The organism is Serratia sp. 201, assembly GCF_037027545.1.
Taxonomy (GTDB): Bacteria; Pseudomonadota; Gammaproteobacteria; order Enterobacterales; family Enterobacteriaceae; genus Serratia; species Serratia bockelmannii.
In genome coordinates, this window is the sequence record NZ_JAXCHC010000002.1 from 1,023,186 (window position 1) to 1,132,362 (window position 109,177).

Below are 109,177 nucleotides of genomic sequence, written 5' to 3' on the forward strand. Positions count from 1 at the left end.
GCATCATCGTGGCGCCGGCGCAGGTGCTGCGCGCCCTGGCGCTGGCGGTGCTGGCCGGGCAGGTGACGCTGTCGGTCAAAAAAGTGATCTCGGTCGCCGAGGTGTTGGAAGAACAGGATCGCCGCCTGCTGCTGCAGGTGTTTCCGGCGGTTGGCGAAGTATATCAGGCCACCGAGGGGTTCCTGGCCGCTACCTGCGCGCACGGCACGCTGCATCTGAACGAAGAGTTTTTGCATATCGAACCGCAGTGGATCGACGAGCAGCGTTTTACGCCGCTGATCACTGATTTCACCCGCAGCACGCAGCCGATCGTGCGCTATCGGCTGGATGATGTATTGGTGCTGCGCCAGGAACCCTGCCCATGCGGGCAACCGACGCGGGCGATTGCGCGTATCGAAGGGCGGCGCGACGATCAGCTGATGTTACCCGATGCGCAGCGGCAACCGCAGGCGGTGTTCGCCGATGCCTGCAGCCGGACGATCGCCAATGCGTTGCCGCTGACCAGCGATTACCGCCTGATCCAGCGCGGCGAGCAGCGGCTGGAGCTGATTGCCGATTGCAGCCAAGCGGAATTGGCGTACTGCCAGGCGCAGCTGATCGCGCTGTTCGCTCGCCAGGGCATCGCCACCGATCGGCTCGAATGGCGGCTGACGACGCAGGCGGTATTGCCGCAGTTCGATCGCAAGCGGCGGCGCATCGTACGCCAGGCGGAGAAAACATGAAAAATACGCTGTTCAGGCTAGGGCACATGTTGCTCGGCTGGGGGACGGTCGGGGTGGTGTATAGCCTGACCGATCGCCTGCAGGGGGCGGGAACGTTGTTGCCGCCGTCGGCGCTTGACCGGGCGATCCCGTTCAACCCGGCGGCCATCTGGCTCTACCTGTCGTTCTTCCTCATCGTCCCGGCTGGCTATTTGCTGGCGCCGCTGCGGCGAATCAAATGGCTGACGCTGGCGATGCAGCTGACGGCGCTGGGCGCCGGAGCGGTTTACTTGCTGTGGCCGACCACCATGGCCTATCCGCAGAACGAGGGCGTTGGGATCAGCGCGCAGCTGCTGGCGGCGTTAACGCAGGTGGATTCGGCGCAGAACTGCCTGCCTTCGTTGCACATGGCGCTGACGGTGCTGGCGGTGTGGGCGCTGAGCGACGGCGAGCGCAAAATGCGGACGGCGCTGTGGATGCTGTGGGGCGTGGCGATCGCGTTCTCCATTCTGCAGCTGCGCCGTCACTTGTTTGTCGATTTGGCAGGTGGCGCCTTGCTGGCGCTATGCGCCGGTGGGCTGGCGCTGCGTATAAAGGCCCTGCGCAGGCGCGTGGTTAAAGGAGAAATGGGATGAGCGATCTGGCGTTGCCGATAGTGTTCATGCTGTTCATCGTGGTGGCCGAGGCGGTGGCGCTGCAGTGGGGGCGCCGTGAGCCGGTCAACTGGCACGATCTGGTGTTCAACCTGAACTCCGGCCATATCATGCTGTGGCTGTTCCGCGGGCTGGAGATCACCTGCTACGGCTACGTGGCCGCGCATTTCAGCCTGGGGCTGCTGGACGCCTGGCCGCCGCTGCTGATGTGGCTGTTCGCCCTGCTGGCGTGGGACTTCGGTTTCTACTGGCTGCATCGCCTGCACCACCGCTTCCGCGTGCTGTGGGCGGTACACGTGGTGCACCACCAGGGGGAGCACTTCAACCTGTCGCTGGGGGTGCGCAACTCCTGGTATTCGTCGCTGACGTCGATCCCGTTCTTTTTGCTGCTGGCGCTGGCGGGCGTGCCGCTGTCGGTGTTCGTCGCGGTGTCGATTTTTCACTACAGCATTCAGCTGTTTAACCACAATGCGCTGACGCCGAAGCTGGGCGTGCTGGAAAAAATCCTGGTCACGCCAGCGCACCACCGGGTGCACCACGTCAAGGACATGGCGTATTCCAATAAGAACTTCGGCGGCAGCTTTATCTTTTGGGACAAGCTGTTCGGCACCTTCTGCCCGGCGTTGCCGACCACGCCGTTCAGCTATGGCGTCAGCGGTGACAGGCCGTCTGCCAACCCGTTCTGGGCGAGTAATCTGCCGTTCCTGCGCTATTTGCGTCTGACATGGCGCCCGGCGCCGGGCCGACCACGCGACCGCCGTTCGGCACTCAGCGTATTCAGCGGCGCCATGCTGTTGTTCACGCTGGTGGTCGGCTACGTCTACCAATACGGCTATGGTTACGGCGACATCAGCTGGCCGCAAATGGCGCTGCTGGTGCTGCTGGCGTTGGGATCGGTAGCGCTGGGCGGCATGACGGAAGGGCGGCCGTGGGCGAGCGCCGTCTGGCTGCTGATCGCGCTGGGCATGCCGCTGCTGTTTATCGGCTATCTTGGCTGGCCGCAGCGCTATTGGCATATCGCCATGGCCGCCGTGGCGCTGCATGCCCTGTGCATCGCGCTGGGCTGGGGGCGAGTGGCCGCATCGGCCGCCGTGGAGGAACCGCATGGCTGAGTCATTGCCGCCGCTGCGTTTTCCCGCCGATGGCGAGCAGGCGTTTCATCGCGATCTCAAGCGCGCGGCGCACGCCTGCCTGGCGGGCGATCATCGCTATGCCGATGCCGCGCGGCTGGTCAAGGCCGCGCTGTTGTTGGTGTTGTGCGCCGGGTTTTACGCGCTCAGCCTGATGCAGCATCAGCCATGGGCGTTTTTCCTTTGCTATTTCCTGTTCGTGACCATGGGTATGCTGCTCAACGTCAACGTCAACCACGATGCTTCGCATAACGCCTTCCTGCGTGCGCCCTGGGCCAATCGCCTGGTGGGGCGGGTGGTGACGCTGCCGCTGGGCGTCGATCCGGACTATTGGCGTACGCGGCACGTGGATTACCACCACGTTTACGCCAACGTGGAGCATTACGATCTGGACACCGAAGAGAACGGCTTTTTCCGCCAGACGCCTTTCCAGCGCTGGCGGCCCCATATGCGCTATCAGCATCTGTACTGGCCGCTGATCGCCGCGCTCTCCTTGCCCTATATCGCCTGGATTTTCGATTGGTCCGATCGGCTCGATAAAACGCCGCTGCGGGAAAAACGCGTGCTGGCGGGGCGCGGCGGTTGGACGCTGTTCGTGCTGTGCAAGCTCGCGCATCTGGCGCTGGTGCTGGTGGTGCCGCTGATCGTGGGCCACTTGCACGGCATCGGCTGGGGCTGGGTGTTGCTGGCTTACGCGCTCAGCCAGATGTGCGCCTCGCTGCTGGTGGTGTTCTTGCTGCTGGGCACCCATTGGGCGCAGGCCGAGTTTTACCCGGCGCCGACGGGCGACAGCATGCCGCAAGGCTGGTATCGGCACAATTTCGCCACCGCCTGCGACTGGCAGCCCGAACCGCGCTGGCTGGAGCATCTGACCGGCGGGCTGAACTATCACCTGACCCATCACCTGTTTCCCGGTTGGAATCACCGCCACTATCCGGCGCTGGCCGCCGCGGTGGCGGAAGTGGCACAGCGGCACGGCATGGCGTACCGCTGCATCGGCTATCGCGAACTGCTGGCGCAGCAACAGCGCTTCTTGCGGCGGATGGGGCAGCCATGAAACCGCTGCGTCCGTTAGCCTATCGGCGCGACGACAACGGGTTGCACCGCGCGCTGATGCAGGCCGCCCAGCATTATCTGGCGGCCAACGGCGATCACCGTTTCGCCGACGGCGGCATGCTGGCGAAGGTCGCGCTGCTGCTGGCGCTGTGCGGCCTGTGTTACGGGTTGAGCCTGCAGCAGCAAAACGGCTGGGCGTTTTTCGCCTGCTATTTCGGCTTTATCTTTATCGGCATGTTCCTGACGGTGAACGTGGTGCACGACGCCTCGCACAACGCGTTTTTCCGCCGCCCTTGGGCCAACCGCTGGTTGAACGCACTGGTGAGCGTGCCGCTGGGGCTGGATCCCGACTGTTGGCGCGTGCGGCACGTGCTGTTCCACCATGCCCATAACAATATCGAACATTACGATCCCGACATCGACGCCAACGGCGTGCTGCGGCAAACGCCGTTCCAGCGCTGGCGCCCCTTTATGCGCGCGCAGCGTTACTATTGGCCGCTGGTGGCGGCGCTGACGTTCCCGTACTACATCTGGTTGTTCGATTGGCTGGACAGGGCGGGCCGCACCCGCGTGGCGGCGCGCATGGCGCAGCAGGGCGTGCGTGGCTGGTGCGGGTTTCTGGCGGGTAAGGCGGCACACCTGCTGCTGGCGCTGGCGATCCCATGCTGGCTGCTGCCGCCGGCTATCGGCATCGGGCAAATTCTGCTGGTCTATTTGCTGAGCCAGATGCTTTCTTCCTTGCTGTTCGTGATGTTGATCATCGGCACCCACTGGGCCAAGGCCAACTTTTATCAGGCGCCGGCGCAGGGCACGATGCCGCACGGCTGGTATCACCACGTGTTCGCCACCACCTTCGACTGGCTGACCCGGCCGCGTTGGCTGGGGTACTGGCTCGGCGGGGCGAACCTGCATTTGACGCATCATCTGTTCCCGCACTGGAGCCACCGCCATTACCCGGCGCTGAGTCGCATCATCGGCGAGGTGGCGCCGCGTTTCGGCATCGACTACCGCCTGCTGGAACTGGAGGAGCTGTTGCGTCTGCAGCAACGCTTCCTCAGCGCGATGGGCCGCAAGCCGCACTAGCGTTGCATGCGGATTGTGCGAGGCGTTACGCAGTTCACTAATTGAACGATATTTGCCCTTCCAGTAGACTTTCCCTCTGTGAATCAACGGCCACAGGAGGTGGACTATGCGCAGCTTGCCGATTCGGTTATCCAATGAAATTGACGACAGCTTGAACGACATTGCCCGGCGTCACGGGATGGCAAAAACCGACGTCATTCGCCTGGCATTTTCTTTAATGACGATTGCCGACCGTGAGTGGATGAAAAAAGACGGTTCCCGTCTTGGGATCGTGCGTGAAAGCGACGAGGGGCTGGAGGCGGTCGCCGTGGTGGTGGGGATTTTTCCATGAAGCCGCAAAATGAGCGCCCGCAGGTTGATGCTGAAACGTTGTATTTGGATCCTTCGCTGGTCTTCGACGAAATGGAGCGGCTGCGCCTGGCACGCCAGGTGCTGTGCGGGATATTCGCCGTCAGCGTGGGCGTATTCGCCGCCCACGCGTATTGGGAGAAAAACGAAGCGCTGAATCAGGTGTTTGAGCTGGTGAAGATCGGCGCCTTGCCGCTGGTCACGCTGGTGGTCTCTTTTTACTTTCCCAACAGCGCGTCCAAATAAGGCGCCGCGTCAATGCGACTTCATGCCCGCCGCGGTCATCAGCAGGCGGAACAGTGAGGCAACCACGAATAACCCCAGCACGCTGGCGCTCCAGATGATCACCAGCCAACCGATGCGTTTCCACCAGGGCGCCGGAGCGGCGGTTGCCGTTTTATCTTGCATAGCGTCCTCCCTTCTCAATGATAGCCGTGTTCATGGCTGATCTTGCCGCGGAACACGTAGTAGCTCCAGAAGGTGTAGACCAGAATGATTGGGATGATGAACAGCGCGCCCACCAGCATAAAGCCGAGGCTCTGCGGTGGTGCTGCGGCGTCCCACAGGCTGATGGCCGGCGGGATCAGGTGCGGCCAGATGCTGATGCCAAGCCCGCTCAGGCCGAGGAACACCAGCAGCAGCGTCAGCATAAACGGCGAGTAGTGCGCGCCGCGTTTCACTCCGCGTTGAATTCCCCAGGCGCTGAGCAGCACCAGCAGCGGTACCGGCAGCAGCCAGAACAGGTTAGGCAGCGTAAACCAGCGGGCGGCGATTTCCGGATGGGCGATCGGCGTCCAGACACTGACCGCAGCCAGCACCAGCAACAGGATGGCCAGCAGCGGCGTCGCCAGGTGATACATGCGTGCCTGCAGTTCACCGGCGGTTTTCATCACCAGCCAGGTACAGCCGAGCAGGGCATAGGTCACCACCAGCCCCAGCCCGCAGAACAGCGCGAACGGCGTTAGCCAGTCCAGCGCGCCGCCGGCGTAGGTGCGGCCTTCTACCGGGAAGCCGTTGATCACGGCGCCCACCACCACACCCTGGCTGAAGGTGGCGAACAGTGAGCCCCAAATAAACGCCTTGTCCCAGATATGGCGCTTCTCCGGCGTCGCCTTGAAGCGAAACTCGAAGGCCACGCCGCGGAAAATCAGCCCGATCAGCATCAGCGTCAGCGGGATCGCCAGCGCGTCGAGGATGACCGAATAGGCCAGCGGGAAGGCGCCGAACAGTGCGGCGCCGCCCAGCACCAGCCAGGTCTCATTGCCGTCCCACACCGGGGCGACGGTGTTCATCATCAGATCGCGGTCGCCGCTCTCTTTCACCCACGGAAACAGGATGCCTATGCCCAGGTCGAAACCGTCCATCACCACGTACATCATGGTGCTGAACACGATGATGACAAACCAAATCAGCGGAAGATCGATACCCATGTTCAGCTCCTGTCGTCCAGAGTGTCGTTGACCGCGGACAGCGGACGCGCCGGCCGGCCCTCGGTATTGTCTTCTTGGTGTTCATGCGGCTGCGGCCCTTTGCGGATCAGGCGCATCATGTAGGAATACCCCACGCCGAACACCGAACAGTAGACGATGATGAACGCCAGCAGGCTGATGCTCATGTGCAGGTCGCCGTGCGCGGAGACCGCATCCTTGGTGCGCAGCAGGCCGTACACCACCCACGGTTGGCGGCCGATCTCGGTGGTGAACCAGCCCGCCAGCAGCGCCAGCAGCCCGGAAGGGCCCATCCACAAAATGAAGTACAGGAACGGACGCGACTGATACAGCCCGCCGCGCCAGCGCAGCCACAGGCTCCACACCCCGGCCAGAATCATCAGCATGCCCAGCCCGACCATGATGCGGAACGACCAGAACACCACGGTGGAGTTGGGGCGATCTTCCGGCGGGAAGGATTTGAGCGCCGGTACCTGTTCGGTCAGGCTGTGCGTCAGGATCAGGCTGCCGAGGTAAGGCACCTCCAGCTTGAAGCGGGTTTCTTCGCGCTGCATGTCCGGCCAACCGACCAGGATCAGCGGCGTGGCTTCGCCCGGCGGATTTTCCCAGTGGCCTTCGATGGCGGCGATCTTCGCCGGCTGGTGTTTCAGCGTATTCAGGCCGTGCGCATCGCCGATCATCGCCTGCACCGGCGCGACGATCAGCGCCATCCACATCGCCATCGACAGCATTTTGCGCATCGCCGGGGTATCACGGCCGCGCAGCAGATGCCAGGCGGCGGAGGCGCCGACGAAGAACGCCGAGGAGAGGAAGGCGGCGGTGGACATGTGCAGCAGGCGGTACGGGAAGGACGGGTTGAAGATCACCTTCAGCCAGTCGACCGGGACCACCTGGCCGTTGATGATTTCATGCCCCTGCGGGGTCTGCATCCAGCTGTTGGAGGCCAGGATCCAGAAGGTGGAGATCAGTGTGCCGAGCGCGACCATGCAGGTGGCGAAGAAGTGCAGGCCGGGGCCGACGCGGTTCCAGCCGAACAGCATCACGCCGAGGAAACCGGCTTCGAGGAAGAAGGCGGTCAGCACTTCATAAGTCAGCAGCGGCCCGGTAATGCTGCCGGCGAACTCGGAGAAGAAGCTCCAGTTGGTGCCGAACTGATAGGCCATCACCAGCCCGGACACCACGCCCATGCCGAAGTTAACGGCGAAAATCTTTGACCAGAAATGGTAAAGCTCACGGTAGGCTTCATTGTGCGTTTTCAACCATAACCCTTCCAGCACCGCCAGATAACTGGCTAAACCGATGGTGATGGCGGGGAAGATGATATGGAAAGACACGGTGAAGGCGAACTGTATTCTGGCGAGTTCCAGTGCATCAAGACCCAGCATGGCGCCTCCTAGGGTTGAACATAAATTAACCTCTTGAGTATAGCTGTCATTTTTATGTGAAAAGCTTGGCGTTAAGTTAATCACGAAGTACAGTGACTATAATAGTGACAGTTATTTTACTTTTTCATATAACAGTTAATGGTTATGACCCGATACGAGCAGCTTGCGCAGCAGATTAGAGAACAGATCCAGAACCGGGTGTGGCGGGCGGGCGACAAGCTGCCTTCGCTGCGCGAGAGCGGCAAACGCGCCGGATTAAGCCTGATGACGGTGGTGCAGTCTTACCAACTGCTGGAGAGCCAGGGGTGGATCGTCGCCCGCCCGCAGTCGGGCTACTATGTGGCGGCGCGTCCGCAGCCGCTGCCTCAGCCTTCGCGCGGCGAGAAACTGTTGCTGAGCGAGCAGGTGGACATCAACGCCTTTATTTTTGACGTGCTGCAGGCCTGCAAGGATCCGGACATCGTGCCTTTCGGTTCGGCCTTTCCCGACGCCACGCTGTTCGCCCAGCCGAAGCTGGCGCGGGCGCTGAGCAGCGTAGCGCGCAAGTTCACGCCGCACAGTTCGCTGGCCAACCTGCCGCCGGGCAACGACGCGCTGCGGCGGCACATTGCCCAACGCTATGCGCTGAGCGGCATGCAGGTTGCCCCGGACGAAATCGTCATCACCGCCGGGGCGATGGAGTCGCTCAGCCTCAGCCTGCAGGCGGTGACCCAGCCGGGCGACTATGTGGCGATCGAATCGCCGGCGTTTTACGGCGCGCTGCAGGCGCTGGAACGGCTGCGGTTAAAGGCGGTGGCGATCGCCACGCATCCGCAGGACGGTATCGATCTGGACGCGTTGCAGCAGGCGGTGGAACAGTATCCGATCAAGGCCTGCTGGCTAATGACCCACTTCCAAAATCCGCAGGGCGCCACCCTGCCGGAGGCCAACAAGCAGCGCCTGGTGGAGCTGCTGCGCGAACGGCAGATTTCGCTGATCGAAGACGATGTCTACGGTGAGCTGTACTTCAGCGCCGAACGGCCGCTGCCGGCCAAGGCGCTCGACAGCGGCGGCCAGATCTTGCACTGCTCGTCGTTTTCCAAATGCCTGGCGCCGGGCTTTCGCGTCGGCTGGGTGGCGGCGGGGCGTTATGCGCAGCAGATCCAGCGTTTGCAGCTGATGAGCACCGTTTCCACCAGCGTGCCGACCCAGATGGCGCTGGCGGATTATCTGCTGCACGGCGGCTACGATACCCATCTGCGGCGGCTGCGGCGCCTGCTGGCTCAACGCCAAAGCGCGATGCGTCAGGCGATCGCCCACCATTTCCCGCCGACGGTGAAGGTCAGCCAGCCCGACGGCGGTTATTTCCTGTGGCTGGAGCTGGATCCGGCGCTGTCGTCGATGGAACTGTACCGGCGGGCCCTTTCCCGGGGCATCAGCATCGCGCCGGGGCGCATGTTCACGACCGGCGACCATTTCAACCACTGCTTCCGCCTCAACGCCTCTTTTGAATGGAATGACCGCTTTGAAGAGGCGATCAAAACCTTAGCCAAACTTATCCGGGGGCTGGCTGCGACCGGTTGAACCGCGATTTGCAGCGGGCTTTGCCCCAGAAAAATTCATAATGCTTTTTTCGGCAATGGAATGCCGGTTTCGTTGTTAGACAGCCCTCCAGCCGCCCATTACTCTGCGATAAATTTTGTCACATTTTTATCAACGGGAAGACGAGGGGCTGTGGGTGAGAAGAATAAAAAATAAGCTAAACAAACTGTTGCGATATCGCCTGACACCGCTGGCGTTGGTCTGCGCGCTGGGGCTGAGCGGCGTCGTTCAGGCGGAAACGCTGGCCGAAGGTATCACGCCGGCCAGCGACACCGCTCGGGTGCCGGCCGCCGCCAAACTGCGTAAAGACACCGTGGTGGCGGGCATCTCGGAACCGCAGGGGATTTTCAACCCGTATCTGTTCACCAACGGCTGGGACGAGAACGTAACCGACGTGATCTTCAGCCGCCTGATCGGCCTGGACAGCCAGGGCAAGCCAGAAGGGCGATTGGCGGAGTCCTGGCAGGTCAGCCCCGATAATCTGACCTACACCATTAAGCTGCGGCCGAATTTGGTCTACAGCGACGGCTCGCCGCTGAAAGCCGACGATATCGCCTTTACCCTGACGCTGCTGCACGATCCGGCCTATGACGGCGACACCGATATCACGCCGGCGCACATCCAGGGCGGCGCCGAGTATAAAAACGGTACCGCCGCCGGCATCAGCGGGCTGAAGGTGATCGACGATCGCACCATTCAGATCGTCACCACCCAGCCGGGCGCGACCACGTTGCAACTGATTGGCGGGCCGGTATTGTCGCGGGCTTACTACGGCAAAGACTATCAGCGCGGCAAGCTCGACAGCGTGCGCGCCTTGAACGGCAAGCCGCTCGGCAACGGCCCCTATATTTACGACAAGTACGTGCCGGGGCAGGAGATCCGCTTCCACGCCAACCCGAACTTCTACCTCGGCCCGCCGCCGATGGCGCGCTTTATCTACCGCGTCACCAACCCGGCCACCAACTTCCAGCTGTTCCAGACCGGTGAGACCGACTACGACGCCTTTACCGCCAAACCGGACGATATCGAACAGCTCAAGCTGCTCGGCTTCGCCAATATCAACCTTTACAGCTCAAGCGATTACAGCCGCGTTGATTTCAACCTCAGACGCCCGGCGCTGCAGGATAAACGGGTGCGCCAGGCGCTGATCTACGGCCTCGATCGGCAAAAGCTGATCGCCGTGGTGTACCAGGGGTACGGCAAGGTCGCCAACCAGCCGATTTCGCCGATCTCCTGGGCCTATGACGCGAACGGCATCAATCCCTACGCTTACGATCTCGATAAGGCCAAAAAGCTGTTGGACGAGGCCGGTTGGCAGATGGGCGCTGACGGTATCCGGCAGAAAGACGGTAAAAAGCTGGAGCTGACGCTGCTGGTAACCAAAAAGCTGATCAACGACGCGCTGGTGCCGATCGCCAAGGATAACTATCGCCGGCTCGGCGTGGTGCTGAAACCGCAGGTATTGGACTTCAACGCGCTGTTGGCGCAGCGCAAGGCGGGCAATTACGACCTGGCGTCCCTCAGCACCAGTACGCTGAACGATCCGCACGACGGCGTACGCGATTTCATCAGCAGCGAGAGCGAGACCGGTTATCACAACCCGCAGGTAGACGCGCTGATCGCCAGGGCCAATGCCACGCTGGATATCGCCCAGCGCAAGCCGCTGTATCACCAGCTGTATCAAGTGTTGGCGGACGATCCGCCGGTGATCCTGCTCGGCAACCGCGAGATTTTGAGCGCCAGCAGCGCGCGCGTCACCGGCTTTAAACCGGATATCTACAACGGATTGGTCGGCAGCCTGCCGAACGTCAAACCGGCGCCGTAACGCCCTGACGCCGCCGCGCCATTCCGGGCGGCGGCGATGGAACCCGCGATGAGAAACTTTATCCTGCGCCGTCTGTTGCAGACTATCCCGATGCTGTTGTTGGCTTCCTTGCTGATTTTTTGCATTTTCGCCCTGGCGCCCGGCGATTTTATCGACGGCAACATCAATTTGACCGCGCAACGCGCCGCCGAGCTGCGGGCGCTGTATGGGTTGGATCAGCCGTTGTTCAGCCGCTACCTGCACTGGCTCGGCCGCTTGCTGCAGGGCGATCTCGGTTTTTCGCTGCAGTATCAGATCCCGGTCAGCACGTTGCTGAATCAATACATCTGGAACTCGTTCCTGCTGGCGGCGGTGGCGATGGTGCTGTATTGGGGCATCGCGTTGGCGGTGGGGGTGATCTCGGCGATGAAACCCTATTCGCTGTTCGATCATCTGATCACCGTGGCGGTGTTCGCCGCCATGTCGTTTCCGACGTTCTTCCTGTGTCTGCTGCTGATCAAATGGTTCGCCGTCGACCTGCACTGGCTACCGGCGGGCGGCATGTTGCGCACCGGCAGCGAAGCGAGCGGACTGGCCTGGGCGCTGGAGGTGGCGGCGCACCTGCTGTTACCGGTGCTGGCGCTGGTGATGCTGCAGGCCGGCAGCCTGACGCGCTATTTTCGCGCCAGCATGCTGGAGGTGATCCGCATGGACTATATCCGCACCGCGCGCGCCAAGGGGCTCAGGGAGAAAACGGTGATCCTCAAACACGCGCTGCGCAATGCGCTGTTGCCGATCATCACCCTGCTGGGGTTCGAGCTGCCGGGATTGTTCTCCGGCGCGCTGATCACCGAAAAAATCTTCAACTGGCCGGGCGCCGGACATATCCATATCGATTCGTTGGCGGCGCGTGATTACCCGGTATTGATGGGGTTCACGCTGTTTCTGGCCGCCTTGACCATTCTCGGCAATCTGCTGGCGGATATTCTGTACGCCTACGCCGACCCGCGCATTCGCTTGAGGTAACACGATGTTGGTTACGCTGTTTTTCGGCCGCCGTCGCCGCTGGCGACAGGCACAGCTGCCTGCGCTGGCGCAACTGTCGCCACCGCCCGCCGCTCAGGCCTGGCGACGTTTGCGCCGCCACCGACCGGCGATGATTTCGCTGGCGTTGCTGGTGCTGTTGGCGCTGCTGTGCCTGATTGGGCCGTCGCTTTCGCCGTGGCGCGACGATGCCGGCGACGTGCTGAATATCAACCAGGCGCCGAGCGGCGCGCACTGGCTGGGCACCGACTTTCTCGGCCGCGATATCTGCACCCGGCTGCTGCTGGCGGGGCGGATATCGCTGACCATCGGCCTGGTGTCGATGCTGCTGTCGGTGACACTGGGCTACGTGCTGGGGGCGCTTTCCGGTTATCTGGGGGGCGTGGCGGACAGGCTGATCATGCGCTTCGCCGATCTGCTGATGACCATTCCCGGCCTGCCGCTGCTGATCATCATGGGGGCGATGCTGACCGAACTCGACGTGTCGCCGGACTACCGCATCTACATGGTGATGATCATGCTGAGCCTGCTGGGCTGGCCGTCGCTGGCGCGGCTGGTGCGCGGCCAGATCCTGTCGCTGCGCGAGCGGGATTTCATGTTGGCTACCGAGGTGCTGGGGCTCTCTACCCGGCGGCGTCTCTTCGGCCATCTGCTGCCCAATACCGTGCCGATTTTGGTGGTGGTCGCCACCATGGCGGTGGCCAACGCCATCCTCAGCGAGTCGGCGTTGAGCTACCTTGGGCTGGGCGTGGTGCCGCCGACGCCGTCGTGGGGCAACATGATGGACGCCGCCAATAGCCTGATCGACTTTCAGCGCCGCCCCTGGCTGTGGATGCCGCCCGGGCTGGCGATCTTCGTCACCGTGGTGGCGATCAATATTTTGGGCGACGGCCTGCGGGACGCGCTCGATCCGAAAATGAACGGGGTAACACGATGAGCCAACCGCTGGTGGCGTTCGAGCGACTGTCGGTGTCGTTTCAGGGGGAACAAGGGCCGGTGCGGGCGGTGCAGCAGGTCAGCCTTGAGCTGCAGGCCGGGCAAACGCTGGGGATCGTCGGTGAGTCGGGCTGCGGCAAAAGCGTGACCGCCATGGCGCTGATGGGGCTGTTGCCGCAGCCGCTGGCGCAGGTAGACGGCGGTAAAATTCGCTTTGAAGGGCAAAACCTGCTGTCGCTGCGGGCCTCCAAGATGGCCGATCTGCGCGGCAACCGACTGGCGATGATCTTTCAGGAACCGATGAGCACGCTCAATCCGGTGTTGACCCTCGGCGAACAGCTGGTGGAGCCGCTGATTCGCCACCTGACCCTGTCGCCGAAAGCGGCCTGGCGTCAGGCGATTCAACTCTTGACGGAAGTGGGGTTAGCGCGCGCCGAGGCACTGATGCGCTGCTATCCGCATCAGCTTTCCGGTGGCATGCTGCAGCGCGTGATGATCGCTATGGCGATCGGGTGCCGTCCGGCGCTGCTGATTGCCGACGAACCGACCACGGCGCTCGACGTTACGGTGCAAGCGCAGATCCTGGCGCTGCTGCGTGAGCAGAGCCGGCGACACAACATGGCGATGATCTTGATCACCCACGATCTTGGGGTGATCGCCCAGATGGCGGATCGGCTGGCGGTGATGTACGCCGGGCGCGTCGTCGAGCAGGGCACGACGCGGGAAGTGCTGGCCGAACCGCGGCACCCTTATACTCAGGGGCTGATCGCCTCGCGGCCGGTGCCGGGCCAGCGGCTCCGCCGTTTGTACTCCATTCCCGGCCAGGTGCCGGATCTGGCGCGCTTGCCTGATCACTGTGCGTTTGCCGAGCGCTGTGCGCAGGCCACCGCGCGCTGCCGCGATGGCATTCCGCCGCTGTACGGCACGCCGCAGCGCCAGTCCGCCTGTTTCCTCAACGCCGGAGGGCGCCCGCATGTCGACTGAACCTTTGGTGGAAGTGAAAGGATTAAAGAAATATTTTCCGCTGCGCGACGGACTGTTCGGGCGCACCACCGGTCAACTGAAGGCGGTGGACGACGTCAGCTTCAGCATTCGCAAGGGGCGCATTTTCGGGCTGGTGGGTGAGTCAGGCAGCGGAAAAACCACCGTCGGCCGCACGCTGCTCGGCCTGCACGACAAAACCGCCGGTGAGGTAATGTTCAAAGGGCTGGCACTGGATAGCCTGAGTAAAGATGCGCTGCGCGCCCTGCGGCCGAAAATGCAGTTAGTGTTTCAAGATCCGTACAGTTCGCTGAACCCGCGCCTGCGCGTGGGCGACGCCATTGGGGAAGCGCTGTTGCAACACGGCCTGGCGAGCAAGGCGGAACTGCGCGAACGGGTGCTCGATACCCTGGCGATCTGCGGGCTGTCGCCGCAGCATTATGGGCGGTTTCCGCATGAGTTTTCCGGTGGCCAGCGCCAGCGCATCGGCATCGCGCGCGCGCTGATCCTGCAGCCGGAGTTTATCGTCGCAGACGAACCGATATCGGCGCTCGACGTGTCGATTCAGGCGCAGATCATCAATCTGTTCTCCGATTTGCAGGAACGGCAAGGGGTGACGCTGCTGTTTATCTCGCACGATCTCGGCGTGGTGGAGCATTTGTGCCAGGATGTGGCAGTGATGTATCTGGGGCAGATCGTTGAGAGCGCCGATCGCGACGCGCTGTTTCGCCAACCGCTGCATCCCTACACGCAGGCCTTGTTGGCAGCGGTGCCGACGCTGGATGCGCAACGCGCGCCGGCGTGGGTGGCCGGCGGCGAGCCACCGAACCCCGCCAACCCGCCGCGCGGCTGCCGTTTCCATCCCCGCTGCCCGCTGGCCACGGCGCAGTGCCGCGAACAGGCGCCGCAGCTGCGCAGCGTGGCGCCCGGCCATCAGGTGGCTTGCCACCTGGTCGGCTAGCGTCAGGACAGGTAGTGCTTCAACGCGCGCCCGGCCTGGTGGATCGCCGAATGCACCGCCGGGACGTGGGCGAGCGGATTCAACAGGCCGTAGTCGTGGATCAGCCCGTTGTAGCGGGTGGCGGTGACCTCGACGCCGGCGGCATCGAGCAGACGCGCGTAAGCTTCGCCTTCATCGCGCAGCACATCCAGCTCGGCGGTCTGCACCAGCGCCGGTGGCAAGCCCCGCAGCTGTTCCGGCGTGGCGTTGAGCGGCGAAGCGTAGATATCTTTGCGCTGCGCCTTATCGGGCGCGTAGCTGTCCCAAAACCACTTCATCATGTTGCGGGTCAGGAAATGGCCTTCGGCGAACTGATGATAGGAGTCGGTATCAAACTGGGCACGGGTGACGGGCCACAGCAGGATCTGGCAACGCAGCGCCGGTATGCCTTTCTCTTTGGCCATCAGGCTGACCACCGCCGCCATATTGCCGCCGGCGCTGTTGCCGACCACCGCCAGCCGTGAACCGTCGACGTTGATCTTCTCGCCGTACTCGGCCACCCATTCGGTGGCGGCGTAAGCCAGGTTGATCGCCTCGGGGTAGCGCACCTCCGGTGAGCGGGGATAGTTGACGAACACCGCCGCCGCGCCGGAGCTGTAAACCAGATCGCGCACCAGGCGCTCGTGGGTGGGGAAATCGCCCAGCACCCAGCCGCCGCCGTGAAAGAACATGAATACCGGCGGCGCCTCGTTGACCCTGGCCGGACGCACCAGCTGCAGCAGAATATCCTGACCTTCTACGTGAATCGTTTTTTCGCTGATCTCGACCTCGCGCAGCGGCACCTCGACGCTGCGTTGCGCGTCCTCCAAGACCCTGCGTGCCTCTTTAGGCTTCATCTGTTCCATGGGTTTACCGCCGGCGGCATTCAGCGCGTCGAGAAATGCGCGGATGTCGTGCTGGGCGTGTGGCTGGCTGAGATCGACGGTTTTCTTGGGCATGGTGAACTCCTTGGGCGCAGAAGAGAAGGGGCGGTCAGGATCACAGTGTAGCCGCTGGCAAACAAAGCGGGAGCGGAGGCTGCTGGCGGTCAGCGCGGCTCGTGTTTTGGGGATGTTGCTGGTGGGATCTCCGCGTCACTGCCGTCTTGCACAATCCTGACGCACCGCTGCACCCAATTGGGGCAAAAAGTGTGAGGGCGAGCAAATTGGGTGAAATTATTTTTGCGAGCCCGATCAGAAATTCTAAAGTTTTTCGTAATTGAATAGGATTTCGCGCGCAATGATGATTTTAGGCCTTATTTTTTAATTTATGCATTACCAATGCATAGAAAATGAATAAATATTCAATATAAGCCGTTGTTTTAACGTAAAAAATAGCAAAATCCGGCAAAAATCCCGTTTTGGCACGATAGCTGCTCTACACTCTTTATCAAACGACATGTATTTTAACTGCTCGTTAACATTTACTCCCCGCTCAGGGACCGGATATACGCCATAAATAGTGAAAAATCGATTTTATGTAACAGATTTGTTTCTAAATCAGCGGTAAGGGACAGTATTTTCTCCGCCGCGAAAGTCGGTTTTGAACAACGGTTTTTTTGCATTGTGGCGGCCTAACCGGGCTTGAGCGACCCTTACAGTCAAAATTCAGCCTTTGCTGAGATTATGAGGTCACTATGGAACAGCCAATCGCAGTTACCCGCCAGTCTTTCGATGACTGGATGGTCCCGGTTTATGCCCCTGCCGATTTTATTCTGGTGCGGGGCGAAGGATCGCAGGTGTGGGATCAGCAGGGTAAGTCTTATATCGATTTCGCCGGCGGCATCGCGGTTAACGCGTTGGGGCATGCGCACCCGGCGGTCAAGGCGGCGCTGGTGGAGCAGGCAGGCAAGCTGTGGCATCTGGGCAATGGCTATACCAACGAACCGGTGCTGCGCCTGGCCAAAAAACTGATCGACGCCACCTTCGCCGACAAGGTGTTCTTCTGTAACTCGGGCGCCGAAGCTAACGAAGCGGCGCTGAAACTGGCACGCAAACATGCGCACGATCAGCACGGCGCCGGTAAAGATCAGATTGTGGCGTTCAACAACGCGTTCCACGGTCGCACGCTGTTTACCGTGTCCGCCGGCGGCCAGCCAAAATATTCGCAGGACTTTGCGCCGCTGCCGGGCGGCATCACTCATACGCCGTATAACGATCTGGCCGCAGCGGCCGAGCTTATCAACGATCGCACCTGCGCGGTGATCGTCGAGCCGATCCAGGGCGAAGGCGGCGTGCTGCCGGCGGAAGCCAGTTTCCTGCAGGGGCTGCGTGAACTGTGCGATCGTCATAACGCGCTGCTGATCTTCGACGAAGTACAGACCGGCGTCGGCCGCACCGGCCACCTGTATGCCTATATGCAGTACGGCGTGGTGCCGGACGTGTTGACCACCGCGAAAGCGCTGGGCGGCGGCTTCCCGATCGGCGCCATGCTGACCACCGATGCGCTGGCGAAAACGCTGGGTGTCGGCACCCACGGCACCACCTACGGCGGCAACCCGCTGGCGACGGCGGTGGCGGGGGAAGTGTTCTCCATCATCAACACGCCGGAAGTGCTGGAAGGCGTCAAGCAGCGTCACCAGTGGTTCATCGACGGATTGAACGACATCAATCGCCAGTACCCGATCTTCGCCGACATTCGCGGCGGCGGTTTGCTGATCGGCTGCCAATTGACGAAGGACTATGCCGGCAAAGCGAAGCAGATCACCCAACTGGCCAACGAAGAAGGCGTCATCGCGCTGATCGCCGGTCCGGACGTGGTGCGTTTCACGCCGTCGCTGATCATCCCTGAGCAGGATGTGAAAGAGGGGCTGGCGCGATTCGCGCGTGCCGTGGCGCGCATTTGCAGCTAATCAGCGGGCTGCGCCTTCACCGGCGCAGCCTGATTCAGAAGAGGTTCGCATTATGATGATTATTCGCCCTATAGAGCGTCGCGATCTGGCGGATTTGTTGACGCTTGCCGGTAAATCTGGCATCGGTCTCACTTCACTGCCGCAAAATGAAGATACCCTGTCGGCACGCATTGAGCGGGCGTTAAAAACCTGGCAAGGCGAACTTCCGCAAAGTGACCAGTGTTATCTGTTCGTGTTGGAGGATAGCGAGCGCCGGCAGGCGGTGGGGGTCTGCGCGATCGAAGTGGCTGTCGGCCTGGCAGAACCCTGGTACAGCTTCCGCGTCGGCACGCAGGTACATGCCTCCAAACAGCTGAACGTCTATAAATCGGTACCGACCCTGTTCCTCAGCAACGATCATACCGGCCATTCGGAGCTGTGCACGCTGTTCCTCGATCCGGACTATCGCCACGGTGAGAACGGCAAACTGCTGTCGAAGGTGCGTTTCCTGTTTATTGCCGCATTCCGCGAGCGTTTCTCCCGCCGTCTGATCGCCGAGATGCGCGGCTTCTCAGATGAAAACGGCCGTTCGCCGTTCTGGGAGAGCGTCGGCCACCGTTTCTTCTCCATCGAGTTCGCCAAGGCGGACTACCTGAGCGGCACCGGACAAAAGGCGTTTATCGCTGAACTGATGCCGAAACATCCGCTGTATGTCGATTTCCTGGCCGAAGACGCGCAGAAAGTGATCGGCGAAGTGCATCCGCAAACCCTGCCGGCACGCCGGTTGCTGGAGGCGGAAGGCCTGAGCTATCAGGGCTACGTCGATATCTTCGACGGCGGCCCGACGCTGGAAGCCGAGATCGACCATATCCGCGCGGTGAAGCAGAGCCGCCTGGTGAAAGTGGTGCTGGATGACACGCCGATGCGCGCTGATGCGCCGGTGCATCTGGTGGCCAACGACAACTATCAGAACTACCGCGCACTGTTGGTCAATGCCGAACTGTATGACGACCGCCTGCATATCAACGCCGCCACCGCTGCGGCGCTGGGCGTCGAGCAGGGCAGCCCGGTGCGGGTGCTCCCCCTTATTGCACAGGAGAAAGCATGATGTCCCATCCTGCTCTGTTGATTAACGGCGTCTGGCGGCAGGGCCGCGGCGCCGAGTTCGGCAAAGCCGATCCGGTCGGCAACCAGCCGCTGTGGCGCGCTAACGCCGCCGATACTGACGACGTCGCCGCCGCCTGCGAGGCCGCGCGTGCCGCGTTTCCCGCCTGGGCGCGTACGCCGTTTGAACAGCGCGAACAGCTGGTGAAACGCTTCGCCGCCTTGCTGGAAGAGCACAAACAGTCGCTGGCGGAAACCATCAGCCGTGAGACCGGTAAACCGCGTTGGGAAACGTTGACCGAAATTCAGGCGATGATCGGTAAAGTAGGCATTTCGCTGCAGGCCTACCAATCGCGCACCGGTTTTAGCCAGACGGCGATGGCCGACGGCGCTTCGGTGCTGCGTCATCGCCCGCACGGCGTGCTGGCGGTGTTCGGGCCTTACAACTTCCCCGGCCATCTGCCGAACGGCCATATCGTGCCGGCGCTGCTGGCCGGAAACTGCGTGGTGTTCAAACCGAGCGAGCTGACGCCGCTGACCGCCGAGGAAACCCTGAAGCTGTGGCAGCAGGCCGGCCTGCCGGACGGGGTGATCAATCTGGTGCAAGGCGGCCGGGAAACCGGCGAAGCGCTGGCGGCCAGTGCGAATATCGACGGCCTGCTGTTCACCGGCAGCGCCGGCACCGGCTATCACCTGCATCGCCAATTGGCGGGGCAGCCGGAGAAGATCCTGGCGCTGGAGATGGGCGGTAACAACGCGCTGATCGTCGATGGCTTCGAGGATCGCGACGCGGCGGTCAACCTGGCTATCCAATCGGCGTTTATCTCCGCCGGCCAACGCTGCACCTGTTCACGCCGCATTTTGGTGAAGCAGGGGGCGGAAGGCGACGCCTTTATCGCGCGTTTGGTTCAGGTCGCGGGCGAACTGCGCGTTGGCCGTTGGGATGCCGAACCGCAGCCGTTCATGGGGGGCGTCGTGTCGGCAGCCGCGGCGGAGAACATGCTGAAAGCGCAGCAAAACTTGCTGGCGCTGGGCGGCAAATCGCTGCTGACCATGCGCCTGCTGGAGCCGGGCAGTTCGCTGCTCAGCCCGGGCATCATCGAGCTGACCGGCGTGGCCGGCGTACCGGACGAAGAGTACTTCGGGCCGTTGACCACGATTGTGCGTTACCGCGATTTCGACGAGGCGCTGCAGCTGGCCAACCGGACGCGCTACGGCCTGTCGGTGGGGCTGGTATCGCCGCAGCGTGAGCTGTTCGAGCGGTTGCTATTGGAAGCGCGTGCCGGCATCGTCAACTGGAACAAGCCGCTGACCGGAGCGTCCAGCGCGGCGCCGTTCGGTGGCGTGGGAGCCTCCGGCAACCATCGCCCAAGCGCCTTCTATGCGGCGGACTATTGCGCCTGGCCGATGGCGTCGCTGGAAAGCGAAAGCCTGTCGCTGCCGGCGACGCTCTCGCCGGGCTTGTCGTTCCGTTAATCGTCTGCGGCGGCGCGATGGCGCTGCCGCAGGCCATCCCCAGGGGATAGCCATGTCAGGATATGAAGTCAATTTCGACGGTTTGGTGGGGCCGACGCACCACTATGCCGGGCTGTCGTTCGGTAACGAGGCCTCTACGCAGCATCAAAACAGCGTATCGAACCCGAAGCTGGCGGCGAAGCAAGGTCTGCTGAAAATGAAGGCGCTGGCCGATCTCGGTTTCCAGCAAGGGGTATTGCCGCCGCAGGAGCGGCCGCATCTGCCGATGCTGCGTCGCCTGGGCTTCAGCGGCAGCGATGAGACGGTGCTGGCGCAGGTGATGCGTCAATCACCGCGTTTGCTGTCGGCGCTCAGCTCGGCGTCTTGCATGTGGACCGCCAATGCGGCCACCGTGTCGCCCTCGGCGGACAGCGCCGACGGCAAGGTGCACTTCACTGCCGCCAACCTGAACAATAAATTCCACCGCGCCATCGAGGCGGAAACCACCACCGCCGTATTGCGGGCGATGTTCAGCGACGATCGGCATTTTGCCCACCACGAGGCGCTGCCGCAGGTGGCGTTATTCGGCGACGAAGGGGCGGCCAACCATAACCGTCTGGGCGGCGACTACGCCAAGCGCAGCGTGCAGATGTTCGTCTACGGTCGTCAGGAATTCGGTGGCGAAACGGCGCCGACGCGTTATCCGGCGCGCCAAACGCGCGAAGCCAGCGAGGCAATCGCTCGCCTGCACCAACTGGACGAGCAGCATACGGTCTTCGTACAGCAAAACCCGGCGGTGATCGATCAGGGCGTATTCCATAACGACGTGATAGCGGTCAGTAACCAGAACGTGCTGTTCCACCACCAGCAGGCGTTTTACCGCCAGCAACAGGCGTTGGATGACGTGCGCCGCAAGATGGCGACGCTGGACAGCGAGCTGGTGGCAATCGAGGTGCCGACAGAGCGCGTCTCGGTGGCGGACGCGGTAGCGACCTATCTGTTCAACAGCCAAATTCTCACCAAGCCGAACGGCAAGATGATGATCGTGGTGCCAGAAGAGTCGCGCCAACATGCCGGCGTGTGGCGTTATCTGAACGACATGGTCGGCAGCGGCGGCCCGATCGATGAAATTCGCGTGTTTGACCTGCGCGAAAGCATGCGCAACGGCGGCGGCCCGGCCTGCCTGCGGTTGCGGGTGGCGCTCAACGAGCAGGAGCTGCGGGCGGTGAATCCACGCGTGATGATGAACGAGCGGCTGTTCGCGACGCTGAACGAGTGGGTGGATCGCCATTACCGCGATCGCCTGACGCAGGATGACCTGGCCGATCCGCTGCTGCTGCGCGAAGGGCGTGAGGCGCTGGATTCGCTGACGTCGATCCTCGGTCTCGGCGCCATTTATCCGTTCCAACGCTAAGGGAGGCGGCATGATCGATCTACTGCCCCTGACGCTGGAAGGGAACGAACCCGTCGAATGGCAAGGTGAAACGCCGCAGCTGCGCTGGCGTTGGCAGGGGGAAGGCGTGCTGGAGCTTATGCCGCGGCAGCCTTACCGCCAGGCGATGGTCATGTCGGCGGGCGTGCACGGCAACGAAACCGCGCCGATTGAACTGCTCAATCAGCTGGTTGGCGATCTGCTGATCGGCCGGTTGCCGCTGACGGTGCGGCTGTTGGTGGTGCTGGGCAACCCGGCGGCGATGCGGGCCGGCAAGCGTTATCTGCACAGCGACATGAACCGCATGTTCGGCGGCCGCTACCGCAACTTCGCCGCCAGCGGCGAGACCGTGCGTGCGCAGCAGTTGGAGCGTGCGCTCGCCGCCTTTTTCGATGGGGAACTGGCGGCGCGTTTCCATTACGATCTGCACACCGCCATCCGTGAATCGCGGTTGCCACGTTTCGGCATTCTGCCTTTCCAGAAACGCCCGTACAGTGAGCCGATGTTGAAGCTGCTGGATGCCGCCGATTTGGATGCGCTGGTGGTGCACAGCGCACCAGGCGGGACGTTTAGCCACTATTCCAGCGAGCATCTCAATGCGGCGAGCTGTACGCTCGAGCTGGGCAAGGCGCGGCCGTTTGGCAGCAACGATCTACAGCAGTTTGCTGCCATCGATCGCGCTTTGCGGGCGGCGGTCAGCGAGGGGCCGTTGCCGGAGCGCGAGGGCGAGGCGATCCGGGTATTCCGTGTGATGCATTCGTTGATCAAACACAGCGAGGATTTCAAGCTGCACCTGGATGATGACACGGCCAACTTCACCGAGTTGAAACCGGGGATGTTGCTGTGCGAGCAGCCGCAGGAGGACTATCGCGTTGGCCAAGAGGGCGCGTGGATACTGTTCCCTAACCCCACTGTGGCGCTGGGCCTGCGCGCTGGCATGCTGTTGAGCGAAGTTTCCCGTTCTACGCTCTATTGATTTATCCTCGGCGGCGCCGTCAGCGCGCCGCCGTTATTCCGTTCATTATTTTGCTCTGCTATTTCCCGCTATTTTAATTGCCCTAAGGCGAATTTTATTCGTTCCTAATACCTCCTTTTATACGCGTGAATAAAAGGCTGTATCAGGTCGTTATCTGAAAGCCTTAATTGCCTGGTGAGATTGTTAAGATAAAAATGTGAAATAAGTAACGTTTTTAATAACCATGCTAATTTTGTTGTTACTTTTGAATCGCGCAGAAAGCACGCAAAACGAAACCAAAATGCACCAAAAGAGTGCGATGCACCATTTTGGTTATAAGTTATGTGATAAAAAATTCTTATATTCAATAGGTTATATGCTTTCTTCTTGGAAATATTTAGTTACAAATAAACATGCTTTCTCCTCGTTGTTTCATGAACTTTTTGATTTTAAGTTTTGATTCATGATGCTAATGTCACATCACCCCACATTAGGGGGGCTCATAAAATACCAAAAGATAAAATCACAGCCCAAACTATAAATTGGGCGTGACGGGCAGGGTTCTAATTATAATATCTAGGAAAATAAATGATGAAACGCAGTGTATTAGCCTTAGCTGTCGCCCTCGGGGCGATCACCTCCTTCGCCAACGCGGCTGAAATCTACAATAAGGATGGTAATAAACTCGACCTGTACGGCCGCGTTAACGCCAAGCATTATTTCAGCGACAGTAAGTCCAATGACGGCGATATGACCTATGTTCGCCTGGGCTTCAAAGGCGAAACGCAAATCAATGACCAGTTGACCGGTTACGGTCAGTGGGAATACAACGTCCAGGCCAATCACGACGAAGCGCAGGGCACCGCCGGCACCAAAACGCGTCTGGGCTTCGCGGGGCTGAAATTCGGCAACTACGGTTCTTTCGACTACGGCCGTAACTACGGTGTGGTGTATGACGCCGAGGCTTACACCGACATGCTGCCAGAATTCGGCGGCGACTCCTACAGCTATACCGATAACTTTATGACCGCCCGTTCCAACGGTTTGGCTACCTACCGTAACCGTGATTTCTTCGGTTTGGTGGAAGGCTTGAATCTGGCGGTGCAGTATCAGGGTAAAAACGACGGCGACGGTCGCAGCGTGACCAAGCAAAACGGCGACGGTTACGGCCTGTCCCTGGACTACCAGGACATCGGCGGTTCCGGCATCGGCGTAGCGGCGGCGTTCTCTGATTCTAACCGCACCAGCAAGCAAAAAGAGCTGCAGTATGGTAAGGGCGACAGCGCCACTGCATGGACCACCGCAGTGAAATACGACGCCAACCAGGTTTACCTGGCCGCGATGTATGCCGAAACCCGTAACATGACGCCGATCAGCGTCAATGGCACCTCCGGCTTCGCCAATAAAACGCAAAACTTCGAAGTGGTGGCCCAGTATCAGTTCGAAAACGGCCTGCGCCCTTCCTTGGGCTACGTGCAGTCCAAAGGCAAGGATATCGAAGGGATCGGTGATGCCGACCTGGTGAAATATGTGGAAGTGGGGGCGACTTACTACTTCAACAAAAATATGTACACCTACGTTGATTATCAAATCAACCAGCTGAGCGACAATAACAAACTGAAACTGGCCAACGATGATATCGTTGCCGTCAGCTTGACGTATCGCTTCTAAGCGGCAATTTCATTACCTTCATCCTGTGTCGGGAGTGGTAATCAGGCAGGGCGTAAGCCCTGCCTTAGCTTGCTGACAAAGGAGGAAAAAGCGTGGTTTTTCCTCCTTTGTGGTGAGCAGTCGAAAATCAATGAATTGATTTTCCTTATTTTAAAGGTTGTCTTCGGTAAACCTGGTAATGTCATCAGGTTTGTCATTAACCTCAGGCAGGGCGCAAGCCCTGCCTTTGTTTTATCGGGAACTCAGCCTTTGGGTGCCAACCCGACCAGCTCAATGGCGGAACGCAGCGCGACGAAACGTTGCTGATCCTGCTCCCGCTCTATTTCGGTCACCAGCTGTGAAAGAATATTGCCGCCGGATACTTTTTTATGGTTTTTGATTAACTGCAACACTGCGTCGCCTAACGCCAGGCTGACGTCGCGCAGCAGAGTTTCATATTGCTCGTTGGAATGAGCTGATGCTGGCATGACCTTTCTCTGTCTCTCTCTTCTTCGGGAGCCGCAATTTAGCAAAACAGCGTCCTTATGCCTCGGAGGAAGGCGAAGTTTCTGATGAAATCAGAAATTCCTCAGCATCGCGCGGGGAGGGAATTAAAAATCCGAATATTCGCTGGCTGGCAACCAGAAGCCGTCAATGAACTCTTCCATGGGATAACAACCGGCGTGTCGCAAGTTCTGTTCCTTCATCGCGACCAGGCATTGTGGCTCGTCGCGCAATATGTCGACCACCATTTCACTGCAGCCACCATCCAGATAACAGACAAACATCACCAATGCGTACATCGTTGCACGCCTCCTTCGTCGAGTTGCCTTGTCTGCAACAGTGTAGGTAAAAAAGCACGATTTTTCAGCATCATTGCGCAATTAATCACCGTTGAAACGCCGCTGACGACACTTTCGGAATACTCTACCCGTTTCTGGCGCCGTGAGCGGATGGCATATCCTTTTGACGATGCTAAGCTTAACAAGCCTTACTTAAACGCATTAATGCAACCATCAAAAGGAGTGAATATGGGCTTGTTTAACTTCGTCAAAGAAGCGGGAGAAAAACTGTGGGACACAGTCACCGGCAATGCCTCCGCCGAAGATCAAGGCGCCAAACTCAAGGAGCATCTCGATAAGAGCGGCTTGCCGGGCACCGACAAAGTCGATGTGCAGGTGGTCGATGGTAAAGCCGTAGTGACCGGCGATGCCGTCAGCCAGGAGTTAAAAGAGAAGATCCTGGTGGCTATCGGCAACGTGGCGGGTATCAGCGGGGTGGAAGACAAGGTGGCGGTGACGCAACCCGACGCCGAGAGCCGCTTCTATACCGTGAAGAAGGGCGATACGCTGAGCGCGATCTCTAAAGAGATGTACGGCAACGCCAATCTGTACAACAAGATTTTTGAAGCCAACAAGCCGATGCTGTCGAGCCCGGACAAGATTTATCCGGGGCAGGTATTGCGTATCCCGCAATAACGCGTAGGTCTGCCATAGCCCGGTTGCGTACCGGGCTTTTTTTTGTCCTCTGCAATAGGCGTCTCTTATTTCCCTGCGATCTCCATGCCAGTTACATCTCCCCTGTGTCCCTGCTCGCTCGCCGGCAGGGGCGGTGTTGACCCTGATGGGGAAAATTGATAGCGTCATCTCCCGGTTGAGGCCGGAACGACCAAGGCGCCAACGTGCGTGCCTTATTCTGAGGGGATATTTTGCCCCGTCAAACAGCAATGCAGCAGTTGAACGAGTGAAAACCGATTTAGTGAAACAACAGCGTAACGCCTCAACGGATAAAAATTATCGAGAAACCTTGGGTGATGCGCAATTTGCGATCGTCGTGTTGGCGGTGGCGTCCTGCTCACTGATTATCTTTACGCTGGCGGTCACGCTGTGGGTGACCTGACGCGATTAACTAGGGGAGATAAAATGGAGCCTAATCTCCATGATGAAACCAAACTGCTGGCGATCATCGGCCTGTTGGTGTCCGTGCTGCTGGTGGTATCAATTCTCTTTGGCGTGACCTATTTCTCCGATCTCAGGCACGCGCATGACGATATAGACATCAAGAGCTGCTATATCAAAGCGTCCTGAATCGCGCGAACGCGCTGAGCGTCGCCGCTCTGTGGGGGCTACCCTGTGTTAAGATTGGGGGTACCCTTGGCGAATCGGCGCCATTCAGGAGGTCTTTGCGATGAGTCAGTCACGTCCTACGCTCTCTTCATCTTCACGCGAATGCCCTGTCGTTGACGGCGTGCGCCAGATACAACGTATTGCCGTGCGTAATGCCGAAGTGGGAGGTATCCCGATCAATCGTGCGTTGCCAACTCGGGAGCGGCGCACCGTCGGCGCCTGGTGTTTTCTCGATCACGCTGGACCGACGGTATTCAACGGCACCTCGCCCGGCATGGATGTGGGGCCGCATCCGCACATCGGGCTGCAAACGTTCACCTGGATGATAGAGGGTGAAGTGCTGCACCGTGACAGCCTCGGCAGTGAGCAAGTGATTCGCCCAGGGCAGGTTAATCTGATGACCGCAGGGCGTGGCATTGCGCATACGGAACAGTCGGTGGGCGAGCAGCGGCGATTGCATGCCGCACAATTATGGATCGCGCTGCCGGCCGAACATGCCGACATGGCGCCACGTTTCGATCACTATCCGGACTTGCCACAATGGCAGAATAACGGCGTGAATCACCGTTTGTTGGTCGGGGAATTTGGCGCTTATCGTTCACCGGTGTTTACTTTCTCGCCACTAATTGCCATTGATATGGAGTGGCAGGAAGCGGCGAGGATAGAATTGCCGCTGCGCGATGATTATGAAATCGGCTTTTTGCCCCTTATTGGTGCATTTGAACTTAATGGTGAAACTTTTTCACCTGATGAGTTCGCCTATTTGGGCATGAAGAATAACTCTATTGGGTTAAATGCACGGAAGGGCAGCCGGGGATTATTAATCGGCGGAGTGCCACTAAACGAAGAGATCCTTATCTGGTGGAATTTCGTTGGCCATAGCAAGGCTGAAATTACTCAGGCTCAGCGTGATTGGGAGCAAGAGGCGCCGCGTTTCCCGGTGGTTGACGGTTATTCTGGTGAGCGCATGACCGCGCCACGCCTGCCCTGGAGCGATGTTTGATAGCGTTAGGATATAATCGCCGCGATTATTCGGCTTATTTCGCTCTAATAAGGCGTAATTAATGTGATCGCGGCTCCAGCTTTAGGACAATATAAGGTTTCTCGGCGGAAAAGTGATCTGGCGCATATAATGACAACGAGAAGAAGTTTAGGATAATCCTCAGGAAGTCAGGTTGTCTCCCGTTAGTCAGATGTCAGTGAGGTCATTATGAGCCAGGTACTCTATCGTGCAAGACTGTCCCATGTCGTGGTTGCCACGGCGCTGTTTTGGGTCTCTGTCGCGGCATTGTTGGTCGCCGTATTAAACTAACCTCAAAAAATGACTCCTGCATAAACCCGCTTCGGCGGGTTTTTTTATCTCTATCGATGGGGAGGTGAGAGGCGGCGTTTATAATTGACGACATCTTCAATAAACGACAGGGATCATCATGAAACTCTTTGCCGATATTTTGTTGCTGCTCATCGCAGCGCTCCATCTTTATATCCTGGTGTTGGAAATGTTCCTGTGGCGTACGCCACTCGGCAGACGCGCATTCGGCACGACGGCGGAGTTCGCTGCAGCCACGCGGGTGTTGGCCGCCAATCAGGGGTTGTACAACGGCTTTCTGGCGTTGGGGTTGGCATGGGGCTACTGGCGTGAGGATATGGCGCTGCAGCTGTTTTTTCTCGGGTGTGTGCTGGCGGCCGGCGTATTCGGCGGCCTGAGCGCCAGCCGCAAAATTCTCTGGGTGCAGGCGCTGCCGGCCGCGATCGCGATACTCGCGGTCTGGGGGACGCGTTAACCCGCCGGTTTACGGCGGGCTTCAGGCGGATTTTTGATGAATGACGTGCAGCGGCGGATCGATGTGCAGATCGACGCTCAAATCCTGGCGAAAATCATAGGGCGTGATATTAAAACGCTTTCTGAACATGTAGGTGAAGTGGGACTGTGAACCGAAGCCAAAGTCCAGGGCGATATCGAAGATCGATGCTTCACTGCTGCGCAGTTGATAGACCGCGCCGGCCAGACGGCGTTCGCGAATGTATTTGCCGAGCGAAATCCCTGTCGCTTCTTTGAACAGCTTCTGCATGTGCCACAGCGAGTAGCCGGAGTACTCGGCCAACTCTTCGAGATGGATCACTCGTCCGAGGTGAGTTTCGACCCATTTGCTGAGGGCGCAGACCAATGAGAGGTGGTGTTCTTGTATCATCAGTGCGTCAGTGTGAGACCTACATAGCGGTGAAGTATACACAACTTGCCGCCGTGGACAAAAACGCCACCGATGACCGGGGGGGATTATTCGGAAAAACCGTTGAACCGCCGCTTGTCAGCCGAAAGGAAAAACGGCTAATCTGAGACTGTCGCCGCCGCGGTGGGGGACGGAAAGAAGGCCACAGCAAGTAACCGCCAAAACAGAGTCAGCCGTAACAACTCAACGTTGATGGGGTGATCGCATGTTAATGACAGTGATTATTACTCTGGTTGTAATCGTGGGCGTCGGCGCTTTTATGGCGATGCCGGTGATGAGCATGAAAAATGCGGAAAGTGTGGGAGGTGAAGAGCCGTGAGAGCAAGAGACATTGCACGCCGCTGAGCGGGGCGTTCGCTAATCGGGAAAGCCTGGGTCAGAAACCCGGGCTTTTTGTTGCGCGGGCGCTCAAACGTTTTTCCGCTCGACGGTTTCCTCTCCCCAATAAAGCTGGTCGGCGGTGGTTTTGGCAAACGCCTTCTCCAGTGCTTCATCGCTGCCTTCTTCCCAGATTTTCTGCGCCAACACTTCGTCGTTCCCTGCCAGCTCAAAAATGGCTTCGGCAATTTCCACCGAAGTTTCACGCACTGTCGCCCAGGATTTCACATTGTGATTCGCCATAACTTTCTCCTGTTGGTTGTGGCTTATGGGTGGTTTTTGCCACCGTCATGCTGCAAGTATAGGCTAATCCGCCGCGGGCTTTTGCCCGGCGGTGCGCAGAAGGGGAAAAAAACGGGGAGAGCGGGCAATGGCGCGGACGCCGTGCTATTCTGTGCGGCGTTTGAATCAAGAGGGAAAGTTATTATGTCTGACATGCTGAGCAACGAGCAGGAACTGGCTTCCGATCTGGTCGCTTGCCAACTGGTCATCAAACAGATTTTGGACGTTATCGACGTGATTGCGCCGACCGAAGTGCGCGACAAGATGGCGGGTCAGCTAAAAAGCATTGATTTCTCCACGCACCCGGCAGGTGCCGATCCGGTGACACGCCGAGCGATTGACAAGGCGATTGCGCTGATCGAGATGAAATTCACCCGCAGCTGAGGCGGGGCCGCCGCAAAGCGACGGCGTCGGGCGGTGGCGGTTAATCCACCACCGTTTCGATTTTCTTGAACAACGGGCAGTCGGCTACGCCGATGAAACCGTTGTCGCCATTCACGTACTGGGCGATCGCCACGTTGCGCGCCGTCAGGTATTTGCACTGCAATCCCAACCCGCCAACGTTTTTGTTGCTGCCGATCAGCACGCCGTAACCCGAGATCAAAAAACCGCCGTAAATGACCGCTAGCACCAGTACCCACTTAATCAATTTGCTCATTGCGCTTCCTCATTATCCCTGAGGGTTCATCTAGCCATGACTGCCGCGCGACGACAAGGGTAACAGTCTGAAAACCGGGCAATAGCCAGAAATCTAAACGGAAAGTTAAACTTCGTTTAACTTCGCTGTGATAACATGCGCGATAGATTACCCAGATAACAATGAGGCTGCTAAATTTGTTGCGAAAAAAAATCCTCGTGATAATGACGGCCGTCGCTGCCTGCCTGTTTTTCTACCTGCTGGCGCTGGATAGCTATTGCGACGACGGTGGAAATTTTGCGTTGGGCATCTGTTCGGTGACCCGCTTCGTGCCCTGGTAAGCAATTTTCGGTAGGGATGTTCGCACGGCCGCCGCGAGTGCTAAGATGGCGGCCTGAATTTCGCAGTAGATAGGGTTGTCCATGTACGATTTAGGTTTTGGCCAGAACGGCCTGTTGTCGCTGGCGCTCGCCGTTGTGGCATTGTTGGCCGGGCTGTGGGTTTGGTTCCTGGTGAACCGCGCCAGTGTGCGCGCCAACGAGCAGATTCGCCTGCTGCAGGAAATTGCCGAGCAACAACGCCAGCAAACGGCGCTGTTGAAGCGTTTGGCGCACAGCGCAGGCGCTGACGGCGCCGCTGCGGCTGACGACGACGATCTCAGCCCCGCGCTGGATTTCAAAGGTTTTATCCCCGAACGTTGAACATGATGCTCCGGCCGGCGGCAGCGTCGCCGGGGCGTTTCAGTAAAACACCATGCCCTGATACGGTTTTTCCCGGCATGCCGCCAGGCGGCTGGCCAGATCGCCGGCATGGATCTCCAACTGATGCCCATCGGGATCGAGAAAGTAGAGCGATTCGCCTTCGCTGCGATTGCTTTTCCACTCTTCGACGCCGGCCTGGCGCAACCGCTCGCTGACCCGTTCAATGTGTTCCGGCGCGACGCTGAAGGCGTAATGGGTGTAATCACGCTCCCGTGGTTGCATGCGGGCCTCATCCAATGACAGACACAGCCACAACGCCCCCAACGACAGATAGGCGCCGCCTTGCCAGCGGGCGTGAGGGGTAAACCCCAACAGATGACGATAAAAATCGAAGCTGCGATCGAGATCGCTGACGGCGAGCGTCAGGTGGTTGAGGCCGGTCAACATGCGTGCGTTTCCTGGGCGCTAAACAGAGGAAAAGTGTACGCAGAAGGGGAGAAAAGTTAAAGGGAGCAAAACATTAGTTCAGATAATGTGAAAACCGGCGGCACTGTCATAAAACTGTCTTACAGACATCGTAATGTAGCGCGAACCTTACGAAAGATGGATGAAGCCGATGATTAAATGGTACGAAGAAAGCGATGCCGAAGTGAACCGCAGCATCGCGCTGCTGACCGGAGAGAACCCGGACAAGTGGTATCCCTACGGTGGCGTGAAAGGTAAAGATTACTGCAAGAATCCCTCCGATGCCTGGCCGATCATTTGCGCCAACAAAATCAGTCTGAACCCCGACAACCAAAGCGACAGCCCGCAGTGGCAGGCGCGCATGAGCACCCAGGGCGGTGAATGGCAGGCGGACAGCGCCAGCCCGCTGCGCGCGGCGATGATCTGCTTCCTGATGAGCCGGCAGGCTAACTGAGTCGAACAATACCGGTGATTGGTAAGAGTTTCTCCTTTTTCTAATAACAGAGCTGTCGTTGGCGGAGGCTGTTTATGAAGCGCATTATCAAAGGTGATAAAAACTTGTCTCATCTGGTGATTGCCCATGCGGCGATCGATCGTCATGCCGAAAGCTTTGGCCAGCGTCGTCAGGGTTGGCCCTCGACCTACCTGATAAAATATCAAAACGATCGCGTGGCGGTGGAAGTGGTCACGCGTCGCCAATCTTATGTCGCCACGCTGATGATAGGCGCGCGCAACCTGACCAAACTGTGCGGCATGCCAGGCTGAACGCCGCCATTTCACGCTTTCTCACGGTTAAAAAATCGCGCTCCGCTACGCCGTCTCGGGGCGCTTCTCCTTGATGCTCACGGGGTTAAGTGTTAAAAAGCCGCCCGCAGATACATTTATTGATTGGTGAAATCTTGGCCGATAACGGCAAGGGTGTACGCCATATGAGGATAAGATGGGCGGTCAGCATCAGGATACTCCGCTAAAACGCGGCTTAAAAAACAGACATATACAGCTTATTGCCCTCGGGGGCGCCATTGGCACCGGTTTATTTCTCGGCATTGCGCAAACCATCAAGATGGCCGGCCCCGCCGTGCTGTTGGGCTACGCCATCGGCGGTTTTATCGCGTTTTTGATCATGCGCCAGCTGGGCGAAATGGTGGTGGAGGAGCCGGTCGCCGGATCTTTCAGCCACTTTGCCTATAAGTATTGGGGCGACTTCGCCGGCTTTCTTTCCGGCTGGAATTATTGGGCGATGTTCATTCTGGTCGGCATGGCGGAATTGACCGCCGTCGGCATCTACATTCAGTACTGGTGGCCGGAGATCCCCACCTGGGCCTCCGCCGCGCTGTTTTTCGTGCTGATCAACCTGATTAACCTGGTAAATGTGCGCCTGTATGGCGAAACCGAGTTCTGGTTCGCCATCATCAAGGTGGTGGCGATTGTCGGCATGATCGTGTTCGGCGCCTGGCTGTTGGCGAGCGGCAACGGCGGGCCACAGGCCAGCATCACCAACCTGTGGCAGCAGGGTGGCTTTATGCCGCACGGCTTCTCGGGGCTGGTGATGGCGATGGCGGTGATCATGTTCTCGTTCGGCGGCCTGGAAATGGTCGGCATCACCGCGGCGGAGGCCGCCGATCCGCGTCGCAGCATTCCTAAAGCCACCAATCAGGTGGTGTACCGCATTCTGATCTTCTATATCGGCTCGCTGACTGTGCTGCTGTCGCTCTATCCGTGGGGGCAAGTGGTGGAGGGCGGTAGCCCGTTCGTGTTGATCTTCCATGCGCTGAACAGCGATCTGGTGGCAACCGTGCTCAACGTGGTGGTATTGACCGCCGCGCTGTCGGTTTACAACAGCGGTGTCTACGCCAACAGCCGCATGCTGTTCGGGCTGGCCAGCCAGGGCAATGCGCCGAAAGCGCTGACGCGCGTCAACAAGCGCGGCGTGCCGGTGCTGTCCATCGCGCTGTCGGCGCTGATTACCTCGATCGGCGTGTTGATCAACTATCTGATGCCCGGCAAGGCGTTTGAGCTGCTGATGGCGCTGGTGGTGTCCACCCTGGTGATCAACTGGGTGATGATCTGCCTGGCGCACCTGAAATTCCGTGCGGCGAAGAACCGTCAGGGCGTCATTCCGAGCTTTAAGGCGCTGTGGTATCCGTTCGGCAACTATCTGTGCCTGGCGTTCCTCGGCCTGATTTTGGTGATTATGTATTTCAGCGAAGGGATCCGCATTTCGGTGCTGTTGATGCCGGTGTGGGTTGCAGTGCTGTGGGGCGGGTTCATGCTGACGCGCCGCAAAGACGCCAAGCGTTAATCTGTGTGCTGCGGAGGCGTATGGCGCGCCTCCGCTTCTCTTCTCGTTAGCCGCGCGGCATAAAGGCGCGCCCCTCTCCGTGCCCCCGCCCCAGCAGTTTCCGGCACAGCAACAGCAGAGTACTGATCACGTCGATGGCCACCACGCTGAGCATCAGCAGGGTCAACATGAAGAATCCGAGCAGTGAACCGCCCAGCAGCACCAGCGGTGCAGGTACGCGCAGACGGCGCAACTTCATGGCGAAATACATTTTCCAGTATTGCTTCTGCGCCAGCAGCGCGCTGCGAATACGGCGCCCCAGGCTTGAGCCTGATTTGCGGGATGTAGAACGACTCATAACTTCTCCTTTTCTGTATGCCCTACAAGTCAATCACAAAGATCTTAAGAGAGTCTTAACGGGCTCTTGGCGGCCCTGGCTGTCTCACCGGAGTGAGACAACAGCATACGGCAAAAGGTCCCGAGATGCAGCGCACGGCTGACAAAGTGCGAGCTTCATCGGGTTTGTTACACTGAAAGTCATGCCCGTGCAGGGCGCAGTGGTCGGGAGAAAAGGCTGGATGAAAAGAATCAACCGTTATTACGACGCGGCCAAGGCGCATCATACGCCGGAGGGATTTCGCAACCTGGAACCTTCGCGGCGTCAGGAGGGGGACCTTCAACGTTGGCAAGATGAACGCAAGCGCCAGGGATTGCCCAAGCCGCCGCAGCAGGGTTACGCACAATTTACCGAACGCTGGTGGCAGCCTGCCGATCTCAGCGGCAACGACGACAGCGTCTGGTGGTTGGGGCATGCCTCGATGCTGCTGCGGTTGAGCGGGCGCTATATCCTGATCGATCCGGTGTTGTCCGAACGTGCATCGCCACTGAGCTTTTACGGCCCGAAGCGCAGAACGCCGCCGCCGCTGACGGTGGAGCAACTGCCGGCGGTGGATGCGGTACTGATCTCCCATAACCATTATGACCACCTTGACAGGCGCACGGTGCGGCAATTGGCGCGGCGTTTCCCTCAGGCCGAGTTCATCGTGCCGCTCGGCTTGAAGCGCTGGTTCCGCCGTTATCGGCTGAAGGTGCATGAGCTGGACTGGTGGCAAAGTCTGCCGTTGGGCGAGCTGACGGTCTACGCCACGCCGGCGCGGCACTGGAGCATGCGCACGCTGTGGGATCGCAATCGCTCACTGTGGTGTGGATGGGTGATCCACCATCCGGGGCTGCGGTTTTATTTTTCCGGCGACAGCGGTTATTCGGAACGGCTGGCGGAGATTGGTCAACGGCTGGGGCCGTTCGACGTGGCGGCGCTGCCCATCGGCGCCTACGCACCGCGCTGGTTTATGCAGGAGCAGCATATGGATCCGCAGCAGTCGGTGACGCTGTACCGTCAACTCAATCAGCCGCGCGCCATTCCCATCCATTGGGGGGTATTCGAATTGGCGGATGAGTCGCTGGACGAACCGCCGCAGCAGTTGAATCTGGCGCTGAGTGAGGCGGGGCTTGAACAGCATCAATTCCACCCGCTGAAGATTGGCGAGCGCATCGCGTTGCAGGATTCTCAGCAAGTGTGGTCTCTTCGCCCTGCGGTACAGAGGAAAGAATAAGAGCAACGGTTTGAAAGCGCGGCAGTAATTAGCAAAATTGATAAGTGCGGGTGGTGATTCAAATAACCACCCGATCTTCAGGATTTAATTCAACGCCACACTTTTGCTATTCATAAGATTATTCCGGTTATTCGGACTGATGGTTTTCGGATTATTTAGGATGAAGCCACTGGCCAGCGGGAGAGGCGTCTGGACGTTGCATGCTTATGCAACCGTTGTGCAGGACGGTAACATCATCGCCCGCCTGTGTGCTGCTCCTGCTCGCGCGGTGTGGCGGCAGGGCTGAAGGCTGATGATGATGCGTTTTCGACGGTAAAGGGTCGGAGCAGCGATGAATAAATTGGCCCCCGTTCATCGATATTCAAATGTTGCATATCAAATTCCATAAAGATTCAAATTTTTTAACGCTATAAGCGGCAAAAAAGCGGAAATGACGAGACGGACATGCGACAAAACGATGAAAGTTTTGTTAAAACTCCACCAGAATGCGGGGTCTGGTGCGGTGGTTTTAGCAAGCAGAAAATAGCCGATGCTTCAACATCTTTTGGCCTATTTAAGCAAATGTGGCTCTCGACCGTTTCAAATATGTGCGACATGTCGTTCAGTGATTAAAAATGGCTTGCCATCGCATACAGAGTATGTGATAACGCATCTGGGTAAAACGAGGTACAGTTCTGTATATGTGTGGCATTTTCAGTAAAGAAGTTCTGAGTAAAGACGTTAGCGTTGAATACCGCTTCTCTGCCGATCCTTATCTTAGTGCCTCAAGCAGTAACGACTCTAGTTTGTCTATGTAACGCCCACGGGCGGTTTAAACAATCCAAAGGAAATACTCAAGATGGCAAAGATCAAAGGTCAAGTTAAGTGGTTCAACGAGTCTAAAGGTTTCGGTTTCATCACCCCGGCTGACGGCAGCAAAGACGTGTTCGTACACTTCTCTGCAATCCAGGGTAACGGCTTCAAAACCCTGGCTGAAGGCCAGAACGTTGAGTTCGAAATCCAAGATGGCCAGAAAGGCCCATCTGCAGTAAACGTTACTGCTATCTAATCAGCGTCAGCTGTACAAAAAGCCCGCCTTCGCGCGGGCTTTTTCGTTTCCGTCATCCGGCGGCGATGACGATGCCTGCGTACTGGTTGCGGCCTTTGATTCCCGGATGCGTCGGATCCTGCGCGCGCCGATGGCTGTTGCGGCGATAGCTGGTGTATTTGAAGCGCTGCGGCCGCTGCGGGTCAACGTCCGGCGTGCAGATGGTGCAACTGCCGGCGCGGTCAACGGCGGCGAAACCGAGCTCCGTCAGCTTGTATTCGGCAATTGCGGCCAGATCCAGATGCCGGTAATGCGGGCTGATCAGCGTGGCGGGCAGCGGCAGGCGCTGTTTAAAATTCTCCACCAGCGCTTCATCGACTTCGTAGCAGCATGGGCCGGCGGCGGGGCCGATAGACACCACCCAATCGGCGGTGTCGCCATCTTGGCGAATGCGGGACGCCATCTGCTCCAGAATGCCGTCCAGTAACCCGCGCCAGCCGGCGTGTACCGCCGCGATAGCGCCACCGTCGCGGCGGCTGAACAGCACCGGCAGACAGTCCGCCGTCAGTACGCTGATCAGAATGCCGGGCTGGCGAGTGTAGAAACCATCGGCCTCGCCGCACGCCTGCGCCGGTTGCAGCACGTCGACGATGCGGGTGCCGTGTACCTGCTTTTTTTCCGGCAGCGTGGCGCTGTAGGGCAGTAGATGCCCTGGCAGCAGCGCGAGTTTGCTGCCGAAGCCGTGCTGAATGTGAGGCACCGCATCGAGCAGCGCGGAACGATCGCTCATAAGTTATGTTCACCTGCGTGAGAAAACAGACTCTCAGTGTAGCCAGCTTTTTCCCCGCTTGGCCAGGTGTTGTTGGCGGCGAAAGCGAGTGGGGATGCGCCTTGCATCAAACCGGCGCCTTCTTTAGACTAGCCGCGCCCTGTCTCTCTGGAAGCCCATTCATGTCTTATCAATGTCCCCTGTGTCATCAATCGCTGCATTTTTCATCACAACACTGGCGTTGTGACGGCAATCATCAGTTCGATCAGGCCAAAGAGGGCTACGTCAATCTGCTGCCGGTACAGCACAAGCGATCGAAGCAGCCGGGAGACAGCGCGGAAATGATGCAGGCGCGGCGAGCGTTTCTCGACGGTGGATATTATCAGCCGTTGCAAGAGCAGGTGGCCGAGTGGCTGGATTTGGCTCTGGCGGCCGATGCTGGCGCGTTGTTGGACATAGGCTGTGGGGAAGGGTATTACACTGCCGCGGTGGCCGCCAGGCTGGCCCAGGAGCGCAATATGGCGGTCAATGGGCTGGATGTCGCCAAGGTGGCGATCCGCTACGCCGCTAAACGTTATCCGGCGGTCTCGTTCTGCGTCGCTTCCAGTCACCGTTTGCCGTTCGCCGATGGTGCGTTGGATGCGGTCTTGCGCATTTATGCACCTTGCAAGGCGGAGGAGCTGGCACGGGTAGTGAAGCCGGGCGGCGTGGTGCTGACGGTGTCGCCGGGCCCGCGTCATCTGTACCAGCTGAAAGAGCAGGTGTACCAGCAGGTGCAGCTGCATGCCGAACAGGATGAACAGTTCGCCGGATTCGACTGCGAGCGCAAAGAGGCGCTGGCCTATACGATGACCCTACCGGGCACGCAGGCCGCCAATCTGCTGCAGATGACGCCGTTCGCCTGGCGCGCCACGCCGGAGGTGCAACAGCGGTTGGCCGAGAGCGGCGAGTTTGTGTGCGAGACGGACTTCGTGCTGGCGTTGTACCGACGTCGCGCTTAAGGGGCCTTGAACTCAAAAACAAAAAAACCTGCCGCGGCAGGTTTTTTTCAAAGCGAGCGCTTCAGGCCAGGTAGCCGAGGTGCTCCAGCAGAATGTTGACGCCGATACCGATCAGCACCACGCCGCCGAGGATTTCGGCGCGCTTGCCCAGCAGCGGGCCGATAAAGCGGCCGATCATCATGCCTAGCGTCGCCATGATCATGGTGGCGCAGCCGATGGCCATCGCGGTATGCACGATGTTCACCTGCAGGAAAGCCAGACCGACGCCGATGGCCATCGCGTCGAGGCTGGTGGCGATGGCGGTGGCGACCAGCAACCAGAAACCATGACGTTTGACCTTCTCTTCTTCATCGGGCTTGTTACGTACCCCTTCGACGATCATGCGCATGCCGAGAATGAACAGCAGCGAGAAGGCGACCCAGTGGTCCCATTCCATGATGTATTGACTGGCGAACAGGCCGATGGCCCAACCGATGAGCGGGGTGATCGCTTCGACCACGCCGAAGATCAGGCCGGTGCGGATCGCTTCGCGGAAACGGGGTTGATGCAAGCTGGCACCTTTGCCGATCGACGCGGCGAAAGCATCCATGGACATGCCAAAAGCGAGAATAAGCGTTGCTGAAAGGTTCATGTGAAATAGCCTCGGCCGGGTGGCTCCATATACACGTAACCCACCCCCAACCAAACGACGGAGTTACGTGTCTATGGTCTCGCCAACCTTACCTGGCTGCCCGCACCACGTTTCTTACGGCGAAACGAGTATGTTGATACGGGCGTTTCTGGCTTTTTATTCTCCAGAAACCGGCTACTCCCCAATGACGGCGCAACCATATCATATTATTTCCGCCACGGACAACCTTATTCTATGGCAATGTTTGTTCTTAATTGAGACTCGTTTTCATTAATCTAATTTCATGCGGGAATATAATGTAGCCAGGGGTAACAATGTTGCAGAAATAATAGTCAGAAAGGAGATTGCGCTGCCGATTAATTACCCACAAGCAGCGCAAGGTTTGAGCTAAAATAACGTTAATTTTTCTTTATTTATTGATTATCAACAAAAAAGTGGTAAATCTTCTCCAGGTCGTCCAGGTGGGTCACCTGAACCAACAGCCGGCGCTGTTCCAGGTCGACGGCCAGAATGCCGTCCTCCGATAAATTCATGGCTTTAATGCGGTTATATTCGACAAACACATTGGCGAAGAAAAAACCGTGCGCTTTAAACACCATCTTGGGAGCGCGAATATAAGAAATATAGATGGCGAGCAACGCCAAAGAAATAAGCAGATAGGTGGTTAATACCGCACCGTTGTCGGTGACATTGCGGTAAATCAGAATGGCGATCAGGCCGACGAAAATCAGGCTGTCGAGGCGGTGGCGGCGTTTAAGCGGTACTTTGAGCCGCGTTTTACCTTTCAGCAGATCCATGCCGAATTCGTCGTACAGCGAATACAGCAACAGCAGGGCGATAAACAGCATCAGTACGGCGTCGGTCAGTGACATCTCTTGCTCCATAAAAAAGCCGGGGGTTGCCCCCCGGCCGTTTCGAACGATTACAGGCCCAGCAGGCCAATCCAATAGCCAAAGATACCGATGACGAAGAAGCCGATGATGATCCACAGCGCGTTGACTTTCTTGCGCAGCAGCCACATACAGGCGAAGGTCAGCAGCAACGGCACCAGGCCCGGCATCAGCTGGTCGAGGATGGTCTGCACCGTGGTGACGTTGGTATGCCCGGTCTGGTCGGTTATCTTGGACACCACCAGCGGGATATTCACGTGCGTCCACTTGTTGACCAGCGCCCCCATGACAAACAGGCCGAGAATGGACGCTCCTTCCGTCAGTTTCTGCAGGAAGCCGCCGCCCATGTCGTTGACGATATCGACCCCTTTACGGTAACCGTAGGCCACGCCGTAGTAGCGGGTCAGCAGGCGCACCAGGTTGAACAGCACGAAGAACAGGATCGGTCCAAGCAGGCTGCCGCTCATGGCGATGCCCGCCCCAAGCGCGGCGAACACCGGTCGCACGGTGCCCCAGAAGATCGGGTCACCGACGCCCGCTAAAGGCCCCATCAAACCGACCTTGATGCCGTTGATTGCGGCGTCATCGATCGGCGCGCCGTTGGCGCGTTGCTCTTCCATCGCCATGGTCACACCGAGCACCGGCGCCGCCACGTAAGGGTGGGTGTTGAAGAACTCCAGGTGACGCTTGATCGCCTGTTTGCGATCGTCATTGTTTTCCGGATACAGGCGGCGGATCACCGGCACCATCGAGAAGCAAAAACCCAGCGCCTGCATGCGTTCGAAGTTCCATGAACCCTGGAACAGGTTCGAACGCAGGAATACGCCGCGAATATCGGCCGGCGTGAGTTTCTTTTGAGCAGTTGTATCAACCATTTCTCTCACCTATTCCTAGTCGAGTTCGTTATCGAGATCGTTCGCGTTAGCCGGGCCGGCCTGTACAACTTGAGACTTGTTGTATTTCGGGCTGAGCTGGATATACAGCACGGCCATCACCACGCCAATGACGCCGAGCGCCACCAGGTTGAAGTTGGTGAAGGCGGCGGTAACGAAACCGAGATAGAAGAACGGCATCAGGTAGCCGGCGCGCATCATGTTAATCACCATTGCGTAACCGACCACGACGATCATGCCGCCGGCGATGTTCAGGCCGCTGGTGACCACTTCCGGGATCGAGTTGAGCAGGGCATGTACCCCGGCGGTGCCGACCGAGATGGCGACGATGACCGCCGGGATGGCGATACGCATCGCCTGCAGCAGCAGGGCGCCGACATGGATCCAGCTAATGGCGCGCAGGCTGCCGCGCTCCGCCGCGCTGTCTGCTGCGTGCTGGAACGCCACGGTGAGGGTACGCACGATGATGGTCAACACCTGGCCGGCCGCCGCCAGCGGAATGGCCAGGGCGATACCGGCGCCGACGCTTTGCCCGCCGGCGATGACCAGAATGGTCGAAATGATGGACGCCAGGGCAGCATCCGGCGCGACGGCCGCACCGATGTTCATCCAGCCCAGGGCGATCATTTCCAGCGTACCGCCGATGATGATGCCGGTTTTCATATCGCCGAGGATAAAGCCGATCAGGGTACAGGCGACCAGCGGACGGTGGAACTGGAACTCGTCGAGGACGGAACCCATCCCGGCGATACAGGCAACGATAAATATCAGCACAATCTGAAGAGTGGTGATCTCCATTGCACTTCTCCTATGACCAAAAAAGCTCTGAGTAAAATAATTAGCGGCTGGCGCCACTAATTGAGTTTGTTAATCAGGTCCATCATTTTTAGCCGGCTGTCGGACGAGACCTTACGTACCTCCAGCTCGATACCGCGATCGTTCAGTTTCTTAAACGCTTCGATATCTTTTTCATCGACGGAAACGGCGTTGTTCACCTGGGTTTTCCCCTGGCGGAACGCCATGCCGCCGATATTGACGGATGTAATCTCCACGCCGCCTTCCACCAAACGCCAGACGTCGGTCGGGTTGGTGAATAACAGCATCACGCGATCGTTGGCGTATTTCGGGTTGTTCCAGACGCGGATGGCCTTCGCCACGTCCACCACGTGGGCGGTGACGCCCGGCGGGGCAACCTGGGTCAGCAGGGTCTTGCGCACATGGTCGGCGGCGACTTCATCGCTGACGACGATAATGCGGCTGACGTTGGTCTCTTTGGTCCAGCGGGTAGCGACCTGGCCGTGGATTAAGCGGTCATCGATGCGCGCCAGGCCGATTTTCATGTGGTCGTTCGGCCCCAACGGCGCCTGAGGGGCAGCGGCTTTGGCGACGGGTGCTGCGGGTTTTGCGGGTTCTTCCTGCGGTTTTTTCAGCGCTTTCACGCCTTCACGGCCGGTTTCCAACGCCAGCGCCACCAGTTCATCGAAAGCGGGGTTGTCGTCCCGCGCCATGAAGGTTTCCACCAGCATCGGGATGTTGACCCCGGTGACGACCTCATAGTTTTCTTTGTCGACCGCAATGCGGCTGGCGGCGTTGAACGGGCTGCCGCCCCAGGTATCCACCAGGAACAGCACGCCGCCGCTGGTATCCAACCCACTGATTTTTTCGTTGTACTTGACGATTAACGTTTCGGCATTCTCACCGGGAACGAAGTCTATAAAGGCGACGTTGTCCTGCTCGCCCAATAGCATCTCCGCCGTTTTCAGCAGTTGTTCCGCTGCAGCCCCGTGTGTGCCGATGATAATAGCTATTGCCACTCGCTACCTCCTCGTTGAACTCCAGACGCGGTGTGTGTCGTTTCTCCGCGCCGTCTTGGCAGTCACTTCCGCGGTTCAGATACATTATGGTAGAAAAAAAGAAACGCACGCCTAACATTTCTCACGCAGTTTCAAATGCCTGTGCGTGATACTTCACGAACGCGAGATTTATTTTAGTGAGTGAAAAAATATTTTTTGTGACGCTGCTCCGCTATTGAATGCTCGGGGAAATCTTAGCTGTCGCAGACGATATGGTGTGGCGCCACCCTAAACCGCCGTTGAAAAAGCCGCTTTGTCCCCCAGAAAAATCCTGATACAGTAATTTCTTCTTTCATCACTAAGGAGTGAAGGGCCTCAGCCCTCCCTATGGACTGTCACCGAAGTTACTGTTTTTCCAGGTTTCACCCGCCACCTGCTGGCGTTGTATATGCTGTTCGGCCCTTCGGCCATCTCCCGGTAACCCCATCCCGTCACCTTGCTATTGTCGACTGCGCCCATGCAGCGGCGGCATCGTCACGTCTGAGCGGCGAGCGCTCATTCCCACTTTTTTCTGGAGTCTGATATGGAATTTTTAATGGACCCCTCTATTTGGGCGGGGTTGCTTACGCTGGTGGTGCTGGAAATCGTGCTGGGCATCGACAACCTGGTGTTCATCGCCATTTTGGCCGACAAATTGCCGCCGAAGCAGCGCGATAAGGCGCGCGTTATCGGCCTGTCGCTGGCGTTGCTGATGCGTTTGGGCCTGCTGTCGGTGATCTCCTGGATGGTAACCCTGACCACACCGCTGTTCAGCGTCGGCGATTTCAGCTTCTCTGGCCGCGATCTTATCCTGCTGTTCGGCGGGGTATTCCTGCTGTTCAAGGCCACCATGGAGCTGCATGAGCGGCTGGAAGGGCAGACGCACCAGGATGGCGCCAACCGCGGTTACGCCAAGTTCTGGGCGGTGGTGGTGCAAATCGTGATCCTGGACGCGGTGTTTTCGCTTGATGCGGTGATTACCGCCGTAGGCATGGTGAACGATCTGCCGGTAATGATGGCGGCGGTGGTGATCGCGATGGCGGTGATGCTGTTGGCATCCAAGCCATTGACCAACTTCGTCAATGCGCACCCGACCATCGTGGTGCTGTGCCTGAGCTTCCTGTTGATGATCGGCCTGAGCCTGATCGCCGAAGGCTTCGGTTTGCATATTCCGAAAGGCTATCTGTACGCCGCGATCGGCTTCTCGATCCTGATTGAATTGTTCAACCAGATCGCGCGTCGCAACTTCATCAAGCATCAAGCGCGTCGGCCGATGCGCGAGCGCACCGCGGAAGCGATCATGCGCCTGATGGGGCAGCAGCGCGCGCAGCAGTCGGACGATGAGGTCGCTTTGCCGAGGGATGAAACCTTTGCTGCGGAAGAGCGTTATATGATCAGCGGCGTGTTGACACTCGCCTCGCGTTCATTACGCAGTGTGATGACGCCTCGCACGGACATCTCCTGGGTCGACTGCGAGCGCTCCCGCGAGGAGGTGCGCGCCCAGTTGCTGGATACGCCACACAGTCTGTTCCCGGTGTGTCGCGACTCGGTGGATGAGATCGTCGGCGTGGTACGGGCCAAGGATCTGCTGGTGGCGCTGGAGCAAGGGGAAGATATCGCCGAGTTTGCCGCCCGTACGCCGCCGATCGTGGTGCCGGAAACCATGGACGTCATCAAACTGCTGGCGGTGCTGCGCCGCGCCAAAGGGCGTCTGGTGGTGGTCACCAATGAATTTGGCGTCGTGCAGGGGCTGGTGACGCCGCTGGACGTCCTGGAAGCGATTGCCGGTGAGTTCCCGGACGAGGATGAAACGCCGGATATCGTGGCGGAAGGCGACGGCTGGCTGGTGAAGGGGGGAACCGATTTGCACTCGCTGGAACAGGCACTGGCCTGCGATGACCTGGTCAGCCCAACCGCAGACTACGCCACCCTGGCGGGGCTGCTGTTGGCTCACTACGGCCAGATGCCGGTGGTGGGGGACAGCATTGAACTGAACCACCTGCGTTTCGATATCGTCGAGGTCTCCGACTATCGCATCGAATTGGTGCGTGTTACCCGCGTCGTCTTTAACGAGCCGACGCAGTCGTAACCCTCCCGCCGGGGGCTCAGGCCTCCGGCGGATCCTCTTCCGCTTTCCTGACGCGCGATTCGTACTGTTGCAACCACAGCGGGAAAACGTGGATCGGCATCGGCTTGGCGAAATAATACCCCTGCAGGGCATTGACCTCGCGTGAGCGCAGATAGTCGGCCTGTTCCTCCGTTTCGACACCCTCTGCCACCAGTTTCAGCTTCAGCCTCTGCGCCAGCGTAATGATGGTGTCGGTCACCGTGGCGTTGACCGCGTCGGTGCCGATGGCCGCGGTAAACCCGCGGTCGATCTTCAACACGTCCGGGCTGAGGTTTTTCAGGTAGCTCAGCGAGCTGTGGCCGGTGCCGAAATCGTCGATAGCCAGCATGATCCCCATGTCTTTCAGCGTGCGAATCTGGTCATACTGGATCGCCGACAGCGCGGTGCGTTCGGTCAGCTCCAGCATCAATGAGGGCATCGGATGTGCCGGCAGCCAAATCTGGCGGATATCGTCGATGATGTTGAGCGTTTTAAAATGCTCGGCAGCAACGTTAATGCTGATGTAGAAGGACGGTCGTGGCGGGAACAGCTGCAGATTTTCCGTCACGGTGTTCATTAGATAGCGAGTGAGCGGAATGATGAGGTCATGCTGCTCGGCCAACGGAATAAACACGTCTGGCGAGATCCACCCCTGCCGCTTCTTTTTCCAACGCAGCAGCATCTCGACGCCGGCACAGCGCCCGGTATCGCTGTGAATGATCGGTTGGCAGTAAACGCGGAACTCCCGATGGGTAATGGCATGGCCAATGTGGTAAGACAGGCTCATGCGGTTAGCGGTGAGCAGGTAGACCACATAGGCCGCCAGCAGGCTGATCAGCAGCGCCAGCGGGATATGGCGCGGCAGTGCGGAAAACGCCAACATGCCGACCTGCGGGCCGAACAGCGAAATCGAGAACGGGTAACGCTCGGAACCGGCGGTGTAACGCAGATCGTTGGTCAGGGTGTCGCGGCGCAGGATTTCGCGGCGCCCGTATTCCAGGCTACTGTCGGCTACGTTCAGCACCATGCGCTGAACATAAGGCTCCTGCGGTTCGAGTAAAAAGTTCGATAACAGCTCGATATTGAAGACGTGCAGCACGCCGCTGCTTCTATCGCCGGGGGAGGGTGTCCACATCACCAACGTGGGCAGTCCTTTGCTCACCGCCAACGAAGGGCGCAGCGCCAGCCTGACGTTGCTGTTGACGAAAATCGGCAGCACGGCGGCCAACTGATAATGTCGGGCGCCAAACAGACTGGAGCAGTAGATGATGCCATTTTTTACCAGCAGCATGGCGCGCAGCGCCTGATTTTGCGCGGCGCGAAAGCGCAGGGTCGATGAGACGTTCTCGCAGGGTTGTTCCAGCATGTCCATACTGCGTTCCGCCTGCAGCTGCGCGGGGGACAACAGCTGGTCAATTTTGCCGACGGTGCGGGTGGCCAACGTTTGCTGGCTCTGCTCGATGCTTTTGACCTCTTGATAGTAACGGGTATACAGCGATACCAGCAGAATAGCCACGCCCACCGCTCCGGCCAGCAGCCAACGGTAGTAACGATATTGGGACGCGGCGAGGTGGGTCATCAACATCCGGTAAATCCTTGTTCGGTAATCCAGCTCCGAGTCACAGTCAGGCCACAGCTCCTTAAGTTGCGCTCGGCTAATTCTAGCCTGAGGTTATACAAGATTGATGGTAACTCAGTAAATTATTTCGATTTAGCAAAACAGAAGGTCAATTTGCAGGCTAACCGCTGGATCGATGAGAAAAATGCAGGATATTTTCTGGTGACATTGTCACTAAAAGCGGTCAATGAATTGATTGCCCATAAAAAACCCCGCCGGGCGGCGGGGTTGTCTGTCAGTCGCATTGCACCTTGATTGCCAGGCCACCGCGTGACGTTTCTCGGTACTTGGCGTTCATGTCTTTGCCGGTTTCGTACATGGTCTCGATCACCTTATCCAGCGAAACGCGCGGTTCGCTGGTGCGGCGCAGAGCCATGCGGGCGGCGTTGATCGCCTTGACCGAGGCGATGGCGTTGCGCTCGATGCACGGCACCTGTACCTGGCCGGCGACCGGGTCACAGGTCAGCCCCAGGTTGTGTTCCATGCCGATTTCCGCCGCCACACAGACCTGCTCAGGGCTGCCGCCCAGCAGTTCAGCCAGGCCTGCGGCCGCCATGGAGCAGGCCACGCCGACTTCGCCCTGACAGCCGACTTCGGCGCCGGAAATGGACGCGTTCATCTTGTACAACGCGCCGATGGCGCCCGCTGCCATAAAGTAACGGATGTAGATATCCGGGCTGACGGACTCGATAAAGTGATCGTAGTAAGCCAGCACCGCAGGCACGATGCCGCAGGCACCGTTGGTCGGCGCGGTGACGACGCGGCCGCCGGCGGCGTTTTCTTCGTTAACCGCCAGTGCGAACATGTTGACCCAGTCGATCACGTTCATCGGATCGTTGGACAGTTTGTCCGACGCCACCAGCATGCGGCGCAACGCGGAAGCACGGCGCGGTACGCGCAGCGGCCCCGGCAGCACGCCTTCGGTGTTCAGACCCCGATCGATACAGGCACGCATGGTTTGCCAGACGTTGCCGAAGTAGGTTTCGATCTCTTGCTTGCTGTGCAGCGCCAGTTCGTTCTGCATCACCATGCCGGACAGTGACAGCCCGGTCTCGCGGCAGTGGTCGAGCATTTCGCGCGCGGAGTTGAATGGATAAGGCATTTGCAGCTCTTGCTCGGCGTCCTTACCGAAGTTCTCCTCGTCGACGATGAAACCGCCGCCGATGGAGTAATAGGTCTTGCTGTACACTTCTTTATCGCCGGCGAAGGCGTGGATTTGCATGCCGTTCTCGTGCAGCGGCAGGTTGTCGCTGCGGAAGACCATGCCGCCGTCGCGTGGGAAATCGACTTCATGCAGGCCGTTGGCCAGCATCAGGCGTTGACGTTGTTCTACATCGCGAATAAAGCCAGGAATGCTATCGATATCGACGGTGTCCGGCATGTTGCCGGCCAGGCCGAGAATGATGGCGATATCGGTATGGTGACCTTTACCGGTCAATGAGAGTGAGCCGTAAACGTCTACGGCAACACGCGTGATAGAAGGCATCAGGCCTTTATTTACCAGATCGTCGACAAACTGTTTGCCGGCTTTCATCGGTCCAACCGTATGAGAGCTGGACGGGCCGATGCCGATCTTAAACATGTCGAAAACGCTAATCACGCTAAAACTCCTTAAAGAGACGTATTGTTATGGCTGCGGCGGTTAAAAACCGCGCAGGGAACAGCGATATTGTAAAAGGGCCGTGCGGGTTCGGCTGCCTTTTTCGCATGAAATTAAATAATCCGTGGTGTCGCTTTTTTTACTGATTACCCGGGGCGAACCCTTATGCGAGGTATCCGCTTTCGCCCAAGCTCCATTAGCGGTAATCGCGCCAGCTTTCCGTGCTGAACGCCGCCGGCTTAATCCCTGTTTCTACAGTGGTTTATCTCGGACGGTGGTATTTTACAGGTATTTCGTAAGGTTTAAGAGAGGGTTTACAGTTTTTTTAAAACCATTCAATCGGAACGGTAGTTGAAAAAGCGTTCAAATGAAGTGATTTCGATCGCTTTACCGGCAGCGGAGGCCGTCGGCCATGCCAGATTGCGAGTCAGATCACGTAATATGGGCTAAATACTGACCTGCTGCGCCAGACGCCGAATGATGGCTGCGGTCAGCCCCCAGATAAACTGGCTGTGATACCAGGAGAGGTAAATGCGGTGCGTATGGCCGGCGCGATGAATATCCAGCGGATAGTAACGCGACAGGGTCAGCGCTTCCCTCAAGGGCATCTCGAACACGTCCGCCACTTCACCCTCATTGGCGTGGAACTGCACATCCGGCGAGACCAGGCCGACGATGGGCGTGACCTGAAATCCGGTGCTGCTGTCGAGCGGCGCCATTTGGCCGAGGACGGTCACCGCCTGCGGTGGTATCGCCACTTCTTCCTGCGCTTCTCGCAGCGCCGTGACGATCGCCGACCCGTCTTCAGCGTCGGTTTTACCGCCGGGGAAGGCCACCTGGCCGGCATGTTTGCGCAGCGAGTCGGCGCGGCGGGTCAACAGCAGCGTCGGCTCTGCGCGGCAGACGATCGGGATCAGCACCGCCGCCGGGCGCACATTGTGCGAGATCTGCGCCGCCTGGGGCAGCTGCAGTTGAAAACGGCTGATAAAGGCGTGCAGTGAGGCTGGTGTGTTCGATGGGATCACGACAGGGCACACTCCCCAAGCTGCGGCAGAATACGGCCAACCTTGTCAAAGGTCTCCTGGTATTCCGCCTGCTCCTGGCTGTCCGCCACGATGCCGCCACCGGCGGAGCAGTGGATGCGGCCGTTTTCGGTGACGAGCGTGCGGATGGTGATATTGGTGTCCATGTTGCCGCAGGCGCTTAGGTAACCGATACTGCCGCAATAGGCATTGCGGCGCTGCGGCTCCAGCTCTTCGATGATTTCCATCGCCCGCACCTTGGGCGCGCCGGTGATCGAGCCGCCGGGGAAGCAGGCGCGCAGCAGTTCGGCCGCCGAGGTCTGTTCCGGCAGGGTTGCGGTGATAGTGCTCACCAGGTGATGCACGGCGGGAAACGGCTCCACGGCAAACAGTTCCGGCACCCGTACGCTGCCAGGCTGGGCGACGCGGCCGATATCGTTGCGCAGCAGATCGACGATCATCAGATTTTCAGCGCGATCTTTGGGGGAATCGGCCAAACGGCGAGCCTGAGCGGCGTCCTGTTCCGCGTCCGCCAGCCGCGGCAGCGTGCCCTTGATCGGGCGGGTTTGGATGCGCTGCTGCTCCAGCCACAGGAAGCGCTCGGGAGAGACGCTCAGTACGCTGTTGTGCGGCAGGCGCAGGAAGGCCGAGAACGGCGCGCGGTTGCAGGCGCTCAATCGACAGAAAGCCTGCCACTCATCTCCCTGATAGTCGGCGGAGAACCGTTGCGCCAGATTAATTTGGTAACAGTCACCGCTGCGCAGGTAGCGCTGAATACGTTGGAATTTCTCGCCGTATTGCCGCCGGCTCATATTGGCGCGCCAGTCGCTCAGCAGCGTGAAAGGGCGTTCTGTCGGCGCGGTTTGGCTATTGAGCCAGCACCAGCGCTGTTCCACGTCGCCATAGCTGAGCAGCGTCAGGGTTTGCAGCCGGTGATCGGCGATCAGCGCCCAGTCATAAATGCCCACCGCCATGTCCGGCAAGGCGAGGTCGGCTGCGGCCAACTGCGGCAAGCTTTCCACCCGCCGCCCGAGATCGTAGCCGAACAGCCCCAGTGCGCCGCCCTGAAATGGCAGATCCGGGTTAAACGCCGGTTGCCAACCTTGCGCCACCAGGTGTTGCTGCAGCAGGGAGAATGGATCTTCCTTCGACTGAATAGTGACGCCGTCACTTTCTATTTTCGTGCTGGCGCCCTGGGTGGTGAGCGTAACGCACGGCTGCGCGACCAGGATGTCGAAGCGGTTATGCGAATGGTCGGCGAAGCCCGAATGCAGCAGCATCGCCCACGGGTGGGTTGAAATCGGGGCGAAAAGCGTCATCAGGGCACTGCGGCTGTAGGGCAAAGATTTTATGTTTGGGGCGGTTACGCTCATGAACGTCAATAAACCTGGCTGTGAGGACGGCGATATCTGGCGGCTAGTGTGCCATAGACGGTCACGTCATGCATGTTTTGCCACGCGCGACATGGAGCACAGTTCACATAAACGGCAGTTCAATAAACCTGAGATAAGGCATTTTTTGCGCCATTGATTATACTTCGATATGTTAAAAATTTAACGTCAAATGCACTGGACGTTTATTCATCGAGGGCGCAAGACCCGAGAAATATAAAAAAGGTTCGTTAATTTCATATTTTTATTGTTGCTTGCTGTTATTAAGCTGTCGATGCGAAACGGTTTTGCCTGTGTTTTTTCATGGTGGCCGTCTTGTGAAAGTTATCCCTTGTTGTGGAACGCTTTTCTTGTCGAAAGCATGAAAAGACAAACAAGATTAATCTTATTTAGCCTGCGGCGGAAATGTGAAGGTTCGCGTTTTATTTCGCTCGTGCGCTGAAGCGGTTTCTATTTTCTAAAAAAATAAAATTATCATTTTGTTACATTATTATTGAAGAGCTACCTATGTCGTTAATGCTGAGCGTCATCGTCCCGATGCACAATGCGGGGGAGTTATTGGAGCCGTTCCTGGTCTCGCTGCTGGCCCAGCGCGAGCAACGGTTGGAGGTGATCATCGTCAACGATGGTTCCACCGACGGTTCGGGAGAGATCGCGCACCGTTACGCGGCGGTGCATCCGCATATTCGCGTGATCGATCAAGCCAATGCCGGCGTTTCTAATGCACGTAATGCCGGGCTCGCCGTTGCCCGAGGTAAATATGTGGCGTTTCCGGACGCCGACGATTTATTGGCGCCCGAGATGTATTCCACGCTGTTGGAACAGGCAGAACGACACCAATTAGACGTGATGCAATGTAATGGTGAACGCTATTTTACCAGCCAAGACGAATTACAGCCGATTTTTCCCGAGGCGCGTTTACGCACTACCGACGTTATCACTGGCGTTCAGTGGTTCGAACGTGCATTGAAGTCGCGAAAGTTTATTCATGTTGTATGGCTGGCAATATATCGCCTCGATTTTATTCGCCAGCATCGGCTTTATTTTGAGCCGGGGTTGCATCACCAGGATATTCCCTGGACGACGGAAGTCATGTTTAATGCCAAACGGGTCAAATATTTAAGCACGCCGCTGTACCGGCAACGGGTGCACGACAAGTCTATCAGTAACCGTCGTCGCACCGGCAAAGCGAACGTAGAGTATCAGCGTCACTATATGAAAATCGTCGAAATGCTGGAGCGGCTCAACCGGCGCTATGCGGGCACTGTCGCCATTCGTCCCGCTTTCCATTGGCAAATCACCCGTGAGGCGTTGGGCATTTGTCACAGCATTCGCCGTGAGCCGGATCCGGCCGCTCAGAATCAGATTACCGAAGAGTTTTACCAACGTGGCATCGACAGAGCGATGCTCGCCAATGCGCGCGGCGTGAAGCAGGGGTGGCATGTCATGCTGTGGCGGCACCGTTTAAAGCAGTGGCGCAACGATAACGGCTGTTCACAGCCGGCCTGAGGCACAAGACGTTGGGATCCGCCGCGTTAGCGCGTATACTCCTTCTCCCTTTTGCCGGAGAGAACGACACATGCATGCAGGTATGCCATTACTGAGCCACGCGGAGCAGCAGGAAGCGGCGGATCGCATCCATCAGCTGATGGAACAGGGCATGAGCAGCGGTGAGGCCATTGCTCGCGTTGCGCAGGAAATTCGTGAGAAGCATCAGGGCGCTCATGTCGCGGTGCTGTTCGATGACGAAGACGAACAGCAGGATGCCGCACCGGAGGCGTCGCGGGATGACGATGCTGAAGAAGACGAAGACTATTGATGTTATCGGGGCCGCGCAAGCGGCCCCGTCAGTTTTAGCGGTTGACCGCCACGGCGGCGGCGGCCTGTTTCGCCAGTTCCACCGCGAGTTCCGTGGTGTCCGCCGTCGCCAGCGCTACGCCCAGGCGGCGCTGGCCGGCGATTTCCGGCTTGCCGAACAGACGCAGCTGGTTGTGCCCGCGCAGCGCGTTTTCCAATCCGCTGAAGCGCACATCGGTGCTGGTGAGCTGTGGCAGGATCACCGCCGAAGCGGAAGGGCCGAACTGGCGGATAGCGCCGATCGGCAAACCGAGAAACGCGCGCACGTGCAGGGCGAACTCAGACAGATCCTGTGAAATCAACGTGACCATGCCGGTATCGTGCGGGCGTGGCGACACTTCGCTGAAGATCACGTCGTCGCCACAAACGAACAGCTCCACGCCGAACAGCCCGAAGCCCCCCAGGGCCTTCACCACTTTCTCGGCGATAGCCTGGGCCCGACTCAGCGCCGTAGCCGACATGCGTTGCGGCTGCCAGGATTCGCGGTAATCCCCATCCTCCTGACGGTGCCCGATCGGCTCGCAGAAATGCACGCCGTCCACGGCGCTGATGGTCAGCAGCGTAATTTCAAAATCAAATCTTACCAGCCCTTCGACGATCACCCGGCCACCACCGGCACGACCACCCTGTTGGGCGTAATCCCAGGCGCTTTGCAGCTGTTCGGGCGTGCGGATCAGGCTTTGGCCTTTGCCGGAGGAGCTCATCACCGGTTTGACGATGCACGGGTAGCCGATGTGTTCGACCGCCTGCCGGAAGGCGATTTCACTGTCGGCAAAGCGGTAGCTTGAGGTGGGCAGAGCGAGCTCTTCCGCCGCCAGACGGCGGATGCCTTCACGGTTCATCGTCAGGCGGGTGGCTTCGGCACAGGGCACCACGCGGTGGCCCTGGCGTTCAAGCTCGACCAGCATGGCAGTGGCGATCGCTTCGATTTCGGGAACGATATAGTCAGGCCGCTCTTGTTCGATAACGGCTTTCAGCGCGTCACCGTCCAGCATATTTATGACGTGGCTGCGGTGCGCCACATGCATGGCGGGGGCGTCGGGATAGCGATCGACGGCGATCACTTCCAGACCGAGGCGCTGGCATTCAATGGCGACTTCTTTACCCAGCTCCCCGGAGCCGAGCAACATAACGCGGGTGGCGGAAGGGCGCAGGGCGGTTCCAATCGTTAACATAGTGTCGTACCTGGATCGGTGAAAGTAAGCGGATTGATGATCGGCGGGCAGTATATACGAAAACGATTGCGTTCACAGCCGCTGCGCCAGGTTTGTTGCTAACTGACTGTTTTTATAACAAACAGAAATATTTGCCCTGCATGAGCGATTATGCGTTAATAACCGACGGCGAAAGAAGGCCTACATATCACAGGGTTTTCGCGTCTCGTGCCGTTAAGGCAGGTTTATCAAGTAAAGGAAACACAAATGAGCAAGATCACTGGTCACGTTAAATGGTTCAACGAAAGCAAAGGTTTCGGCTTCATCACGCCTGCCGACGGTTCTAAAGACGTTTTCGTTCATTTTTCCGCTATCGTTAGCGATGGGTTCAAAACCCTGGCTGAAGGCCAGCAGGTTGAATTCTCCATCCAGGACAGCCAACGTGGCCCTGCTGCAGCCAACGTCGTTGCGATTTAACGACTGCGTTGCCAAGAAACCCGCCGCCGGCGGGTTTTTTTATGCCCGCACCCCGTAACGCCGCCCATCTCTGTTATCATTTACCCCTGATTCGGCGCCAACCTGCGGGCGCGCCGCCATTCCATTCGTCATATAAGAGTTATCGCCGTGAGCACAGTTTCTTTTTCTTCCCTGCCGCTGCCAGCCGAACAGTTGGCCAACCTCAACGAACTGGGGTACGCCGAAATGACGCCGGTACAGGCCGCCGCATTGCCCGCCATCCTGCAAGGGCGGGACGTGCGCGCCAAGGCGAAAACCGGCAGCGGTAAAACGGCGGCCTTCGGCATTGGTCTGCTGAATAATATCGTCGTCGGTCAGGTCGCCACGCAGGCGCTGGTGCTCTGTCCCACCCGCGAGCTGGCCGATCAGGTGAGCAAAGAGCTGCGCCGCCTGGCGCGTTTTACGCAAAACATCAAGATCCTGACGCTGTGCGGCGGTCAGCCGATGGGGCCGCAGCTCGATTCGCTGGTGCATGCGCCGCACATCGTGGTGGGGACGCCGGGCCGTATCCAGGAACACCTGCGCAAGAAAACGCTGCAGTTGGACGAGCTGAAGGTGCTGGTGCTGGATGAGGCCGATCGCATGCTGGACATGGGGTTCGCCGACGACATCGACGATGTGATCAGCTATACGCCGCCGCAACGTCAGACGCTGCTGTTTTCCGCCACGTACCCGGCAGGCATCGAGCGCATCAGCGCGCGCGTTCAACGCCAGCCGCTGAGCGTCGAGGTGGACGATGGAGAAGCGCAGGCCTCCATCGAACAACGCTTTTATGAGACTACGCGCGATCAGCGCCCGGCGCTCCTGGTGTCGGCTATTCGCTATCATCAACCCGCGTCCTGCGTGGTGTTCTGCAATACCAAACGCGATTGTCAGACGGTGCTTGAGGCCCTGGAGGCCCGCGGCATCAGCGCGCTGGCGCTGCATGGCGATCTGGAACAGCGCGACCGCGACCAGGTGTTGGTGCGTTTCGCCAACCGCAGTTGCCGGGTATTGGTGGCGACCGACGTTGCCGCACGCGGGCTGGATATTAAAGAGCTGGAGCTGGTGGTCAACTACGAGCTGGCGTTCGATCCCGAAGTGCATGTGCACCGTATTGGCCGTACCGGCCGCGCCGGCATGAGCGGGTTGGCGATCAGCCTGTGCACGCCGCAGGAAATGGCGCGGGCGCACGCGATTGAAGACTACCTGCAGATGAGCGTCGACTGGTCGCCGGTGTCCGAGCTGAGCGGGGCGGCCAACGGCTCGCTGGAGGCGGAAATGGTGACGCTGTGCATCGACGGCGGCCGCAAGGCGAAGATCCGTCCCGGCGATATTCTCGGGGCGCTGACCGGTGATGCCGGGCTGACAGCGGCGGAAGTGGGCAAGATTGACATGTTCCCAGTGCATGCCTATGTCGCAATCCGCAAAGCCAGCGCGCGCAAGGCGCTGCAACAGTTGCAGCAGGGCAAAATCAAAGGCAAAAGCTGCAAGGTGCGGCTGCTGAAATAAGCCGAAGGCGGGCGGCGGTTTGCCTTCCCGCCACGATCTATTTATACTGTACATAATTACAGTAATTTGAGTATTTGAGGACGCACGCATGGCGGTTGAAGTTAAATATGTGGTGGTGAGAAACGGTGAGGAAAAAATGACTTTCGCGAGCAAGAAAGAAGCCGACGCCTACGACAAAATGCTGGATCTGGCGGACAACCTCGGGGAGTGGCTGCAGCAGGCGCCGCTGACTCTGGATGACGAACAGCGCGAAGGCTTGAGCTTCTTCCTGGCGGAGAATAAGGACGCGCTGGGTCTGATTTTGCGTGGCGCTTCGCCGGCGGAAACCCTCAAAAAACCGGCGGAAAGCAAAGCGAAAAAAGCGACATCTAACCCAAAAGAGGGATCTGCGTCAGAAAAGCAAGCAGCATAATGACTTATGTTGCGGTGTTGTGATGAAAAAGGATCTAAAATGAGCCGTGAAATAACTTTCTTCAGCCGCTTTGAGCAAGACATTCTGGCCGGGCGTAAAACCATCACCATTCGGGATGCCAGTGAGTCGCACTTCGAACCGGGCGAGGTATTGCGCGTAAGCCGCAATGAAGACGGCGTCTTTTTCTGTTTTATCGAAGTGCTGTCGGTAACGCCGGTGCGCCTGGATGCGCTGACCGAACGCCACGCACAGCAGGAAAACATGTCGCTCGGCGAACTGAAGCAGGTGATCAAGGAAATCTATCCGGGCCTGGATGCGCTGTTTGTCATCGAGTTCGTCAAACGGTAACTCTTTGCCGAAACCCTGTTGTGAGCCAGGGATGGGCGCCCGGATAGCGCTAATCACAACGGGAGGACATATGAAAAAAATGGGTTTGGCTATCGCCTTGTTGGCCATGATGGGAGCATCAACCGCGGTGTGGGCGCAGGATCAAGAGCAACGCACCGCCAAGGTGGGGCAGTGTGCGGGCCTGCAGCCGGCGGATATCGCCGCCCAGGTCAAGCGCGACTTCTTGCAGAACCGCATTACGCGCTGGGAGGCGGACAAAAAGCTGCTGGGTACCGCAACGCCGATTGCCTGGGTTAGCCCGGATGCCATCAGCGGCAAGGATCAGGTGTGGCAGGTACCGTTAACGGTGCGTGGCACCAAGGCAGATAAAACCTACAACGTGACGCTCAACTGCAACACCGGCGAAATCGCCTACAGCGCGCCGCAGTAATACTGTTTTGCAATAAAAAGCCCGCCTGGTGGCGGGCTTGATGCATAAAGACGAGGTCAGTCGCTGAACGGGATCACCAACTCACCCGGCTTCACTTCCAACCCCTTCGCCAGTTTTTTGGCCAGCGCTTCGGTTTTGCTGTTGTCAGGATTTAGCACATAAGCTGGCTTTTGGTCGAAGTAAGACTTCAGTGACTGGTTCAGATACGGCGTCAGCGCTTTCATTACCGTCTGCATTTTTTCCGGCTGCACGCTGTAATCAGTCAGCTCCATGTCCTTCAGGAAAATGGCGCCCTGCGCCCGGTCGTAAACCGGCTGCGCCTTCAGCGTCAGCTTCAGATCCGCGGTCTGCGGGCCGAGAATCGACGTGATATCGACCTTGGCGTCGCCGGAAAGGGTAACTTTACCCGGTTCGCTGCGGCCGATTTGGCTTTGCAGCTGAGTCAGCACGATATTGGCGTCCACCAAGCCGGGCACGCCGATCTGCTTCTGATAGTCGTTGTGTTTCTGCAGGTAATCATTCACTTCCTGCTCGCTCAGGGTGTATTGGGTCAGTTGATTGCAACCGGCCAATACGCCGGCGAACAGCAGGGCGGCTGCGCCCATCAGGATCTTCTTCATTAATGCCTCATTGCGACTGCTGGCGAAAAGTGCTGCAGATAATTGATTAATCATTATAAACGTTCCGCCTGCGCGTGAAAACGACAGGCGGCGATGTGCAAAGGATAGTGCGCGCAAAAGCGGGTGAGACCTATCGGATAACGCCGAAAGCATCAGCGCCGCAATCGTAGCGCCAAGAGAATTACGCCGGCCACGCAGGCCGCGCTCCCCAACAGCGGGAACAGCGGGATGCCCCACAGCCGCAGCGAAGAATGCATCAGATAAGGCGCCAGGCCCAGAGCAAAAGCGGCGGTGACGATGGCGATAGCCAGCGTGACGGCGGCGCGTTCCAGCGCTTTGCTCAATTGGCCGAGGTTCTTGACGTTGATCTCGGCATTGAGCTGCCCGCGTTTGAGGCGGCGAACCAGTAGGCGCAGGGTTTGCGGCAGCTCCTCTCCGGCATCGAGCGCTTCCCCGCCCAGGGCCAACAACCGCTGGCGCACGGCGTCGGGGGCATAGCGCTGCAGCACCGTTTGTTGCAGCATCGGTTTGAGCGTGGCTACGATGTCGAAGGCCGGATCCAACCGATGCAGCACGCCGTCGGCGGTGATTAATGCCTTGAACAGCAGGACCAGGTCAGGCGGCAACGCCAGCTGGTGTTCACGCGCCATCACCAGCAGGTCGGTCAAGGCTTTGCCCAGCGTCAGGGTGGCGGCGGCCTGTTTGTCGAGAAAGTTTTGCGCCGCCAACTCCAGATCCAGCAGGTCCAACGGTTCGCTGTCCGACCAGGCGATCAGCGTGTTGACGATGCCTTCGGATTGGCGATCGGCGATGGCCTGCAGCAGCAGGAGCAACTGGTTGCGCCGCCGCTCGGACAGCTGGCCCACCATACCGAAGTCGATAAAACCGACGCGGTCACCGCTCAGCGCCATAACGTTGCCGGGGTGGGGATCGGCGTGATACAGCCGATGCTCCAGCACCATGCTCATAAAGGCGCGGGCGCCGCGTTGTGCCAGCAGCGGGCCGTCAAAGCCTGCCGCCGCCAATTGCTGAGGGTTCTCCGGCGCGGTACCGGGCAAGTATTCCTGCACTAACAGACGCGGAGACGACCATTGCCAATAGATTTTCGGCACGACCACGTCGGGTTCTCGTGCAAACATCTTGGCGACGCGATCGCAGTTATGCCCTTCGTGAGTCAAATCCAGCTCGTGATTGAGCGCCGTCGCCAGCGCTCGGACCATCTGCCGCGGCCGATAGCGTGCCAACGTGGGGCTCTGCTGCTCCACGGTTTCCGCCAGCGAGGCCAGCAGCCGCAGATCGGCGTGGATGGTTTTCGCCAGGCCGGGCCGCAGCACTTTCACCACCACCTGTTCGCCACTGTGCAAGCGGGCGCGGTAAATTTGCGCCATCGACGCTGCCGCCAGCGGCGTGCGATCGAACTCGGCAAACAGGTGCTCGGGCTCGCCCCCCAGATCGGCAACGATCTGCGGCGCCAGTGTCTCCCATGGCAATACCGCCGCTTGGCTGTGCAGGCGATCCAGTTCGTCGGTCCAGGCCGGATCCAGGAGGTCAGAACGCGTGGCCAGGATCTGACCGAATTTGACGAAGGTGGGGCCCAGCGCCTCGAGCGCCTCCCGCAGCCGTTCAGGCAGGGTCTGTGCGTCCTGCAGGGCGGGCTCGCCGCGGACACCGCGCAGCAATGCCCCCAGGCCCAGCAAGCGCAGAACGTCTTGCAGACCATAACGAATCAGAACGGAGGTAATTTCCTTCAGCCGCGCCCGATCGCGAGCGGTGGCGAGCACCATTTTCAACATCAATACGCCATGTCCTTTTTGTGACTCTCGAACGTTATTGTTCCATATCCAGTAGCAACGGCACCTCGCTGCGTTGCGCCATGCGGTTGCGGTAGGCTTCCACGTTATCCGGCAGCGCAACCCCGGCGACGATCGACAACGAACGTAGCAGCGGGAACAGGTGAATGTCGTCCTCGGACAGCTCGCCGTTCACCGCGTCAGTGGAGACGATCAGCGGTGACAGGGTTTGCAGATCGGCCTCCAACTGGGCGATCAGATCGGCGCTGTTGGCGAGATGTTCGGCGAAATCTCCGATTGACGCCTGTTTTTTATCGATAAAGTACTGGCGCGCACTGGCGGTGGCAAACTCTTCGAAATCGGCGTGCGCAATACGCGGCAGCAGCAATTTTGCGCTGTAACCGCCGACCCGCTGCAGCCATTCGGCGATAGCCGGGTTGGTGCGGCCGGTCAGGACCGGCTTGCCGTCCAACCCATCGACATAGCGTACGATATCCAGGCTTTCCGGCATCGCTTCACCGTTGTCTTTAATCAGGATAGGCACCATTTTTTGGCCGATCAGGTTGAACGGGGTCGTCTCATCGTCGTTGAGCAACGTGACCAGGCGAATCGGCAAACGTTTCAGGCCGAAAATCATGCGGGCTTTAACGCAGAATGGGCAATGATCGTAAATGAACAGTTTCATGCTTGCTCCGGGTTGTCAGGTTTTAACAGCAATAGTTACCACAGCTTATCGAGGCTGTCTTGACGTGCGTGTGTTGGATGGTGCGTTATTGCGATATTGCCCGCGCACCGGCGCGGGCTAGAGGGCGTTATTTCTTGGCCGGTACCGAGTTGAGCACATCGATCAGGTGAATGCGAGCTTCTTCGAGGTCGATTTTGTCACGTTCATTGGCGGCGGTGACGACCTGCAGCTGCTTGATAATATCGTCCTTCAGGCCGGCGTCGCTGGCGAGGATGTGGGCCAGTGCTTTTTCCACCAGGGTGGACCGCGCATAAATCATGCGCAAGTTCAGTATCATATGTTCGAGTAGTTGCGGTAATTTTGCTTCTTCGCTCATGCCGACGGGCTCCTGTGGGTGTTTTTACTAACAGGATAGCAGCTGTTGCCGATTCGGCCGGATTTCTATGGCGTTAACCGCCGCGCAGCATCATCGGGGCGCTGCGTCGTGGGCTGAACTGCCAGTACAGCGCCAGCAGCGTAGCGAAGCCTACTGCCCCAAGCAGCAACCAGGGCAGCTCCGGCATGTTCATCGTGCGTCCGGTATCGTACATCCAGCCGCCGCCGGTGTAACCCAACGCGCCACCCAGCGCCAGGCCAAGGCGACTGAAGCCCATATAGCTGCCGCGCGCACGCGGATCCGCCAGCGAAGCGCTTAGCGTTTCGCGCGCCGGCTCGGCGATAATCGATCCCAGATAGAAGCAGCAGATCAGTGTGAACACCCCCTGCAGGCTGGTGGTGAGGCCAATCGGCAGCAGGCTGAGCGTCATCAGCAACAGGCCCGCCATCAGGCGCTGCTCAAGCCGGAAGTGTTTTTCTCCCCAACGCGCCAGCGGATAGAGCAGCGACAATGACAGCGCCGCTTCAATCGCATACATCCATTTTACTGCCGCCGGTGAACCGGCGATTTCGTTGACCACGATCGGCAGCATCAGCATCACCTGTACCGCCAGCATATAGTAACCGGTCAGCGTCAGGACATAGGTGAGGAAGCGGCGATCGCGCAGTACCCGCAACATGCCTTCCTTCATCGGTATACGCACGGTAGAGATGCGGTAAGCCGGCAGTAGCCAAGCGTTCCAGCCGGCGGCGAGCACGAAGATCGCCGCCCCAACCCAGCAGACAAAGTGGAAATCGTACTGCAGCAGCCAACTGCCGATCAGCGCGCCGACCACCGCTCCCGCGCTGTCCTGCATCATCAGCAGCGAGAAAAAACGGCCGCGTTCATGCGGGCGGGTCAACTTGATTACCAAAGCGGTGCGCGGCGGATCGAATAACGTGCCGCCGAGGGCGGACAGCCCGCAGGAGAACCACAGGATCCAAGGTTCATCGGCCATCGCCATGGTAGCGAAACCGGCGGCGCGCAGCAGCATGCCGGTGACGATCATCGGCTTGGCGCCGAAGCGATCGGCGATGGCGCCGCCAAAGATGCCGAGCCCTTGTTGCAGCAGCTGACGCAAACCCAGCGCGATGCCGACGATCAGCGCCGCCCACCCTAATTGATCGACAAAGCGGATCGAAATAAGCGGGAACACGACAAAGAAGCCTAAAACCACCAGCAGGTTGTCGAGCAACAGAAAATATTTACCCAAGCTGCGCGCTTGCGACACCAGAGACATGCATCACCATGAGCAATTAAGAGAGAGGGGAAGGCAACCCCACCATTCTCTACCCAATTGCCGGACGGCGACAGGGGCGGAGTAGATAATATTTTTTTATCGTCAAGGTGTTACCTGCGCTGCAAAATGGGCGGAAAAACGCCGTAAAACGCGTATTCGGCGATTTACTGAGCGACCGGGATTTTACCTCGGGGGCGGGCTACGGTTATATTGAATGCAGGGAAGTGCGGTTCTGAGGCGCTATTGGCTAAATAAAGTCATGGCATTAGATCGGCGCCGGATAATTCACCATGCGGCTTCCCAATAAATACTTCTTATCGAACCGTTTTGACTGCGGGGGAAATGATGTTCGGCTACCGCTCTGCATCGCCAAAAGTACGTCTTACTACCGACCGGATGGTGGTCCGTTTAGTGCATGAACGGGACGCCTATCGTCTGGCGGACTATTATGCCGAGAACCGGACCTTTCTCAAACCCTGGGAGCCGGTGCGCGATGAAAGCCACTGTTATCCGTCCGGCTGGCAGGCGCGCCTGGGGATGATCGCTGAAATGCAAAAGCAGGGCAGCGCCTACTATTTTATCCTGCTCGATCCGGAAGAGCAGGAAGTCCGCGGTGTGGCGAACTTCAGTAACGTGTTGCGCGGTTCGTTTCACGCCTGTTTCCTCGGCTATTCGCTGGGGGAGAAATGGCAGGGGCAAGGGCTGATGTTCGAAGCCTTGCAGTCCGCCATCCGCTATATGCTGCGCCAACAGCGCATGCACCGCATCATGGCCAACTATATGCCGCACAACCAGCGCAGCGGCGCATTGCTGACGCGTCTGGGATTTGAACGCGAAGGTTACGCCAAGGATTACCTGCTGATCGATGGCCAGTGGCAAGACCACGTTTTGACGGCATACACCAATAAAGAGTGGCTCCCCCCACGTTGAGGCCAAACGATGAAATATGAATTGAACGCCAAAGAGGCCCGGGTCATCGGCTGCCTGTTGGAAAAACAGGTGACGACGCCGGACCAATACCCGCTTTCGCTTAACGCCATTACCCTGGCCTGTAACCAAAAGACCAACCGCGAGCCGGTGATGGATCTGAGCGAGAGTGAGGTGCAGCAACTCCTCGATCTGTTGCTGCGCAAACATTTCCTGCGCACCCTCAGCGGATTCGGCAATCGGGTAGTGAAATACGAGCAGCGGTTTTGCAATTCCGAGTTTGGCCAGCTGAAACTTTCACCCGCCGAACTGGCGGTGATCGCCGCTTTGTTGCTGCGCGGTGCGCAAACACCGGGCGAGCTACGCACCCGCACCAATCGGATGCACGAGTTCAGCGATGTCAGCGAGGTCGAGCAGGTGCTGCAACAGCTGGCCACGCGGGAAGATGGCCCGTTCGTGGTGCGCCTGGCTCGTGAGCCGGGCAAGCGCGAAAGCCGGTTCATGCATCTGTTCAGCGGCCAGATTGATGAAGCGCCGCCGGCGGCGTTCGAATCCGAGGAAGACAGCGAACTAAGCGCCAGGGTCAGCGCATTGGAAAACGAAGTGGCGGAGCTGAAACGGCAGCTGCAACACCTGTTGGCGAGGGATGCGAATGACTAAATTACGAGTAGGCGTGGTGGGATTGGGCAGTATCGCGCAGAAGGCTTACCTGCCAATCCTCGGCCAAGCGGCGGATTGGACGCTGGTGGGCGGTTTTTCGCCCAATCAGCAAAAAGCGCAGCCGCTGTGCGACAGCTACCGCATGGCCTGTTTCTCCCGGCTGGACAGCCTGGCCGAACAGTGCGACGCCGTATTTGTCCACAGCAGCACCGCCAGCCATTTTTCGGTCATTGGCGAGCTGCTAAACCGCGGCGTGCACGTTTACGTCGATAAGCCGCTGGCGGAAACGCTGGAGCAGGGCGAGCAACTGCTCGAGTTGGCCGAGCGGCGAGGCAAAACGCTGATGGTGGGGTTCAACCGCCGTTTCGCGCCACTTTACCGGCAGCTCAAGCTGGAAATGAACCAGCCGGCCTCTATCCGTATGGATAAACATCGGGCGGACAGCGTCGGTCCGCACGATCTGCGTTTTACCCTATTGGATGATTACCTGCACGTGGTAGACACTGCGCTGTGGCTGGCGGGCGGACGCGAGCAACTGTTGAGCGGCAGCTTACGGGCCAGCGCCGCAGGCGAAATGCTGTACGCCGAGCACCACTTCGCCTGCGGCGACACGCAGGTGACGACCAGTATGCATCGCCGCGGTGGCAGCCAGCGCGAAAGCGTGCAGGCGGTGACCGACGGCGCGCTGTATCAGTTGACCGATATGCGCCACTGGCTGCGTGAAGATGTACAGGGTGAGTTGGAACAGCCGGTGCCGGGTTGGCAAAGCACGCTGGTGCAACGCGGCTTCGACGGGGCGGTACGGCATTTCCTTGATGCCGTCGCCAATCAGAGCGCGCCGGAAACCGGCGGCGAACAGGCGCTGGTCGCCCAGCGGGTGGTCGAGCGTTTATTACGCGATAACTCTATGTAACATATGGCGGTAGCTATTCTTTTCCGGATGCGTAAACTGAGCCGATTGTTTCACTGACGCCTGCTGTTGCAGGCGTTGATATTTGGTACCTATCAGACAACCACATGAACCTACTCAAATCCTTGGCTGCCGTCAGCTCGATGACGATGTTTTCGCGGGTGTTGGGCTTTGCCCGCGATGCGATCGTCGCGCGCGTGTTCGGGGCCGGCATGGCAACGGACGCCTTCTTCGTGGCGTTCAAACTCCCTAATCTGCTGCGCCGTATCTTTGCCGAAGGCGCGTTTTCGCAGGCCTTTGTGCCGATCCTGGCCGAATACAAGAGCCAGCAGGGTGAAGAAGCGACGCGCACCTTTATCGCCTATGTCTCCGGGCTGTTGACGCTGGTGCTGGCGGTGGTGACAGTGTTGGGGATGCTGGCCGCGCCCTGGGTGATCTACATTACTGCGCCGGGCTTTACCGACACGCCCGACAAATTTGCGTTGACCTCGGCGCTGCTGCGCATCACGTTCCCCTACATTTTGTTGATCTCACTGGCGTCGCTGGTGGGGGCTATTCTCAATACCTGGAACCGCTTCTCGATCCCGGCCTTTGCCCCCACGTTGCTTAACGTCAGCATGATCGGCTTCGCGCTGTTCGCCGCCCCGTATTTCCACCCGCCGGTGCTGGCGCTGGCCTGGGCGGTGGTGGTGGGCGGCGTGCTGCAGCTGGGTTATCAGCTGCCGCACCTGCGCAAGATCGGCATGCTGGTATTGCCGCGCCTCAAACTGGGTGATGCCGGGGTCTGGCGCGTGATGCGCCAGATGGGGCCGGCGATCCTCGGGGTGTCGGTCAGCCAAATCTCGCTGATCATCAACACCATTTTCGCTTCGTTCCTGGTGTCCGGCTCGGTGTCCTGGATGTACTACGCTGACCGCCTGATGGAGTTTCCGTCCGGCGTGTTGGGCGTGGCGTTGGGCACCATCCTGCTGCCGTCGCTGGCCAAAAGCTTCTCAAGCGGCAACCACGACGAGTATTCGCGCCTGATGGATTGGGGGCTGCGCCTGTGCTTCCTGCTGGCGTTGCCGAGCGCCATCGCGCTGGGTATTTTGGCCAAGCCGTTGACCGTCTCGTTATTCCAGTACGGCAAGTTCAGCGCCTTTGACGCGGCGATGACGCAACGCGCGTTGGTGGCTTACTCGGTAGGGCTGATGGGGCTGATCGTGGTTAAAGTGTTGGCGCCAGGCTTCTATTCGCGGCAGGACATTAAAACGCCGGTCAAGATCGCCATCATCACGCTCATCATGACACAGGTGATGAACCTGGCGTTTATTGGTCCGCTTAAGCATGCCGGTCTGGCGCTGTCGATCGGTTTGGCGGCCTGCCTGAACGCCACGTTGTTGTATTGGCAGCTGCGCAAGCAGAAGATCTTCCAGCCACAGCCGGGTTGGGCACTGTTCCTCACCAAGCTGGTGATCGCCGTGCTGGTGATGTCGGCGGTGCTGATTGGTGTGATGTGGCTGATGCCGGCCTGGGATCAGGGCAATATGCTGGAGCGTTTGCTGCGCTTGGCGGCGGTGGTCGTGGCCGGCGTGGTGGCCTACTTCGGCGTGCTGGCCGGGTTGGGTTTCCGCCCGCGTGATTTTGCGCGCCGCGTCGCCTGAGTCGAATGCAAGAATAAAAAAGGTCGCCTTGGCGACCTTTTTGCTTTCCGCGCAGTGCGGTTTACATACGTTCGACGGTTTCGATGCCGAGCGTATCCAGACCCGTTTTCAGCGTTTTAGAGGTCAGCAGCGCCAGCTTCAGGCGGCTCTGACGCGCTTCTTCGCTGTCGGCGTTGAGGATCTGGCAGTGCTCGTAGAAACCGGAGAACAAGCCCGCCAGATCGTACAGATAGCTGCACATGACGTGCGGCGTGCCTTCACGTGCAACGGTAGTGAGCACCTCTTCGAACTGCAGCAGGCGAGTGGCCAGTGCAATTTCACGCTCTTCGGTCAGTGTCAGCGGCAGCGTCAGGCTGCTTTCGTCGATCCCGGCGCGTTTGAATACCGATGCCACGCGGGTATAGGCGTATTGCATATAAGGCGCGGTATTGCCTTCGAAGGCCAGCATGTTATCCCAGTCGAAAACATAGTCGGTGGTGCGACTTTTCGACAGATCGGCGTATTTCACCGCGCCGATGCCGACCACGCGGGCCACGGTCTTCATTTCCTCTTCCGGCATGTCCGGGTTTTTGCCGGCGATCAGCTGTTCGGCGCGTTCGATGGCCTCATCCAGCAGATCGGAGAGCTTCACGGTGCCGCCTGAGCGGGTTTTGAACGGCTTGCCGTCTTTGCCCAGCATCATGCCGAACATGTGGTGTTCCAGCGAGACGGACTCAGGCACGTAACCGGCTTTGCGCACGATGGTCCAGGCCTGCATCAGGTGCTGATGCTGGCGGGAGTCGATGTAATACAGCACGCGGTTGGCGCCCAGGGTCTCGTAGCGATATTTGGCGCAGGCGATATCGGTGGTGGTGTAGAGGTAGCCGCCATCCTTTTTCTGGATGATGACGCCCATCGGGTCGCCGTCCTTGTTCTTGTATTCGTCGAGGAACACCACGGTGGCGCCTTCGCTTTCCACCGCCAGCCCTTTGGCTTTCAGATCGGCGACGATGCCCGGCAGCATCGCGTTATACAGGCTTTCGCCCATCACGTCGTCTTCGGTCAGCGTGACGTTCAGGCGGTTATAGGTCAGCTGGTTTTGCGCCATGGTGATGTCGACCAGCTTGCGCCACATTTTCAGGCAGTACTGATCGCCGCCCTGTAGCTTCACGACGTAAGCGCGCGCGCGCTCGGCGAACTCGGCGTCTTCGTCGTAATGTTTCTTGGCTTCGCGGTAAAACTGCTCGAGATCGGACAGGCCCATATCGCTGGCGTTTTCATTCTGCATTTTTTCCAGGTAGGCAATCAGCATGCCGAACTGGGTGCCCCAGTCGCCGACGTGGTTGGCGCGGATCACTTTGTGGCCCAGAAACTCCTGGGTACGTGCCGCGGCGTCGCCGATGATGGTGGAGCGCAGATGGCCGACGTGCATCTCTTTCGCCACGTTCGGCGCAGAGTAGTCGATAACGATGGTTTGCGGTTCAACCGGGGCAATGCCCAGCTTCGGTGCATTCAGCACCTGGTCGGCCTGGCGGGCGACCCAGTCGCTGTTCAGGAAAATGTTGATAAAGCCGGGACCGGCGATTTCCACTTTACTGGCGACATCGCCGAGATCCAGCAGTTGCACCACTTTTTCCGCCAGCTGACGGGGCGGCATGCCCAGCTTTTTGGCGACTGACATCACGCCGTTGGCCTGGTAATCACCAAACTGCGCCTTGGCGGAAGGGCGGACCTGCGCTTCGCAATCGGCTGGCGCACCAGCGGCGATCAGCGCCTGGCTGACTTTATCTGAAAGAAGAACCTGAATATTCACCGGGTTACCTTAATGACGAACGAGGAGCTGAAGCCAGCCCCTGCGGGATTCAACGGTGGCGGGCGCGACGGGCGACCTCCACAAAACAGCCTGCCATTGTAACCGATCTGACGGAGCCCGTCAGCAGTTGGCGCGGCCGCTGCGATGAAACAGTTGCCGGGTGCGGCGCGTAGAATGCCTGAAGGTGAAAAGCAGAATGACCTGACCAGAATGTACGGAGGGGAGAGTTATGAGGCTAACGCTTTTTATTGTGACGCCTGGCATCCAGCGTGTTGGTGCGGCGTGATTTAAAATGACGGTAGATGGCGTATACGGCGATAATTATCAACACCAAGGAAATCGTCAGCAATAACATAATGATCATCTCGAATTTAAATTTTCTCCAAAGTAGCTGAGTTGTACTGGTGAATCAATTGTCCGAGGTTAAATTAAGATAATCCTTAGTTTTTTATTAATTATTGAATTTTATTGTCTTTGTTTACAATGGGTTGATTGTTGTTTTTTTGTGAATTTGATAAGTGGCTAAAGTGTGATTAAATGAAGCGATTCAATCGGTTTAACCCGCGAATCACGAATGGTTTTGTGAAAATAACTTAAATCATAACGTCATGATGAAGGGTTATAATGGCTTGCGAAAATTCTTAATTTTTATTTTTCTGTTGACTTAATAAGCTGCCTTCTTAATAAAAAGTTGGTTTTTTGCTCTCTCTGCACGCAACCGAAAATCATTCTGAATGACTGCTGAAAACCCTCTCAACGCTGGCGAGCGCTGTCGCCACCGTGTAAATTACGGCGTTTAACTTTGTGCTCCGTTGTTTTGAGGTTCCTATGACCACTCCCTTGCAGGCCATTGCCGAGCTTGACGATCTGAAGCTCGACCTGCCGCGTTTCGAGCAGGCGTTGCAACAATTTGCCGCCAGATTGCGGCTTGATCTGTCTGCCTTTATCGCCGATCACATCTCCCTGCGTTGTCACCAGAACGCTACCGCCGAACGCTGGCGCCAGGGATTGATGCAGTGTGGGACACTGCTGTCCGAATCGATGATCAACGGGCGGCCTATCTGTTTGTTTGATTTACAGCAGCCGCTGGCCGTGGGGCCGTGGCGCATAGATTGCGTCGAGCTGCCGTACCCCGGGGAGAAACGCTATCCGCATGAAGGGTGGGAACATGTCGAATTGGTGCTCAGCGGCGATCCGCAGACGCTGCATGCACGGGCGTTGAGTCACCTTGCTGATGAAGCGTTGTTGGCGCCGGGGATCAAGCTGAAGCAAAGTTCGCCAAAAGGCGAAGGCGAACGGCTGCCGAACCCGACGCTGGCCATCACCGATGGAACGGTTACGATCAAGTTTCATCCTTATTCCATTAGAGACATCGTCGCCAGCGAACAAGGCTAGCCAGCCAGTGCCGCACAGGCTTGCGCCATGCGATCGAGCGCTTCATTGAGCAGGGCCCGCCGGCAACCGAAGTTCAGCCGTACAAAGCGCCGATCGCCGAAATCCAAACCGGCGCTTAACCCAACGCCTGCGCGCTCGAAGAACTGATGCGAGTTATCCACCGGCAAAGCGCTGCAGTCGATCCAGGCCAAATAGGTGGCTTCGATCGGTAACAACGTCAATCCCGGCATAGCGTTGATGCGCTCTGTCAACCGATCGCGATTGGCGCGCAGATAAATTAACTGCTCATCCAGCCAGGGTTGCCCGTATTGATAGGCCGCCTGGGCGGCGACCAGCGCCAGCAGATTAACCTCCGGGACAATGCCGCTGCGTGCGCGTTTCAGCTTTTGTCTCAACGCTTCGTTGGGGACGATCGCCATCGAGGCGCCGAGCCCGGCGAGATTGAATGTCTTTGACGGTGACATCAGCGTCACGCTGCGTTGGGCCGCATCTTCATTCAGGGTGGCGAAAGGGATGTGTCGCACGCCGGGTTCAAGTAGCAGCTCGCAGTGGATTTCATCGGAGCAGACGATTAAATCGTGCTCGCGAGCGAACTGATGGTGCTGCAACAGTTCGTCCCGGCGATAAACGGTGCCTCCGGGATTTTGCGGGTTGCACAGCAGCAGGAGCTTCTCGTTGCCGCTGAGCTGCCCATGCAGCGCGGAAAAATCCAACACCCAACGTTGGTTTGCCGCCGTTAGCGGCACCGTGAGGTGTTTACGCCCGGCGAATTTGGCCGCTTTGCGAAACGGCGGATAAATGGGAGAGGGAGCCAGCGTGCTCTGATGTTCTTCGGTGCAGGCGCGCACGCACAGGTTCAGGCCGCACACCAACCCAGGCAAGAAAATGATCCATTCAGGCTTGATGTGCCAACCGTAGCGCTCTACCATGCGGCGGATAAAAACCTCAAGAAGATCAGGGGATGGGTGGGTGTAGCCGAATACGCCGTGCGCTACGCGCCGCTGCAAGGCTTCTATCACCGCCGGCGGCGAGGCGAAATCGCTGTCGGCGACCCAAAGCGGGAGGATGTCGCGGCCGCGATATTTATCCCACTTAACGCTGTCACTGTGACTACGGTCTACCCATTGATCAAAATTGAATGCCATAGTTACAACCCTGAACCGGTTTATGCCTATGCATGAGCCTACGTGAGAAATGAAGAAATGAACAATTGCCGCCGTATGTTGGCCGTTATCTGGGGGTGACAATGATAAAACTGGAAGTTTGTTGCTTTAGCGTCGACTGTGCGCTGACGGCCGAACGGGCGGGCGCCGATCGCATCGAGTTGTGCGCCAGCCAGAGCGAAGGGGGATTGACGCCGAGCTATGGCACGCTGCGTCTGGCGCGCGAGCGGGTTGCGATCCCGGTGCATCCGATCGTTCGCCCTCGCGGTGGTGATTTTTGCTACGGCGCGGTGGATTTCGAGGTGATCAAGCAAGATATCCGCCACATCCGCGAGATGGGATTCCCCGGCGTAGTGGTAGGCATGTTGGACGAAGAAGGGCACATCGATCTGCCGCGCATGCGCGAAGTGATGAGGCTGTGCGAGGGGATGGCGGTGACGTTCCACCGCGCGTTCGACATGTGCCAGAATCCGATGGTGGCGCTGGAGCAACTGACTGAGCTGGGCGTGGCGCGCATTCTGACCTCCGGCCAACAGCAGAGCGCCGAACTTGGCCTGCCGTTGCTGCGTGATTTGCGTCAGGCCAGCCAGGGCCCGGTGATCATGGCGGGTGCCGGTGTGCGCCTCAGCAATCTGCACAAGTTCGTCGATATCGGCCTGCATGAACTGCACAGCTCTTCCGGCCATCTAGCGCCGTCGACCATGCGTTATCGCAAGGCGGGTGTCACCATGTGCTCCGATAACGAGTTTGACGAATTTAGCCATTATTGCGTGGATGGCGAAATGGTGGAGGCGATGAAAAACGCGCTGGCCTTGGTTGATCCCCTGGCGCAAAGCGCATAAACACGCAGCTAACCGTGTTTGATAACCGGTTTCCGGGCCGTAAGACCCCTTTGCGTGTCACCGAGCCCTCGGCGATCACGCAAGTACCAGGCCCCGGCGTTTTGCCGGGGCTTTTTTTATTTTGCGGATGATTAGTGCTGTGCATCGGGCGAGAAGTTGAAGACTTCGCCCGGAGTAATGCCGCAGTTTAAAACGCGCACCGCATTATTGCCACTTCCGGGATTGACCAGGATATCGTGGATAGTGCGATTGTTGTTCATGACAAAACGCGCGTAGTAGAGGTTGCCGATGCGTATCCAGGGAATAGCTTCATTGCTCTCGACAGTGTCGGTATAATTATCGTTGTACGAGCGGGCCCAAATGCCAGTCGAAGCTTGCGCGGTAGATTGATCGCCGATAGAGGATGCGATGGCCCAGAATGTTCTCAATCCCATGCTCCGATGAATACGTTGACCCAAACCTTTATAAGCCGGGTTGTCTCCATTGGCGGTCAGGATATTGCTATCCGCCGTCAGATTCCCGTCAATAAACCAGCCAACAGGCTGTTTGTCAGCACCGATGGCGATCATGTTGCTGTTCGTCAAACAATTTAGCGGAGCCGCATGTAGCTGATAGCTGCGTTGCGCAATGCTCAGTGTGCCTCTAAGAATGTTGTAACCCGCTTCATTGTTCAGACTGCCGTTCGTCCACATTGGCATGACGGTGTTGCTGAATGAAAGTTGATACCCGCCGTTCGCTTCGAAGCGAATGGCCTGAGGGGAGAGTGAACCCTTCGGTCCATTAGCGGTAGCGAAGTTAACATTGCTGATTTGCACTGGGGTGATATTTGATTGGCCAGTAGACTTTCTTAATACCAGGAACCCTCCAACGGTATCACCATAGTCATTAATATAAGAACCGTTGGCGATTTGAATATTGGCGGAGGAATCCGAGTCGATATCAATTCCGGTACCATTTCTGTCTGCCATGAAATTGCTCAGGCTAAGGCCGCCTAAATAGGAGGTTCCTTGTGTTGTAGTTTTGATAAAGATCTTTTTGCCATAAGAGAACACATTCACCATAAACGTATTGTCGTGGCGATCGAGATTGAAAGCACAAGAACCGGCTACGGCGATAGAGGCAGTCACCGCGTTTTCTGTCGGGCGCACGACGTTGGCATTGACGTGAACATTGGTAAATCTGTTGATGTCCCTGCTTTCATAAACCCTGTAGTCGCAGCGTACTGCCCAACCGTAGATATTCTCAAAGCTGTTGGCTTCTCCACGAGCTTCAACAAAATCATAGGCGCCTACATAACGGCAGTTGGCGACTGACAGAGCGCCGGTTGCGGTAATGGTGGCTCCGTATGGAACAAACGCCTCCGGCTGGGTGGCAGTATATTTCTGATCTGGATAGAGGAACGACCAACCATCAAAGACAACGTTCTTATCGCAGGCGAAACAAACCGTACCTGCCGGCTTTTTGATGATGAAAGCACTATCGTCAGCAAGGCCTGCCCGATTAGGGCCATTGTTTGTAAGACTTGCAGGGCCTTGAGCAATACCGCGGCGGGATCCTCTGACTGTGACGCCATTTGCGACGTTGATAGGTTGAGTGCTGGTCAGCAGATATTGAGCATTTTCCGAAGCATAGACCACTTTGTTTTTTAAACTCGCGGCATAGTTTAATGTCGCGCTGATTGCTGCGTCAGAGGCGGAAGTGCCACTAGGATCGGCACCGAAGTGATCGAAAGTCAGTTTCTGATCCAGTCGTTTCCAACGCGCTCCTCCCGTTGTAACCACCACGGTACCGTTATTGTCCGCACTGGTTGTATCCGTTTTCGCATAATAGAATTCGCCGCCTCCGGTGAAGTGTCCAGCGGTATGAGAAACTAAAAAGACAATCTGGTCATCTGTAACTGGCGTCAGATTACGCAATTCACTGATGTTATTAACACTAATCATATTGTTCATGAAATTTCTCCTGTTGGTTGGCAACACTATTCTCAATCAGGCTGGACGTTTCAAAAAGTCGATGAGGTTTGCTGGGTGCTGATACAGCGTGAAGTTCAGGCCGCGAAAAGTGGAGCATGGATTGGCCTGGTACCTTGTAAAGACGCAGCACCGTTTCAACGCTGTTATTCGGTCGGCGGCCCCATCTCTTCTTGCGCTCGCTATGCCCTGCTGATAAATTTGTGAGTTAAAATCCTTTAAATATCATGATATTAAATGATTTTTTTGGTATTTATTTGCGTGGTGAATGATTTGCGCTCTGCCGCTCATTATCGCGTCTGCATTTTATACCTGCTCACCGCCGGTTTTATGGCCGGAACATCACAGCATCAATTGAGGAGAGCCGTCGGCGCAGCCACAGAACACGCCGACGGCGGACTTTACAAGGAGATAACGATAATGACCCGAACGGCACACTGTTTAACCGCTGCGCTTTTGCTGACGTTGGCCCTGACCGGCTGCCAGACCGCCAAGCGGCCTGTTTCTACATTAAGTAAGCCGCCCAGCGCGGAAGAAGTTGCCGAGCAAGACAAACGGCAGCGTGAAGCTGAGCGCATGCAGCAGTGCCAGCGCGAGCTGGATGCCATGCGCGGTATGGATAACGAAAAATACCAAAAATTCAAACGCGAGTTCGATACTTTGATGGGCGGCGCGGCGCAGTATGCCGGGGTACGCCAGCGGGTCAACACGGGCACGCAGGAAACCGTTGACGCCCTGTATCGTTATCGCACCAGCCGTCTGTGCGCAGACATCAGTTCTGCCATGATGACCGGCCTGGCTGAGCGCGGAGAACGCGCCCAATGACTCTCCGTGCGAGAAAGGCGCTACTGAGCCTGATGATAGCGTTGGCGTTTGCGCCGGCGGTGGTCGCTGCGGATGACGACGTGCCGGCGTTATTGCAGTTTGCCGAGCGCTATCAGCGGCAAGATGCACCGGCAGCGGATACCGCAGTCACTCAATCCCAGGCCCCACAAAAGTCAGCATCCCGGCCGGTTCAAACGCGTGAGACGGCGGCGCATAAGAAGCAGCTGGCGCAGTGGCAAAAGGCGCTGCGCGAGAAAGAGGCCCGATTGGAGCAACAGCAGGCGGTAATTCAATCACTGCAGCAGGAGCTGACCGCGTTGCGCGTCGCGTCCACCCTGACGGCTGCCGACAAATCGTCACCGGCACCCGATCTGAGCGCGTTGAGCAACTTCGCCAGCGGCGTGCGGCAGGCGCTGAACCTGACGCCGCAGGAGCGTAAGGCTCAGGCGCAGATCGCCGAAACGCAAGCGGCGTTAGCGCGGCAAAAGCAACAAACCGCGGAGCGCGATCGGCGTATTGCCTTGCTGGAACAACGGCTGGCGGTGCTGCCTGGCCAGGCGGATAACGCCTGGCAGGAGAAATTGGCCGCGGTGCAGACCGCCCACGATAAAGCGCGCCAACGTTATGAGCAGGATAAAAAAGCGGCCGCCGCTGAGCTGGAACAGCAGAAGGCCGAGGCTGCCAGGCTGACGGGGGAACTGCAGCAGCAGCTGGCGAAACTGCAAAAAGAGCAGGTGGATCAACGGCAGCAGGGGGGGCAGCAAGAGCAAAGCCTGAAGACGGCGCTGGCGCAGCAAAAGGCCGAAACCGCCAAGGCTGCGGGTGAACTTCAGCAGCAGCTGGCGCAGGTGCAAAAAGAGAGGGATATCGTACGCCAACAGGCCGAGCGGCAAGAAAAAAGCCTGAAGGCGGCGCTGGCGCAGCAAAAGGCGGAAGCCGCTAAGGCTGCGGGTGAACTTCAACAGCAGCTGGCGCAGGTGCAAAAAGAGAGGGATATCGTACGCCAACAGGCCGAGCAGCAAGAAAAAAGCCTGAAGACGGCGCTGGCGCAGCAAAAGGTCGAAGCCGCCAAGGCTGCGGCTGAACTTCAGCAGCAGCTGACTCAGCTGCAGAAAGAGCGTGATGGTCAACGCCAACAGGCTGAGCAACAAGAGCAAAACCTGAAGATGGCGCTGGCACAGCAAAAGGCCGAGGCCGCCAAAGCGACGGGTGAACTTCAGCAGCAGTTGGCAACGCTGCAGGGAAAAAACAAAACGCAAACCGAGCAGGCTAAGGCGCTGGAACAGCGTCTGGCGGCGCTGACGACGGAAAACGCGCAGACAGTGCAGCTACGGAATAAAGCGGCGCAACAGGCGGATAAAACGGCGACGGAGCTGGCGGCCGCGCAACAGGCACAGCAAGCCTTGCGCGAGGAACTGGATGGGCTGAGATCGCGGGCTAAATGGCTGCCGGAGAGTCAGACGCTCAAGAAAAAGCCGGAGCAACAGAGCTACGCCGCCGGTGTCGCTTTGGGGCGCGATATTCAAACGATGCTGGCGGAACGTAAAAATTGGGGTATCACGCCCGACAAAACCGTGCTGCTGGCGGGCGTGATCGATACCTTCAGCGGCCATTACCAGTTGAGCGATGCGCAGTTGACCAGCGCACTGGCGGAGTCGGAAAAAGCGGTAAATGACGCCAGAAACCAGGCGGCGAAGACGCAGACCAGCAAGGGTGAGGCGTTCGTCGCCGAGTTTAAAAAGAAGAAGGGTACGCAGAAGTCGCCTGCCGGTTTCTGGTATCGCATCGATTATGCGGGTGATGAGGCCATTAAGGAAAACGCGCGGGTGGACATCGTGGTGAAAGAAAGTTTAACCGACGGTCGCGTGATTCAGGATATGGATCGCAGTGGGAAGGTGATGTCCCAGCCGCTCTCCGCCTATCCGCCGTTGTTCCGCGAGGCGATCGGCCACCTGAAAAATCACGGCTCGCTGACGATGGTGGTGCCGCCGGCGTTGGCGTACGGTGAAACCGGCTATGCGCCGCAGATCCCGCCGAACGCGACGATGGTCTATGAGCTGCGAATTGTCGATGTCAGTAACGGGTGAATTCGGGCCGGCGCAGGCCGGCCCGATTAGCGAGTACTAGGGTTTTTTGGCGGTCAGTACGGCGCGCAGGGGCGCCGGATAGCCTTCGACCGTTTTGCTGCGATCGTTCGGATCGAGGAATTCTGCCAGCGACTCGCTGGTCATCCAGTCGGTGCGGCGCTGCTCCTCGAGGCTAGTGACGCACATATCGGCGATCTTCACGTCGACGAAGCCACACTTCTCTAGCCAGCACTTCAGCGCTTCGGCGGAAGGGATGAAATACACGTTGCGCATCTGCGCATAACGATCGCCCGGCACCAGCACCTGGTGGCGATCGCCTTCCACCACCAGCGTTTCCAGCACCAGTTCACCTTCAGCCACCAGCTGATTTTTCAGCTGATACAGATGATCAAGCGGCGAGCGGCGGTGATACAGCACCCCCATCGAGAACACGGTGTCGAACGCCGCCAAATCTGGCAACTGCTCGATGCCGAGCGGCAGCAGGTGGGCGCGCTGATCGCCGCCCAACAGCTTGCGCACCGCTTCGAACTGGCATAGGAACAGCTGCATGGGATCGATGCCTACGGCGAAGTGGGCACCGGCGCCGATCATGCGCCACAGGTGATAACCACTGCCGCAGCCAACGTCGAGAATGGTGCGGCCGGCCAGCGGAGAAATGTGCGGCAGCACGCGATCCCACTTCCAGTCGGAATGCCATTCGGTATCGATATCGATGCCATACAGCGAGAACGGCCCTTTACGCCACGGCATCAGGGTGCGCAGCATTTTCTCGATGCCTTCGAGCTGGCCCGGCGACAGGCCGGGCTCCATTTCGGCGCGCACGCCGTGCAGCAGATCGAGGCGGGTTGGGGTCAGCGTCGGCAAATGTTCTACCGAGTTGAACCATTGTTTGAATTTGCCGTGCAGCGATTCGCGTTGCCAGGCGCTGAGCTGCGCGGGCAGGGTATCCAACCAATGGCTGAGGGGACTCTTGGCAATATGCTGATAGAAATCACCGAACTCGATCATTGCGCCTCTCCCGCTTTCAGGGCGATCAGCGAACCGAAGTTGAAGCACTGGAACCACACTTCGGCATGCTCGAACCCGGCCTGTTGCAGTCGCGCTTTGTGTGCTTCTACCGAGTCGGTGAGCATCACATTTTCCAGCATGCTGCGTTTTTGGCTGATCTCCAGCTCGCTGTACCCGTTAGCGCGTTTGAAATCGTGATGCATGTTGAACAGCAGTTCGCCGACTTCGGCGTCTTCAAAGCTGAATTTCTCCGACAGCACCAGTGCGCCGCCTGGGCGCAGGCCGCGATAGATTTTCTCCAGCAGACGCAGGCGATCGGCCGGCTCGAGGAACTGCAGCGTAAAGTTCAGCACCACCATCGAGGCGTTTTCGATGTCGATGTCGCGAATGTCGGCTTCGATGACGTCGACCGGCGTGTCGGCGCGGAAGGCGTCGATATGGCGGCGGCAACGTTCCACCATCGCCGGCGAATTGTCGACGGCGATGATAGTGCAGCCAGGCACCTTGATATTCCGCCGCATCGACAGCGTCGCCGCGCCCAGCGAGCAGCCCAAGTCATACACCCGGCTGTCGGGTTGCACAAAGCGTTCGGCTAGCATGCCGATCATCGAGATGATGTTGGAGTAGCCGGGAACGGAGCGTTGGATCATGTCGGGAAACACTTCGGCGACGCGTTCGTCGAAGGTCCAGTCGCCCAGTTTGGCGATGGGGGCGGAGAAAAGGGTATCGCGGTTTGGCATAGCGGCAAATCAGTTCAGAATTCGAAGCTGCGTAGTCTAACAGAAAAGCGTAAAAAAGCGGAGCGGAAGCAGGCGGCGCGGCCGCCTGATGATAAAACGGGATCAATGCAGGCTGAAAATTAGATCCCAGGGCAGATAGAAGATATTTGCCAGAACCATCAACAACAAAGAGATATAGGTCGCGGCCATGCCTGAACGACGCCAGCGAACCTCGCGGTTGCGCAAACCGTAGTAATGCACCAGTCGCCCGGCCATCAGCATCAGGCCGCAAAGGTGAATCATCCAGATTTCCGCGCCGTTCATCTCCATGATCACCAGCAATACGGCAGCGATAGGGATGTATTCAACGGCGTTGCCATGCACGCGGATGGCGGTCTGCAATTCGTAAAAACCGCCGTCGCCGTAGGCTACGCGGTACTGCATCCTTAATCTGATTACGTCATAAGAGAGTTTGATCAACAACAATGCGCCGAGCACTACATAAAGCGCGCTTACCATTTTTAACTCCGTTCCCTAACCAAAACTGGCAGCCAGCATCATAGCCGTCATTGTATTCACTGTCGCGGGGAAATATTTGATGTTATTGGTCAGATTAATAGGTCAAAACAGTGCATCTTGCTCTGGCCAGTCCGGCGGCGCAGGCAAATCGGGGATCGCCCGGCGCAGCTGCTGCCAAATTTTTTGCGCTTGCTGGGGTGAATCGCCGTTGTCCGGCGTATGAATAAACAGATACGGTTGATGTTGTTGCTGCCACAGCGGCAGTTTTTGCTGCCAGGCTTCGAACCAGCGCAGGTTGTCGGCCAATTGGTCGCCGCCGATAAAGCGCACCAGCGGTTGGTCGGCGGTGACCAGAGCGTGCACCGGCAGCTTCGGTTTTTTCTGCTGGGCATCGCGCACGGCGGCGGTATGGGGGGCGGCGTGATGCACCGGGCGGCTGTCGAGGATCACCCGATTGATGCCGCGCTGATGCAGCCCCTGATTCAACGCGCGCTCTTCCTCGCCTTTGGCGAAAAATGCCGGATGACGCACTTCGACGCCGTAGGTGAATTCCTGCGGCAGGCTTTCGAAGAACTGCCACATGCGCGGCAGCTCGTCGGGGCCGAAGGCGGCGGGCAACTGCAGCCACAATTGCCCGATGCGTTGATGCACCGGGCTCAGGCAGTGGTAAAACGCCTGCAGCTCGGCGGCGCAGTTGCGTAGGGCGGCCTTGTGGCTGATGTCCGACGGGAATTTGAAGCAGAAGCGAAAATCGTCGCCGGTCATGTCGCGCCAGCGCTGCACGATGTCCAGCTTCGGCAGCGCGTAGAAGGTGGTGTTGCCTTCCACGCAGTTGAAGTAGCGGCTGTAATCCGCCAAGTCACGCAGCCCGATACGATTCCAGGCTGAATGTTGCCACTGGGGCAGTCCGATGTAGATCACGGCGTCGTCTTCCTTTACTTATCCTTGGCTTATCAGGCTACAACTTAACGTTACCGGTCGAGCGCGGCAAGAATTTCGCCGGTGTCGCGCACTCGCGCCAAACGCGGGAAGATGTGTTCGAACGCGAAACGGTGCATTTCCGCGTTCTGCGCGCTGCAGACGTCTTCGGCGATCACCAGCTCATAGCCGTGTTCCCAGGCGGCGCGGGCGGTGGATTCCACGCCGATATTGGTGGAAATACCGCCCAGCACCACAGACTTGATGCCGCGACGGCGCAGCTGCAAGTCCAGATCGGTGCCGTAGAAGGCGCCCCATTGGCGCTTGGTGATCAGAATATCGCTGTCGCAGACCGCCAGCGGCGCGGGGAACTCCCACCAGCTGGCCGGCAAACCGCCGGCGGGCGCGGGAGCCGGTTTATCCACCGGTTGTTTCAGCGCTTCGGCGAAGGAGTCTGACCAACCGACGCGCACCAACAGCACCGGCGCGCCTAGCAGACGAAAACGCGCGGCCAGCAGGGCGGCGTTCGCCACCACCTGCTCGGCGCCGTGCGGGCCGCCGGCGTAGGGCAGAATGCCATTTTGCAAATCGATCAGCACCAGAGCGGTGGTTTGGGCGTCAAGTTTCAGCATGGATTTCATCTCGTTGCGAAGTGGATAAAAACTGTTCGGCGCGTCGGGCGAGCTGCGTTCGGCGCAAAACCGGGGGAGAATCAGGCTACGTGAAAAAACTGTCGCAGGTTAATGGGAAATTTGTTAACCGATGTGTTGATTCGAGCAAAAACGCGCCATTTAGTGCAGTAACAATGCTGTGTTCGCACTTATCGGGCGGATGAATTTCCTTTATAATGACTCCCTTTTTTCAACACTCTTTAATCCAACGACCTATGCCGATTTATGAATATGCATGTGGTGCTTGCAACCATCGGTTAGAGAAATTGCAAAAATTTTCCGATGCGCCGCTGGCAGACTGCCCGGCGTGTGGGCAGCCCGCGTTGACCAAGTTGATTTCATCCTCCGGCTTCCAGCTTAAGGGCACCGGGTGGTATGCGACGGATTTTAAACCGGGTAACAAGTAGAATTTATCAGATAACAGCCGCGCGACAGGGGCGCAGTAGCCCGGCGCGGCATCGGCTGTGTAAAAGGATAGCGTATGCGTACTGAATATTGCGGACAGTTGAATCTGTCCCACGTGGGCCAGGAAGTCACTCTGTGTGGTTGGGTCAATCGTCGTCGCGATCTCGGCGGCCTGATCTTTATTGATATGCGCGACCGCGAAGGCATCGTGCAGGTGTTCTTCGATCCGGACGAGAAAGTGGCGTTCGACAAGGCCTACGACCTGCGCAATGAGTTCTGCATCCAGATCGTCGGCACCGTGCGTGCGCGTCCGGACAGCCAGATCAATAAAGATATGGCCACCGGCGAAGTGGAAGTGTTTGCCCACGCGCTGGAGATCATCAACCGCTCCGAGCCGCTGCCGCTGGACTCCAACCAGGTCAACAGTGAAGAAGCGCGCCTGAAATACCGCTACCTGGATCTGCGCCGCCCGGAAATGGCTGAGCGTCTGAAGACCCGCGCCAAAATCACCAGCTTCGTACGCCGCTTCATGGACAGCCATGGCTTCCTCGATATCGAAACGCCGATGCTGACCAAGGCGACGCCGGAAGGCGCCCGCGATTACCTGGTGCCAAGCCGCGTGCACAAGGGCAAATTCTACGCGCTGCCGCAGTCTCCGCAGCTGTTCAAACAGCTGCTGATGATGTCCGGCTTCGATCGTTACTATCAGATCGTCAAATGCTTCCGTGACGAAGACCTACGTGCGGACCGTCAGCCTGAATTCACCCAGATCGACGTCGAAACCTCCTTCATGACCGCCGATCAGGTGCGTGAAGTGATGGAGAAACTGGCGCGCGAGCTGTGGCTGGATGTGAAGGGCGTGGATCTGGGCGATTTCCCGGTCATGACCTTCGCCGAAGCGATGCGTCGCTTTGGCTCCGACAAGCCGGACCTGCGTAACCCGCTGGAGCTGGTGGACGTGGCCGACCTGGTCAAAGACGTCGAGTTTAAAGTGTTCTCCGGCCCGGCTAACGACGCCAAAGGCCGCGTGGCGGCAATCCGCGTACCGGGCGGCGCACAGCTGACACGCAAGCAGATCGACGAGTACGGCGCTTTCGTCAACATCTACGGCGCGAAAGGCCTGGCCTGGCTGAAGGTCAACGACCGCACCGCCGGCATGGAAGGCGTGCAGAGCCCGATCGCCAAATTCCTCAGCGCGGAAGTGCTGGAAGCTGTCCTGGCGCGCACCAACGCGCAGACCGGCGACATCCTGTTCTTCGGCGCAGACAGTTTCAAGATTGTCACCGACGCGATGGGCGCGCTGCGCCTGAAGCTGGGTCGCGATCTGGGGCTGACCCAACTCGACAGCTGGGCGCCGCTGTGGGTGGTCGACTTCCCGATGTTCGAAGAAGACGAAGAGGGCGGCCTGGCGGCGATGCACCACCCGTTCACCTCGCCGCGCGACATGAGCCCGGAAGAGCTGGCGGCAGCGCCGGTCAACGCTATCGCCAACGCCTATGACATGGTGATCAACGGTTACGAAGTGGGCGGCGGTTCGGTGCGTATTCACCGCAGCGAAATGCAGCAGACGGTATTCAGCATTCTGGGCATTAACGAACATGAACAGCGCGAGAAGTTCGGCTTCCTGCTGGACGCGCTGAAGTACGGTACGCCGCCGCACGCCGGCCTGGCCTTCGGCCTGGATCGTCTGGTGATGCTGCTGACCGGCACCGACAACATCCGCGACGTGATTGCCTTCCCGAAAACCACCGCGGCGGCCTGTCTGATGACCGACGCACCGAGCTTCGCCAACCCGGCGTCGCTGCAGGAGCTGGCGATCAGCGTGGTAAAGAAAGCCGGTGCGGAACAAGAGAGCGAGTGATGAGTTATAAGCGCCCTGAATCTATCCTGGTAGTGATTTACGCGAAATCCAGTGGTCGGGTGCTGATGTTACAGCGGCGCGACGATACCGAGTTCTGGCAGTCGGTCACCGGCAGCCTGGAACAGGATGAGTCACCGCCGCATGCCGCGCGGCGTGAAGTCATGGAAGAAGTCGGCATCGATATCGAAGCAGAGCACCTGCCGTTGTTCGATTGCCAACGCTGCGTGGAGTTTGAACTCTTTGTCCATTTGCGACATCGCTATGCGCCGGGAACCACGCGCAATAAAGAGCACTGGTTCTGTCTGGCGTTGCCCGAGGAGCGCGATCCGGTGATTACCGAGCACCACGCTTACCAATGGCTTGAGGCGGCCGAAGCCGTGAAGTTGACCAAGTCATGGAGCAATCAGCAGGCGATTGAAGAGTTCGTGATCAATTCAGTCCAGTAGTTTTTTTCGGAGATTTTTTATGGCAGGTCATAGTAAGTGGGCCAACACAAAGCACCGTAAAGCGGCGCAGGACGCCAAGCGCGGTAAAATTTTCACCAAGATTATTCGTGAGCTGGTCACTGCCGCGAAGCTGGGCGGCGGCGATCCGGATTCCAACCCGCGTCTGCGCGCGGCGATGGACAAGGCGCTGTCGAACAACATGACGCGCGACACCATGAACCGTGCGATCGCGCGCGGCGTGGGCGGCGATGATGATACCAATATGGAAACCATCATCTATGAAGGTTACGGCCCTGGCGGCACCGCCGTCATGATCGAATGCCTGAGTGACAACCGCAACCGCACCGTGGCGGAAGTGCGTCACGCTTTCACCAAGTGTGGCGGCAACCTCGGTACCGACGGTTCCGTAGCTTATCTGTTCACCAAGAAGGGCGTGATCACTTACGCACCGGGCCTGGATGAAGACAGCGTGATGGAAGCGGCGCTGGAAGCCGGTGCGGAAGACATCGTGACCTATGACGATGGTGCCATCGACGTGTTCACCGCCTGGGAAAGCCTGGGCGCGGTGAAAGACGCGCTGACCGCGGCGGGCTTCGAGGCCGAAGCGGCGGAAGTGTCGATGATCCCATCGACCAAGGCCGACATGGACGCGGAAACCGCGCCTAAGCTGTTGCGTCTGATCGATATGCTGGAAGACTGCGACGACGTGCAGGAAGTTTACCATAACGGTGAAATCTCCGACGAAGTGGCGGCGACGCTGTAATCCGGTAAAACGGGCGCCGCCGTTCGGCGGCGCCGTGCATGCAAGGTGGATGTAGATATGGCGATCATACTCGGTATCGATCCCGGTTCACGCGTCACCGGCTATGGCCTTATCCGCCAGCAGGGGCGTCAGTTGAGCTATATCGCCAGCGGCTGCATCCGCACGGTGGTGGACGACATGCCGACGCGGCTGAAGCTGATTTACGCCGGCGTCAGTGAGATCATCACCCAGTTTCAGCCCGACTTCTTCGCCATCGAACAGGTGTTTATGGCTAAGAATCCGGATTCGGCGCTCAAGCTCGGCCAGGCACGCGGCGTCGCGATCGTGGCGGCGGTGAATCAGAATCTGGAAGTGTTCGAGTATGCGGCGCGGCAGGTCAAACAGACCGTGGTCGGCACCGGTGCGGCCGAAAAGGCGCAGGTACAGCACATGGTGCGCTCGCTGCTCAAACTCTCGGCCAACCCGCAGGCGGACGCCGCCGATGCTCTGGCTATCGCCATCACCCACTGCCACCTCAGCCAGAACGTGCTGCGGATGAGCGAAGGGCGGTTGAACCTGGCGCGCGGGCGTTTGCGCTGACGCAAAGCGATGATTGCTCAGGCTGGATATTCATCCAGCCTTTTTTATGTTATAAGCTTTACCAGCAACGGCATGGCAGGGCGCCATGCCCGGTCATTCTGCAGGAGGGTAAATGATAGGTCGTCTCAGAGGAAATATTCTGGAAAAGCAGCCGCCGCTGGTGTTACTGGAGGCGAACGGCGTGGGCTTCGAGGTACACATGCCGATGACCTGCTTTTACGAGCTGCCTGAACTGGGGCAAGAGGCCATCGTGTTTACCCACTTCGTGGTGCGTGAAGACGCGCAGCTGCTGTACGGTTTCAACGACAAGCAGGAGCGTGCGCTGTTCCGCGAGCTGATCAAGGTCAACGGCGTCGGGCCGAAGCTGGCGCTGGCGATCCTGTCAGGCATGTCCGCGCAGCAGTTCGTCAGCGCGGTGGAGCGTGAAGAGATCACCGCACTGGTCAAGCTGCCGGGCGTGGGCAAAAAAACCGCCGAGCGCCTGGTGGTAGAGATGAAAGACCGCTTCAAAGGGCTTAACGGCGACCTGTTCAACAGCAGCAGCGAGATCAGCCTGCCGTCCGCCGCCGACAACGCGCCGGAAGCGGACGCGGAAGCCGAAGCCGTTTCGGCGCTGGTGGCGCTGGGCTACAAGCCACAGGAAGCGAGTCGCATGGTCAGCAAAATTGCCAAACCGGGCGCCGACTGCGAGACGCTGATCCGCGACGCGTTGCGCGCTGCTTTGTAAGGCCGCTAAGAGGTAGATAATGATTGAAGCCGATCGCCTGATCTCCGCCGAACCGATCAACGAGGAAGAAGTCCTCGATCGCGCCATTCGTCCCAAGCTGTTGACTGAATACGTGGGTCAGCCGCACGTACGCGAGCAGATGGAGATCTTCATCCAGGCGGCCAAGCAGCGCGGCGACGCGCTCGACCACCTGCTGATCTTTGGCCCGCCGGGGCTGGGGAAAACCACCCTGGCCAACATCGTGGCCAACGAAATGGGCGTGAATCTGCGCACCACTTCCGGCCCGGTGCTGGAGAAGGCGGGCGATTTGGCGGCGATGCTGACCAACCTCGAACCGCACGACGTGTTATTCATCGACGAAATCCACCGTTTGTCACCGGTGGTGGAAGAAGTGCTGTATCCGGCGATGGAAGACTATCAGCTGGATATCATGATCGGCGAAGGGCCGGCGGCGCGTTCGATTAAGCTCGATCTGCCGCCGTTTACCTTGGTGGGTGCAACCACCCGCGCCGGTTCGCTGACCTCGCCGCTGCGCGATCGCTTCGGCATTGTCCAGCGGCTGGAGTTTTATCAGGTGGCGGATCTGCAGCATATCGTCTCACGCAGCGCCGGGTGCCTGGGGTTGGAGCTGTCCGACGAGGGCGCCCATGAGGTGGCCCGCCGCGCGCGCGGTACGCCGCGTATCGCCAACCGCCTGCTGCGCCGGGTGCGTGACTTCGCCGAAGTGCGCGCCAACGGCGTGATCAGCGGCGCAGTGGCGGCGCAGGCACTCGATATGCTCAACGTCGATGCCGAAGGCTTCGACTATATGGATCGCAAGCTGCTGCTGGCGATTATCGACAAGTTTACCGGCGGCCCGGTCGGGTTGGACAACCTGGCGGCGGCGATCGGCGAAGAGCGTGAAACCATCGAAGATGTGATCGAACCGTTCCTGATCCAGCAGGGCTTTATCCAGCGCACGCCGCGCGGCCGTTTGGCGACGCAGCATGCCTACCGGCATTTCGGCCTCGAACGCGAAGAGTAAATTTTTAATCCGCCAATAAGAAAGGGCCGCAGATGCGGCCCTTGTCATATCCCGGCTTTAATCAAGCCTGCTGTTTTTTGAACAGGCTCAGCGTGAACAGCACGGCGGCGCTCAGCACCACCGAAGGGCCGGCCGGCGTATCGTAAAATGCCGAGAAGGTCAGGCCGCCGGTGACGGCCACCATGCCGAGCAGCACTGCGACGCCCGCCATCTGCTCCGGCGTGCGTGCGAAGCGCCGAGCGGTGGCTGCCGGAATGATCAGCAGTGAGGTGATGATCAGCGCGCCGACGAATTTCATCGCCAGACCGATGGTCAAGGCGGTGACCAGCATCAACACGGTGCGTGCGCGCACCAGATTAACGCCGTCGACGTGCGCCAGCTCCGGGCTGATGGTCATCGACAGCAGATCGCGCCACTGCCACCACAGCACCAACAGCACCACGGCGACGCCGCCGGCAATCATCACGATATCGCTCAGCGTAACCGACAGTAGATCGCCGAACAGGTAGGCCATCAGATCGACCCGCACGTTAGACATCAACGCCACCACCACCAGTCCCAGCGACAGGGCGCTATGCGCCAGAATGCCGAGCAGGGTATCCACTGAAAGCTGCGGGCGACGTTCCAGCCAAACCAGGGCCAGAGCCAGCAGCAGCGTAATGGCGATCACCGCATAGAAGGGGTTGATGTCGAGCAGCAGACCAAAGGCGACGCCGAGCAGCGAGGCGTGCGCCAGGGTATCACCAAAGTAGGACATGCGGCGCCAGACCACGAAGGAACCCAGCGGCCCGGCGGCGCTAGCCAGCAACACGCCGGCCAGCCAGCCGGGAAGTAACAGTTCAATCATGCTTCGCGGCTCCCGGTTTTCTTCAAGACAATTCTTCCCTGCAGATCGTGGCGGTGGTTGTGATGGTGGCGATACACCGCCAGCTGCTCTGCGCCGCGGTTGCCGAACATGGCGATGAATTCGGGATGCATCGAGACCACCTCCGGCGCGCCGGAGCAGCAGATGTGCTGATTGAGGCACAACACCTCGTCGGTTTTCGCCATCACCAGATGCAGATCGTGCGAGACCATCAGCACGGCGCACCCCAGCTCCTTGCGCAGCTGATCGATCAGATCGTACAGCGCCAGCTGGCCGTTGACGTCTACCCCTTGCGTGGGTTCGTCCAGCACCAGCAGCTGCGGTTTATTCAGCAGCGCTCGCGCCAGCAGCACGCGCTGGTTTTCACCGCCGGAGAGCTTTTGCATCGGCTGGTCGAGCAGGTGGGCGGCGTGCACGCGTTTGAGCGCCGGCAGAATGTCGGCTTTCTTTACGCCAGGTTTAAGACGCATAAAGCGGCTGACGGTCAGTGGCAGGGTGGCGTCGAGGTGCAGCTTTTGCGGCACATAGCCGATGCGCAGATCGGGCTCACGCTCCAGCGTGCCGGCGGTCGGTTTGACCAATCCCAGCACCACGCGCACCAGCGTGGATTTGCCCGCGCCGTTCGGGCCAAGCAGCGTGAGAATACGGCCGGGTTGCAGGCTGAGGGAAATGTTCGACAGCACCTTGCGGCTGCCGAAGGCGACGGAGATATTTTTTAGCGTTATCAGTGTAGACATCTCGAGATTACAGGTTGCAGAACGAAGCGAATGTTATAATATCACGCCTTGTTGATGAAAACGATGGGATTACTGATGATGGCAAAGAAAAATAAATGGCTGCAGCGTACGCTGTTGGCCAGCGCATTGTTGATGGCCGGCCCGCTGAGCAGCGCTTCCGCGGCGGTGGTGACCACGATTCGTCCGCTGGGCTTTATCGCTTCGGCGATCGCCGACGGCGTGACACCGACCGAGGTGTTGCTGCCGGACGGCGCTTCACCGCACGATTTTGCGCTGCGTCCTTCCGATATCCAGCGTTTGCGCTCTGCGGACCTGGTGCTATGGGTTGGGCCGGACATGGAAGCGTTCCTGAACAAGGCGCTGGTGCCTATCTCGGCAACCCGAAAGCTGGCTGTCAGCGAACTGCCGGCGGTGAAGCCATTGCTGATGAAAGGCGAAGATGACGACGATCATGATCATGCAGGTGAAGCGCATAACCATGCCGATGACGATCATGGGCATCATCACGGCGAGTACAATATGCACGTTTGGCTGTCGCCGGAGATAGCAAAAGTGACCGCGATCGCGATTCACGACAGATTGTTGGAACTTATGCCGCAAAATAAGGACAAATTAGACGCAAACCTGCGCCAGTTCGAGAATCTGCTGACGCAAACTGACAAAAATGTTGGTAACATGCTTACGCCTGTGCAAGGTAAGGGTTATTTTGTTTTTCATGATGCTTACGGCTACTTTGAGAAACACTACGGTTTGAGTCCGCTGGGCCATTTCACCGTCAATCCCGAAATTCAGCCTGGAGCACAGCGCCTACACCAAATTCGAACACAGTTGGTTGAGCAGAAAGCGGTATGCGTTTTTGCTGAGCCACAATTCAGGCCGGCCGTAATCAATGCCGTCGCCAAGGGTACCAAAGTGCGTTCCGGAACGCTGGACCCGCTGGGCATCGGCATCGCGCTGGGGAAGGACAGCTACGGGAAATTCCTGACTCAGCTGTCAAACCAGTACGTGAGCTGCCTGAAGTAAAGCTTATGAGGATAATATCGAGTGCAGCAGATAGTCCGAACTATCGCTCTGGCGTATAACAACCTGCCACGGCCCCATCGCGTCATGCTGGGGTCGCTGACAGTCGTCACATTGGCCGTCGCTGTTTGGCGGCCTTTTGTTTACCACCCAGAACACAACCCCATCGCCAAGAGCGTCGAGTTAGAATCCAGCCAGATGCGGTCATTGCTCCCCGAAGCCAGTGAACCGATAGATGTCGACCAACCCACCCCCGATGACGAAATCCCGCAGGATGAGCTGGATCAAAAAGATGCCGGCGATGATGGCGTGCATGAATATGTGGTTTCCACCGGCGATACCCTCGGCAGCATTCTGACGCAGTACGGCATCGATATGTCGGATGTCACGCTGCTGGCTTCGCAAAACCGCGATCTGCGCAACCTTAAGATCGGCCAACAGCTGTCGTGGACCGTGAATGATGCGGGCGATTTGCAGCAGTTGACCTGGGAAGTTTCCCGCCGCGAAACCCGCACCTACGATCGCGTCGGCAACAGCTTCAAAGAGTCGAAAGAGGCGCAGCAGGGCGAATGGCGCAACAACGTGATCAGCGGCCGGGTTAACGGCAGCTTCGTCAGCAGCGCCGGCGACGCCGGGCTGAGCCGTAACGAAATCAACTCGGTGATCAAAGCCCTGCAGTGGCAGCTCGATTTCCGCAAGCTGCGCAAAGGCGACCAGTTCTCCGTGCTGATGTCGCGCGAGCACTTCGACGGTAAGAAATCGCAAAGCCAGCTGTTGGGCGTGCGTCTGCGCACCGGCGGCAAAGATTACTATGCGATCCGCGCCGAAGACGGCAAATTCTACGATCGCCAAGGCTCTGGCCTGGCGCGCGGCTTCATGCGTTTCCCGACCATGAAACAGTTCCGCATCTCCTCCAACTTCAACCCGCGCCGCGTGAACCCGGTGACTGGCCGCGTGGCGCCGCACAAGGGCGTCGATTTCGCCATGCCGGTCGGCACGCCGGTGCTGGCGGTCGGCGACGGTGAGGTGGTGATCGCCAAACGCAGCGGCGCAGCGGGCAACTATGTGGCGATCCGCCACGGTCGTCAGTACACCACGCGCTATATGCACCTGAAAAAACTGCTGGTGAAACCAGGCCAGAAGGTGAAACGCGGCGATCGCATTGCGCTCTCCGGCAACACCGGCCGTTCCACCGGGCCACACCTGCACTTTGAACTGTGGACCGGCCAACAGGCGGTGAACCCGCTGACGGCCAAACTGCCGCGTTCCGAAGGGCTGGGCGGCAAAGACCGCAGCGATTATCTGGCACAGGTGAAGGAAGTGGTTCCTCAGCTGCAGTTGGATTAACGTCCCCCTTTTTTCCGGCGCTCCGGCGCCGTTAATTTCATCGGCCTGATTGCGGGCCGATGCTGTTTTATCTGGGTGGTTCGCGGTTGTTAATTGCAAAATCGGTGATGGCAATTATGATTAGCCGAATCGCTAAGCGAAGAGCACGTGCATGCAAAACGAGAAGAAATCGAACGTAGAGTTCATCCCGCAGTTTCAAAAAGCCTTTTTATATCCGCGCTACTGGGGCGTGTGGTTGGGAACCGGTCTGATGGCCGGCATTTCGCTGGTGCCTGCGCGCCTGCGCGATCCGGTGCTGGGTGCGGTCGGCAAACTGGCCGGCAAGCTGGCGAAGGGCGCGCGCCGTCGTGCCCGCATCAACCTGCTGTATTGCTTGCCTGAGCTGCCTGAAAGCGAACGCGAGCACATTATCGACCAGATGTTCGCCTGCGCGCCGCAGTCGATGGTGCTGATGGCGGAACTGGCCTGCACCAAGCCCGAAAAAGTGCTAAAGCGCGTGCGTTGGCACGGTGAAGAGGTGCTGGACAAGATCCGGGCGGAAGGGCGTAACGTGATTTTCCTGGTGCCTCACGGCTGGGCGGTGGATGTGCCAGCGATGCTGATGGCTGCGCGCGGCCAACCGATGGCGGCGATGTTCCACAACCAGCGCAATCAGCTGATCGACTACCTGTGGAATGCCGTGCGTCGTAAATTCGGCGGCCGCATGCACGCGCGCAACGACGGCATCAAACCGTTTATCAGTTCGGTACGGCAGGGGTACTGGGGCTACTACCTGCCCGATCAGGATCACGGCGCCGAGCACAGTGAGTTCGTCGATTTCTTCGCGACCTATAAGGCGACGCTGCCGGCGGTAGGCCGGTTGATGAAGGTTTGCCGTGCGGCGATCGTGCCTTTGTTCCCGGTGTACGATGGCAAAACCAGCATGCTGGATATTTATATTCGCGAGCCCATGGACGATCTGGCCGAAGCCGATGACCCACGGATTGCGCGCCGCATGAATGAAGAAGTGGAAAACCTGGTGGGCCCGAACCCTGAGCAGTACACCTGGATCCTAAAACTGTTGAAGACGCGCAAGGAAGGGGAGATTGAGCCTTACTCGCGCGACGATCTGTATCGCTAATCCTTCCTAACGTTAACGCCGGTCGGGCTATAACCCGGCCGGTATCACTTCAGATGTGCACCATACAGCCGCGCGCCCGCAGGATGTCGATGACTTTAGGCGTGCGGGTGAAATCATTCCAGCGCAGATCCAGCTTGCGCAGCCGGCTCAGTTCGCCGAGGCTTTCCGGCAGCTCGCTCAGGCGGTTGGCGCGCAGATCCAGACTTCTCAGCGCTGTCAGCTCACCGATATTTTCCGGCAGGCGCGTCAGTTGATTGAAACGCAGGTTCAGCTCGCTCAATCGCGGCAGGCGGCAGAAGGCTGCCGGCAGTTCGGTGATAGCATTGTTGGCCGCATCGAGTATCTCCAACTCACCGAGCAGAGCCATTTCCGCCGGCAGCGTGGTCAGGGCATTTTTCATGATATGCAGTTCGCGCAGCGCGCGCAGCTGCCCGATTTCGGCGGGCAGGCTGCGGATGCGATTGTTGTATAAACGCAGCTCCTGCAACGCCGCCAGCCTCGGTATTGCCTGCGGCAAGGCGGTCAGTTGGTTATCGGTCGCGTTGAGATAGATGAGCTGCTGCAGCTGTGCCAGCGAATGGGGCAGGTCGCTAAAACCGTTATCGCTCAGATAGAGGTATTTCAGCCGGTGCAGTTGCCCCAACGCTTCAGGCAGTTCGCTCGCGCGATTGTGGCCAAAGTCGAACATCTCGAGCTGTTGCAACTGACCAATCTCCGGCGGCAGACGGTCGAGCTGATTGCAGGAGATATTCAGCACCTGCAGATTCTGGTGCCGGAAGATTGGGGTGGGGAAGGCCGTCAGCTGATTGTCGTACAGGCTGACCTTGCGCAGCGCGCGGCCGGCAAGCTGCGATTCGTCGAGCTGCGTCAGGCTACGGCCGTCGAGATCGAGCTCATCAGCGCTCGCTGCGGGGTTGTGTTGGTGGAGCATGGCGTTCTCCGTCGTTTATGGCGATGTCAGCGCAAAAAAAATGCCGGCCAACGTGAGCCGGCCGGCATTTCGTCTGCGGCGTGAATTACTCGACGCGCAGGATACGGCTGGTATTGGTGGTACCGACGGTTTCCATCACGTCGCCCTGGGTGACGATCACCAGATCGCCGGAGACCAGGAAGCCTTTGTCACGCAGGCGATTGACGGCTTCATTGGCGGCGATCACGCCGTCTTTGTGGCTGTCGAAATATACCGGCGTCACGCCGCGATACAGCGCAGTCAGGTTCAGCGTGTGCTCATGACGCGACATGGCGAAGATCGGCAGGCCGGAGCTGATGCGTGACATCATCAGCGCGGTGCGGCCGGACTCAGTCATGGCGATCAGCGCGGTGACGCCTTTCAGGTGGTTGGCCGCATACATCGAAGACATGGCGATCGCCTCTTCGATATTGTCGAACTGCACGTCCAAACGGTGTTTGGAAACGTTGATGCTCGGGATCTTCTCGGCGCCCAGACAAACGCGCGCCATCGCCGCCACGGTTTCCGCCGGGTATTGGCCAGCAGCGGTTTCCGCCGACAGCATGACGGCGTCGGTGCCGTCCAGCACGGCGTTGGCCACGTCCATGACTTCGGCGCGGGTCGGCATCGGGTTGGTGATCATTGACTCCATCATCTGAGTCGCGGTGATCACCGCGCGGTTCAGGGTGCGGGCGCGGCGGATCAGTTTCTTCTGAATGCCGACCAGTTCCGGATCGCCGATTTCGACGCCGAGGTCGCCACGGGCAACCATCACCACGTCGGAGGCCAGAATAATGTCGTCCATCGCTTCGTCGGTGCAAACCGCTTCGGCGCGCTCAACCTTGGACACGATCTTGGCGTTGCAGCCCGCATCGCGCGCCAGGCGGCGGGCATAGTTCAGGTCTTCACCGGTACGCGGGAAGGAGACCGCCAGATAGTCGACGCCAATCTTGGCGGCGGTCACGATGTCCGCCTTGTCTTTTTCGGTCAGCGCTTCGGCTGACAGGCCACCGCCTAGCTTGTTGATGCCCTTGTTGTTGGACAACGGGCCGCCGACGGTCACTTCGGTAAACACTTTCATGCCCTGAACTTCGAGCACTTTTAACTGAACGCGGCCGTCGTCAAGCAGCAGGACATCGCCCGGCACGACGTCGACAGGCAGGCCTTTATAGTCGATACCGACTTTTTCTTTATCGCCTTCGCCTTTTGACAGGTTGGCGTCCAGCAGGAATTTATCACCCACGTTGAGGAAGATTTTGCCTTCCTTGAAGGTGGATACGCGGATTTTCGGCCCTTGCAGATCGCCGAGGATAGCGACGTGACGTCCCAGTTTGGCCGCGATTTCGCGCACTTTGTCTGCGCGAGCCTGGTGATCTTCCGGGCTGCCGTGGGAGAAGTTAAGCCGAACTACGTTGGCACCGGCGGCAATGATCTTTTCCAGATTATTGTCGCGGTCTGTAGCCGGACCCAGGGTGGTAACGATTTTGGTTCTTCTGAGCCGTCTGGACATGTATTACTCCGTTGACTGGTGAAGCAAATATTGGTGTTGCGATAACGTCGGATAACGAAACCAGGCGTGAAATGTAATTTTACAACACTGATATTTCACCCGGGTTACCCGCATGAGCATGTTAACAGGGTACCGCCTCTGATGCCGTCATTCAAATGTCTGTTGAACGGCGATTTTTTTCTTCGTCGGGTCACGAATCAAAACTGTTGGGAATGACCACGCCTTTATCAAAGCGCGATTCTTTGAGCGCTTCTTTGACCCGCTTCAAGTTATCTCTGAATTTAGCCCCTCGGCGCAAGGTAAATCCGGTGGCAAGCACGTCAATGAGCGTTAATTGCGCGATCCGCGACACCATCGGCATGTAAACGTCGGTGTCTTCAGGCACATCGAGCAGCAACGCGAGGGTCGCCGCTTGGGCGAGCGGGGTGTCGCGCGAGGTGATAGCCAGTACCGTGGCGTCGTTCTCCCGCGCCAGGTGAGCCATCTCCACCAGATTTTTGGTGCGGCCGGTGTGTGAGATCAGCACCACCACGTCGCCCTCGCCGGAGTTCATGCAGCTCATGCGTTGCATGACGATGTCATCGAAGTAGACCACCGGAATGTTGAAGCGGAAAAATTTGTTCATCGCGTCGTGCGCCACCGCTGCGGAGGCACCCAGGCCGAAGAAAGAGATCTTTTTTGCCTGGGTGAGCAGGTCAACCGCACGATTGATTGCGGCAATATCCAAATTTGCCTTTACTGTATCCAGGCTGGCCATGACCGATTCGAAGATCTTGCTGGTATAGGAATCGACGCTGTCGTCTTCCTCAACGTTACGGTTTACGTAGGGCGTGCCGTTAGCCAGGCTTTGGGCGAGGTGCAGTTTGAAATCGGGAAAGCCTTTGGTATCAAGGCGGCGGCAAAAACGGTTGACGGTAGGTTCGCTGACGTCGGCCATGCGCGCCAGCGTGGCAATGCTGGAGTGAATGGCGGTCTGTGGGGAGGCCAGGATCACCTCGGCGACTTTCCTTTCAGATTTGCTCAGGCGTTCCAGATGGTTCTGGATTTTGTCCAGCGTATTCATATAACGAGAGTCACTCATGGTTTTATCCCTGTGGCTTTCAAGCAACAGCGCCGAATTTTGCCCGTGTTCGCCGTGCACGCAGACGCCAAACGAGCGGCTGTAACCTGGAATCGATAGGGTATGTCGATTTCAAACAAAGGAGAAATCAATGCCGGTTTAGTGAAAATATACTACGTGCTGGTAAACGTTGGCAGTCTCGACAGGGCGTATGCAGGCTTTTTTCACCAGAATATGACCTGTGTCTAACTTTCATAATGGTAACAGAGCGTCAAAAAAGACGAAAAATTACAGTTTTGCCCGCCTGTGCGGGCTCTGGCGCGCATTGGCGCTACCGCTGGAATCTTGAGGTCTTTTTTCCTGCTTCTGCACCGGGTTTGCTGGCCGTAGTCAAACAGAGTACATTAGTAATGTAAGAAAATTACAAATATCCTGCAACGAGGAGATGAACATGGCGGTAACCTCTACAGCCCAGGCGTGTGACCTGGTTATTTTCGGCGCGAAAGGTGATTTGGCGCGCCGTAAGCTGCTGCCTTCCCTGTACCAGTTAGAGAAAGCCGGACACATCCACCCGGATACGCGGATTATCGGCGTCGGCCGCGCGGAGTGGGATAAAAAAGCGTATACCGAAGTGGTCAAGGAAGCGCTTGGCACCTTCATGAAAGAAAAATTGGATGACGAACTCTGGGCCACGCTGAGCGCACGCCTGGACTTTTGCAACCTGGACGTCAACGACAGCAAGAACTTTACCAAACTGGGTAAAATGCTGGATCAGAAACACCGCACCACCATCAACTACTTCGCCATGCCGCCAAGCACCTTTGGCGCCATCTGCAAAGGGTTGGGCGAAGCCAAGCTGAACCATGAGCCGGCGCGCGTGGTGATGGAGAAACCGTTGGGCACCGATCTGGCGTCCTCCCGCGTGATCAACGATCAGGTGGCGGAGTTCTTCAACGAGTCCCAGGTCTACCGCATCGACCACTATCTCGGCAAAGAGACGGTGCTGAACCTGTTGGCGCTGCGTTTCGCCAACTCGCTGTTCGCATCCAACTGGGATAACCGCACCATCGATTCGGTGCAGATCACCGTGGCGGAAGAGGTGGGCATCGAAGGGCGCTGGGGTTACTTCGACCAGGCCGGCCAGATGCGCGACATGATCCAGAACCACCTGCTGCAGATCCTGACCATGATCGCCATGTCGCCGCCGGCGGACCTGACGACCGACCGTATCCGCGACGAGAAGGTGAAGGTACTGCGCTCGCTGCGCCGCATCGATCAGACCAATGTACGGGAAACCACCGTGCGCGGGCAGTACACCGCCGGTTTCGTCCAGGGCAAGAAAGTGCCGGGTTATCTGGAAGAGGAAGGCGCGAACAAAAGCAGCAGCACCGAAACCTTCGTCTCCATCCGCGTGGATATCGACAACTGGCAGTGGGCCGGGGTGCCGTTCTACCTGCGTACCGGTAAACGCCTGCCGACCAAATGTTCGGAAGTGGTGGTGTACTTCAAAAACCCGCCGCTTAACCTGTTCAGCGATTCGTACCAGCAGCTGCCGCAGAACAAGCTGACCATCCGTCTGCAACCGGACGAAGGCATCGAAATTCAGGTACTGAACAAGGTGCCGGGGCTGGATCACAAGCACCGTCTGCAGACCACCAAGCTGGACCTGAGCTTCTCGGAAACCTTCAACCAGGAGCACGTGGCGGACGCCTACGAGCGCCTGCTGCTGGAGACCATGCGAGGCATTCAGGCGCTGTTCGTGCGCCGCGATGAAGTGGAAGAGGCCTGGAAGTGGGTCGACTCCATCATGGATGCATGGAAAGCCGACAACGAGGCGCCTAAACCTTATCAGGCGGGCACCTGGGGGCCGGTGGCCTCGGTGGCAATGATCACCCGCGACGGCCGTTCCTGGAACGAGTTCGAATAATGCGCAATGCCGGCAGCCTGTCTGCCGGCTTTTTTTTGCCTGCGATCTGCGCGTGGGCCACATCACTTACGGTACGGCCGGACGTTCGCGCGCTTGCGCGGAGCCCTGTGGCAGGGGCGTGCCATTGTTAACCGCGAGTCATGGAGAAATAACGATGAAAAACTGGAAAACCAGCGCCGAGCAGATCCTGACGGCAGGGCCGGTGGTGCCTGTTATCGTGATCAACAAGCTGGAGCAGGCGGTGCCGCTGGCGAAAGCGTTGGTTGCCGGCGGCGTGCGGGTATTGGAGGTGACGCTGCGCACCGCCTGCGGGCTGGAGGCTATCCGCGCTATCGCCAAAGAGGTGCCGGAGGCGATCATCGGCGCCGGTACTGTGATCAATCCGCAGCAGCTGCGGGAGGTGACCGAGGCGGGGGCGCAGTTCGCCATCAGCCCGGGGCTGACCGACGCTTTGCTGCAGGCGGCGACGGCGGGGTCAATCCCGCTGATCCCGGGCATCAGCACCGTATCTGAACTGATGCTGGGCATGGATTACGGCCTGCGCGAATTCAAATTCTTCCCGGCGGAAGCCAACGGCGGCGTGAAGGCGCTGCAGGCGATCGGCGGCCCGTTCCCGCAGGTGCGTTTTTGCCCGACCGGCGGCATTACGCCGAACAATTACCGCGATTATCTGGCGCTAAAAAGCGTATTGTGCATCGGCGGCTCCTGGTTGGTGCCGGCCGATGCGCTCGAAAGCGGCGACTATGCGCGCATCACTGAACTGGCGCGCAGCGCGGTCAGCGGCGCCGCGTTGTAACCCGCGCCAGGCCTGGGGTTGGCGCTTATTTGCTCACCCGCGGATATCGCAAGGCTCAACGCTCCGTTGGGCCTTTTTTAATTTTTATCGCAATTAACTTTCTTATTTTTAACCCGTTTTTTTCTGCTTTTTTATGAAAACGGCAGTTTGCTTTCTAATTTTGGCTGTGGTAAAAATATCTCAGTTGAAAATTTTACTTTTATGAGGATATTGGGCAAATCGCACGGTGTGCGGCTGATAATAGAGAACTATTATGATGACTATTAACGGAACTACCCTCAGAACCTCTACGTGCCAACTCTTCCTGTCTGCGATCCTTGCCAGTGAGCATCACTGGTGCAGCGAGCTATAGCGTCTTTCTCCCTTAACCGGTGCTGGTAGCGGGCTTAGGCCTTCGCATTACCGTTCAGCCGGGCAAACATTCTTTTTGCGTTTGGGTCAGTTTATCCCCAGGGATCTCTGCGTCTTGCGCGCCGCATTGCGGCCGTCCGACGAGATAAATCGGGATAAATATGCCTTGGCGCGCGTTATTCGCCGTTTGGGAGAAAAATTATGATTTATTGGATCTTTTTAGGTTTGGCCATCATGACCGAAATCATCGGCACCTTGTCAATGAAATACGCCAGCGTCAATGGCGGCATGATCGGGCATATCGTGATGTACGTGATGATCACCGCGTCTTATGTACTGTTGTCGGTAGCGATAAAACGCGTGGCGCTCGGCGTGGCCTATGCGCTGTGGGAAGGCATCGGCATTCTGTTCATTACCCTGTTCAGCGTACTGTGGTTCGACGAGCCGATCTCGGCGCTGAAGGTGCTGGGCTTGGCTACGCTGATCGCCGGCATCATGTTGGTGAAATCCGGTACCCGCAAAGAGCGAAAACAGGTCAGCCCGCGAGGTGACAACCATGCAACAGTTTGAGTTGTACCACATTGGGTTCCTGGGGCTGGCCATCGTGCTGGAAATTATCGCCAACATCTTCCTGAAGATGTCGGACGGCTTCCGTAAAATTTGGCTGGGATTGCTGTCGCTGCTGTCGGTGCTCGGTGCGTTCAGCGCCCTGGCGCAGGCGGTTAAGGGTATCGATCTGTCGATCGCCTATGCGCTGTGGGGCGGTTTCGGTATCGCCGCCACCATCGCCGCAGGCTGGATCATGTTCGGCCAGCGGTTGAACGCCAAAGGCTGGATTGGCCTGGCGCTGTTGCTGACGGGGATGGTGATCCTTAAACTGTCTTGATAGCGGGCAATAAAAAACCGCAGGCGTCGCCGTCTGCGGTTTTTTTTCGTCTGCGCTCAGGCTTACAGCGCGGCGATGATTTTGATTTCCACCTTGTACTTCGGATTCATCAGCTGCGCCTGCACCGTGCAGCGCACCGGCGCGCTGCCGGCGACCACCCAGGCGTCCCAGGCGGCGTTCATCGCGGCGAAGTCGGCGCTGTTGGCCAGGAAAATGGTGGCATCCAGAATACGGCTTTTGTCCGACCCTACGCGTTCCAGCAGCACGTCGATGGCGGCGAGGGCGTTGGCGGTCTGTGCGGTCGCGTCGTCGTCCAGGTTCTCCGGCACGCTGGTGTAGTAAACGGTCTCGTTGTGCACTACGGCTTCGGACCAGCGCTGATCGGGATCAATTCTTTCGATATTCATTTGCTTATCTCCATATCATAGTCGCGCTAAGGGTAGCACAGCCGGTGATAAAAAAGCGCGGCGATAAAGTGGGTGGTAGCCGGGCGGCAGGCTTGGCATAATCACCGCTGAATGACACCGGCAGAGAGACAGCGTGACAGACGATTTTGCAACAGACGGCGCATTGGCGCAGGCTATCAAGGGATTCAAACCGCGTGAGCCGCAGCGGCAGATGGCGCAAGCCGTTACCGAAGCGATCAATTTCAAGCAGGAACTGGTGGTGGAAGCCGGCACCGGCACCGGCAAAACCTTCGCTTATCTGGCGCCGGCGCTGCGTGCCGATCGCAAAGTGATCATCTCCACCGGTTCGAAAGCGCTGCAGGATCAGCTGTATGCGCGCGATCTGCCCACCGTCGCCAAGGCGTTGAAGTACAAAGGCAAGCTGGCGCTGCTGAAGGGGCGCTCCAACTACCTGTGTCTGGAGCGTCTTGAGCAACAGTCGATGGCCGGCGGGGAGCTGGCGGGGCAGACGCTGATCGATCTGGTGCAGCTGCGCAAGTGGTCGTCGCAGACCAAAGAGGGTGATATCAGCACCTGTAGCGAAGTGGCGGAGGACAGCTTCGTCTGGCCATTGGTGACCAGCACCAATGACAACTGTCTGGGCAGCGACTGCCCGCTGTATCAGGATTGCTTCGTGGTCAAGGCGCGTCGCCGCGCGATGGATGCAGATGTGGTGGTGGTAAACCATCACCTGTTCCTGGCGGATATGGTGGTGAAAGAGGGCGGTTTCGCCGAGCTGATCCCGGAAGCCGAGGTGATGATTTTCGACGAGGCGCACCAAATCCCCGACATCGCCAGCCAGTATTTCGGCCAGCAGCTCACCAGCCGCCAGCTGCTGGATCTGGCGAAGGACATCACCATCGCCTACCGCACCGAGGTGCGCGATGCGGCTCAGCTGCAAAAGAGCGCCGATCGTCTCAGCCTGAGCACGCAAGATTTCCGTCTGAATCTGGGAGAACCGGGGTTCCGCGGTAATCTGCGTGACGTGCTCGGCGAACCCAACGTGCAGCGTGCTCTGTTGCTGCTCGATGACGCGCTGGAGCTGTGTTATGACGTGATGAAGCTGTCGCTGGGGCGTTCGGCGCTGCTAGACGCCGCCTTTGAGCGCGCCACGCTGTACCGCGCGCGTCTCAAACGCCTCAAGGCGGTAACGGAACCGGGCTACAGCTATTGGTATGAGTGCAATTCGCGCCACTTCGTGCTGGCGCTGACGCCGCTGACGGTAGCCGATCGTTTCCGCGAAATGCTGGACGAGAAGCCGGGCAGCTGGATCTTTACCTCGGCCACGCTGTCGGTCAACGATCAGTTGGGCCACTTCACCGAACGGCTGGGGCTGACCAAGGCCAAAACGCTGCTGTTGCCGAGCCCGTTCGACTATGCCAAACAGGCGTTGCTGTGCGTGCCGCGCTTTTTGCCTTCGCCGAATCAGCCCGGTGGGGCGCGCCAGCTGGCGCGCATGCTGCGCCCATTAATCGAAGCCAACAACGGCCGCTGCTTCTTCTTGTGCACATCGCACCAGATGATGCGCGAGCTGGCGGAAGAGTTCCGCGCCACGATGACGCTGCCGGTCTTATTGCAAGGGGAAACCAGCAAAGGGCAGCTGTTGGCGCAGTTCGTCGCCGCCGGTAACGCGCTGTTGGTGGCGACCAGCAGCTTCTGGGAAGGGGTGGACGTGCGTGGCGATGCGCTGTCGTGTGTCATCATCGATAAGCTGCCGTTTACTTCACCGGACGATCCGCTGCTGAAGGCGCGCATTGAAGATTGCCGCCTGCGCGGCGGCGATCCGTTCAATGACGTACAGTTACCGGATGCGGTCATCACCCTGAAACAGGGGGTGGGCCGTTTGATCCGCGATACCGACGACCGTGGCGTGCTGGTGATTTGCGATAACCGTCTGGTGATGCGCCCTTATGGCGAGGTGTTCCTCAATAGCCTGCCGCCTACGCCGCGTACCCGCGATCTGAAACAGGCCATCGCCTTCCTGCAGGCCGCCGATACGTCGGCCACGTGAAAGATGAAGGGCTTACGGGGCTGTGCTACAATGCGCGCCCTGTATGAAAAACCCAGTTTTATTCCCGCCAGAGGTTGGCATGTCCACGCGAATTTTAGCGATCGATACCGCGACGGAAGCCTGTTCCGTCGCCGTCTGGAATCAAGGCGAAATCCACGCCCTGTTTGAGCTGTGCCCACGCGAGCATACGCAACGAATTTTACCTATGGTGCAGCAGGTGCTGGCGGAATCCGGTCTGGCGCTCAACCAGCTCGATGCGCTGGCCTTCGGCCGCGGCCCCGGCAGTTTTACCGGGGTGCGCATCGGCATCGGCATCGCTCAGGGCCTGGCGCTGGGCGCCGATTTGCCGATGATTGGCATTTCCACGCTGCAAACCATGGCGCAGGGCGCCTGGCGCGTCAGCGGCGCGGCGCGCGTGCTGGCAGCGATCGATGCGCGCATGGGGGAAGTCTACTGGGGGCAGTTCGAACGCCAAGTGGACGGCAGCTGGTTGGAAAGCGAAGGCGAGGCGGTGCTGTCGCCGGCGCAGGCGCTCGAGCGTGCACAGCGTCTGCAGGGCGAATGGGCCCACGTCGGCACCGGCTGGCAAACCTATCCCGACCTGGTCAACGGTTCTACGCTGAGCGTGCGTGACGGCCAAATGCTGCTGCCGCAGGCGCAAGACATGCTGCCGCTGGCGCTGCACGCCTGGCAACAGGGGTTGGCGGTGGCGGTGGAAAACGCCGAGCCGACCTATCTGCGCAATGAAGTCACCTGGAAAAAACTGCCGGGCCGCGAGTAATCGCGGCGTATTGTGCTGTTGTTGATGCCGGGCGATGAAGGCCTGCAACTTGAACGACGAAACGCGGTCAAAGTTACAGGCATTTCAGGAGATTGCGACCATGTTAATCCGCACTGCAAGTAAAAAGCTGTCGCTGCTGGCCGTCGCCTGCGGCGCGCTGGTTCTGACCGGGTGCGTCACCGTACCGGATGCGATCAAAGGCTCCAGCCCTTCGCCGGTGACTCAGCTTTCCTCGGTACAAAATGCACCGAACCTGTTTACTGGCGCGGAAGCCCGCTTCGGCGGCACTGTGGTGAACGTCGCCAACGAACAAGGGCGTACGCTGCTGGAGATCGCGGCGGTGCCGCTCGACAGCGGTGCGCGGCCGATACTGGGTGAACCGTCGAACGGCCGCTTGCTGGCCACGGTGAACGGCTTCCTCGAACCGGTCGATTTCAAAGGCCAACTGGTGACCGTCGTCGGCCCTATCACCGGCCTGAAAGAGGGGCGGATCGGCATGACGCCATATCGTTTCGTAACGATGAACGTGACCGGTTTCAAGCGCTGGCATCTGGTGCAGCAGGTGGTGATGCCGCCTGCGCCGATGGGCCCTTGGGGCTGGCGCGGTGGTCCGTGGGGGCCCGGCTGGGGCGCAGGCTATGGCTGGTACAACCCCGGTCCGGCACAGGTGCAAACCATCGTAACCGAGTAGCGTACGCTTGATGTGAACATATTTGACAGGGCGGCTCAGGCCGCCCTTTTGCTTTTTGGGATAGGGAATATCCGACAATTAGTGACGTACATCGCAACCTGAATAATGTTTAAAACCCGAACTGGTCTGCTGAGTTAAAATATTGTTATGGTTAGGCTGCGAGTTTGAGGGCTGCGATGATAATTAGTAATGATTTCAGGAGTAATACCTTGGATAAGGTCTGGTTAAAACGGTATCCGGCAGATGTGCCCGCAGAGATTGATGCCGATCGCTATTCGTCGTTGATCGAAATGTTTGAGCATGCCGTGCAGCGTTATGCCGATCAGCCCGCCTTTATCAACATGGGCGAGGTGATGACCTTCCGCAAACTGGAAGAACGCAGCCGGGCTTTCGCGGCTTACCTGCAAAATGAACTGGGCCTGAAGAAAGGCGACCGTGTCGCGCTGATGATGCCTAACCTGTTGCAATACCCCATCGCTCTGTTCGGCATTCTGCGTGCCGGCATGGTGGTGGTCAACGTCAACCCGTTGTATACCCCGCGCGAGCTGGAGCACCAGTTGAACGATAGCGGGGCCAGCGCCATCGTTATCGTTTCCAACTTTGCACATACGCTGGAAAAAGTGGTGTTCAACACCCAGGTCAAACACGTGATCCTGACGCGCATGGGCGACCAGCTTTCGGCCGCCAAAGGCACGCTGGTTAACTTCGTGGTCAAATACGTCAAGCGCCTGGTGCCCAAATACAACCTGCCGGACGCCATTTCATTCCGCAGCGCGCTGCAACGCGGCCGCCGTCTGCAATATGTAAAACCGGACATCATTAATAGCGATTTGGCTTTCCTGCAATACACCGGCGGTACCACCGGCGTGGCGAAGGGCGCGATGCTGACGCACCGTAACATGCAGGCCAACCTTGAGCAGGCCAAGGCCGCTTATTCCCCGCTGTTCCGTGAAGGGCAGGAACTGGTGGTGACGGCGTTGCCGCTATACCACATTTTCGCGCTGACGGTGAACTGCCTGCTGTTTATCGATCTGGGCGGGCGCAATTTGCTGATCACCAACCCGCGCGATATTCCGGGGCTAGTGAAGGAGCTGGGTAAATATCCGTTCACCGCCATGAGCGGGGTGAATACGCTGTTCAACGCGTTGCTGAACAACGAAGAGTTCCACAAACTCGATTTCTCTACGCTGCGTTTCTCGGTCGGCGGCGGTATGTCGGTGCAAAAAGCGGTGGCCGAGAAGTGGGAGAAAACCACCGGTAAACACCTGCTGGAAGGCTATGGTCTGACCGAGTGCGCGCCGCTGGTGGCCGGTAACCCTTACGATCTGAAACACTACAGCGGCAGCATCGGCCTGCCGGTGCCGTCGACGGACATTCGGTTGGTGGACGACAACGGCCATGACGTGCCGCCGGGCGAACCGGGCGAACTGTGGGTCAAAGGGCCGCAAGTTATGTTAGGCTATTGGCAGCGTCCGGAAGCCACCGATGAAGTGCTTAAAGATGGCTGGCTGGCGACCGGCGATGTGGTGACCGTGGACGATCAGGGATTTGTGCGCATCGTCGACCGCAAGAAAGACATGATCCTGGTCTCGGGTTTCAACGTGTATCCGAACGAGATTGAAGATGTGGTCAGCCAGCACCCGAAAGTGCTGGAATGTGCGGCAATCGGCGTGCCCAGCGAGGCCTCCGGTGAAACGGTGAAGATCTGCGTGGTGAAGAAAGACGCCTCGCTGACCAAGGAAGAGCTGTTGACCCATTGCCGTCGCCACCTGACCGGGTATAAAGTGCCTAAAATTGTTGAGTTCCGCGATGAACTGCCGAAGTCGAACGTCGGCAAGATTTTGCGGCGAGAACTGCGCGATGAGCTAAAAACGCCGAAGCCGGCCGATGCCGCCTAGGTGTCGCTTTCGCGTCTGACTATCAACAACGCCGGTGAATGCCGGCGTTGTTGTGTTTGAATCCTACAAGAGAATGATGTTTTGAATTATCAGTTGATCACTACCGATGCCGGATTGCAGCAGGTCTGCGAGCAGGCGAGAAAGCATGCCCAGATTGCGCTGGACACCGAGTTTGTCAGAACGCGCACCTACTATCCTCAGCTGGGCCTGATCCAGCTCTACGACGGTGAACAACTCTCCCTCATCGATCCTCTGCCGATCAAGCAATGGCAGCCGTTTGTCGACCTGCTGGCCGACACCGACGTGGTGAAGTTCCTGCATGCCGGCAGTGAAGATCTTGAAGTGTTTCTCAACGCCTTTAAAACGCTGCCGACGCCGATGATCGACACCCAGATCCTGGCGGCCTTTACCGGTCGGCCGCTCTCCTGCGGTTTTGCGACGCTGGTGGCGGAGTACATGAAGGTTGAACTGGACAAGAGCGAGTCGCGCACCGACTGGCTGGCGCGCCCGCTGACCGAAAGACAGTGCGTGTATGCGGCCGCCGACGTGTTCTACCTGCTGCCGATGGCCAAACAGCTGGTGCAGGAGACCGAAGAGGCCGGCTGGACCGCTGCGGCTCATAACGAGTGCCTGCTGCTGTGCCAACGCCGTAGCGAGACGCTGGCGCCGGAAGTGGCCTATCGCGAAATCAGCAATGCCTGGCAGCTGCGCCCGCGTCAGCTCGGCTGTTTGCAGAAGTTGGCGGAATGGCGGTTGCGCCAGGCGCGTGAGCGCGATCTGGCGGTGAACTTCGTGGTGCGTGAGGAGAACCTATGGCAGGTGGCGCGCTATATGCCGTCTTCGCTGGGAGAACTGGATTCTCTGGGGCTGAGCGGGTCGGAGATCCGTTATCACGGCAAAACGCTGCTGGCGCTGGTGGCCGAAGCCGAAGCGCTGGAGGAGTCCGAGTTGCCCGCGCCGTTGGCTAACCTTATCGATCAGCCGGGCTACAAGAAGGTGTTTAAGGACATCAAGGCCGCTATCGCTACCGTCAGCGAGCAAAGCGGGTTGAGCAGCGAGCTGCTGGCATCCCGTCGCCAAATTAACCAATTGTTGAACTGGCATTGGAAACTGAAGGACGGCGAGAGTCGCCCTGAATTAATCAGCGGCTGGCGCGGCGATTTATTAATGGCGCCGTTGCAGGACATCCTGAAAGATTATTAATCGCTGGTTATCACCAGGGCAGGGTAGGGAAACTCTGCTCGGGTGAATATAGGCAGGAAATAATGCGTTGAAGGTAAATCTGGCCAGAATTTACTTTAAACGAGGTGGCGGCAAAGTTAATTGGGAATTGTCCCAAAGGGAAAAATCAATTTTTTGCTGCCGATAATGCTTAATAACTGGATACACATACAGTTACCCCCTGCATAAAATATACAGGGGGTAATTAATGCGTCGCAATCATTTAGCTGCTTCTTCCGATTCCGGTAATGTCACGTTAAGTTCAAGTACCGAAATATCGTCCCCTTTCTGCTCGAACTGCACATGCAGCATTTCAGGATCGATCTGAATGTATTTGCAAATAACCGCCAGAATATCGCGTTTCAGATCAGGCAGATACGGGGGCTCACTGTCCCCACGACGACGCTCTGCGACGATAATCTGCAGCCGTTCCTTGGCTATATTGGCTGTCTGTTTTTTGCGGGACAGAAAGAAGTCTAATAAGGCCATGGTTTATCCCCCAAAAAGGCGTTTCAGGAAACCCTTCTTCTCTTCTTCAATGAAGCGGAATGGGCGTTCTTCCCCCAACAAGCGGCAAACGGTATCGTCGTACGCCTTACCGGCGTCTGACTCGGCATCCAGAATGACAGGCTCACCCTGGTTGGAAGCGCGCAGCACGGACTGGTCTTCCGGGATCACACCCACCAGCGGAATGCGCAGAATTTCAAGCACGTCTTCCATGCTCAGCATGTCGCCACGGCTGACGCGGCCCGGGTTGTAACGGGTCAGCAGCAGGTGTTCCTTGATTGGCGATTCGCCTTTCTCGGCGCGGCGTGACTTGGAAGAGAGGATACCCAGGATACGGTCAGAGTCGCGTACCGAAGACACTTCCGGGTTGGTGGTGATGATAGCTTCGTCGGCGAAATACAGCGCCATCAGCGCACCGGTTTCGATACCGGCCGGTGAATCGCACACCACGAAGTCAAAATCCATCTCGCCGAGATCGTTGAGGATTTTTTCAACGCCTTCGCGGGTCAACGCGTCTTTGTCGCGCGTCTGCGAAGCCGGCAGGATATAGAGGTTTTCAGTGCGTTTGTCTTTGATCAACGCCTGATTCAGCGTGGCATCGCCCTGAATCACGTTCACGAAATCATACACTACCCGACGTTCGCAGCCCATAATCAGGTCAAGATTACGCAGGCCGATATCGAAATCGATCACGACGGTTTTCTTGCCTTTCTGGGCCAGGCCGGTAGCGATGGCCGCGCTCGAAGTGGTCTTGCCAACGCCCCCTTTACCCGATGTAACAACAATAATGCGTGCCATGAAATGGATTCCTTGTCAAAAGGGCTTAATTTAAAGGTTGTATGGTTAAAGCGTTATCCAACAGGCTGAGTCGTACGGCCTGCCCGACGTAATCGGACGGGATTTGGTCGCTCAACCAGTACTGCCCTGCGATAGAGACTAGCTCAGCCGCCAGGTGGGTGCAAAAAATCTGACATTGCGTGTCGCCTGACGCGCCTGCCAGTGCGCGACCGCGCATCATGCCGTAGACATGAATATTGCCATCGGCAATCAATTCGGCGCCGGCGCTGACGCTGCTGGTCACGATAAGATCGCAGTTGCGGGCGTAAATCTGTTGGCCGGAACGGACAGGCGTACTGATGATGCGCGTTTTGGCGGGGGCGTTATCCGCCACCACGGGCGCAGGTGCAGGCTCCGGCGCAGCCATCTTCTGGCCTTTGCCTTCGCTCAGCAGCGGCAGCCCGGCACGGGCTATCGCGCGCTTTTGACGCTCATCTCTGCAACCGCTGATACCCACAACGCGCAGGCCTGCTGCCGCGACAGCCTGTTGAAGTTCTTTCCAGTTCGCATCGCCTTCCAGCGTTGCGACGTTGATAACAACAGGGGCGTTTTTCAGAAAAGCGGGCGCTTGCTCAACTTTTTCCTGTAACGCCTGACGTATTACCTCGGGCTGTGAATTATGCAAATGAACAACCGATAGGGTAAAACTGCTGCCTTTTAGCTCAATTGGCGATTGTGACATCTATCCTGACTCAGTCTCAGCAACTTTAAATCCCCGGAATACCACTCGGGGTGCGATATTCCGATGTACTATAAGCATGTTATAGTCAGAGTTATATCCAGGCAAGACGCTCCCTCAATTAAATAGAGTTAAAAAAATGCTTTGTGTGATCTATAGAAGCCCGAAACGCGATCAAACTTATCTTTATGTCGAAAAAAAAGACGATTTCTCTCGTGTGCCGGAAGCGCTGCTGAAAAGTTTCGGTGTACCGCAATTCGCCATGATGCTGTCGCTCGATGAGCGCAAGAAATTGGCCTCGGCGGATATCGAAAAGGTGAAGCAGGCGTTGAAAGACGAAGGCTATTACCTGCAGTTCCCGCCGCCGGTAGAAAACCTGCTCAACCAGCATCTGGCGGGCGACAAGGCCTGAGACAGTGGCCACGGCCAGGGGAGGCGCGATGACACCTTCGGCAAGAAGAATTGTATTGGCCGCCTGGCTGACGTTGGGCGGGGTGCTGATGCCGGGCGCAGCGCAGGCGGCGCAGGAGACGACGCTGGCGACGAGCGGCCGGGATCCGGCGCAGTTCCCGGCGTATGTCGAACAGCTCAAGCGCCGGGCGCGGGAGCAGGGCATCAGTCAGGCCACCCTCGACCGCGCCTTTGCGCAAATCCATTTCGTCGATCGGGTGATCAAGGCCGATCGCAATCAGCCGGAGCAGAAGGTAACCCTGGACGACTATCTGCGGCGGGTGATGACGCCCGTTAAAGTGCGCCAGGGGCGCGAACTGTACCGGCAGCGCCACGCGCAATGGACGCGCGCCGGCGAGCGCTACCGGGTGCCGGGGCGCTATATCATCGCGCTGTGGGGCATGGAGAGCGCCTACGGCAAGATTCAGGGGCGGGAAGATGTGGTGTCCGCGCTGGCGACGCTGGCGTTTGAAGGGCGCCGCGAAGCCTTTTTCAGCCAGGAGCTGATGGCGGCACTGCAGATAGTCGAGCAGGGGCACGTCGGCGATACACCGCTGAAAGGTTCCTGGGCCGGCGCGATGGGGCAATGCCAGTTTATGCCGAGCTCTTTCCTGCGCTATGCGGCGGACGGTGACGGTGACGGGCGCATCGATATCTGGAACAACATTGATGATGTCTTCGCGTCTACGGCCAGTTATTTGTCCAAAGAGGGCTGGCAGCCCGGCATCGGCTGGGGGCGTGAGGTCAAACTGCCCGCCGGTTTCAATCGGGCCGAGCTGGGGTTGAAAGACGCGCAAGCGCGCAGCGTCAACGCCTGGCAACAACGCGGGGTACGTCGTGCGGATGGCAGTGCGTTGCCGCATGCCGTTCAGCGCGGTTGGATCATTGCGCCGGATGATCTGCAGGGCCGGACGTTCCTGGTCTATGATAATTTCCGCACCCTCATGCACTGGAATCGCTCTTACTATTTCGCTATCGCCGTGGGTATGATGGCGGACGCGATCGGACATTGATCCGGCACACCAATAATCGGCTTGGCGCGCCAAGCCTCTACAGTTTGGGAGAAGCGGTATGTATCAACATAGAGACTGGCAGGGTTCGCTGCTCGATTTCCCGGTGAACAAGGTGGTTTGCGTCGGCAGTAACTATGCCGATCACATCAAGGAAATGGGCAGCGCGGTTTCCGTCGAGCCGGTGGTATTCATCAAACCGGAAACGGCGCTGTGCGATATTCGTCAGCCGGTGGCCATCCCCAAAGAGTTCGGTGCGGTGCATCATGAGGTGGAGCTGGCGGTACTGATCGGCACGCCGTTGAAACAGGCCAACGAAGACCGCGTTGCGCGGGCGATCGCCGGCTACGGTGTGGCGCTCGATCTGACGTTGCGCGATTTGCAGGCGGGCTTTAAAAAAGCCGGCCAACCGTGGGAAAAGGCCAAGGCCTTCGACGGTTCCTGCCCGATGTCGGGGTTTATTCCGGTGGCGGAATTCGGCGATCCGCAAAACGCCGAGCTGTCGTTGACCGTCAACGATCAACTGCGCCAGCAGGGCAATACGCGCGACATGATCACGCCGATCCTGCCGCTAATCAGCTATATGAGCCGTTTCTTCACGCTGCGCGCCGGCGACATCATCCTGACCGGCACGCCGCAGGGCGTGGGCCCGATGGCTTCCGGCGACATGCTGAAAATCAGCCTGAACGGCAAAACGCTCAGCACCCGGGTGATCTGATTTCTCCTTGCCGCCGGCGGTGTCGGCGGCAAAGCTTGCATCTTGTGGCTAAAATGTCTATATAGTCCCCCCTCGAACCTGTGCGCAGGTGACTTATCCATTTACCGAAACCGGACGCTAACATGTCACAACTCGCTTTTTGGCAACAGAAAACGCTGGCGGAAATGTCAGAACAAGAGTGGGAATCGCTGTGCGACGGGTGCGGGCAATGCTGTTTGAATAAGCTGATCGACGAAGATACCGACGAGATTTATTTTACCAACGTAGCCTGCAACCAGCTCAACATCAAATCCTGCCAATGCCGTAACTATGAGCGGCGCTTCGAGCTGGAAGAAGACTGCATCAAACTGACGCGCGAGAATCTCACTACCTTTGAGTGGTTGCCACCGACCTGCGCCTATCGCCTGATCGGTGAAGGCAAGCCGCTGTTCCCCTGGCATCCGCTGCTGAGCGGTTCCAAGGCGGCAATGCACGGCGAGCGCATTACGGTGCGGCATA

At 58.4% G+C, this 109,177-nt stretch carries 117 protein-coding genes and 1 riboswitch (2 of these 118 only partly in view); of the genes, 73 read left to right on the top strand and 44 right to left on the bottom strand.

The window, feature by feature from the left end:
- From WA302_RS13050 to WA302_RS13080, 7 genes are all read left to right on the top strand, one after another.
- On the top strand, positions 1-722 hold the 3' portion of the coding sequence (locus WA302_RS13050) for a F390 synthetase-related protein (RefSeq protein ID WP_261456434.1). Its footprint begins 565 nt before the window's first position; only the last 722 of its 1,287 coding nucleotides appear in the window; its start codon lies off the left edge, out of view; the stop codon is at positions 720-722.
- Positions 719-1,336, top strand: coding sequence for a phosphatase PAP2 family protein (locus WA302_RS13055; RefSeq protein ID WP_089181016.1), 618 nt, complete (start codon positions 719-721; stop codon positions 1,334-1,336). Before WA302_RS13050 ends, WA302_RS13055 begins: the two co-directional genes overlap by 4 nt.
- Positions 1,333-2,466 (top strand): sterol desaturase family protein, encoded by a 1,134-nt coding sequence (locus WA302_RS13060; RefSeq protein ID WP_025303193.1) that lies wholly within the window; start codon positions 1,333-1,335, stop codon positions 2,464-2,466. Before WA302_RS13055 ends, WA302_RS13060 begins: the two co-directional genes overlap by 4 nt.
- Positions 2,459-3,541, top strand: a complete 1,083-nt coding sequence (locus tag WA302_RS13065; protein WP_025303192.1) for a fatty acid desaturase family protein — start codon at positions 2,459-2,461, stop codon at positions 3,539-3,541. Before WA302_RS13060 ends, WA302_RS13065 begins: the two co-directional genes overlap by 8 nt.
- Positions 3,538-4,623, top strand: coding sequence for an acyl-CoA desaturase (locus WA302_RS13070; protein WP_043138502.1), 1,086 nt, complete (start codon positions 3,538-3,540; stop codon positions 4,621-4,623). The genes WA302_RS13065 and WA302_RS13070 overlap by 4 nt, the downstream gene beginning before the upstream one ends.
- A 106-nt stretch (positions 4,624-4,729) precedes the next feature.
- Complete coding sequence (locus WA302_RS13075; RefSeq protein WP_197790897.1) at positions 4,730-4,954, top strand: hypothetical protein; 225 nt, start codon at positions 4,730-4,732, stop codon at positions 4,952-4,954.
- Positions 4,951-5,217, top strand: coding sequence for a hypothetical protein (locus WA302_RS13080; RefSeq protein ID WP_261456433.1), 267 nt, complete (start codon positions 4,951-4,953; stop codon positions 5,215-5,217). The genes WA302_RS13075 and WA302_RS13080 overlap by 4 nt, the downstream gene beginning before the upstream one ends.
- A 9-nt stretch (positions 5,218-5,226) precedes the next feature.
- On the opposite strand, the gene WA302_RS13085 is transcribed toward WA302_RS13080, so the two are convergent.
- From WA302_RS13085 to WA302_RS13095, 3 genes are read right to left on the bottom strand one after another with little or no spacing between them, the layout of a single operon-like run.
- On the bottom strand, positions 5,227-5,379 hold the full coding sequence (locus WA302_RS13085) for a DUF2474 domain-containing protein (protein ID WP_071605360.1): 153 nt from the start codon (positions 5,377-5,379) through the stop codon (positions 5,227-5,229).
- A gap of 14 nt (positions 5,380-5,393) precedes the next feature.
- Positions 5,394-6,401 carry a cytochrome d ubiquinol oxidase subunit II gene (gene cydB / locus WA302_RS13090; protein ID WP_025303188.1) on the bottom strand — a complete coding sequence of 336 codons (1,008 nt, stop codon included), beginning with the start codon at positions 6,399-6,401 and terminating at the stop codon, positions 5,394-5,396.
- Positions 6,402-6,403: 2 nt separating this feature from the next.
- Entirely contained in the window at positions 6,404-7,804 is a 1,401-nt protein-coding gene (locus WA302_RS13095) for a cytochrome ubiquinol oxidase subunit I (RefSeq protein WP_016927376.1), read from the bottom strand.
- Positions 7,805-7,948: 144 nt separating this feature from the next.
- On the opposite strand from WA302_RS13095, the gene WA302_RS13100 reads away from it, so the two are divergent.
- The 6 genes from WA302_RS13100 (at position 7,949) to WA302_RS13125 (ending at position 15,111) form a co-directional block, all read left to right on the top strand.
- Positions 7,949-9,367, top strand: coding sequence for an aminotransferase-like domain-containing protein (locus WA302_RS13100; RefSeq protein WP_025303187.1), 1,419 nt, complete (start codon positions 7,949-7,951; stop codon positions 9,365-9,367).
- 187 nt (positions 9,368-9,554) lie between these two features.
- The gene (locus WA302_RS13105; protein WP_049204095.1) at positions 9,555-11,210 is read left to right on the top strand and encodes an ABC transporter substrate-binding protein; all 1,656 of its coding nucleotides are present in this window, start codon (positions 9,555-9,557) and stop codon (positions 11,208-11,210) included.
- 48 nt (positions 11,211-11,258) lie between these two features.
- Positions 11,259-12,215, top strand: coding sequence for an ABC transporter permease (locus WA302_RS13110; RefSeq protein ID WP_004934604.1), 957 nt, complete (start codon positions 11,259-11,261; stop codon positions 12,213-12,215).
- 4 nt (positions 12,216-12,219) lie between these two features.
- Positions 12,220-13,170, top strand: a complete 951-nt coding sequence (opp4C, locus tag WA302_RS13115; protein WP_043143878.1) for an oligopeptide ABC transporter permease — start codon at positions 12,220-12,222, stop codon at positions 13,168-13,170.
- A complete protein-coding gene (locus WA302_RS13120; RefSeq protein ID WP_261456432.1) occupies positions 13,167-14,153 on the top strand; it encodes an ABC transporter ATP-binding protein in 987 nt (328 codons plus the stop codon). Before opp4C ends, WA302_RS13120 begins: the two co-directional genes overlap by 4 nt.
- Positions 14,143-15,111: an ABC transporter ATP-binding protein gene (locus WA302_RS13125; protein ID WP_025303182.1), complete on the top strand. Its 969-nt coding sequence runs from the start codon at positions 14,143-14,145 to the stop codon at positions 15,109-15,111. The genes WA302_RS13120 and WA302_RS13125 overlap by 11 nt, the downstream gene beginning before the upstream one ends.
- Before the next feature lie 2 nt (positions 15,112-15,113).
- Here the strand turns inward: WA302_RS13125 and WA302_RS13130 are convergent, their stop codons facing one another.
- Positions 15,114-16,088: an alpha/beta hydrolase gene (locus WA302_RS13130; RefSeq protein ID WP_043143872.1), complete on the bottom strand. Its 975-nt coding sequence runs from the start codon at positions 16,086-16,088 to the stop codon at positions 15,114-15,116.
- A 677-nt stretch (positions 16,089-16,765) separates the two neighbouring features.
- Between WA302_RS13130 and WA302_RS13135 the strand changes: the two genes are divergently transcribed.
- From WA302_RS13135 to WA302_RS13160, 6 genes are all read left to right on the top strand, one after another.
- Positions 16,766-17,980: an aspartate aminotransferase family protein gene (locus WA302_RS13135; protein WP_025303180.1), complete on the top strand. Its 1,215-nt coding sequence runs from the start codon at positions 16,766-16,768 to the stop codon at positions 17,978-17,980.
- Between the two features lie 52 nt (positions 17,981-18,032).
- On the top strand, positions 18,033-19,067 hold the full coding sequence (gene astA, locus WA302_RS13140) for an arginine N-succinyltransferase (RefSeq protein WP_049204091.1): 1,035 nt from the start codon (positions 18,033-18,035) through the stop codon (positions 19,065-19,067).
- Complete coding sequence (gene astD / locus WA302_RS13145) at positions 19,067-20,539, top strand: succinylglutamate-semialdehyde dehydrogenase (protein ID WP_089181682.1); 1,473 nt, start codon at positions 19,067-19,069, stop codon at positions 20,537-20,539. Before astA ends, astD begins: the two co-directional genes overlap by 1 nt.
- Positions 20,540-20,591: 52 nt before the next feature.
- Positions 20,592-21,932, top strand: a complete 1,341-nt coding sequence (gene astB / locus WA302_RS13150) for an N-succinylarginine dihydrolase (protein WP_025303177.1) — start codon at positions 20,592-20,594, stop codon at positions 21,930-21,932.
- A 10-nt stretch (positions 21,933-21,942) separates the two neighbouring features.
- Positions 21,943-22,926, top strand: coding sequence for a succinylglutamate desuccinylase (astE, locus tag WA302_RS13155; RefSeq protein ID WP_043143868.1), 984 nt, complete (start codon positions 21,943-21,945; stop codon positions 22,924-22,926).
- Between the two features lie 567 nt (positions 22,927-23,493).
- Positions 23,494-24,576 (top strand): porin, encoded by a 1,083-nt coding sequence (locus tag WA302_RS13160; RefSeq protein WP_025303175.1) that lies wholly within the window; start codon positions 23,494-23,496, stop codon positions 24,574-24,576.
- Positions 24,577-24,818: 242 nt separating this feature from the next.
- Here the strand turns inward: WA302_RS13160 and WA302_RS13165 are convergent, their stop codons facing one another.
- Positions 24,819-25,043 carry a biofilm development regulator YmgB/AriR family protein gene (locus WA302_RS13165; protein WP_261456431.1) on the bottom strand — a complete coding sequence of 75 codons (225 nt, stop codon included), beginning with the start codon at positions 25,041-25,043 and terminating at the stop codon, positions 24,819-24,821.
- A 123-nt stretch (positions 25,044-25,166) separates the two neighbouring features.
- Positions 25,167-25,358: a YebW family protein gene (locus WA302_RS13170; protein ID WP_004934567.1), complete on the bottom strand. Its 192-nt coding sequence runs from the start codon at positions 25,356-25,358 to the stop codon at positions 25,167-25,169.
- A gap of 228 nt (positions 25,359-25,586) precedes the next feature.
- Here WA302_RS13170 and lysM point away from each other — a divergent pair, with 228 nt between their 5' ends.
- The 5 genes from lysM (at position 25,587) to WA302_RS13195 (ending at position 28,465) form a co-directional block, all read left to right on the top strand.
- Positions 25,587-26,033 (top strand): peptidoglycan-binding protein LysM, encoded by a 447-nt coding sequence (gene lysM, locus WA302_RS13175; RefSeq protein WP_025303174.1) that lies wholly within the window; start codon positions 25,587-25,589, stop codon positions 26,031-26,033.
- 265 nt (positions 26,034-26,298) lie between these two features.
- Complete coding sequence (locus WA302_RS13180) at positions 26,299-26,454, top strand: hypothetical protein (protein ID WP_016927390.1); 156 nt, start codon at positions 26,299-26,301, stop codon at positions 26,452-26,454.
- A 23-nt stretch (positions 26,455-26,477) separates the two neighbouring features.
- A complete protein-coding gene (locus tag WA302_RS13185) occupies positions 26,478-26,642 on the top strand; it encodes a hypothetical protein (protein WP_162837923.1) in 165 nt (54 codons plus the stop codon).
- Between the two features lie 100 nt (positions 26,643-26,742).
- A complete protein-coding gene (locus tag WA302_RS13190) occupies positions 26,743-27,684 on the top strand; it encodes a pirin family protein (RefSeq protein WP_261456430.1) in 942 nt (313 codons plus the stop codon).
- A gap of 427 nt (positions 27,685-28,111) precedes the next feature.
- A complete protein-coding gene (locus WA302_RS13195) occupies positions 28,112-28,465 on the top strand; it encodes a DUF1304 domain-containing protein (protein WP_089181012.1) in 354 nt (117 codons plus the stop codon).
- A 21-nt stretch (positions 28,466-28,486) separates the two neighbouring features.
- Here the strand turns inward: WA302_RS13195 and WA302_RS13200 are convergent, their stop codons facing one another.
- The gene (locus WA302_RS13200) at positions 28,487-28,873 is read right to left on the bottom strand and encodes a helix-turn-helix domain-containing protein (RefSeq protein ID WP_004927697.1); all 387 of its coding nucleotides are present in this window, start codon (positions 28,871-28,873) and stop codon (positions 28,487-28,489) included.
- A 447-nt stretch (positions 28,874-29,320) separates the two neighbouring features.
- On the bottom strand, positions 29,321-29,533 hold the full coding sequence (locus tag WA302_RS13205) for a YccJ family protein (protein WP_004927694.1): 213 nt from the start codon (positions 29,531-29,533) through the stop codon (positions 29,321-29,323).
- A 183-nt stretch (positions 29,534-29,716) separates the two neighbouring features.
- Between WA302_RS13205 and WA302_RS13210 the strand changes: the two genes are divergently transcribed.
- Positions 29,717-29,956, top strand: a complete 240-nt coding sequence (locus WA302_RS13210) for a DUF2766 family protein (RefSeq protein ID WP_025303170.1) — start codon at positions 29,717-29,719, stop codon at positions 29,954-29,956.
- 40 nt (positions 29,957-29,996) lie between these two features.
- On the opposite strand, the gene WA302_RS13215 is transcribed toward WA302_RS13210, so the two are convergent.
- Positions 29,997-30,230: a YobH family protein gene (locus WA302_RS13215; protein WP_004927690.1), complete on the bottom strand. Its 234-nt coding sequence runs from the start codon at positions 30,228-30,230 to the stop codon at positions 29,997-29,999.
- Between the two features lie 161 nt (positions 30,231-30,391).
- On the opposite strand from WA302_RS13215, the gene WA302_RS13220 reads away from it, so the two are divergent.
- Positions 30,392-30,550, top strand: a complete 159-nt coding sequence (locus tag WA302_RS13220) for a PhoP/PhoQ regulator MgrB (RefSeq protein ID WP_004927688.1) — start codon at positions 30,392-30,394, stop codon at positions 30,548-30,550.
- A gap of 81 nt (positions 30,551-30,631) precedes the next feature.
- Positions 30,632-30,910 carry a YebO family protein gene (locus tag WA302_RS13225; RefSeq protein ID WP_025303169.1) on the top strand — a complete coding sequence of 93 codons (279 nt, stop codon included), beginning with the start codon at positions 30,632-30,634 and terminating at the stop codon, positions 30,908-30,910.
- A gap of 39 nt (positions 30,911-30,949) precedes the next feature.
- Here the strand turns inward: WA302_RS13225 and fos are convergent, their stop codons facing one another.
- Positions 30,950-31,357 (bottom strand): fosfomycin resistance glutathione transferase, encoded by a 408-nt coding sequence (gene fos, locus WA302_RS13230; protein ID WP_025303168.1) that lies wholly within the window; start codon positions 31,355-31,357, stop codon positions 30,950-30,952.
- A gap of 169 nt (positions 31,358-31,526) precedes the next feature.
- Between fos and WA302_RS13235 the strand changes: the two genes are divergently transcribed.
- From WA302_RS13235 to WA302_RS13245, 3 genes are all read left to right on the top strand, one after another.
- Positions 31,527-31,829: a phage protein NinX family protein gene (locus WA302_RS13235; protein WP_004927682.1), complete on the top strand. Its 303-nt coding sequence runs from the start codon at positions 31,527-31,529 to the stop codon at positions 31,827-31,829.
- A 74-nt stretch (positions 31,830-31,903) separates the two neighbouring features.
- Positions 31,904-32,140: a DUF4060 family protein gene (locus WA302_RS13240; RefSeq protein ID WP_025303167.1), complete on the top strand. Its 237-nt coding sequence runs from the start codon at positions 31,904-31,906 to the stop codon at positions 32,138-32,140.
- Between the two features lie 175 nt (positions 32,141-32,315).
- Positions 32,316-33,677: an amino acid permease gene (locus WA302_RS13245; protein WP_261456429.1), complete on the top strand. Its 1,362-nt coding sequence runs from the start codon at positions 32,316-32,318 to the stop codon at positions 33,675-33,677.
- Positions 33,678-33,723: 46 nt separating this feature from the next.
- Here the strand turns inward: WA302_RS13245 and WA302_RS13250 are convergent, their stop codons facing one another.
- Positions 33,724-34,014 carry a hypothetical protein gene (locus tag WA302_RS13250; protein WP_033640076.1) on the bottom strand — a complete coding sequence of 97 codons (291 nt, stop codon included), beginning with the start codon at positions 34,012-34,014 and terminating at the stop codon, positions 33,724-33,726.
- 220 nt (positions 34,015-34,234) lie between these two features.
- Here WA302_RS13250 and WA302_RS13255 point away from each other — a divergent pair, with 220 nt between their 5' ends.
- The 3 genes from WA302_RS13255 (at position 34,235) to cspE (WA302_RS13265) (ending at position 36,317) form a co-directional block, all read left to right on the top strand.
- A complete protein-coding gene (locus WA302_RS13255) occupies positions 34,235-35,269 on the top strand; it encodes an MBL fold metallo-hydrolase (RefSeq protein ID WP_089181010.1) in 1,035 nt (344 codons plus the stop codon).
- A 680-nt stretch (positions 35,270-35,949) separates the two neighbouring features.
- Positions 35,950-36,066: a DUF2627 domain-containing protein gene (locus WA302_RS13260; protein ID WP_002211058.1), complete on the top strand. Its 117-nt coding sequence runs from the start codon at positions 35,950-35,952 to the stop codon at positions 36,064-36,066.
- Between the two features lie 41 nt (positions 36,067-36,107).
- Positions 36,108-36,317, top strand: coding sequence for a transcription antiterminator/RNA stability regulator CspE (gene cspE / locus WA302_RS13265; RefSeq protein ID WP_002221949.1), 210 nt, complete (start codon positions 36,108-36,110; stop codon positions 36,315-36,317).
- Between the two features lie 52 nt (positions 36,318-36,369).
- Here the strand turns inward: cspE (WA302_RS13265) and pgeF are convergent, their stop codons facing one another.
- Positions 36,370-37,086: a peptidoglycan editing factor PgeF gene (pgeF, locus tag WA302_RS13270; protein ID WP_043143569.1), complete on the bottom strand. Its 717-nt coding sequence runs from the start codon at positions 37,084-37,086 to the stop codon at positions 36,370-36,372.
- A gap of 161 nt (positions 37,087-37,247) precedes the next feature.
- Between pgeF and rlmA the strand changes: the two genes are divergently transcribed.
- Positions 37,248-38,066 carry a 23S rRNA (guanine(745)-N(1))-methyltransferase gene (rlmA, locus tag WA302_RS13275; protein WP_025303162.1) on the top strand — a complete coding sequence of 273 codons (819 nt, stop codon included), beginning with the start codon at positions 37,248-37,250 and terminating at the stop codon, positions 38,064-38,066.
- Positions 38,067-38,127: 61 nt separating this feature from the next.
- On the opposite strand, the gene mntP is transcribed toward rlmA, so the two are convergent.
- The 5 genes from mntP to manX form a co-directional block, all read right to left on the bottom strand.
- Entirely contained in the window at positions 38,128-38,697 is a 570-nt protein-coding gene (gene mntP, locus WA302_RS13280) for a manganese efflux pump MntP (protein WP_025303161.1), read from the bottom strand.
- Positions 38,698-38,708: 11 nt separating this feature from the next.
- Positions 38,709-38,892: riboswitch (yybP-ykoY riboswitch) on the bottom strand.
- A 218-nt stretch (positions 38,893-39,110) separates the two neighbouring features.
- Positions 39,111-39,569, bottom strand: a complete 459-nt coding sequence (locus tag WA302_RS13285; protein WP_025303160.1) for a DUF986 family protein — start codon at positions 39,567-39,569, stop codon at positions 39,111-39,113.
- A gap of 50 nt (positions 39,570-39,619) precedes the next feature.
- Positions 39,620-40,462: a PTS mannose transporter subunit IID gene (locus WA302_RS13290; RefSeq protein WP_015378157.1), complete on the bottom strand. Its 843-nt coding sequence runs from the start codon at positions 40,460-40,462 to the stop codon at positions 39,620-39,622.
- A 15-nt stretch (positions 40,463-40,477) separates the two neighbouring features.
- A complete protein-coding gene (locus WA302_RS13295; RefSeq protein WP_015378156.1) occupies positions 40,478-41,278 on the bottom strand; it encodes a PTS mannose/fructose/sorbose transporter subunit IIC in 801 nt (266 codons plus the stop codon).
- Positions 41,279-41,334: 56 nt separating this feature from the next.
- Complete coding sequence (manX, locus tag WA302_RS13300) at positions 41,335-42,294, bottom strand: PTS mannose transporter subunit IIAB (RefSeq protein WP_025303159.1); 960 nt, start codon at positions 42,292-42,294, stop codon at positions 41,335-41,337.
- A gap of 562 nt (positions 42,295-42,856) precedes the next feature.
- Between manX and WA302_RS13305 the strand changes: the two genes are divergently transcribed.
- Complete coding sequence (locus WA302_RS13305) at positions 42,857-44,401, top strand: TerC family protein (protein ID WP_164067316.1); 1,545 nt, start codon at positions 42,857-42,859, stop codon at positions 44,399-44,401.
- A 16-nt stretch (positions 44,402-44,417) separates the two neighbouring features.
- On the opposite strand, the gene WA302_RS13310 is transcribed toward WA302_RS13305, so the two are convergent.
- The 4 genes from WA302_RS13310 to pabB form a co-directional block, all read right to left on the bottom strand.
- Entirely contained in the window at positions 44,418-46,004 is a 1,587-nt protein-coding gene (locus tag WA302_RS13310; RefSeq protein WP_025303157.1) for an EAL domain-containing protein, read from the bottom strand.
- Positions 46,005-46,272: 268 nt separating this feature from the next.
- Positions 46,273-47,637 carry an L-serine ammonia-lyase gene (gene sdaA / locus WA302_RS13315; RefSeq protein WP_025303156.1) on the bottom strand — a complete coding sequence of 455 codons (1,365 nt, stop codon included), beginning with the start codon at positions 47,635-47,637 and terminating at the stop codon, positions 46,273-46,275.
- A gap of 446 nt (positions 47,638-48,083) precedes the next feature.
- Positions 48,084-48,662 (bottom strand): CoA pyrophosphatase, encoded by a 579-nt coding sequence (locus tag WA302_RS13320; RefSeq protein ID WP_025303155.1) that lies wholly within the window; start codon positions 48,660-48,662, stop codon positions 48,084-48,086.
- Positions 48,659-50,032 carry an aminodeoxychorismate synthase component 1 gene (pabB, locus tag WA302_RS13325; RefSeq protein ID WP_197822336.1) on the bottom strand — a complete coding sequence of 458 codons (1,374 nt, stop codon included), beginning with the start codon at positions 50,030-50,032 and terminating at the stop codon, positions 48,659-48,661. The genes WA302_RS13320 and pabB overlap by 4 nt, the downstream gene beginning before the upstream one ends.
- 525 nt (positions 50,033-50,557) lie before the next feature.
- Here pabB and WA302_RS13330 point away from each other — a divergent pair.
- Both WA302_RS13330 and WA302_RS13335 read left to right on the top strand, forming a co-directional pair.
- Entirely contained in the window at positions 50,558-51,559 is a 1,002-nt protein-coding gene (locus WA302_RS13330; protein ID WP_197822334.1) for a glycosyltransferase, read from the top strand.
- A 70-nt stretch (positions 51,560-51,629) separates the two neighbouring features.
- On the top strand, positions 51,630-51,869 hold the full coding sequence (locus WA302_RS13335) for a YoaH family protein (protein ID WP_033643378.1): 240 nt from the start codon (positions 51,630-51,632) through the stop codon (positions 51,867-51,869).
- Between the two features lie 34 nt (positions 51,870-51,903).
- Here WA302_RS13335 and purT read toward each other — a convergent pair whose 3' ends face one another.
- Positions 51,904-53,082 (bottom strand): formate-dependent phosphoribosylglycinamide formyltransferase, encoded by a 1,179-nt coding sequence (purT, locus tag WA302_RS13340; protein ID WP_049203947.1) that lies wholly within the window; start codon positions 53,080-53,082, stop codon positions 51,904-51,906.
- A 246-nt stretch (positions 53,083-53,328) separates the two neighbouring features.
- Between purT and cspE (WA302_RS13345) the strand changes: the two genes are divergently transcribed.
- From cspE (WA302_RS13345) to yebF, 5 genes are all read left to right on the top strand, one after another.
- Positions 53,329-53,538 (top strand): transcription antiterminator/RNA stability regulator CspE, encoded by a 210-nt coding sequence (gene cspE / locus WA302_RS13345; RefSeq protein ID WP_004927572.1) that lies wholly within the window; start codon positions 53,329-53,331, stop codon positions 53,536-53,538.
- Between the two features lie 147 nt (positions 53,539-53,685).
- Positions 53,686-55,068, top strand: a complete 1,383-nt coding sequence (gene dbpA / locus WA302_RS13350) for an ATP-dependent RNA helicase DbpA (protein ID WP_060447823.1) — start codon at positions 53,686-53,688, stop codon at positions 55,066-55,068.
- Positions 55,069-55,156: 88 nt separating this feature from the next.
- Positions 55,157-55,480 carry a YebG family protein gene (locus tag WA302_RS13355; RefSeq protein WP_025303149.1) on the top strand — a complete coding sequence of 108 codons (324 nt, stop codon included), beginning with the start codon at positions 55,157-55,159 and terminating at the stop codon, positions 55,478-55,480.
- Positions 55,481-55,519: 39 nt separating this feature from the next.
- Positions 55,520-55,828, top strand: coding sequence for a N(4)-acetylcytidine aminohydrolase (gene yqfB / locus WA302_RS13360; protein WP_004927562.1), 309 nt, complete (start codon positions 55,520-55,522; stop codon positions 55,826-55,828).
- Positions 55,829-55,898: 70 nt separating this feature from the next.
- Positions 55,899-56,258, top strand: a complete 360-nt coding sequence (gene yebF, locus WA302_RS13365; protein WP_025303148.1) for a protein YebF — start codon at positions 55,899-55,901, stop codon at positions 56,256-56,258.
- A gap of 56 nt (positions 56,259-56,314) precedes the next feature.
- On the opposite strand, the gene WA302_RS13370 is transcribed toward yebF, so the two are convergent.
- The 5 genes from WA302_RS13370 to mdtH form a co-directional block, all read right to left on the bottom strand.
- Complete coding sequence (locus tag WA302_RS13370; protein WP_151429382.1) at positions 56,315-56,878, bottom strand: lipoprotein; 564 nt, start codon at positions 56,876-56,878, stop codon at positions 56,315-56,317.
- Positions 56,879-57,030: 152 nt separating this feature from the next.
- Positions 57,031-58,671: an ABC1 kinase family protein gene (locus WA302_RS13375; RefSeq protein ID WP_089195965.1), complete on the bottom strand. Its 1,641-nt coding sequence runs from the start codon at positions 58,669-58,671 to the stop codon at positions 57,031-57,033.
- 34 nt (positions 58,672-58,705) lie between these two features.
- Positions 58,706-59,353 (bottom strand): glutaredoxin 2, encoded by a 648-nt coding sequence (gene grxB / locus WA302_RS13380; RefSeq protein WP_336064171.1) that lies wholly within the window; start codon positions 59,351-59,353, stop codon positions 58,706-58,708.
- Positions 59,354-59,480: 127 nt separating this feature from the next.
- Entirely contained in the window at positions 59,481-59,729 is a 249-nt protein-coding gene (locus WA302_RS13385) for a hypothetical protein (protein ID WP_197824049.1), read from the bottom strand.
- 73 nt (positions 59,730-59,802) lie between these two features.
- Positions 59,803-61,008 (bottom strand): multidrug efflux MFS transporter MdtH, encoded by a 1,206-nt coding sequence (gene mdtH / locus WA302_RS13390; RefSeq protein WP_301480421.1) that lies wholly within the window; start codon positions 61,006-61,008, stop codon positions 59,803-59,805.
- Positions 61,009-61,353: 345 nt separating this feature from the next.
- Between mdtH and rimJ the strand changes: the two genes are divergently transcribed.
- The 4 genes from rimJ to murJ all read left to right on the top strand — a co-directional run bounded on the left by rimJ (position 61,354) and on the right by murJ (position 65,148).
- Positions 61,354-61,938: a ribosomal protein S5-alanine N-acetyltransferase gene (gene rimJ, locus WA302_RS13395; RefSeq protein ID WP_025303142.1), complete on the top strand. Its 585-nt coding sequence runs from the start codon at positions 61,354-61,356 to the stop codon at positions 61,936-61,938.
- 9 nt (positions 61,939-61,947) lie between these two features.
- Positions 61,948-62,595 carry a YceH family protein gene (locus WA302_RS13400; RefSeq protein WP_043143596.1) on the top strand — a complete coding sequence of 216 codons (648 nt, stop codon included), beginning with the start codon at positions 61,948-61,950 and terminating at the stop codon, positions 62,593-62,595.
- Complete coding sequence (locus WA302_RS13405; RefSeq protein ID WP_043143598.1) at positions 62,588-63,508, top strand: Gfo/Idh/MocA family protein; 921 nt, start codon at positions 62,588-62,590, stop codon at positions 63,506-63,508. The genes WA302_RS13400 and WA302_RS13405 overlap by 8 nt, the downstream gene beginning before the upstream one ends.
- 104 nt (positions 63,509-63,612) lie before the next feature.
- Positions 63,613-65,148, top strand: coding sequence for a murein biosynthesis integral membrane protein MurJ (gene murJ / locus WA302_RS13410; protein WP_043143599.1), 1,536 nt, complete (start codon positions 63,613-63,615; stop codon positions 65,146-65,148).
- Between the two features lie 61 nt (positions 65,149-65,209).
- Here the strand turns inward: murJ and argS are convergent, their stop codons facing one another.
- On the bottom strand, positions 65,210-66,940 hold the full coding sequence (gene argS, locus WA302_RS13415) for an arginine--tRNA ligase (protein WP_025303138.1): 1,731 nt from the start codon (positions 66,938-66,940) through the stop codon (positions 65,210-65,212).
- 828 nt (positions 66,941-67,768) lie between these two features.
- Here argS and WA302_RS13420 point away from each other — a divergent pair.
- Positions 67,769-68,335 carry a VOC family protein gene (locus tag WA302_RS13420; protein WP_025303137.1) on the top strand — a complete coding sequence of 189 codons (567 nt, stop codon included), beginning with the start codon at positions 67,769-67,771 and terminating at the stop codon, positions 68,333-68,335.
- Here WA302_RS13420 and WA302_RS13425 read toward each other — a convergent pair.
- The gene (locus WA302_RS13425) at positions 68,332-69,480 is read right to left on the bottom strand and encodes a MalY/PatB family protein (RefSeq protein ID WP_060447817.1); all 1,149 of its coding nucleotides are present in this window, start codon (positions 69,478-69,480) and stop codon (positions 68,332-68,334) included. The two genes, WA302_RS13420 and WA302_RS13425, sit on opposite strands and share 4 nt — an antisense overlap.
- A 101-nt stretch (positions 69,481-69,581) precedes the next feature.
- Between WA302_RS13425 and cutC the strand changes: the two genes are divergently transcribed.
- Positions 69,582-70,340 (top strand): copper homeostasis protein CutC, encoded by a 759-nt coding sequence (cutC, locus tag WA302_RS13430; RefSeq protein ID WP_043143046.1) that lies wholly within the window; start codon positions 69,582-69,584, stop codon positions 70,338-70,340.
- 131 nt (positions 70,341-70,471) lie between these two features.
- Here the strand turns inward: cutC and WA302_RS13435 are convergent, their stop codons facing one another.
- Positions 70,472-72,292 (bottom strand): hypothetical protein, encoded by a 1,821-nt coding sequence (locus WA302_RS13435; protein ID WP_060447816.1) that lies wholly within the window; start codon positions 72,290-72,292, stop codon positions 70,472-70,474.
- 438 nt (positions 72,293-72,730) lie between these two features.
- Between WA302_RS13435 and WA302_RS13440 the strand changes: the two genes are divergently transcribed.
- Together WA302_RS13440 and WA302_RS13445 are read left to right on the top strand one after the other, a co-directional pair.
- Positions 72,731-73,135 carry a hypothetical protein gene (locus WA302_RS13440; protein ID WP_025303133.1) on the top strand — a complete coding sequence of 135 codons (405 nt, stop codon included), beginning with the start codon at positions 72,731-72,733 and terminating at the stop codon, positions 73,133-73,135.
- Complete coding sequence (locus WA302_RS13445; RefSeq protein ID WP_261456427.1) at positions 73,132-75,222, top strand: FKBP-type peptidyl-prolyl cis-trans isomerase N-terminal domain-containing protein; 2,091 nt, start codon at positions 73,132-73,134, stop codon at positions 75,220-75,222. The genes WA302_RS13440 and WA302_RS13445 overlap by 4 nt, the downstream gene beginning before the upstream one ends.
- A gap of 36 nt (positions 75,223-75,258) precedes the next feature.
- On the opposite strand, the gene cmoB is transcribed toward WA302_RS13445, so the two are convergent.
- The 5 genes from cmoB to WA302_RS13470 all read right to left on the bottom strand — a co-directional run bounded on the left by cmoB (position 75,259) and on the right by WA302_RS13470 (position 79,018).
- A complete protein-coding gene (gene cmoB, locus WA302_RS13450; protein ID WP_025303131.1) occupies positions 75,259-76,230 on the bottom strand; it encodes a tRNA 5-methoxyuridine(34)/uridine 5-oxyacetic acid(34) synthase CmoB in 972 nt (323 codons plus the stop codon).
- On the bottom strand, positions 76,227-76,970 hold the full coding sequence (gene cmoA / locus WA302_RS13455; protein ID WP_089180997.1) for a carboxy-S-adenosyl-L-methionine synthase CmoA: 744 nt from the start codon (positions 76,968-76,970) through the stop codon (positions 76,227-76,229). Before cmoA ends, cmoB begins: the two co-directional genes overlap by 4 nt.
- Positions 76,971-77,072: 102 nt before the next feature.
- Complete coding sequence (locus WA302_RS13460; RefSeq protein WP_336064177.1) at positions 77,073-77,468, bottom strand: MAPEG family protein; 396 nt, start codon at positions 77,466-77,468, stop codon at positions 77,073-77,075.
- A gap of 102 nt (positions 77,469-77,570) precedes the next feature.
- A complete protein-coding gene (locus WA302_RS13465) occupies positions 77,571-78,386 on the bottom strand; it encodes a DUF72 domain-containing protein (RefSeq protein ID WP_089180536.1) in 816 nt (271 codons plus the stop codon).
- Between the two features lie 53 nt (positions 78,387-78,439).
- Positions 78,440-79,018: a hydrolase gene (locus WA302_RS13470; RefSeq protein ID WP_043143030.1), complete on the bottom strand. Its 579-nt coding sequence runs from the start codon at positions 79,016-79,018 to the stop codon at positions 78,440-78,442.
- Positions 79,019-79,272: 254 nt separating this feature from the next.
- Between WA302_RS13470 and WA302_RS13475 the strand changes: the two genes are divergently transcribed.
- The 7 genes from WA302_RS13475 to ruvB all read left to right on the top strand — a co-directional run bounded on the left by WA302_RS13475 (position 79,273) and on the right by ruvB (position 84,862).
- Positions 79,273-79,464 (top strand): FmdB family zinc ribbon protein, encoded by a 192-nt coding sequence (locus WA302_RS13475; protein ID WP_033632845.1) that lies wholly within the window; start codon positions 79,273-79,275, stop codon positions 79,462-79,464.
- Between the two features lie 74 nt (positions 79,465-79,538).
- Positions 79,539-81,323, top strand: a complete 1,785-nt coding sequence (aspS, locus tag WA302_RS13480) for an aspartate--tRNA ligase (RefSeq protein WP_049295779.1) — start codon at positions 79,539-79,541, stop codon at positions 81,321-81,323.
- A complete protein-coding gene (gene nudB / locus WA302_RS13485; RefSeq protein ID WP_004932373.1) occupies positions 81,323-81,769 on the top strand; it encodes a dihydroneopterin triphosphate diphosphatase in 447 nt (148 codons plus the stop codon). Before aspS ends, nudB begins: the two co-directional genes overlap by 1 nt.
- Positions 81,770-81,788: 19 nt before the next feature.
- Positions 81,789-82,532: a YebC/PmpR family DNA-binding transcriptional regulator gene (locus WA302_RS13490; RefSeq protein WP_004932370.1), complete on the top strand. Its 744-nt coding sequence runs from the start codon at positions 81,789-81,791 to the stop codon at positions 82,530-82,532.
- Between the two features lie 57 nt (positions 82,533-82,589).
- Positions 82,590-83,111 carry a crossover junction endodeoxyribonuclease RuvC gene (gene ruvC, locus WA302_RS13495; RefSeq protein ID WP_004932367.1) on the top strand — a complete coding sequence of 174 codons (522 nt, stop codon included), beginning with the start codon at positions 82,590-82,592 and terminating at the stop codon, positions 83,109-83,111.
- A 112-nt stretch (positions 83,112-83,223) separates the two neighbouring features.
- On the top strand, positions 83,224-83,838 hold the full coding sequence (ruvA, locus tag WA302_RS13500; protein WP_261456426.1) for a Holliday junction branch migration protein RuvA: 615 nt from the start codon (positions 83,224-83,226) through the stop codon (positions 83,836-83,838).
- A 19-nt stretch (positions 83,839-83,857) separates the two neighbouring features.
- A complete protein-coding gene (gene ruvB, locus WA302_RS13505; protein WP_049209179.1) occupies positions 83,858-84,862 on the top strand; it encodes a Holliday junction branch migration DNA helicase RuvB in 1,005 nt (334 codons plus the stop codon).
- Between the two features lie 61 nt (positions 84,863-84,923).
- On the opposite strand, the gene znuB is transcribed toward ruvB, so the two are convergent.
- Positions 84,924-85,709, bottom strand: a complete 786-nt coding sequence (znuB, locus tag WA302_RS13510) for a zinc ABC transporter permease subunit ZnuB (RefSeq protein WP_025303124.1) — start codon at positions 85,707-85,709, stop codon at positions 84,924-84,926.
- Entirely contained in the window at positions 85,706-86,464 is a 759-nt protein-coding gene (gene znuC / locus WA302_RS13515; RefSeq protein WP_004932357.1) for a zinc ABC transporter ATP-binding protein ZnuC, read from the bottom strand. The genes znuB and znuC overlap by 4 nt, the downstream gene beginning before the upstream one ends.
- A 78-nt stretch (positions 86,465-86,542) precedes the next feature.
- Here znuC and znuA point away from each other — a divergent pair, with 78 nt between their 5' ends.
- The 3 genes from znuA (at position 86,543) to lpxM (ending at position 89,951) form a co-directional block, all read left to right on the top strand.
- A complete protein-coding gene (znuA, locus tag WA302_RS13520) occupies positions 86,543-87,487 on the top strand; it encodes a zinc ABC transporter substrate-binding protein ZnuA (RefSeq protein WP_025303123.1) in 945 nt (314 codons plus the stop codon).
- A gap of 21 nt (positions 87,488-87,508) precedes the next feature.
- The gene (mepM, locus tag WA302_RS13525) at positions 87,509-88,831 is read left to right on the top strand and encodes a murein DD-endopeptidase MepM (RefSeq protein ID WP_004932347.1); all 1,323 of its coding nucleotides are present in this window, start codon (positions 87,509-87,511) and stop codon (positions 88,829-88,831) included.
- A gap of 151 nt (positions 88,832-88,982) precedes the next feature.
- Positions 88,983-89,951, top strand: a complete 969-nt coding sequence (gene lpxM, locus WA302_RS13530) for a lauroyl-Kdo(2)-lipid IV(A) myristoyltransferase (RefSeq protein WP_015378127.1) — start codon at positions 88,983-88,985, stop codon at positions 89,949-89,951.
- Between the two features lie 49 nt (positions 89,952-90,000).
- On the opposite strand, the gene WA302_RS13535 is transcribed toward lpxM, so the two are convergent.
- The 3 genes from WA302_RS13535 to WA302_RS13545 form a co-directional block, all read right to left on the bottom strand.
- The gene (locus WA302_RS13535; protein ID WP_043143025.1) at positions 90,001-90,882 is read right to left on the bottom strand and encodes a leucine-rich repeat domain-containing protein; all 882 of its coding nucleotides are present in this window, start codon (positions 90,880-90,882) and stop codon (positions 90,001-90,003) included.
- Positions 90,883-90,967: 85 nt separating this feature from the next.
- On the bottom strand, positions 90,968-92,410 hold the full coding sequence (pyk, locus tag WA302_RS13540; RefSeq protein ID WP_197826522.1) for a pyruvate kinase: 1,443 nt from the start codon (positions 92,408-92,410) through the stop codon (positions 90,968-90,970).
- A 190-nt stretch (positions 92,411-92,600) separates the two neighbouring features.
- Positions 92,601-93,473 (bottom strand): MurR/RpiR family transcriptional regulator, encoded by an 873-nt coding sequence (locus tag WA302_RS13545; RefSeq protein ID WP_025303120.1) that lies wholly within the window; start codon positions 93,471-93,473, stop codon positions 92,601-92,603.
- A 448-nt stretch (positions 93,474-93,921) separates the two neighbouring features.
- On the opposite strand from WA302_RS13545, the gene zwf reads away from it, so the two are divergent.
- The 4 genes from zwf (at position 93,922) to mdtI (ending at position 97,430) form a co-directional block, all read left to right on the top strand.
- Complete coding sequence (gene zwf / locus WA302_RS13550; protein ID WP_033643346.1) at positions 93,922-95,397, top strand: glucose-6-phosphate dehydrogenase; 1,476 nt, start codon at positions 93,922-93,924, stop codon at positions 95,395-95,397.
- Between the two features lie 154 nt (positions 95,398-95,551).
- Positions 95,552-96,193: a bifunctional 4-hydroxy-2-oxoglutarate aldolase/2-dehydro-3-deoxy-phosphogluconate aldolase gene (locus WA302_RS13555; RefSeq protein WP_025303119.1), complete on the top strand. Its 642-nt coding sequence runs from the start codon at positions 95,552-95,554 to the stop codon at positions 96,191-96,193.
- Positions 96,194-96,745: 552 nt separating this feature from the next.
- Positions 96,746-97,114 (top strand): multidrug/spermidine efflux SMR transporter subunit MdtJ, encoded by a 369-nt coding sequence (gene mdtJ / locus WA302_RS13560; protein ID WP_025303118.1) that lies wholly within the window; start codon positions 96,746-96,748, stop codon positions 97,112-97,114.
- Positions 97,101-97,430, top strand: a complete 330-nt coding sequence (gene mdtI, locus WA302_RS13565; RefSeq protein ID WP_016927446.1) for a multidrug/spermidine efflux SMR transporter subunit MdtI — start codon at positions 97,101-97,103, stop codon at positions 97,428-97,430. Before mdtJ ends, mdtI begins: the two co-directional genes overlap by 14 nt.
- A gap of 62 nt (positions 97,431-97,492) precedes the next feature.
- Here mdtI and WA302_RS13570 read toward each other — a convergent pair whose 3' ends face one another.
- Positions 97,493-97,837 carry a RidA family protein gene (locus WA302_RS13570; protein WP_025303117.1) on the bottom strand — a complete coding sequence of 115 codons (345 nt, stop codon included), beginning with the start codon at positions 97,835-97,837 and terminating at the stop codon, positions 97,493-97,495.
- Positions 97,838-97,970: 133 nt separating this feature from the next.
- On the opposite strand from WA302_RS13570, the gene WA302_RS13575 reads away from it, so the two are divergent.
- From WA302_RS13575 to rnd, 5 genes are all read left to right on the top strand, one after another.
- Entirely contained in the window at positions 97,971-99,887 is a 1,917-nt protein-coding gene (locus WA302_RS13575) for an ATP-dependent DNA helicase (RefSeq protein WP_004932318.1), read from the top strand.
- Positions 99,888-99,966: 79 nt separating this feature from the next.
- Positions 99,967-100,668 (top strand): tRNA (adenosine(37)-N6)-threonylcarbamoyltransferase complex dimerization subunit type 1 TsaB, encoded by a 702-nt coding sequence (gene tsaB, locus WA302_RS13580; protein WP_025303116.1) that lies wholly within the window; start codon positions 99,967-99,969, stop codon positions 100,666-100,668.
- Positions 100,669-100,768: 100 nt separating this feature from the next.
- On the top strand, positions 100,769-101,359 hold the full coding sequence (locus WA302_RS13585) for a Slp family lipoprotein (RefSeq protein ID WP_021503867.1): 591 nt from the start codon (positions 100,769-100,771) through the stop codon (positions 101,357-101,359).
- A 209-nt stretch (positions 101,360-101,568) separates the two neighbouring features.
- Positions 101,569-103,257 carry a long-chain-fatty-acid--CoA ligase FadD gene (fadD, locus tag WA302_RS13590; RefSeq protein WP_025303115.1) on the top strand — a complete coding sequence of 563 codons (1,689 nt, stop codon included), beginning with the start codon at positions 101,569-101,571 and terminating at the stop codon, positions 103,255-103,257.
- Positions 103,258-103,338: 81 nt separating this feature from the next.
- Entirely contained in the window at positions 103,339-104,460 is a 1,122-nt protein-coding gene (gene rnd / locus WA302_RS13595) for a ribonuclease D (RefSeq protein ID WP_089195959.1), read from the top strand.
- A gap of 237 nt (positions 104,461-104,697) precedes the next feature.
- Here rnd and minE read toward each other — a convergent pair whose 3' ends face one another.
- The 3 genes from minE to minC are packed head-to-tail and all read right to left on the bottom strand — an operon-like array spanning position 104,698 to position 106,504.
- Positions 104,698-104,967: a cell division topological specificity factor MinE gene (gene minE / locus WA302_RS13600; protein WP_004932303.1), complete on the bottom strand. Its 270-nt coding sequence runs from the start codon at positions 104,965-104,967 to the stop codon at positions 104,698-104,700.
- 3 nt (positions 104,968-104,970) lie between these two features.
- On the bottom strand, positions 104,971-105,783 hold the full coding sequence (gene minD, locus WA302_RS13605) for a septum site-determining protein MinD (RefSeq protein ID WP_016927452.1): 813 nt from the start codon (positions 105,781-105,783) through the stop codon (positions 104,971-104,973).
- A 25-nt stretch (positions 105,784-105,808) separates the two neighbouring features.
- Positions 105,809-106,504 carry a septum site-determining protein MinC gene (minC, locus tag WA302_RS13610; RefSeq protein WP_025303113.1) on the bottom strand — a complete coding sequence of 232 codons (696 nt, stop codon included), beginning with the start codon at positions 106,502-106,504 and terminating at the stop codon, positions 105,809-105,811.
- A gap of 136 nt (positions 106,505-106,640) precedes the next feature.
- Here minC and WA302_RS13615 point away from each other — a divergent pair, with 136 nt between their 5' ends.
- The 4 genes from WA302_RS13615 to WA302_RS13630 all read left to right on the top strand — a co-directional run.
- Complete coding sequence (locus tag WA302_RS13615; protein WP_025303112.1) at positions 106,641-106,913, top strand: YcgL domain-containing protein; 273 nt, start codon at positions 106,641-106,643, stop codon at positions 106,911-106,913.
- An 88-nt stretch (positions 106,914-107,001) separates the two neighbouring features.
- Entirely contained in the window at positions 107,002-107,964 is a 963-nt protein-coding gene (locus tag WA302_RS13620; RefSeq protein ID WP_225735592.1) for a lytic murein transglycosylase, read from the top strand.
- Between the two features lie 58 nt (positions 107,965-108,022).
- Positions 108,023-108,679: a fumarylacetoacetate hydrolase family protein gene (locus WA302_RS13625; protein ID WP_004932286.1), complete on the top strand. Its 657-nt coding sequence runs from the start codon at positions 108,023-108,025 to the stop codon at positions 108,677-108,679.
- Positions 108,680-108,801: 122 nt separating this feature from the next.
- Positions 108,802-109,177 carry the 5' portion of a YcgN family cysteine cluster protein gene (locus WA302_RS13630; RefSeq protein ID WP_025303110.1) on the top strand. It continues 71 nt past the right edge of the window, so 376 of the gene's 447 nt are visible here — the first part of the coding sequence; its start codon is at positions 108,802-108,804; its stop codon lies beyond the right edge, outside the window.

What these genes read in the sequence shown, in the direction of transcription:
- WA302_RS13355 (WP_025303149.1), top strand. Translation starts at nt 55,157, where the DNA reads ATGGCGGTTGAAGTTAAATATGTGGTGGTGAGAAACGGTGAGGAAAAA.
- fos (WP_025303168.1), bottom strand. Translation starts at nt 31,357, where the DNA reads ATGTTGACCGGCCTCAACCACCTGACGCTCGCCGTCAGCGATCTCGAT.
- murJ (WP_043143599.1), top strand. Translation starts at nt 63,613, where the DNA reads ATGAACCTACTCAAATCCTTGGCTGCCGTCAGCTCGATGACGATGTTT.
- pyk (WP_197826522.1), bottom strand. Translation starts at nt 92,410, where the DNA reads ATGTCCAGACGGCTCAGAAGAACCAAAATCGTTACCACCCTGGGTCCG.
- yebF (WP_025303148.1), top strand. Translation starts at nt 55,899, where the DNA reads ATGAAAAAAATGGGTTTGGCTATCGCCTTGTTGGCCATGATGGGAGCA.
- mdtH (WP_301480421.1), bottom strand. Translation starts at nt 61,008, where the DNA reads ATGTCTCTGGTGTCGCAAGCGCGCAGCTTGGGTAAATATTTTCTGTTG.
- WA302_RS13085 (WP_071605360.1), bottom strand. Translation starts at nt 5,379, where the DNA reads ATGCAAGATAAAACGGCAACCGCCGCTCCGGCGCCCTGGTGGAAACGC.
- WA302_RS13545 (WP_025303120.1), bottom strand. Translation starts at nt 93,473, where the DNA reads ATGAATACGCTGGACAAAATCCAGAACCATCTGGAACGCCTGAGCAAA.
- WA302_RS13060 (WP_025303193.1), top strand. Translation starts at nt 1,333, where the DNA reads ATGAGCGATCTGGCGTTGCCGATAGTGTTCATGCTGTTCATCGTGGTG.
- WA302_RS13400 (WP_043143596.1), top strand. Translation starts at nt 61,948, where the DNA reads ATGAAATATGAATTGAACGCCAAAGAGGCCCGGGTCATCGGCTGCCTG.
- WA302_RS13370 (WP_151429382.1), bottom strand. Translation starts at nt 56,878, where the DNA reads ATGAAGAAGATCCTGATGGGCGCAGCCGCCCTGCTGTTCGCCGGCGTA.
- WA302_RS13185 (WP_162837923.1), top strand. Translation starts at nt 26,478, where the DNA reads ATGGAGCCTAATCTCCATGATGAAACCAAACTGCTGGCGATCATCGGC.
- minD (WP_016927452.1), bottom strand. Translation starts at nt 105,783, where the DNA reads ATGGCACGCATTATTGTTGTTACATCGGGTAAAGGGGGCGTTGGCAAG.
- WA302_RS13245 (WP_261456429.1), top strand. Translation starts at nt 32,316, where the DNA reads ATGGGCGGTCAGCATCAGGATACTCCGCTAAAACGCGGCTTAAAAAAC.
- WA302_RS13110 (WP_004934604.1), top strand. Translation starts at nt 11,259, where the DNA reads ATGAGAAACTTTATCCTGCGCCGTCTGTTGCAGACTATCCCGATGCTG.
- mdtI (WP_016927446.1), top strand. Translation starts at nt 97,101, where the DNA reads ATGCAACAGTTTGAGTTGTACCACATTGGGTTCCTGGGGCTGGCCATC.
- lysM (WP_025303174.1), top strand. Translation starts at nt 25,587, where the DNA reads ATGGGCTTGTTTAACTTCGTCAAAGAAGCGGGAGAAAAACTGTGGGAC.
- WA302_RS13095 (WP_016927376.1), bottom strand. Translation starts at nt 7,804, where the DNA reads ATGCTGGGTCTTGATGCACTGGAACTCGCCAGAATACAGTTCGCCTTC.
- cspE (WP_002221949.1), top strand. Translation starts at nt 36,108, where the DNA reads ATGGCAAAGATCAAAGGTCAAGTTAAGTGGTTCAACGAGTCTAAAGGT.
- WA302_RS13120 (WP_261456432.1), top strand. Translation starts at nt 13,167, where the DNA reads ATGAGCCAACCGCTGGTGGCGTTCGAGCGACTGTCGGTGTCGTTTCAG.
- WA302_RS13615 (WP_025303112.1), top strand. Translation starts at nt 106,641, where the DNA reads ATGCTTTGTGTGATCTATAGAAGCCCGAAACGCGATCAAACTTATCTT.
- cmoA (WP_089180997.1), bottom strand. Translation starts at nt 76,970, where the DNA reads ATGCCAAACCGCGATACCCTTTTCTCCGCCCCCATCGCCAAACTGGGC.
- WA302_RS13165 (WP_261456431.1), bottom strand. Translation starts at nt 25,043, where the DNA reads ATGCCAGCATCAGCTCATTCCAACGAGCAATATGAAACTCTGCTGCGC.
- WA302_RS13475 (WP_033632845.1), top strand. Translation starts at nt 79,273, where the DNA reads ATGCCGATTTATGAATATGCATGTGGTGCTTGCAACCATCGGTTAGAG.
- WA302_RS13310 (WP_025303157.1), bottom strand. Translation starts at nt 46,004, where the DNA reads ATGTTGATGACCCACCTCGCCGCGTCCCAATATCGTTACTACCGTTGG.
- minE (WP_004932303.1), bottom strand. Translation starts at nt 104,967, where the DNA reads ATGGCCTTATTAGACTTCTTTCTGTCCCGCAAAAAACAGACAGCCAAT.
- WA302_RS13620 (WP_225735592.1), top strand. Translation starts at nt 107,002, where the DNA reads ATGCCGGGCGCAGCGCAGGCGGCGCAGGAGACGACGCTGGCGACGAGC.
- WA302_RS13080 (WP_261456433.1), top strand. Translation starts at nt 4,951, where the DNA reads ATGAAGCCGCAAAATGAGCGCCCGCAGGTTGATGCTGAAACGTTGTAT.
- tsaB (WP_025303116.1), top strand. Translation starts at nt 99,967, where the DNA reads ATGTCCACGCGAATTTTAGCGATCGATACCGCGACGGAAGCCTGTTCC.
- WA302_RS13170 (WP_004934567.1), bottom strand. Translation starts at nt 25,358, where the DNA reads ATGTACGCATTGGTGATGTTTGTCTGTTATCTGGATGGTGGCTGCAGT.
- opp4C (WP_043143878.1), top strand. Translation starts at nt 12,220, where the DNA reads ATGTTGGTTACGCTGTTTTTCGGCCGCCGTCGCCGCTGGCGACAGGCA.
- WA302_RS13555 (WP_025303119.1), top strand. Translation starts at nt 95,552, where the DNA reads ATGAAAAACTGGAAAACCAGCGCCGAGCAGATCCTGACGGCAGGGCCG.
- ruvB (WP_049209179.1), top strand. Translation starts at nt 83,858, where the DNA reads ATGATTGAAGCCGATCGCCTGATCTCCGCCGAACCGATCAACGAGGAA.
- rimJ (WP_025303142.1), top strand. Translation starts at nt 61,354, where the DNA reads ATGTTCGGCTACCGCTCTGCATCGCCAAAAGTACGTCTTACTACCGAC.
- cmoB (WP_025303131.1), bottom strand. Translation starts at nt 76,230, where the DNA reads ATGATCGAGTTCGGTGATTTCTATCAGCATATTGCCAAGAGTCCCCTC.
- WA302_RS13210 (WP_025303170.1), top strand. Translation starts at nt 29,717, where the DNA reads ATGTCTGACATGCTGAGCAACGAGCAGGAACTGGCTTCCGATCTGGTC.
- WA302_RS13435 (WP_060447816.1), bottom strand. Translation starts at nt 72,292, where the DNA reads ATGAACAATATGATTAGTGTTAATAACATCAGTGAATTGCGTAATCTG.
- astD (WP_089181682.1), top strand. Translation starts at nt 19,067, where the DNA reads ATGTCCCATCCTGCTCTGTTGATTAACGGCGTCTGGCGGCAGGGCCGC.
- WA302_RS13385 (WP_197824049.1), bottom strand. Translation starts at nt 59,729, where the DNA reads ATGAGCGAAGAAGCAAAATTACCGCAACTACTCGAACATATGATACTG.
- WA302_RS13335 (WP_033643378.1), top strand. Translation starts at nt 51,630, where the DNA reads ATGCATGCAGGTATGCCATTACTGAGCCACGCGGAGCAGCAGGAAGCG.
- astB (WP_025303177.1), top strand. Translation starts at nt 20,592, where the DNA reads ATGTCAGGATATGAAGTCAATTTCGACGGTTTGGTGGGGCCGACGCAC.
- WA302_RS13220 (WP_004927688.1), top strand. Translation starts at nt 30,392, where the DNA reads ATGAGGCTGCTAAATTTGTTGCGAAAAAAAATCCTCGTGATAATGACG.
- WA302_RS13135 (WP_025303180.1), top strand. Translation starts at nt 16,766, where the DNA reads ATGGAACAGCCAATCGCAGTTACCCGCCAGTCTTTCGATGACTGGATG.
- znuA (WP_025303123.1), top strand. Translation starts at nt 86,543, where the DNA reads ATGGCAAAGAAAAATAAATGGCTGCAGCGTACGCTGTTGGCCAGCGCA.
- WA302_RS13235 (WP_004927682.1), top strand. Translation starts at nt 31,527, where the DNA reads ATGATTAAATGGTACGAAGAAAGCGATGCCGAAGTGAACCGCAGCATC.
- WA302_RS13285 (WP_025303160.1), bottom strand. Translation starts at nt 39,569, where the DNA reads ATGTCACTGACCGACGCCGTACTGATGCTGTTTATCGCCCTGCTGTTG.
- pabB (WP_197822336.1), bottom strand. Translation starts at nt 50,032, where the DNA reads ATGAGCGTAACCGCCCCAAACATAAAATCTTTGCCCTACAGCCGCAGT.
- WA302_RS13330 (WP_197822334.1), top strand. Translation starts at nt 50,558, where the DNA reads ATGTCGTTAATGCTGAGCGTCATCGTCCCGATGCACAATGCGGGGGAG.
- mntP (WP_025303161.1), bottom strand. Translation starts at nt 38,697, where the DNA reads ATGAACCTTTCAGCAACGCTTATTCTCGCTTTTGGCATGTCCATGGAT.
- WA302_RS13160 (WP_025303175.1), top strand. Translation starts at nt 23,494, where the DNA reads ATGATGAAACGCAGTGTATTAGCCTTAGCTGTCGCCCTCGGGGCGATC.
- pgeF (WP_043143569.1), bottom strand. Translation starts at nt 37,086, where the DNA reads ATGAGCGATCGTTCCGCGCTGCTCGATGCGGTGCCTCACATTCAGCAC.
- WA302_RS13570 (WP_025303117.1), bottom strand. Translation starts at nt 97,837, where the DNA reads ATGAATATCGAAAGAATTGATCCCGATCAGCGCTGGTCCGAAGCCGTA.
- WA302_RS13255 (WP_089181010.1), top strand. Translation starts at nt 34,235, where the DNA reads ATGAAAAGAATCAACCGTTATTACGACGCGGCCAAGGCGCATCATACG.
- WA302_RS13055 (WP_089181016.1), top strand. Translation starts at nt 719, where the DNA reads ATGAAAAATACGCTGTTCAGGCTAGGGCACATGTTGCTCGGCTGGGGG.
- WA302_RS13625 (WP_004932286.1), top strand. Translation starts at nt 108,023, where the DNA reads ATGTATCAACATAGAGACTGGCAGGGTTCGCTGCTCGATTTCCCGGTG.
- WA302_RS13440 (WP_025303133.1), top strand. Translation starts at nt 72,731, where the DNA reads ATGACCCGAACGGCACACTGTTTAACCGCTGCGCTTTTGCTGACGTTG.
- WA302_RS13215 (WP_004927690.1), bottom strand. Translation starts at nt 30,230, where the DNA reads ATGAGCAAATTGATTAAGTGGGTACTGGTGCTAGCGGTCATTTACGGC.
- WA302_RS13490 (WP_004932370.1), top strand. Translation starts at nt 81,789, where the DNA reads ATGGCAGGTCATAGTAAGTGGGCCAACACAAAGCACCGTAAAGCGGCG.
- WA302_RS13470 (WP_043143030.1), bottom strand. Translation starts at nt 79,018, where the DNA reads ATGCTGAAACTTGACGCCCAAACCACCGCTCTGGTGCTGATCGATTTG.
- cspE (WP_004927572.1), top strand. Translation starts at nt 53,329, where the DNA reads ATGAGCAAGATCACTGGTCACGTTAAATGGTTCAACGAAAGCAAAGGT.
- aspS (WP_049295779.1), top strand. Translation starts at nt 79,539, where the DNA reads ATGCGTACTGAATATTGCGGACAGTTGAATCTGTCCCACGTGGGCCAG.
- WA302_RS13305 (WP_164067316.1), top strand. Translation starts at nt 42,857, where the DNA reads ATGGAATTTTTAATGGACCCCTCTATTTGGGCGGGGTTGCTTACGCTG.
- lpxM (WP_015378127.1), top strand. Translation starts at nt 88,983, where the DNA reads ATGCAAAACGAGAAGAAATCGAACGTAGAGTTCATCCCGCAGTTTCAA.
- WA302_RS13075 (WP_197790897.1), top strand. Translation starts at nt 4,730, where the DNA reads ATGCGCAGCTTGCCGATTCGGTTATCCAATGAAATTGACGACAGCTTG.
- WA302_RS13445 (WP_261456427.1), top strand. Translation starts at nt 73,132, where the DNA reads ATGACTCTCCGTGCGAGAAAGGCGCTACTGAGCCTGATGATAGCGTTG.
- WA302_RS13205 (WP_004927694.1), bottom strand. Translation starts at nt 29,533, where the DNA reads ATGGCGAATCACAATGTGAAATCCTGGGCGACAGTGCGTGAAACTTCG.
- astA (WP_049204091.1), top strand. Translation starts at nt 18,033, where the DNA reads ATGATGATTATTCGCCCTATAGAGCGTCGCGATCTGGCGGATTTGTTG.
- WA302_RS13460 (WP_336064177.1), bottom strand. Translation starts at nt 77,468, where the DNA reads ATGGTAAGCGCGCTTTATGTAGTGCTCGGCGCATTGTTGTTGATCAAA.
- nudB (WP_004932373.1), top strand. Translation starts at nt 81,323, where the DNA reads ATGAGTTATAAGCGCCCTGAATCTATCCTGGTAGTGATTTACGCGAAA.
- rlmA (WP_025303162.1), top strand. Translation starts at nt 37,248, where the DNA reads ATGTCTTATCAATGTCCCCTGTGTCATCAATCGCTGCATTTTTCATCA.
- WA302_RS13260 (WP_002211058.1), top strand. Translation starts at nt 35,950, where the DNA reads ATGTGTGGCATTTTCAGTAAAGAAGTTCTGAGTAAAGACGTTAGCGTT.
- grxB (WP_336064171.1), bottom strand. Translation starts at nt 59,353, where the DNA reads ATGAAACTGTTCATTTACGATCATTGCCCATTCTGCGTTAAAGCCCGC.
- WA302_RS13130 (WP_043143872.1), bottom strand. Translation starts at nt 16,088, where the DNA reads ATGCCCAAGAAAACCGTCGATCTCAGCCAGCCACACGCCCAGCACGAC.
- ruvC (WP_004932367.1), top strand. Translation starts at nt 82,590, where the DNA reads ATGGCGATCATACTCGGTATCGATCCCGGTTCACGCGTCACCGGCTAT.
- WA302_RS13100 (WP_025303187.1), top strand. Translation starts at nt 7,949, where the DNA reads ATGACCCGATACGAGCAGCTTGCGCAGCAGATTAGAGAACAGATCCAG.
- WA302_RS13240 (WP_025303167.1), top strand. Translation starts at nt 31,904, where the DNA reads ATGAAGCGCATTATCAAAGGTGATAAAAACTTGTCTCATCTGGTGATT.
- minC (WP_025303113.1), bottom strand. Translation starts at nt 106,504, where the DNA reads ATGTCACAATCGCCAATTGAGCTAAAAGGCAGCAGTTTTACCCTATCG.
- mdtJ (WP_025303118.1), top strand. Translation starts at nt 96,746, where the DNA reads ATGATTTATTGGATCTTTTTAGGTTTGGCCATCATGACCGAAATCATC.
- WA302_RS13290 (WP_015378157.1), bottom strand. Translation starts at nt 40,462, where the DNA reads ATGGTTGATACAACTGCTCAAAAGAAACTCACGCCGGCCGATATTCGC.
- WA302_RS13405 (WP_043143598.1), top strand. Translation starts at nt 62,588, where the DNA reads ATGACTAAATTACGAGTAGGCGTGGTGGGATTGGGCAGTATCGCGCAG.
- WA302_RS13425 (WP_060447817.1), bottom strand. Translation starts at nt 69,480, where the DNA reads ATGGCATTCAATTTTGATCAATGGGTAGACCGTAGTCACAGTGACAGC.
- WA302_RS13585 (WP_021503867.1), top strand. Translation starts at nt 100,769, where the DNA reads ATGTTAATCCGCACTGCAAGTAAAAAGCTGTCGCTGCTGGCCGTCGCC.
- cutC (WP_043143046.1), top strand. Translation starts at nt 69,582, where the DNA reads ATGATAAAACTGGAAGTTTGTTGCTTTAGCGTCGACTGTGCGCTGACG.
- WA302_RS13200 (WP_004927697.1), bottom strand. Translation starts at nt 28,873, where the DNA reads ATGATACAAGAACACCACCTCTCATTGGTCTGCGCCCTCAGCAAATGG.
- WA302_RS13125 (WP_025303182.1), top strand. Translation starts at nt 14,143, where the DNA reads ATGTCGACTGAACCTTTGGTGGAAGTGAAAGGATTAAAGAAATATTTT.
- zwf (WP_033643346.1), top strand. Translation starts at nt 93,922, where the DNA reads ATGGCGGTAACCTCTACAGCCCAGGCGTGTGACCTGGTTATTTTCGGC.
- WA302_RS13070 (WP_043138502.1), top strand. Translation starts at nt 3,538, where the DNA reads ATGAAACCGCTGCGTCCGTTAGCCTATCGGCGCGACGACAACGGGTTG.
- cydB (WP_025303188.1), bottom strand. Translation starts at nt 6,401, where the DNA reads ATGGGTATCGATCTTCCGCTGATTTGGTTTGTCATCATCGTGTTCAGC.
- znuC (WP_004932357.1), bottom strand. Translation starts at nt 86,464, where the DNA reads ATGTCTACACTGATAACGCTAAAAAATATCTCCGTCGCCTTCGGCAGC.
- WA302_RS13065 (WP_025303192.1), top strand. Translation starts at nt 2,459, where the DNA reads ATGGCTGAGTCATTGCCGCCGCTGCGTTTTCCCGCCGATGGCGAGCAG.
- astE (WP_043143868.1), top strand. Translation starts at nt 21,943, where the DNA reads ATGATCGATCTACTGCCCCTGACGCTGGAAGGGAACGAACCCGTCGAA.
- znuB (WP_025303124.1), bottom strand. Translation starts at nt 85,709, where the DNA reads ATGATTGAACTGTTACTTCCCGGCTGGCTGGCCGGCGTGTTGCTGGCT.
- WA302_RS13535 (WP_043143025.1), bottom strand. Translation starts at nt 90,882, where the DNA reads ATGCTCCACCAACACAACCCCGCAGCGAGCGCTGATGAGCTCGATCTC.
- WA302_RS13295 (WP_015378156.1), bottom strand. Translation starts at nt 41,278, where the DNA reads ATGGAGATCACCACTCTTCAGATTGTGCTGATATTTATCGTTGCCTGT.
- purT (WP_049203947.1), bottom strand. Translation starts at nt 53,082, where the DNA reads ATGTTAACGATTGGAACCGCCCTGCGCCCTTCCGCCACCCGCGTTATG.
- WA302_RS13195 (WP_089181012.1), top strand. Translation starts at nt 28,112, where the DNA reads ATGAAACTCTTTGCCGATATTTTGTTGCTGCTCATCGCAGCGCTCCAT.
- WA302_RS13190 (WP_261456430.1), top strand. Translation starts at nt 26,743, where the DNA reads ATGAGTCAGTCACGTCCTACGCTCTCTTCATCTTCACGCGAATGCCCT.
- WA302_RS13420 (WP_025303137.1), top strand. Translation starts at nt 67,769, where the DNA reads ATGACCACTCCCTTGCAGGCCATTGCCGAGCTTGACGATCTGAAGCTC.
- WA302_RS13225 (WP_025303169.1), top strand. Translation starts at nt 30,632, where the DNA reads ATGTACGATTTAGGTTTTGGCCAGAACGGCCTGTTGTCGCTGGCGCTC.
- WA302_RS13375 (WP_089195965.1), bottom strand. Translation starts at nt 58,671, where the DNA reads ATGTTGAAAATGGTGCTCGCCACCGCTCGCGATCGGGCGCGGCTGAAG.
- yqfB (WP_004927562.1), top strand. Translation starts at nt 55,520, where the DNA reads ATGAGCCGTGAAATAACTTTCTTCAGCCGCTTTGAGCAAGACATTCTG.
- ruvA (WP_261456426.1), top strand. Translation starts at nt 83,224, where the DNA reads ATGATAGGTCGTCTCAGAGGAAATATTCTGGAAAAGCAGCCGCCGCTG.
- WA302_RS13250 (WP_033640076.1), bottom strand. Translation starts at nt 34,014, where the DNA reads ATGAGTCGTTCTACATCCCGCAAATCAGGCTCAAGCCTGGGGCGCCGT.